The organism is Parafrankia sp. BMG5.11, from assembly GCF_004337455.1.
The window spans coordinates 1-115,343 of sequence record NZ_SJXI01000093.1 but is presented as its reverse complement, the minus strand read 5'-3'; the positions used below and the strand labels follow the sequence as shown (position 1 = coordinate 115,343).

Below are 115,343 nucleotides of genomic sequence, written 5' to 3'. Positions count from 1 at the left end.
GCTCCGGATCGGGCTGTCGGGCAGGGAGCCGATCGACGCCGACTGCGTGATCCTGGCGCTCGGCGTTCTTCCCAGGGAGCCTCCCGGCTGGGCGACGAAGCCCGGCTGCGCCGCGCGCTACGTGGCGGACCCGTTGCGCGGGGACGCTCTCGGACGCATCGAGGACGGGGACGACGTTCTCCTGCTGGGCACCGGGCTCACGATGGTGGATGTGGCTCTGCGGCTCACGGAGCGGCGGCCGAGGTTGACGATCCGGGCCGTCTCCCGGCATGGCCTGCTTCCCCACCGGCACCGGCCGGCGGATCCCGCAGCGGGTTCGGTGCCCGCGGTGAATTTCAGCCCGTCGTCCGGTGCGGGCCCTCGTGACCTGGTCCGCGCGATCCGCCGCGCCGCGGCGGTGGACCCCTGCCGGTGGCGCGAGGTCGTCGACAGCCTGCGAGCCCGGTCAGAGCAGGTGTGGAGCGGACTCGACCACGACTCCCGACGTGTTCTCCTCGCCCGGTTCGGGCGCTACTGGGACATCCACCGCCACCGCATGGCGCCCGAGGTCGCGGTCTGGATCGACGACCTGGTGCGGCGGCGGCAGCTGCGGCTCGGCCGGGGCAGCGTCGTCGAGGCGGCGGACGACGGCGACGCGCTGCTGGTCAGGCTCCTGCAGGACGGCCAGCTTCGTGAGCAGCGGTTCCACTGGATCGTCGACTGCTCGGGCCCGCCGGCCGACGTCTCGCGTTCCCCGGACAGGCTGACAGCCCAGCTCCTCACCTCGGGCTTCGCGAGAGTCGAACCGCTACGCCTCGGGCTGGAGACGGATCCGGGCGGGCGGCTGATCGCCCGTGACGGGAGACCCCACAGCAACGCCTTCACGCTGGGCCCCCCGCGCCGGGGCGGCCTGTTCGAGACGACGGCGATCCCGGAACTCAGAGAACAGGCCCAGTCACTGGCGGAGAAGATATCGGCGCTGCTTTACAGCGGAAGTCGGCGCCGTGGCGCAGGTGCGGAAACCGCGCAGTAGAAGACCCGAAAACGTTCCTGATATCAATCGCGAGGGAAAAGTTCATGATGTTCAGTAGGTCTCGATTAATCGTTACGGCCGTTGTGTGCGGTGCGGTTCTGGCTCTGGGGGCCTGTGGTGGTGCTGATCCCGCGTCGTCGACGGGCGGTGCCACCGGAGAGCCGGTCGCGGGTGGTCATGGCCGCATCCTGATGCTCAGCGACCCCCGTAGCCTGGACCCGGCGACGCTCGGCAACGCCTACGCGACCACCGGCGCCCTCGGCAACGCCCTGTACGGCACCTTGATGACGACCGACGACGCCGGTGAGATCCAGTACACGATGGCCGAGTCGTTCACCACCACCGACGGCGGCGCGACCTTCACCCTGAAACTGCGCCCCGGCCTGACGTTCTCCGACGGCACCCCGCTGGACGCCGAAGCGGTGAAGTTCGACTGGGACCGCCTCAAGGATCCCGCCACCCGCGCGACCAACCTGTCCGAAGCATCGATGATCTCCTCGACCGAGGTCGTCGACAGCACCACACTGAAGATCGCCATGGCGGCGCCCGCACCGAAGTACGCCCACTCGGTCATCACCTCCACCCTGAACTGGATCGCCTCACCCGCGGCTCTGCAAAAGGGCGCGCAGGCCTTCGACGCGGCCCCGGTCGGTGCCGGGCCGTTCACCCTGACGAGCTGGACCCGCCAGGCAGCCATCGAACTGGCCAGGAACCCCCGCTACTGGGACGCACCCAGGCCCTACCTCGACCGTCTCACCCTGCGCACCACCTCCGACACCAGCCAGCGCTTCAACACGGTGCTCACCGGTGGCGCGGACGTGGCCATCGAGTCGAACCCGGTCAACATCGAAAAGGCCACCGACGCCGGCCTGCCCACCACCGTCATGGCCCTCAGCGGTGGCACCTTCATCGCGCTGAACACCCGCCGGGCACCCTTCGACGACGTCCGCGCCCGCCAGGCCGTCGCCGCCGCCCTCGACATGGACGCGCTGAACCTCGCCGTCTACAACGGCAAGGGCGAACCCGTCGACACCCTGTTCAGCGACACCTCGCCGTTCCACTCGGACACACCACTGCGCACGACGGACAAGGCGACCGCCCAACGGCTCTTCGACGAACTCGCTGCCGAAGGAAAGCCGGTGACCTTCACCTACTCCAGCGCTCCCACCACCGAGAACAGGAACACAGCCGAGAACATTCAGGCCCAGCTCGGCGCTTTCAAAAACGTCAAAGTCAACGTAAAGGTCATCGAAGTGACCGAACTCGCCGCGCTACGCACGACCCACGACTTCGACGCCGCCACCTCGTCGGCGTTCTTCCAGGACCCCGAGCCACGGCTGTGGACGGCCTTCGCCGCCGGTTCGGCCGCGAACCTGTCCGGGATCAACGACCAGGAACTCAACGACGCCCTCCTCGCCGGCCGGACCGGTACGTCGGAACAGGAACGCGCAGCCGCCTACAAGACGGTGCAGCAGCGACTAACCGAGCTGTCCCCGGTGGTCTTCCTCACTCGAGCCGAACCCAGCGCCATCGCGGGAAAGAACGTGGGCGGCCTCATCCAGTACGGACTCGGATCTCTGCTGCCCGACCAGATCTGGATCCAGAAGTAGCGGTCGTTCCTGATCCGGGCGCCGACCCGACGACAGATGGGCTCCGACCCGTCGGAGATCACCCAGGGGGTACTTGTGGACACTCCGCCGATTTCCCCCGTTCCGCCGGGCGTCGGGGGAACGAGAGTCGGTTTCATCGGGCTGGGCAGCCAGGGCGGGCCGATGGCCCGGCGCATCGCGGACGAGGGCTACCCTCTGACGGTCTGGGCTCGCCGCGCGGCGTCCGTGGAGCCGTTCGCGGGGGTCGCCGCCGTAGCTTCCACGCCTGCGGAGGTCGGCGAGTCGAGTGACGTGGTCGGCATCTGTGTGGTCGCGGATGCCGACGTGGAGGACGTGCTGCTACGGGACGACGGTGTCCTGGCCGGTATGGCAGCCGGGGGAGTCGTCGTCATCCACTCCACGATCCGTCCGGAGACCTGCCAGCGCCTTGCCGCCGAGGCGGCGAAGCAGGAGATCTCGATCATCGACGCGCCGGTCAGCGGCGGAGGCGATGCGGCCGCGCAGCGCAGGCTGCTGGTCATGGTCGGTGGTGAGGACGACGCCGTCGCGCGGTGCCGCCCCGTCCTCGAGGCCTTCGCCCGGCCGGTGATTCATCTCGGTCCGCTCGGAAGCGGGCAGGTGGCGAAGCTGGTGAACAACTTCGTCTTCACCGCACAGGTGGGCCTTGCCCTCGAGACGTTCTCGTTCGCGCAGCGACTGGGCATGGATCGCGTCGCGGCGGCCCAGGTGTTGGCACACGGCAGCGGCGGTACCCGCGCCAGCGCGATCCTGGCCGCTTCCGGCTTCGACACCACGGGGCTGCGTCAGGCTGAGCCGCTGCTGCGCAAGGACGTCGGCATCGTTCTTGACGTCGCCCGGGCCGCCGGTGTTCCGGAACCGGCCGCTCTGGTCGAACTCGCCCGAAACACCTTGAGCGCTCTGGGAAACGGCCCGAAGGCCCAGGTATCCCCGAAGGCCTAGGTAACGACGCCCGTCGGCGAGGCTGGACCCTCTCCCCTCGCCGTCAGCGGCGTCCTGGGGGTCTGCCTTCCTGGCTCTGGGCGGGTGGGCGACCGCGTGCCTGACGGGTGGCGATGGTCGCGGCACTGGTGAGTCGTCGGCCGAGGTCCAGGACGGTGGTGACGGGGACTGGTTGGCCGGGGCCGGTGATGCTGAGTGAGAGCAGGACGCGTCCGATGGGGTCGAAGATCGGCGCTGCGATGGTCTTGAAGGTGATTTCGTCGGAGTCGGTCAGCGTGTCGAGGGAGAGCAGCATTTCGTCGGTCTGACTCATCGCCTTGGCGAGGTGCTGTTCGGCGTCGTCGTCGGTTGGTTCGTTGCGCACTCGGCTCATCGCCTTCATCACCGCGGGTGCGGAGATCGCGGGCAGGGGGACGCTGAAGCCTCGGGCGCGGGTCTCGGTGAGGACGTTGCGGTAGAAGTCGGCGAGCGCCGGGGGGAGGGCGGCGCGTTCGAGCCAGGTGCTGATGGCCGTGTCGTCGGCCCAGGCCATGAACACGGCGCCGATCGGTGCGAGTAGGGGCGAGCGGTCGCCGGGGTAGCCCAGGCTCGGGGTGGGTGGTTGCGGTCCGCGCCGTGCCAGGAAGATGACGTCTCTCCCCGCGATCGCGCTCACTCCCGTCTCGGTGCCGAGTTCGTCCGCGAGTATGTCGGCCTGCTCGATGGCGGCCCCGATCGCCGGGTGCTGTTCGAGGGCGGCGAAGCCGGTCACCGCGAGTGCCGGTCCCAGGACATAGGTGCGGTGGGCGGGGTCGCGTACCACGAACCCGCAGTCGGTCAGCACCGCGAGGGTGGCGTGCGCGGAGGCGATGTTCATCCCCAGGTGCCCGACCAGCTCGCTGATCGTGAAGCCGCGGGACGGGTGCGCGGTGAGGAACGAGACGATGTCCGCGGCGCGGGCGGAGGCGGGTGCGGCACGGGCCATGGAGCGACCGTAGCGGATCAGGCCCCTTGACAGCAATCTGCGTTTTGCTATAGCAATGTCTCTATGCGGCGACGGTGTCGCCTGTTCGTGAATCCCACCCCGTCGGCCGGATCGCAATGTTGTGTGATCTGACCGTATGTCACCAGCTCCAGACGGCTTCGAGCAGCCTGAGGAACCAGACCGGCGCCGTCCTGCTGTCGTTCATCGACCTGCTCTGCGAAAAGCATGAACTCCGGGGCTGTCAGTGGCGTGTGGAATGCGTGGGAGCGTATGCGATCTGTCGTGGCCCCGCAGATCCGATCAGATTTCTCGGCCTTCAACTGGACGACTGTGCGTGATCGGAGGGCTCATCCCGTGGGCAACACAGCCGCAGAGCAATGCTTCCGTGAGGTCATGACCGTCGAACCACCTGATGTGGCGACGCCCTTCGAGGTGGCGACCCGCGACTTCGTGTTCGGGGAGGTGTGGCGCCGGCCCGGTCTGAGCCGGCGCGACCGGCGGTGGGTCACCCTGACCTGTGTGGCCGCTGCCGACGCGCCCGAGCCGATCGACGCCCACGTCTACGCGGCGCTCAACAGCAGTGACATCGAGCTCGAGGCCATGCTGGAGTTCGTCCTCCATTTCGCCGTGTACTGCGGGTGGCCCAAGGCCTCTCATCTCGAGGGCGTGATAGTCCGGCAGTGGGCTCGCATCCAGCAGGAACAGGGCAGGTCAGCGGCCCCGTGGCCGTCGCTCGACAACGGCGGGCTCGGGCCCAACGACTGGGAACAGCGGCTGGAGCGAGGGGTCGAGGAGTTCATCGACGTGAATCTGACGCCGGCGCCGCGGCCCGAGACACCCTACCGTCACGCCGGAATCCTCAACTTCGTGTTCGGCCATGTCTGGCAGCGGCCGGGCCTCACCCGTCGCGAGCGCCGCATCATCACCGTCGCCTGCGTCGCCATCGACGACTCGCCCATGCCGTTGAAGACGCACGTCACCTCCGCCCTGCACTCCGGCGACATCACGAAGGTGGAGATGGACGAGATCGTTCTACAGTTCTCCGCCTACTACGGCTTCGCCAAGGGCGCGGCGCTGGGCGACACCGTGGAGGCGGCCGTGCTACCGGCGTAGACGAGGCGGCAGGGGTGCAGGCAAGGCTGTGGCGTCAGGCGGAGAACAACCTGGCGGGCCTCCCGACTACGGCGATGCCCTGACCTGGGTCGGGCATCGCCGAAGGCGTGGAGCCCGGCGTGACACCTAGACGATGATCGGCAGCTCCTCGTAGCCGCGCACGGTGCTGGTGTGCAGGCGCACCGTGTTGTCGTGGTCGACGTCCCAGGTCGGGAAGCGGCGCAGGGTCTCCTCCAGCGCGATGCGTCCCTCCATGCGGGCGAGGGAGGCACCGAGGCAGAAGTGGACGCCGCGGCCGAGGGAGAGGTGCCTGTCGAACGTGCGCCGGATGTCGTAGCGGTCCGGGTCGTCGTACTTGCGATCGTCGCGCCCGGCGGAACCGGTGAGCAGCAGGACCTTGGACCTGGCGGGGATCTCGGTGCCGTGTACCTCGACGTCGCGGGTGGTGACGCGGCCCTGGACGGGGGACGGCGCCTCGTAGCGCAGCGTCTCCTCGACGGCGCCGCCCAGCAGCGACGGGTCGGCGGCCAGGTCGGCCCGCTGGTCGGGGTGGGCGGCCAGCAGGACGCAGGCCCAGCCGAGCAGCCGGGCGACGGTCTCCGTGCCCGCCGAGACGAGCAGCGCGGTGAAGTCCGTGGCCTCGCTGAGGCTGAGCCGGCGGGTGCCGTCGTCGGTGGTGATCTCCGCCTGGGTGAGCGCGGTCATCATGTCGTCCCGAGGGTTCTTGACCCGCTCCTGGATCTGCCCGTTGAGGTAGCCGTGGAACTTGGCCGTGGCGGCCATGGCCGTCTCGTTGAACATGCCCTTCTCCGGGTCCAGGTAGAACGTCCCGTCGATCATCTTGCGGACGTCCTCCCGGTCGGCGGGGTCGACGCCGATGAGCTGGGAGATGACCAGCGAGGGGAGCTGGGCGGCGAAGTCCTGCACGAAGTCGAACCCGCCGCTGCCGACCTGGGGGTCGAGCAGCTCGGCGCACAGGTCGCGGATGACGCCCTCGAGACCGCCGACGCGGCGCGGGGTGAAGGCCCGGGAGACCAGGACGCGCAGGAGGGTGTGCGTGGGCGGGTCCATGAAGATGATCTGGCCGGTGTCCCATGGTTCCGGCTTCATGAGCTCGAGGACCGTGCCGTACTTGGAGCTGTAGGCCGCGGGATCGAGGTGGGCCGTGTCGACGTCGGTGAAGCGGGAGAGCGCGTAGAAGTCGAACTTCTCGTTGTGGTAGACCGGCGCCTCGTCGCGCATCCGCTTCCACAGCGGGTGCGGGTTGACGTCGATCTCCTTGTCGAACGGGTCCCAGTACAGATCGTCCGTCACAGGGTGGGTCCTTTCGTCGTCGGTCCCGGGACGCACTGGTCGCGCGCGGGAAAGATCCTCATCCGGACTCCCTGCTGATCAGGTGTGGTCGCAGGGCGACCGCCATGTCCGGGTCCAGGTCCTGTCCGTCGAGTAGCCGTCGGATCGAGGACGCGACCACCCGCGCTATCGCCGGCACGTCGAAGGTGGTGGTGGTGATCGCGGGCCGCAGCGCGGCGCCCAGCGGGTGGTCGCCGGAACCGACCACCGCGATGTCCCGGGGAACCTCCAGGCCGGCGGCACGCAGCTTGTCGATGAGCAGGATGGCGAACTGGTCGCTGTTGGCGTACACCGCGTCCGGCCGGTGCTCCGGGTCGCGCCATCGGTCCACCACGGTCGCGATGCTGTCCGGGGACAACTCGCAGTCCACCCGTTCGACCGGCACGTTCCCGGCTGTCGCGACCTGCAGGACCGCGTCGTAACGCCGCTCGGGCACCTCCGCCAGCGCCCCCCGGGGCACCAGGCAGGCCAGGCGCCGGCAGCCCCGGGTGAGCAGGTGACGTGTCGCGAGGCTGGCCACCGCGGCGGGATCGAGGGGCACGGTGGGCGCGTAGGTCACGCTCGGGACGCCGGTGAGCAGAATCGCCCGCACGCCCGCACGCCGCAGCAGCTCCACGGCGGTCCGGGTACCGCGGGACACGTTGACGTACACCGCGGCGGGCCGAAGCTCGGCCCATGCGTAGGCTCCGCTCATCCCGGTGGTGGTGCGGTCGCCGTGCATCAGCAGGACCAGGTCACGCTTCGCGAGCTCCCGGTCGAGGTTCTCGAGGAACCTGTCCTGGCCGGGGACGGTCGTTGACCGCGACATGGGCACCAGGACGATGTTGCTGCGCCCGGCGCGCAGCGCCCGCGCCGACGCGTTCGGGGCGTACTGAAGCTCCCGCGCCGCCGCCAGGACCCGCTGCCGGGTCTGCTCGCTGACCGGGTGGTCGGTGCCGTTGAGGACGTGGGAGACCGTCGCCCGCGACACACCGGCGCGCCGGGCCACATCCGCGCTGGTGGGCCGGGCCGGCTCCGGCGCCGCGGTCGGGCCCGGCAGCCCTTCGCCCCGCCGATCCTCGAGCGGCACAGCTCGACCACCCTTCCTCGTCCCGCGGTCCTGGCGGTCCGCGGGCGTGATCGATTTACACGTGTAACTGTGGCCGTACGTTACACGTGTCACCTCTCCGCCGCGGGCTATCGGCCGGGTGTTCCGGGGAGGGCGGCACGAACGCCTCCGTCGACGGGAACGTCGATCCCGTTGACGAAGCTCGCCGCGTCCGAGAGCAGGAACGCCGCCGCGGCGGCGACTTCCTCCGCGCGGCCCTCACGGCCCAGCGGGGTCAGCCGCACGAGCCTGTCGTTGGTCCCGCGCGCGGCCTCCTTGTGGCGTCTTCTCCGGGCTCTTCGTTGAGGTGGGGGACCGTGCGGCGGGAACCCTTCGGGGCCAGCCAGCGATACTTCGGCGGCGCGAATCGGAGGGCCCGCGTCGGGAGAAGGCATGACGCTTGTCTGGTCGGTCGTGCGGATGGCGGGCGCGTCATTCTCGGTGCGATTGCGCGGCGCCGAGGTGGGTGGGGCATCGGCCGAGCTGCCCGACATCCCGGGTGGGCCGATCGGCGACGGAGCGGGCCGGCTCATGCGGCTGGGGGTGCAGCGGCAGCGCCGGTCGCGGGATTGTGCCAGCCTCCTGGGCCGGCGGTCAGGACCGTGCCAGCGGGCACCGGACGGTCGAGGCGGTAATCGTGGCCGCACACCCCCTCCTTATGCGACTAGTGGTCGCTCATCAGTCGGTGAGTATGCGGGCGATGCTCGCATACTGTCAAGATGGAACGGGGTGGTCCTGTGACTTCTCTGTCGCCGTTCGTGGCGATGGGGCAGCCGAGCTGGCTCCGCGACGCCCGCCTGTGCCTGCGGTCAGCCGGCTGACCGCAGGCACAGGCGGTTGACGTCGCCCAGTCCCGGGTGCTTTGATCCCGTCCTCAACGGGTGAGGGGCGTCGGCCAAGCCGATCTCACTTCCTGACAGCGCTCGTCAGCCAGGGGATGTGGCTGGCGAACCAACCGTGCTCGTCCTCGAGGGGACGCCGCGCCGCGTGGCGCTCGCTGTTGCGCGGCTGCAATCGGGGTCCGGGGTCTGTCGGTCAGTAATGCTGTCGGATTTTCCTGTGTCGTGGTTCCGCTTCGCGGATCACGCTCTGAAAAGCTCGCCGCGACCGCGAGAAGGAATCACCCGCCGGCAGTCCTCTATTTTCTCATTCCACTTCCATGCCACCTTTGAACGCCGACGGAAGGTCCGACCATGCGTCGCAGGACACGATTACTGGCCACGGCTGTTACATGTTGCGCCGCCCTTCTGTTAGGGGCCTGTGGTGGAGGCGGCGATTCCACCAGCCCGTCCGCGGGTGCCTCCGGCAAGCCGGTGGCGGGCGGCCACGGGCGAATCCTGACACTGAGCGATCTGCGCAGCCTGGACCCGGGGACGATCGGCAACGCCTACGCGAGCACAGGTGTCGTGGGCAACGCCCTGTACGGAACGTTGATGACCAACGACGAGGCGGGCGAGATCCGCTACCAGATGGCCGAGTCCTTCACCACGACGGACAACGGCCGCACCTTCACCCTGAAGCTGCGGCCCGGGCTGGTCTTCTCCGACGGCACTCCGCTCAATGCCGAAGCGGTGAAGTTCAACTGGGATCGGGTCAAGGACCCGGCCACCGGCTCACCCCACCGCTCGGAGGCGTCGATGATCGCCTCGACCGAGGTGGTGGACGATGTCACGCTGACGGCCACGATGGTCACCCAGGTGCCCAAGTATGCCCAGTCCGTCGTCACCTCGTCACTGAACTGGATCGCCTCGCCCGCGGCCCTGCGGAAGGGCGCCGCGGCCTTCGACGCCACCCCGATCGGCGCCGGCCCGTTCACGCTGAAGAGCTGGACCCGCCAGGCCGCCATGGAGCTGGTCAAGAACCCCCGCTACTGGGACGCCCCCAAGCCGTACCTGGACACCCTCACCTTCCAGGCCGCGCTCGACTCCAACCAGCGTTACAACACCCTGCAGACCGGGGGCGCGGACGTCGCCGTCGAGTCGAACCCCGTCAACTTCGACAAGGCCGACAAGGCCGGCCTGCCGAACACCGTGCTGGAGCTCAGTGGCGGGCTCTTCATGGCCATGAACACCCGCAGGGCGCCGTTCGACGACGTCCGCGCACGGCAGGCCGTCGCCGCAGCACTTGACCTGGACGCGCTGAACCTCGCCGCCTACAACGGAACCGGCACACCCGTCGACACGCTGTTCAGCAAGGCCTCGCCCTTCTACTCGGACACGCCGCTGCGCAAGGCGGACAAGGCCACCGCCCAGCGACTGTTCGACGAGCTCGCCGCGGAAGGCAAGCCGGTGTCCTTCGCCGTCTCCACCGCCCCCACCTCGGAGAGCAGGACGACGGCGGAGAACATCCAGGCCCAGCTCGGCACGTTCAAGAACGTCAGCGTCCAGGTCAAGATCATCGAGGTTGCCGACATCGTCTCGCTGCGCACGACGCACGACTTCGACGCGACCACGTCGTCAGCGTTCTTCCAGGACCCCGAACCACGGCTGTGGACGGCCTTCAGCGGCGACTCGCCGGCGAACCTTTCCGGGATCGCCGACAAGGCGCTCAACGACGCCCTGCTGGCGGGGCGGACAGGCGCATCGGAACAGGACCGCGAGAAGGCCTACGACACGGTCCAGCAGCGCCTCACCGAGCTGGCCCCGGTGGTCTTCTTCACGAGAGCGGAGCCCGGCGCCATCGCAGGCAAGGACGTCGGCGGCCTCGTGCAGTACGGCCTCGGCTCGCTCCTGCCCGAGGAACTCTGGATCCAGAAGTAGCCGCCCGCCCCGGACGTCGACCTGACGACTCGTTCCGGGTGCTGAGATCTCGAGATCCTGGGGAAAGACCGAACGGAGAGATGTCCGACGCGAAACAGGTGCCAGGCACATTCCTGTGCCTGGCACCTGATCGTCACGTGGGACGCATGCGCGGACGATCCGCTGGCGGTTCTGGCGCGTCGAGATGACGCCGGGTCAGAGAAACACCGCGTTTTCCTGGACGCCGCAACCGGGGTCCTGGGCTACTTCGCGATCCACAGATCCTCGGGTAGCAGGGAACCCGTACCGTACTGCACGATGCCGCCCACGTTCTTGCCCGTGATGACGGCAGGCGCCGACCGGGTGAGGAAGATAGCCGGCATCGCCTCGGTCAACCGTGCCTGCGCCGCGTCGTAGGCCGCCTTACGCTGCTCCAACGACGTCCCGGTCCGGCCGGCCAACAGATTCCTGTCGAGCTCCGGGTCCACGAGGCCGGGCATGTTCGCCGGCGAGTTCCCGGTGAAGTTCGCCAACAGCCGCGGCTCGGGGTCCTGGAAGGCCGCGGCGGATACGATCGCGTCGAAGTCGTGGGTCGTGCGCATCGCGCCGACCTGCGAGTAGTCGACGGTCGCGACCTCGACCTTGACGTTCTTGAAGCTGCCGAGCTGGGCCTGGACGTTCTCCGCGATCGCCCTGTTCTCGCTGGACGGATAGGTGGAGAACGTGAAGGACACGGGCTTGCCCTCGGCGGCCAGCTCGTCGAACAGTCGCTGGGCGGTGGCCTTGTCCGCCTTGCGCAGCGGCGTGTCCGAGTAGAAGGGCGAGGCCTTGCTGAACAGCGTGTCGACGGGTGTGCCGGTTCCGTTGTAGGCGGCGAGGTTCAGCGCATCGATGTCGAGCGCCGCGGCCACGGCCTGTCGGGCGCGAATATCGTTGAACGGCTCTCTGCGCGTGTTCAGGGCGATGAAGTAGCCACCGCTGAGCGGCAGGAGGTCGGTCGGCAGACCCGCCTTCTCGGCCTTGGCCAGGTTGATCCAGTTCGTCTCGACGGCAACATCGGCGCCGTCACTGATCAGGGTGTTGTAACGCTGGTCGGAGTCGAGCACCGCGCGCATCGTGATGCCGTCGAGGTAGGGCTTGGGTGCGTCCCAGTAGCGGGGGTTCTTGACGAGCCTGATCTCGGCCTGCCTGGTCCAGCTCTGCAGAGTGAAGGGGCCGGCGCCGACAGGGCTCTCGTCGAAGGTCTGCTGACCCTTCCGCAGGGCCGCCGGTGAGGCGATCCAGTTCATCGCCGAGCCGACGATCGCCTGCGCGTACGCGGTCACGGGAGTGGTCATCGTGACTTTCAGGGTGACGTCGTCGACTACCTCGGTCGAGGCGACCATCGCCGCTTCCGCCGCGCTGGGTGAGGCGCTGGCCGGGTCCTTGAGTCGGTCCCAGTTGAATTTCACCGCTTCGGCATTGAGCGGAGTGCCGTCGGAGAAGACCAGCCCGGGCCGCAGCTTCAGCGCGAAGGTCGCGCCACCGTCGGTCGTGGCGAAGGACTCGGCCATCGAGTACGCGATCTTGCCCGTCTCGTCCGTGGTCATCAGGGTGCCGTACAGGGCGTTACCCAGCACGGCGGTGATCGCGGCCTGGTTGCCGAGGGATGCCGGGTCCAGGCTGCGCGGATCGCTCAGTATGAGGATCCGGGCGGTACCCCGGCCACCGGCTCACCAGAGGGACCCGCGGTTCCCGTGGACGGACTGGAATCCCCGCCTCCACAGGCCCCCAGGACGAGTGCGGCGCAGCAGGCAACAGTCGCGCCGAGTAATCGGCTCTTACGCATCATCAGTGACCTCCCGTTTTTCTCATGACAGAAAGAAGACGGGGCCGCGGCCGACCAGCTGACGATGACCGCGCCGTCGACCTGTTCGGGTTCAGGTGGTGATCGCGGGTCGGTCGTCCAGTTCGATCCCGAGTTCCTTGAGCTCGCGCTCGGCCCAGAACAGGCGGCCGGTGTATTCCATGGGCTCGGCACAGGAGGCGAAGTAGGCGAGCATGCGGGCGGGGACCTCCATCGGCACGGCCACGCTGTCGTCGAGGCCGGACTCCTTGACGCGGATGGCCGTGAGCTCGGTGGCGACCAGGCCCGGGTGCATGCCGATCACGGCGATTCCCTTCCGGGCGAGCTCGGGAGCCAGCACATTGCCGAGCCGGTCGAGCGCCCGCTTGCTGCAGTAGTAGCCGGGCACCGCGAGGCTGAACCCACCGATGTTCTCGAGCTTGGGAAGCTCCTCCGGCTGGCGGAAGACCTCACCGCTGCCGGTGCTGAGGTTGATGATGCGCCCGCCACCGCGACTCTCCATAATCGGAGTCACCAGCTGTATGAGCGTGAAGGGCGCGTGGAGGTTGACCGCGAACTGGTACAGCCATTCCTCACGCGTCAGCTCCAGAAATCTTTTCGACCAGATCTCGCCGGCGGTGGCCGCCGCGTTGTTGATGAGCACGTCGACGCCACCGAACCGCTCGACGGCGGCGTCGACCAGGCGCTCGAGATCCGCGGTCTCGGCCAGATCGGTCTGCACGGCGATCGCGCTGGCTCCCGTGTTCTCGATTTCGGTCAGCGTCTCGTTCAGGGTGCCGGGCAGCGTTCTGTCCGGCTCGACCGTTCGTGCGGCCAGGACCAGGTTCGCGCCGCGGCGGGCGAACGTCTGGGCCGCCTGCCTGCCGATGCCACGGCTGGCCCCTGTGATGATCACGACCTTGCCGGCCAGGTCGAGTTCCTCGTGTCGCTGCATCGTCATACGATCTCCGTCCTCCATTTGACCGATGTTCAAATGGAGGGTAGCGCGGCCCCATCGCGCGTCCCCGGTCCTCGCGGTCGAGGTGGCCGGGTTTCCAGAGCGTCGAGGGGTGTCGGTTGGACCCGGCCGAGGAGGATCACGAGGTCTTGCGTGTGCGCGAGGACGTCGGCCAGGACGTCGGGGGTAGTTCGGCGAGGCGGGCAGGTGTCGGGCGTCTGCCTACCGCGGTAGATCCGTGACGATCCGCTGGTCGTTCCGCGCGATGGCGTGACGCGGCGTGAGGTCGTGGCTGAGGCGGCGGAGGAAGCTGTCGCGGGCGTGTACCCCTTCGGGGGTCCTAGGCGGGCGGAGGGGACTCTGTGGCGTCAGGGCGGAGTGGGTGGCGACATCGCGTACCCGCCACCGCCACTCGGCGCACGCCACTCGGCGCACGGCGCGCTGCGCGCTGCGCGCAGCGCGCAGCGTCCCGGCCGAGGAAGGCCGGGCCGTCGAGCGGGTCGGCCAGGTCGAGGGCGTTCCTTCAGCGGAGCCGACGCGTACCCGGCCGGGGAGTCAGGGGTCCCAGCGACGCCCGGCACGATCGGGTGCCGCAGGATAGCTGTCTCCTTGATCCCGGAAAATCTACTCCCGCCGCAGTAGACATCAAGTTCTGTCCTGGGTAGAGTTCCTGTCGTAGCGAAGGAAGTCACATGGTCGCGGCAGACATGAACTGGCGCGAGCAGGGCGGTGGCCAGGGCGGGCCGCCGAGTACCACCGCGAAAGGTTCGGCAGTACCCAGCAGTTGACCTATGTGGAGAGGGGAGTAGACGCCATCAGGATCGCCCGAGCGATGGTCTAGCTCGCTCGGTTACCGCAGGCCCCGGATTGGAAGGTGGTCCCCGGTCACGCATACGCGATCCCCGCACCCCCGCCCTCTCGGGTGGGCATGCGGGTTCCAGAACCCGGCGCGTCTTGGCCGGTAGATGGTGTTGAACCCCCCGGGGCCCTGGTGCTGTATGGCACCAGGGCCCCTCGATGTGTCCCGAGAGGCGCGATGACCCCTGAACGCACACGCAAACCGGCCCACAGTCTCGACGACGACGACTACCCCGCCTACACCATGGGCCGCGCAGCCGAGATGCTCGGCACCACGCCTGCCTTCCTGCGGGCCCTCGGTGAAGCCCGTCTGATCACGCCGCTGCGCTCCGAGGGCGGCCACCGCCGCTACTCCCGCTATCAGCTGCGGATCGCCGCCCGCGTCCGTGAACTCGTCGATCAGGGCACCGCGATCGACGCCGCCTGCCGCATCGTCATCCTCGAAGACCAACTCGCCGAAGCCCAGCGGCTCAACCAGCAATCACGCCAACTGACAACCAGCTAGCCACCGCCCGCCGAGACCCCCTGACAGGCAGATCGACAGGCCCTGCTGGTGCCGGCGCACCTGCGCTTCGGGCTCACCCACACCCAGCTCGCGGCCGGGCTCGGGATCACCTCGATGGCGGGCTCCCGAGGATCAGGGCTGGGCGGCACCCTCGCGCTCGGCCTGCCCTGGCCGGGTGGGCATTGCTACCGGGTCGCGGCGTGGCACTCGTCGCCGTCGGCTCCGTCAGGTGGTTCGCTGACCGACGTGTCGGCGGGAGCGGCGTGGCCGGTGGGGCCAGGTGTGGGTGTCGCGGGGTTCGGCGTACGGCTCCTCGTCCGCGGGCAGGCCGCCGGCGACGGCGCGTTCCCGGGCGATCTCGGCGTCGAACTCCAGGCCGAGCAGGATCGCCAGGTTGGACAGCCATAGCCAGACCAGGAAGATGATGACTCCGGCGAGGGTTCCGTAGGTCTTGTTGTAGGAGCCGAAGTTCGCGACGTACAACGCGAAGCCCCCGGACGCCGCGAGCCAGATGACGACGGCCAGGGCACTGCCCGGCGTCAGCCAGCGGAAGCCGCGCACCCGCACGTTGGGCGCGGACCAGTACAGCAGGGCGATCATGAGGATCACGAGCAGGACGAGTACCGGCCACTTCGCGTAGGACCAGGCCGTCAGTGCCGCGCTGCCCAGGGCGAGCGCCTTCCCCGCCTGGTCGGCGAGGCCGCCGGAGAACACGACGATGACCGCGCTCGCCGCGAGCAGCACCATGAGCATCACCGTCACGGCCAGTCTCAACGGCAGGACCTTCCACGCCGGACGCCCTTCGGGAATGTCGTAGACGACGTTCGCGGCGCGGATGAACGCGGCGATGTAACCGGAGGCGGACCACAGGGCACCGGCCAGGCCGACGACGGCCAGGATCCCACCGGCGCCGGCCGTGTCGCGGATGCCGTTCACCGCGTTCCGCAGGATGTCCCTGGCGGACCCGGGAGTGAGCTGTTCCATGTTGGTCAGGATGCTGTCGGTCGCGGACCTCCCGACCACGCCGAGCAGCGACACCAGGACCAGCAGCGCCGGGAAGATCGCCAGAACACCGTAGTAGGTGAGCGCGGCCGCCCGGTCCGGCAGCTCGTCGTCCTTGAACTCCTTGACCGTGCGCCGCAGCACCGCGAACCAGGAACGCGGACGCAGCTCGTGAAGCCGGTCCGGCTCCTCATCCCGCCGGTGCCGTCTCCAGATCGCAGCCATGACCGATGCTTAGCCGCTGCGGCGCCCGCAAATCCTCTCCTCCGTGCCGGTATCCAGCCCTCCCGGCGCGTGGTCGGCTTGTCAGGCGTGCCTGCCCACGCCGGTACGGATCTCCCGCAGACGGCCCGCGGGGGTGTCTGGTGCGAGGGCGGCGGTGTCCCCTCCGGCGCCTTCCCGCAGCCCCGTGAGGAGGCTGCGGAGGGCGGCGTGGGAGTCGTGCCGGGGCGTCCAGCCCAGTTCCGTCCTGGCGCGGGTGGTGTCCATGAGGGGCAGGTGCAGGACGGCGTCGAGAAGCCCTGGGGTGGCAGGCACCAGATGCAGGCGCCAGGCCGCCGCGAGCGCGGCGCGGGCCGCCCCCGCCGGTACCCGTACGGCGCGGGCGCTGAGGGCCTCGGCGAGGGTCCGGCTGTCGACCACGGGCTCGGCCGCGATGTTGAAGGCCCCGCGAACGGTCCGCTCGGCGGCGAGCCGGTAGGCCTCGCCCACGTCCTCGGAATGGACGACCTGGAATCTCAGCCCGGCGAGATCGGGAACCACGGGTACCGTGGCGGCCCGAACCAGCCCGCCGGGCAGGAGCGGCCCCGCGAACAGGCGGCGTTGCCGGCTGGCCGCCCGCCGTTTGAAGACGAACCCCGGCCGGAGCCGGACCACCCGCATCGCCGGATGATCGAGCTCGAAGGCGTCGAGGACACGCTCGACGTAGGCCTTCTCCCGGGTGTAGGCCGCGCCTGGCCAGCCGTGGGTCGGCCAGGTCTCGTCGACGGTGCGATCCTTCGGTCCGGGGGAGTACGCGCCGACCGACGAGGCACACACGAGAGCCGGCACACCCGCCCGCGCCGCCGCGTCGAACACCCGGATGCCGCCGAGGACGTTGGCCTGCCAGGTCGCCGTCGGATCGTGTGTGGGTTGGAACAGCCACGCGAGATGGATGACCACGTCGGCGCCGGCGAACACGGGGAGCAGGTCGTCGCGGGCAACGTCGGCCGGCACCCAGGTGGTCTTCTCCGCAGTCCAGCGAGGTGGTCTGCGGGCGACACCGGTGATACGGGCGATCGCGGGCGAGCGGGCCAGGGCCGTCAGGACGCTCGTCCCGACGTTGCCCGACGCGCCCACCACGACGACGACGACGGCGCCGCGCCCGGTGGCGGACGTTCCGGTGGTGGATGTGGATGGGGATGTGCTCACAGGCGAACTCCTCGGCGCAGGACGACGTGTCCCACCGCCCTGGGGCATGCGGCGGAACCTCGCTCGGATTGGCCGCACCGCCAGGATCGCCGCTCACGAGCGTGCGAAACGTGGTGGGACCGGCCGCCGCGCGGCAGGTAGGCGGCCCGTCGCCAACACACCGCAATTGACTGATCGTGATGGGTGGCGGGTCGGGTGGGCAGCGTCGGGCTGGTGCCCCCGCGCAGTCCTCCCTGCTGGGGGCGGGGCCAGTGAGTTGCGTCAGCCGGTCCATGCGCTGACGTGACAACTCGCATCCCGGCCGGCTGCCCGTCCTCGACGCTCCGGCCCGCGGGGGCGTACCGTTGAGTACAGCGGACTGCCTGCACGATCACGTCCGGTGTCAGTACATCCCGGGTAAGCCGGGGCTAATGGACGGATGGTGCGGCAATGTACCCCCAGGTCAGGCCCGGGCATGGCCCCGGCGGAGCGTCAACCGCCCGCGTGGCGGACCCTGCGAGCTGCCTGCCTCGCCCTGCCGTTGCATACTTGCGGTGATGAGCCAGTCAGCGGTGCCCAGACGCCATCTGCCCACCAGTCCGTTCAAGGCTCCCGTGATCCCGCCGTGTCCTCAGTTCGCTGAGGGCGACCGGGTCGTACACGACGCGTACGGGCTCGGCCGGGTAACCCGGGTCGAGGGTACGGCCGCCGTCCTCGTCGACTTCGGGTCCCGGCAGGAACGCATACCGAGCCCGTTCGAGGGGATGTCCCACCTCTGAGGCCGTGCGGGCGCGAACAGGCGCCTGCACGCCGCGGGACGGTTCCCGCGCGCGGGAACACAGGCGGCCCCGAAGAGGCGCGTCGCCACCGGAGGGCGTGTCCGCCCGACGGTGACACTTCATGATCTTTTTCTGCCCGTCTCGCCGTTCGTCACGGCGACCCCATCCGAAAGCGTGACCTCTCATCGACACGATCTCGCTCCCTCTCTTCTCGGCAGCGGAGCCGGTACGGCCGCTGCGTCGGCAGGCGCCTCCGCCGCCGACGAACCACCCCTTCCACGCGCCGGACTTCGGGCGCCTCGCGCCGGCGGCGCCGGAGGACATGGATCTGGAGCCCGCGGCTCCCGCTCCCGTCCCCGCAGCCGCCGTGCGGACGCGGCCCCACGACGGCCCGCGCACCCGGCCGGCCCGCCGCCGGCCCACGCAGCCCCGCCAGCACGGAACCTCGGGCCAGCACCGCTGAGCCCCGTCTGACCTGGCGCCCCGCGGCGGATCGCCGACCTCGCGATCGGCGATCCGCCGGGCCGGGTGATCAGTTCGGACGGATCAACAGGGCCGGGCGAGCCGCCGGGACGTCAGCCCGGCTGACCCGGCCGGCCGTGCCCGTGGGCCCCGGGGTGCTCGACCGTCGGAAACTCGTTCCCAGGGGCTGCGGGGGAGTGGGCCCGCACGGCCTCCGCCCGGGCCAGGTCCAGGACCACCTTCGGGGGTAGCCCGGCCGTCGCCGCCACCGCGACCACGTCGTCGTACTCCACCGAGGCGTTGACGACGGCACCGCGAGACGAGGCGATCTTCACCCGCACCTCCCCGCCCGCCACCGCCACCCGCAGCTCGCGGCGGGCCAGCGCGGACTTCGTCACCGTGTGCTCGCGGACCCCGATCGACGTCGTGTGGCTGAAGATCACCTGCCGCAGCCGGTCGGCCGCGGCGGGCTCGCACAGCACCGACAGGACGTGCGCGGGCCGGCCCTTCTTCATCAGGATCGGGGTCAGCCAGGCGTCCGCCGCGCCGCCGGCGAGCAGCGCCCGCAGCGTCGACGGCCACAGCCGCGGGTCCAGGTCGTCGACGTTCGTCTCCAGCACGACGCTGTCGCCGTGGCGGGCCCCGTGCGCCGCCGCCGGCCCCGCCAGATCGGCCCGGCCGACGACCAGCCGGGTCACGTTCGGATGCCCGTCGAGATCCCGCCCGCCGGCGCCCAGCCCGATCGACGTGGTGCGCATGAGCGGCATCGGACCGAACTCCTCGGCGAGCGTGACGGCGAGCGCCACCCCGGTCGGCGTCGCCAGCTCGGTCTCCACCGGGCCGCCCGACGCCGGCGCCCCGGCCGCCCGCAGCAGCTCCAGGACGGCCGGCCCGGGCAACGGGATGGCCCCGTGCGCCGCGCTGATCCGACCGCCGCCCAGCGAGATCGGGCTGCACACGAGCCGGTCGATCCCGAGCGCGTGCAGGCCGGCGACGGCGCCGACGACGTCCGCCAGGCTGTCGAGCGCGCCGACCTCGTGGAAGTGCACCTGCTCGATGGGACGACCGTGCACCCGCGCCTCGGCGGCCCCCAGCGCGTGGAACACGTCCGCGGCCCGGGCCCGTACGACCGGGTCGAGGTCGGCGGCATCCAGCAGCCCGAGGATGTCGGCGAGCCCGCGCGCGTGCGGGCTCGGCGCGCACCGCACCAGAACCTGGGACGCCCGCAGCCCTCCGCGCTGCACAGTCCGCGCGTCCAGCCGCACCTCGTCGGGCAGGCGCAGCGCCGCGACGGCGGCCCGCAGCACGGCCAGGTCGACCCCGGCGTCCAGGCAGGCACCGAGGAGCATGTCGCCGCTGATCCCGCCGGTCGCGTCGAGCCAGCCGACGACCCCGGTGGACGTGTTGCCTGTCATGCCCCCATCATCGCCCGGCGGCCGACGGTCAGATCTCGTCCCAGGGCACCGAGGCGTAGGCGCGGCGCAGCGCGGCCAGCACCGTCTCGTTCACCGGGACCGGTGTGGTGTCGATCCGGTCGACGGGCACGATCCCCCGTGCGTTGGCGACGAAGGCGGCCCGGAAGTGGCCGACGTCCGCCAGCCGTACCGGCTCCCGTCGGGACTCGAGGAGCGGGCCGCGCTCCTCTCCGGCCGCGGCGGCGGGCACGATGGTGGCGGTGTCGGGCGCCGTCACCGCGGCCGCGGCGGCGGGGACTTGATGTGCGACAGGCTCGGCGGTGGCCCCGGGGCGCAGCCGCTCGTCGAGCAGCGCCATGGTGACGCCGACCAGCGACGGGCCGTCCGGCCAGATCACCCTGGCCGGCGCCGCGGTGACGAAACCGATGTTGGCGACGGTGGTCTCGCAGACCAGGCCCTCCCCGGTGACGAGCAGCGCGTCGTCGAAGCCGCGCCCGCGGGCCAGCCGGCCGAAGTGGATCTGCCCGAAGCTGCCGACGTGCTTGATGTGCGGGAACGGCCGCTGGTAGCGCAGCGAGCACAGCCGCAGCGGGCCGGCGGCGGGCTCGGCCGGCGGGCCGATCGAGACCAGGATCGAGACCGACCCCGTTCCGGTGGGAAAGACCACCGTCCGCACGGTCGCGTCGCCGCTCTCCGCCGGGCCGTGCGGGGCCGGGGTGGTCGCCAGCGCGTGCCGGATCCGGTCGCGGACCAGGCCGCCGTCCAGGTAGGTGCCGTAGAGCTCCTGGTTGGCGCGGTCCAGCCGACGCAGGTGCAGTGCCAGCCCCCGGACCCGGCCGGCCCGGACCTGCATCGTCGTGAGGTGGCCGTCGTTGGCCAGGGCGAGGTGGCGCAGGTCGTCCACGCCCGCGGGGTGGCCGTCGACCTCGACGTGCGTCAGCGGTGTCATGTCCACGGAACCCACGGTAGCGATCTCTCCGCGCCGGATCGGGCTTTCGGCGGGCGCCGCAGGGATCCGCCGGCGGTCCCCCGCCCGGGCGCGAGGATTGCGCCGGCAGCTGCCGAAGTCGTTGCGGATACAAGGCTGCGGCTGGGGGAACGGTCCCCCGGATGAGGGCCGGCGAAGCGCTCCGGGGAGGATGTTGTTCCAGCAGCGGCGGTCACCCGCACCGCGTACGGTGTCAGTCCTAGGAAGATCGCCCGTGCCCCCGGCCGGGGCGCGGGTGATGATCGCAGCCGTGATGGATGGGGGCCCGGTGACGTCCGAGACAAGCCATGCCGACCCGACGACCCGGCCCTGGTCACGCAGCGGTCCGGGCCGGGCGGCGGCCGCGGAGACGTCCGCGGCGAACCTCCTCGACAGCCTGAGCGAGGTGGTGTTCCGCACCGACGCGGAGGGCCGCTGGACCTACCTGAACCGGGCCTGGACCACCCTCACCGGCTACGACGTCGGCCCGAGCCTGGGCGCCCGCTTCCTCGACTACGTCCACCCCGACGAGGTCGAGTACACGACCGCGCTGTTCATGGGCGTGGTGCGCGGCGGCGCCGACCACTGCCACCACGAGACCCGCTACCGCACCCGCCACGGCGGCTACCGGCAGGTACAGATCCGCGCGAACGTGCTGCGCGGCCCGTCCGGTGAGGTGCTCGGCAACACCGGCACGATCCTCGACGTCACCGACTCCCGGCTCGGCGCCGAGGCGGTCGGGGAGCACGCCACGCTGCTGGAACTGATCACCGCAGGCACCGATCCCGAAGAGCTGCCGACGGGCGTCGCCGTCTACGACCGCGACCTGCGGCTGCGCCGCGGCTCGCCGGTCGTCGACCGCCTGGTCGGCGCGCAGCTGCTTCCCGGGGACCCGCTCGACCGGCTGGTCGAGCTGCTGCACCCCGCTGACTGGCAGACACGCTCCCTCGGTGGCGACTGGGGCCTGGTCGCGCTCGCCCTGCGCACCCGTCGGGCACAGCTCGGCGACCTCGAGCTGGCGGGCGAGCGGGGCACCGGCCGGGCGCTGCGCGCCTCGGTGATCCCGTTCGACCAGGGCGGTGAGGAGATGGCCGCGCTCGTCCTGTCCGACATCACCGACCTGCGCCGGGCCGAGCGCCAGCAGGCCGGGCTCGCCCGGCTCGGGCAGCGCGCGCTGGCAGATCTCGACATCCCGACCCTGCTCGTCGAGGCGGTCGGTCTGGTCACCACCACCCTGGACGTCGCCGTCTGCGACGTGATCCGCCGCGAACCCGCCGGCGACCGGGCGAGCCTGGCCGACGGTCCCGAGCGCGCCGGTCTGCCCGACGGATCCGCCAACGGTTCATCCACCAGCGCCGCCGGTGGTGCTGGCGGGCCGGGTGCCGGTGCGTCCGATCCCGGGCACCTCGCGCGCCTGACCGACCCGTCGGTGCCGACCGCGTCCACGCAGCTCGGCACCGGCCCGATCTACCTGACCGGCACGCTGGCGGCCGAAGCGAGCTCACTCGTCCACCTCGCGCTCGGCGTCGACGAGCCCGTCGTGGCGAACGACCTCGGAACCCGTCCACACCTGCGCAGCGGGTGGTCCGACGCCGGAGGCGCGCAGGCGGCGCTCGCGGCCCGGATCGGCTCGGCCCGGTCACCGTTCGGCGTGCTGGCCGCGGCCAGCACGCGTTCGCGCCGCTTCACCGGGGAGGAGGCACGCTTCCTCCAGTCCGTGGCGAACATCCTCGGCGCGGCGATCGACCGGGACCGCGCCGAGCGCCGGTCGCGGCAGCTCTACGAGGAGGCCCAGCGCGGCCGCGCGTGGCTGGCGGCCAGCGCGGAGATCACCGCCGGCGCGCTGGTGGCCGGCCAGTCCCAGCAGGCCCTCATGCTGCTCGCCTCGCTCGCCCGCGGCGTCACCTCGGCGGACGTCGGCGCCGTGGCACTACCCGACGAGGCGGGCAACCTGGTCGCCACCGAGGTCGACTCGGCCCCCCACCGCCACTCCGACCCGGAAACCCTGCACAGCCTCGCGCTCGCACTCGACGCGGCCGAGAACCGTCCCGAGTTCCTGGCCGGACGTCCCGTGCACGTGGGTGATCTCGACGCGACCGACGCCTGGAGCGGCCCGGTCGCCCTGACCGGACCCACCGAAGCCCGGCCGGAACCACGCGGAAACATCCCCGCGGCAGCATCGCCGACCGCCCCCGCCCCCGCCCCCGCGTCGGGGTCGGGGTCGGGGTCGGGGCGGGCGGCGGCCGCGGGCCCGCCGGACGGGTCCGCGGCGAAGGGACCGGACGGCCCGATGGCGGTGGCGCCGCCGATCCCGCCGGATCCGCGGCTTCGCGAGGCGCTGGTCATCCCGCTGGTCGTCGCGGACAAGCCCCTCGGCGCGCTGGTCCTGGGCAACAGCACCGAGGGCGTCCCGTTCGCCGGGAACGACCCCGAGCTGGCCGGAGCATTCGCGAACGACGCCGCCCTGGCCCTCCAACTGGCCGAGGCACACCGCGAGCGCGCCCGGTTCGCGGTCTTCGAGGACCGCGAGCGCATCGCCCGGGACCTGCACGATCTCGTCATCCAACGGCTCTTCGCGATCGGCCTGCACCTGCAGTCGCTCACGCGGGCCGTCGGCGACGTGACCGCGGCCCGCCTGAACGCGGCCATCACCGGACTCGACTCCACCATCGACGACATCCGTCGCACGATCTTCAAACTCCAGCCGACACCGGTAGGCGCCTGATCCCGTCCCGGCCTGTCGGCCCGGCTGCCTAGCCCTGTTTGCGTCCAGCGCTCTGGTGGGCCTTGAGCGCGACGGCGCCGACGGGATCCGTGGTGGGCTGCGCTGACCCGCCGGCGGGTTCGACGGTGAGCGCGACCTTCTCCGCGTCGCCCACGTTGCCGACGACCCAGTCGGCGGACCTGGAGTTACCGGCCGTCAGCCCGGCGGAGCGCGCTCCCGCCGGCCCGAGCAGCCACAGCTGGTAGACCTTCCCGGCATCGAGCGGCGGCAGGTCGCGCGCGGAGACGACCGCCAGGTTGCCGGCGTTCGCCATGGTCAGCTGGCCGCCCCCGGCGACCGGTGCAGAGTCGGCCACGGTGAGCGCGGAGGCCGCGAGGGCCTGGGCGTCGGTGACCTGGGCGCGTGTGTCGGCGAGCTCGGCCCGCTGGTTGATGGTGACGGTCCCCAGGGCGGCTCCCGCCGCGAGGACGGCGGCGGCGGCGACCCCGACCAGCGCGTGACGTGCGCCCGGACGTCGGCGCCGCCCGGCGGGGCCGCCCTGCCGACCCCGGCCGGGCAGACCGGGGGTGGGCCGAGCACGGCCGAGCCCGGCCTGGCCGAGCCGGGCGGATCCGTCGTGCTGACCGGTCTGATCAGGTCGGCCGGTGGGTGGCGCGGCCCGGTCCGTGGGAACGCGCGGGCGGAACTGCGGCGTCATCCCGATCACGGCGAGGATGTCCGCCCGCAGGCCCGGCGGTGGCTGCTCGGCGGCGATCGCCGCGAGATGCTCCGTAGCCGCCGAGAGGCGGACGAGCTCGTCGGCGCAGAACTCGCACTGCTCCAGGTGGGCGTCGACGAGCGCGGCGTCGGCCTGGTCGACGGCGTCGAGCGCCCGGGCAGCGACGAGTGAGTGTGCGTTGGCGGTCAAGACCGGCCCCCCATGCAGTCCGACAGCCGGCTCAGCCCGTCACGCATCCGGGTCTTGACCGTGCCGACGGGTAGTTCGAGCAGTTCGGCGACTTCGCGGTAGGTGTAACCGGAGTAGTAGGCGAGTGTGATCGACTCGCGCTGGGTGGCCGTCAGGTCGCCCAGGCAGCCGCGGATCCGCTCGTGCTCCAGCCTGGTCTCGACCTGCTCGGCGACCTGGTCGTGCGGCCGCGCGGTGGACCGGGCCGCGACCCGGACGTCCCGCGCCCGCTGGGCCTCGACGGAGCGGACCCGGTCGACCGCGCGGCGGTGCGCCATCGTCGAGACCCACCCGGTGACACTGCCGCGGGCGGGGTCGAACCGCGGCGCCTCCTGCCACACCCCGACGAAGACCTCCTGGGTGACCTCCTCGGCCTGCGCCGGGTCGCGCACGACCCGGCGCACGAGTCCGTACACGCGTGCGGCGAGCTGGTCGTAGAGGGCACCGAACGCGTCGGTGTCCCCGCGGCCCGTGCGGGCCAGTAGCGTCTCCGGGGTCGGCCCGCAAACGCCGTCCCCGGTACCGGGCAGGGCGCGCAGCGCCGCCGCCTGGATCTGGTCGGCTTCCATGACTCCCCATCGCGTCGTCACCAATGACTCGACCGGGGTTCGTCGCCGCGGACCTCGCGGATCGGTCCGGCGCGAACATTCTCGTCCCTTACGGCTCGTTCCACTCCCCGCCCCAACTGCCCGGGGCCGATCGTCCAACCCCACGAGGGATCCTGCGGCAGCCGCGGATCACGCGGAAACGAGCTGTTATGCACGGCAGGCTCCGCCGCCGGGCGATGCGTGGCCGTCCAGTGAGTCCAGGCTCTCACTGAACCGCCGCGGTTCCCCCCGCCGTGCATAACGGCTGGGCCGACATGAATACTTCTCGCGTCGGCCACCACCGGAGTCCCCGCTCCCGCGCCCACCACACGCCCGCGGCCACCACGAACCACAGCCGGTCGCGGCGCTTCGCAGGGCACCCGACGCCCGGCCCGGACGGACCCACCGTCGTCGATCTCGTTGCGAAACGGGCTTGTCAGGCGCTTCCCGGGTGACCGCCCGTCCCCGGTCCGTCGGCACCGGCGAGACGTCCCAGGAACGTGGTGTTGTCGTAGAAGTTCTCCACCGCGAGTAGGCGCAGGTCCGGCGCGCAGCGGGCGACCGTGACGCCGAACAGCTCCATCCGCTCCCCGGTCGGCTGGTGCCCCTGGTAGGGGCCGTCGAAGGTACCCCAGTGCCGCCACTTGAAGGCGATCACGGGCGGCGGTGAGTACACCTCGAGGACCTCCCAGAAGAACCCGCCCGGGAACGCCCGGTGGAAGGTCTCATGGGAGGACTCGAAGGTCTCCGCGGCGGCCGAGTAGTAGGGGTTCTCGCCGATCAGGACGTTGTAGCTGCCCCGCTCGGCGAGCTCGGCGCTGTCCGCCGCCGGTCCTCCGTTCATGCTGACCCGGATCCGGTCGCTGACCATGCTGACCCACTGGGCGGGGTCGCTCTTGTAGGAGAGCTCCATCTCGAACACCTGCACGAGCTGCTCGACGACGTCGGCGAGGGAGCCGGGCGTGTGGTGGACGGTGCGCTCCCCGGGCATCACCTCGCGGGAGAAGCGGTAGTCCGGCGGGGCCCCGTCGCGCCACCGTGCGTCGGTGGAGGCGGCGATGACCGCGTCGCGGCCGCGCAGGTGCAGCGGAGTCGTACCAGCCGTGCTGTCTTCGCTCACCGTGTCGTCCTCCATGGTCCGATGCATTCGCCTGTTCGGGCGGCCGCGCAGTCGCCGGACGGCACAACCCCCCGTGGCGGCCAAGGGCGGCTGGGGGTCGTGGGCGCACACTGTCGGTGACAGTTGGACGGTCGATGGTGCCGTCAGGCCTGCGCATCTCGAGTCTGGTCGGTACGGAACCCGCCAGGCCCGAATCATTTGTCGCCGGAGCAACGACGAAGGTCCCGGCCGGACGGACGTTCGGTCCCGCCCCGCGGCTCGCCCGAGCCAACCCGAGCCTTCCGCCCACCCCGGTCCCGCGACAGCCGGGGCCGGCCTGGGGCAGCCACGGGATTGGGTTCGTCCAGGAAGGTCAGGATCTGGCCGGTACGACAGGGCGAAGTGGCGGGACACCGACCTGGTCGCGTTCGCCGCTGACCGCGTCGCCTCCGGCCGAACCTGGAAGCCCGACGATCAGAGGCAATGCCCACCCCGGACGAGGCCGCGACACTGCGCCTACCTCCCGGAGAACCCGTCGTCGTCGGTAGTGGCTGGCGCGGGCGGTGGCCTGATGGCGGCGCCGCCACTGTGACCAGTGCAGGACGTGGGCAACAGTCTCGGTCGTCTGGACGACGAGAGCGGTGAACAGCCGGGCGAGGAAAGCATGGGCGAGCATCGCGAGACAGGTCTGGATCGTTTCTTCGCCGACTCAGCGGCGGCCAGCGACCCTGACCAGCGCGGACAGCGGGACCGGGCCTGGCGCGTGGGAGCGGTAGAAGGCGTACTCGCCGGTGCGGCGGTGGCGGCGGACCAGGCGCTGCCACGGCGCGCCGCGCCGCGCTGGTGTCTCGAGGGGGTGCCGCCGCCGGCGCGCCCCTGCGGTCAGCGGCCGGGGACGGAAGCGGAGCGTGGCCAGGGGCGCTGGCCGTCCTTGGCTTCGATGCTTGCGTTGAAGCGCTCGAGCATGCTGGCGAACAGGCGTAACTCGTCCTCCGACCAGGTGGAGACCAGGCCGCTCAGCTCGCCGATGACGAAGGCGCGGTCGTCGGCGACGCGGCGGGCTCCCTCGGGGGTGATGCTCAGCTTGCGGGCGAGGCCGCCGTCGGGGTCGGGGATGCGCTCGGCCAGGCCGGCCTGGAGGACCGCGGCGGTCTGGCGGTTGACCGTGGAGACGTCGAGGGAGAAGGCCTCGGCGAGCTGGCCGATGGTCATCGGGCCCTGGGCCTCGAGGCGGCTGAGGAGGAGATAGGCGGAGCGGTCGAGGTGACGCGTTCGCCCGCGCCTCGCGGCGTTGGGCGCGATGTGGTGCCTGGCGAGCAGCATCAGCTCCCGCTCCAGGTCGCGCAGACTGTCGTGCACCCGGGCCTCCGCTGGACGTCCGCGCGCACCAGCGGCGGCGGACCGTGACCTTTCTCCCAGTCTAACGGTGTGACGACAGGATGTGTATAAACCATATTGCGTGTAGCATGCATATAGGAAACGCCTGAGCTGGCGTTCGGCCTGGCAGTCTGTCCCGGCGTCGCCGCCGCGCACCACCTTCGTCGAGCCCGCACCACCTTCGTCGAATCGGAGTACCGCCATGGCGCGAGCTCGCACGGACCCGGCCGAACCGGGGGCGGGCCCGGCGTCGACGGCGCCGATGGGACCGACCGCGCCGCGCCCGAGCCTGTTGACCGCGGCGCTGGCCGTGGCGGGCATCGTGGCGTCGTTCATGCACACCCTGGTCGTGCCGATCATTCCGCAGCTCCCGCACCTGTTGGACTCCTCGGCGTCCAACACGACCTGGGTCGTCACGATCACCTTGCTGGCCGGTGCCGTCGCGACGCCCGTCGCCGGGCGGCTCGGTGACATGTACGGCAAGCGCCGGATCATGCTCGGCAGCGTGGGGCTGCTCGGCGCCGGCTCGCTGGTCTGCGCGCTGAGCACGTCGTTGCCACAGATGGTTGTCGGCCGCGGGCTGCAGGGGCTGGCCACCGGGCTGATCCCGCTCGGGATCAGCCTCATGCGCGACGAGCTGCCGCCCGAGCGGCTCGGCTCCGCGCTCGGGCTGATGAGCTCCTCGCTCGGCATCGGCGGCGCGCTGGGTGTCCCGACCTCGGCGCTGATCGCTCAGAACTTCAGCTGGCACGTGCTCTTCTGGACGGCCACCGTCCTGAGCGTGCTGGTGCTCGCCATGCTGTGGCGGGTCGTCCCCGAGTCGCCGGTGCGCGACGTCCGCGGCCGCTTCGACGTCGTCGGGGCGCTCGGGCTCGGCGCCGGGATCACCTGCCTGCTGCTGGCGATCTCCAAGGGCAGCACCTGGGGCTGGACGTCCACCACCACCCTGGGGACGGTGCTCGCCGCGCTCGCGGTGCTGGCCATGTGGGGCCCGTGGGAGCTGCGCCACGCCTCCCCGGTGGTCGACCTGCGGGTCAGTGCCCGCCGCCAGGTGCTGATGACCAACCTGACCTCGGTCGTCGTCGGCTTCGCGATGTACGGGATGGGGCTGGTCATCCCGCAGTTCCTGCAGCTGTCCGCGGGCACCGGCTACGGGCTGGGCAAGTCGATGGTCGTCGCCGGGCTGTGCTTCGCCCCGTTCGGGGTGGTCATGATGCTCGCCTCGCCGCTCACCGCCCGGGTGTCGGCGATGTGGGGGCCGAAGACGACGCTGGTGCTCGGTTCCGCGATCATCGGGGTCAGCTACCTGATCGGCCTGTTCGTGATGCACTCGGTCTGGCAGGTCGTGCTCCTCGCGGTGATCGGCGGGGTCGGGGTGGCGCTGGCCTACGCGTCGATGCCGTCGCTGATCATGGCCGCGGTGCCGGCGACCGAGACCGCGGCGGCCAACGGTCTGAACACCCTGATGCGCTCGCTGGGCACCTCCTCGTCGGCTGCCATCGTCGGGGTGATGCTGGCCAACATGACCATCACGTTCGACGGCCGGGAGGTTCCGTCGCTGGCGGGCTTCCACGCGGTGTTCGCGCTCGGCGCGGGCGCGGCGGCGGCCGCCGTACTGATCGGCCTGTTCATCCCCGGCCGGGGGGCGCGGGATGTGCCCATCCCGGCTGCCGCGGCCCCGCGTGAGACGGGCCGACCGCGCGCGCAGCTCCAGCAGAGCTGACAACCTCCGCTACAGCTGACAGCCGCCGGCCGGTCGCACGATCCGGACCCGGATCGTGCGGCCGTGTGTGGACGTCCAAGCTGATCTTGGGATGGCGGCGGTGGCGCCACCGGGACGAAGCGCGGGATACGGTCGGATCCGGACCCGCCTCGGATCCCGGTCCGGGCCGATCGGGGCGGTGCGAACAGCTGCCGTGACCCGACGCATCGGGGCGGGGAAGGACGCGATCGCCATGCTGCCGCTCGTCACCGTGCTGGTCCTGGCCGTGCTGACGGCAGTGGCGGTCGGCGGGGCGCTGCTGGCCACGGCCGGCTGGTGGGCCGCCGCCGCGGTGGCCGGCGCGCTGCTGGCCGTGGCCGTGCACGACGTCGTCCAGCGCCAGCACGCCATCCTGCGGTACCACCCGGTGCTCGGGCATGCCCGGTTCCTGCTCGAGACCATCCGCCCGGAGGTCCAGCAGTACTTCGTCGAGCGCAACTACGACGGCCGCCCGTTCGACCGTGCCACCCGGACGATGATCTACCAGCGGGCCAAGGGCACCCATGGGGACCAGGCCTTCGGTACCGAGCGCGACGTCAACGAGGTCGGCTACGAGTACCTCCCGCACTCCACGGCGCCCGTGCCGGTCGCCCCCGGCTCCGCGCCGCCGCGGGTGCGCGTCGGCGGGCCGGACTGCACCCAGCCCTACGACATGGCGCTGCTCAACGTCTCGGCGATGAGCTTCGGGTCGCTGTCGGCCAACGCGGTGCTGGCGATGAACCGTGGCGCCGCGGCCGGCGGCTTCGCGCACGACACCGGCGAGGGCGGGCTCACCGAGTACCACCTGCGCCACGGCGCCGACCTGGTCTGGGAGATCGGCAGCGGCTACTTCGGTACCCGCACCCCCGACGGTGACTTCGACCCGGCCCGCTTCAAGGACGTCGCCGCGCTGCCCACGGTGCGGATGGTCGAGCTCAAGCTGAGTCAGGGCGCCAAGCCCGGCCTCGGCGGCGTGCTGCCGGCGGCGAAGGTCACCGCGTCGATCGCCCGGGCCCGCGGGGTCCCCGAGGGGGTCGCGTGCATCAGCCCGTCGTTCCACCGGGTCTTCGCCACCCCGCGCGAGCTCGTCCTGTTCGTCGGGCGGATGCGCGAGCTCGCCGGCGGCAAACCGGCCGGGTTCAAACTGTGCGTCGGGTCGCGCCGCGAGCTGCTCGCGATCTGCCGGGCGATGGTGGAGGAGGGGATCACCCCGGACTTCATCGTGGTGGACGGTTCGGAGGGCGGCACCGGCGCCGCACCGCTGGAGTACGAGGATCATGTGGGCACCCCGCTGACGGAGGGCCTGATCACCGTGCACAACGCGCTGGTCGGGGTGGGCCTGCGGGACCGGGTCCGGATCGGGGCCGCCGGCAAGGTCGCCAGCGGGGTGGACGTCGTCAAGCGGCTCGCGCAGGGCGCGGACTACACGAACGCGGCCCGGGCGATGATGATGGCGGTCGGCTGCATCCAGGCCCAGCGCTGCCACACCAACACCTGCCCGGTGGGGGTCGCCACCCAGGACCCGCGCCGCGCCCGCGCCCTCGACGTCGCCGACAAGAGCGAACGGGTCCGCCGCTACCAGGCGGCGACCGTTGCCCAGGCGGTGCAGGTGATGGCCTCGCTCGGCTGCACCGGGCCCGAGCAGCTCCACCCGGGGATGCTCATGCGGCGCATCACCCACACCGACACCCGCAGTTACGCCGAGCTGTACGAGTGGCTCGAACCCGGTGAGCTGCTCGCCGAGGCGCCGCGTTCGTGGGCGGCCGACTGGGCCGCCGCCGACCCCGACAGCTTCCGTCCCTGAGACCCTGTCAGCAGCGACCCCGTCAGTAGCGGCCAAGATCAGCGCGGGGCGCGGTCCAGGAACCGGATGATGCCCGCCAGGCGCTCGGCGAGCGGGAAGGCCCCGCCGTGGCCCACCCCCCGCAGCAGGGTGAGCTCGACCGACCCGCCGGCGGCGTACAGGCCGTCCGCGAGCTGCTGCGACTGCTGGTAGGGGACGGTGCAGTCGGTGTCGCCGTGCTCGATCAGGAACGGCGGCGGCGGGCGGTCACGGCGCAGGTGGGACAGCGGGCTGGCCAGACGCACCAGCTCCGGCGCGGCGGTGATCTGCGCGCCGAGGAAACGCGACTCGGGGGAGTCCGCGCGGTCGTGCGAGGCGGCCCGGGCCGGGCAGCGCGGATTCGCGCGCAGCTGGGCGTCCATGGTCGAGAAGTCCACCGGGCCGTACAGGTCGACCACCGCCCGCACCGCGCTGGACGGCCGCGCTCCGGCGGGGCTGAGGTCCACGACAGGGGCCAGGCCCACGGGAGGACCCAGGTCGACGTCCTCGGACAGCGGGTCGTCGCCGGCGGCGCCGAGCATGGCGGCGAGGTAGCCGCCGGCCGACTCGCCGATCACCCCGATCCGGGCCGGATCCAGCCCGAGGCGGTGCGCGTTCGCCTGCAGCCAGCGCACCGCGGCCCGGACGTCGGCGACCGCCGCCGGGAACGCCGCCTCACCGGAGAGCCGGTAGTTGACGCTGGCCACCGCGTAGCCCGCGTCGGCGAGCGCGTGCGCGGTGCGGGCCATGTCCTGCTTGTCGCCGACGGCGAACCCGCCGCCGTGGATCGCGACGACGACCGGAAGCGGGTCGCCGCCGCCCGTGGGCAGGTACAGATCGAGACGCTGCGCGTCGGACAGCGTCGCGTAGGCCAGGTCCTGCTCGGTGCGCACACCGCCGCCATCAAGGTCGAGTCGGGTCGGGAGACGGGGGAGACGGGCATGGCACGGCCCACCCCCGGCTGCATCATGCCCCACAGCCCGGTGGGGCTTCAGCCCCAGGTCGACAGGTTGCGGCTGAGGTCGCCGGTGAAGGCCGCCGCGTACTCGTGCACGGCGCGGCGACCCTCGAGGGTTCCGGTGCCGGCCGTCAGCGGCTCGTCGGTCCACAGGTCGTCGAGGGCTCCGGCGTTCGGGCGGCTGCCGGCCGGCCCGACCGGCAGCAGCGGCAGGGCCGTGCCCGCCGGCATGGCGGCGGGGCCGCGTACGACGACGAGGCCGCGCAGGATCTCGTCGGCCCCGTCGGCGTCGACCGGGGTCACGACCGCCCGCAGGAACCAGCGTGGGCCGTCGACTCCGACGACCCGGCAGCCCGGGAGCAGCAGCTCCGGGCCGTGGGGGCCGTCGCGGACCTCCGACTCCGGGTGGCCGGCGGCCAGCTCGGCGCGTACTCCGGCCCACAGTCGCCCGCTGGTCGGCGCGGCGAACACGGTCACCCGCACGGTGAGCCCGGCGGCCGTCAGGACGAGGTCGGTGCCCGGCCCGGTCCGCGTGCCGCGGGCGATCCGCGCGGTCACTCCCGGCGGCACCGCGACGCGCAGCGCGCCGAGGTCGAGAATCTCGGGCGCGTGCCGCCCCACCCCACCGGGTACAGCTCCGACACCCGGGACGACGTCGCCGGAGCCGGAGCGGGAACGGGCCTCGTCGTCGGGCGGGTCGGCCGGCGCCTCGTGCGCCGCCTCGCCTGCCCCGCCGGGCCAGGCGAGCTCGGAGACGTCGTACGGGCCGGGGCCGTCCAGGGCGGCAGGTGCCGGCCCGCGCGCCGCGTGGTCGGATGGATGCTCGTCCACGGTGGTCCTGCGGCGACCGAACATGCTCCCCCTCCCCAATCACCACGCGTGTCGCCGGGTGGGAGCGGGCGGCGCGGGGTGTGGGCGTGGCCACTGGGTCGCAGTGTGACCCGGCCGCGGCGGCCAGGCAAGCCGGCGCGGCGAAAACCTGGGTCACGGCGACGCGAGCTGCCTAAGATGACTGGCGACTGCCACGGTTCCGTCTGGGGTGACTGGCGGGTGCGGTCGGCAGTGGGCCAGATCATGGGGTTTCTCAGGGGCTGTGGGTGAGTTGTGAGTACGGGAAAAGTACTTCGTTTTGATCATGTGCGCGGCTACGGGTTCCTTGCGCCCAGCGACGGCGGCGAGGATGTCTTCCTGCACGCGAACGATCTCCTCGTCGAGAAGAGTCTGGTAGTGCCGGGCGTGGTCATGGAGTTCGAGGTCGAGGAGAGCGACCGCGGCCGGAAGGCGTCGGCGGCCCGGATCCTGCGGGGCCCGGCGGCGGGCTCGGTCGTCGGGCCGGCGGCCGTCACGACCGCCCCGGCGCCGGTGGTCTCCCGCCACGACGACGGCGGCGACGGGCTGTGCGACGTCCTGCCGGCCGAGGAGTTCACGCAGGAGGTCACCGAGGTCCTGCTGCAGACCGAGCCGTCGCTGACCGGCGCGCAGATCCTGCACATCCGCCGCCAGCTCGCCGACGTCGCCCGCAAGTACGGGTGGGTGGAGAACTGACGCTCCGGGCGGCACCCGCCGCCCGGCCCGCCGGCTGAGCCTGCCGTTCAGCCCGCCATCCCGGCCTGCCCCGCCATCCCGGCCTGCCGGGAGTCGTCGATCTCCGGGGAGTAGACGACGAGGCTGCCCTTCCCCAGCCGTTTCGCCGCGTACATGGCGTGGTCGGCGTGCTGGAGCACTTCGTCGGGGCAGACCGGTCCCGCCTCCGTGCCCACGATCACCAGGCCGAGGCTGGCGCGCACCAGGTGCCGGCGGTCCTCGATGGCCACGGCGATCCGCAGCGCCGCGCGGATCCGGTCGCCGGCCGCGCGCAGCTCCTCGGTGCGCCCGCCCGCCCGGTCCGCGGCCCCGGTGTCGAGCAGGACGGCGAACTCGTCGCCGCCGAGGCGGGCCACCGTGTCGGTCGGGCCCGCCGCCTGGGCCAGCCGGTGGGCCGCCGTGCGCAGGACCCGGTCGCCGGCGGCGTGGCCGAGGTTGTCGTTGACGACCTTGAAGTCGTCCAGGTCGCAGAACAGCAGCGCCACCGGGTGGCCGGTGCGCTCGTGCCGGTTGATGGCCGCGCGCAGCCGGCGGAAGAAAAGCGTGCGGTTCGCCAGGCCGGTCAGCGGGTCGTGGAAGGCCTGGTGGTGCAGCCGGGCCCGGCTGTCCTCGTAGCGGGCCAGCAGCAGCGTGTTGTCGATCGTGGTCACGAGCTGGCGGGCGAGCGCGAGCAGCATCAGCGCGAGCATGCCGATGATCTGCGCGACCGGAATGTCGGCGTGCGTGATGATCTGGGTCGCGAGCAGGGCGCCGACGCAGCCGAGGGGCAGGTAGGGCACGGCGACGCGGGCCCAGACCCCGCGCGGGCTGCGCCTCGTCCGGATGATCATGCCGTCGTGGGGGGCGGCGGCGGCCAGCGCGGTCAGCACGCTGCCGCCGGCGAAGCCGACCAGCACGACCGCGTCCGGGCCGTCGGTGGCCTTCGCGTAGGCGTTCAGCGCGGCGCCGTCGGTCACGGCGAACAGGAGCAGGCTCGCGCTGAGCAGGCTGAGCGATCCCGAGCCCGTCGGCCGTCGGAAGATCAGGATGAAGATGACGGCGGAGAGCAGGATGAGCTTGCCCGCCCCGCCGGCCACCCCGAACGCCAGCGACGCCTGGTTGATCTGAGCCGACCGCACGAGTGGGACGACCAGGATCGCGTAGACGAGCAGCAGCAGCGATCCGACGACGAGCAGCCCGTCGAGGACGGCCTCGAGGTACCAGGCCATCCCGCCACGTTTGTTCGTGCTGATCGGGATGGCGCGGGCCCGTTCGGTGGGGAAGGTCAGCAGCCCGGCCAGGCCCAGGACATAGCCGAGCAGCGGCGCGGCCCCGGTCGCGGCGAGATCGGGGACGGTCTCCCCGCTGGCCACCATCGAGACGGCCACTCCCGCCACGAAGCTCGACGTGATCGCCGCCGCCTCGAACCGCCGCCACCGGCGCTCGTGCCGGGGCACCCGTCGCGCGGTGACGAGGCAGCAGATCGCGGAGGCGAGCGCGGCAGCCGTCACCGCGGCCTGCGCCGCCTGTTTACCGATGTGTTCGGGCAGCGCCATCGCGACGGCCGCGGCCAGCCCGACGAAGGCCAGCCCGATGGCGGCCATCGCGCGGAACGCGCCGCGCGACGCCGGACGCGCGGGCAGCCCGTCCGGCTCGGCGCGGCCGCGGGCCCCGCCCGGTGTCGCTTCCCGTCCGTCCGGCATTCAGCTCCCGTCGGCGGTCGTCCGGTGACGTCCCGCCGGGCGTGCGCGGCCGGTCAGCGGGACCGGGCCGTGCGGCACGCCGGGCGAGAAGTCCGTGTTTCGAGTGGACGCCCAGCGCCGGGCTTCTTCAACTCAGGACGCGCGATCTGTCCGTTACGTCGTCATGGCGCCCGTCCGGCCCGCAGCGCGGTGCCGCTACGGTGAGCGTGCCGCCACACCCGCGCACCGCCACGGGGCACGCCGGGCCCGCGGGGGGAGGCTCGAGGGGGAGGTTGGGATGATCCTTCTGGCCGGCGCCCGGGTGGTGACGCCGCACGGTGTCCTCGACCCCGGCCGGGTGCGCGTCGAGAACGGCCTGATCACCGAGGTCGGCCCCGAGGTCGGCCCCACGGCCGGGCCTGTCGGTGGGGAGGCGGGCGGCGCGGACATCGTCGACCTGGCCGGGTCCTGGCTGGTGCCCGGGTTCGTCGACCTGCACGTCCACGGCGGGGGCGGGCACGACGTCACGGCGTCACCGGCCGATCTGGCCGCGGCGGTGGCCTTCCACCGGGCGCACGGCACGACCCGCACGCTGGTCTCGCTGGTGGCGGCGCCGGTGGAGCGCCTGGCCGAGCAGTTGTCCTGGGTGGCGGCGCTCACCGCGGCCGGGCCGGGGCCGGATGGCCATGTGGTCGGCGCGCATCTGGAGGGGCCGTTCCTCGCGCCCGCGCGCCGTGGCGCCCAGCCGGGCGAGCATCTGCGCGCGCCTGACCGCGGGGTGTTCGCCGAGCTCGTCGCGGCGGGCGCGGGCACGCTGCGGGTGATCACCCTCGCCCCGGAGCTGCCCGGGGCCGGCGCGGTGACCGAGGCCGCGCTCGCGGCGGGGGTGATCGCCGCCGCCGGCCACACGGACGCCACCTACGACGAGGCCGCCTCCGGTTTCGCGGCTGGCATGACGCTCGCCACCCACCTGTTCAACGGCATGCGCCCGCTGCATCACCGCGAGCCCGGCCCGGCCGGGGCGGCGCTCGACGCCGGTGTGGCCTGCGAACTGATCAACGATGGTGTGCACGTGCACCCGGCGCTGCTGCGCCTGGTCGCCGCCGAGCCGGCGCGCCTGGTGCTGGTCACCGACGCGGTCGACGCGGCGGGTGTCGGCGACGGCGACTACCTGCTCGGCGGCCACCCGGTCCGGGTCCGGGACGGGCAGGCCCGCCTGGCCGCCACCGGCGCGCTCGCCGGCAGCACCCTGACGATGGACCTGGCGGTGCGCCGCGCCGTCGCGGCCGGGCTTGCGCTCGAGGTGGCGGTCGCCGCCGCGGCGACGAACCCCGCCCGGGTGCTGGGCCTCGCCCACCGCTGCGGGTCGATCGCCCCCGGGCTGGACGCCGACCTCGTCGTGCTCGACGCCGATCTGCGGGTCACGCGGGTCATGGCGGCCGGCAGCTGGGTCCCCGGTCCGGCTACCCGGCCGATCGCGGCCGGGTAGCCGGCGCACCGGTCAGCGCACCGGTGCGTCAGGACGCCGCGTTCGACGTCCCGGGGTCGTTCGCGCTCGCGTTCTCGCGGTCGCGAGGCGGACGGCTCAGCCGCGCCACCACGGGCCGGTGATCGCCACCGTGAGGCCGTCGCTCTGGATGTTGGCGTAGAGCCAGCGGCCGTCCGCGGAGAACGTGGCGCCGGCCCACTCGCTCTCGCCGGCGGCGTTGCGGGCCAGCGGGTAGGGGACACCCTCGGCCGACGGCGCGATCAGGTACTGCTCGCCGTCGCCGTCCTCGCACAGCACGATGCCGCCGTTGGGCGACACGGTGATGTTGTCGGGGCCGTCGAACCGGCCGCCCGGCTCGATCAGCAGCACCAGCTCGAGGGTGCCCTTCTTCGGGTCGAGCTTCCAGACCTGGCCGGCGTGGTCACGGGCGGCGCCGTCCGCGGTCCTGGCGTAGCTGGAGACCACGTAGGCGGAACGCCCGGACCAGAAGATGCCCTCGCCCTTCGGGACCTGGGTGACCTGGCCGGCGGCGAACTGCTTGCGGGTCGACACCGTGGCGGCGTCCGGGTCGGGGACGTCGACCCAGGACAGCTGCACCGTGGTGTGCAGCTCGCTGATGGCGGACAGGTCCGGGACACCGGGGACCTGCAGAGCCTGCAGCTTGCCGCCGGCCCGCAGGCTGCCGGGCCCGCCGAGCGGCCGGCGGGGCAGGAAGCGGTAGATCAGGCCGTACGGCTTGGACGCGTCCTCGGTCAGGTAGAGGCAGCCCGACTGGGGGTCGACCGCGACGGCCTCGTGCGCGAACCGGCCGAGCGCGGTCAGCGGCACCGCCTCGCGGTCACGCAGCCGACCGAACGGGTCGACCTCGAAGACGTACCCGTGCCGCTTGGTGAGCGCGGGGTTGGTCGCCGGGGTGTCCTCGGTCTCCTCGCAGGACAGCCAGGTGCGCCACGGGGTGTTGCCACCGGCGCAGTTGCGGATGGTGCCGGCCAGGCTGGGTACGGCCGACAGCAGCCGGTCACCGGCGACGGTGACGGTCGTCGTCCCGCCCGGGGCGGCCGGGTCGTAGGTGATGCCCGGCCGCTGCGGGACGAGGTCCGTGCCTCCGGGGGAGAGCTCGTGGTTGCGGACGAGAACGCTGCGGCCCGGGCCGAGCGGGAACGCGTACGTCCCGTCGGGCGCGCCGGGTACCGCACCCCCGCCGGTCAGGGAGTCGACCCCGGCTCGGGACAGCACGGTGTACCGGAAGCCGGGGGGAAGATCGACCAGGCCCTTCGGATCCGGGACCAGCTCGCCGTACCCGGTGAACTTCTTCGGTGTTGCGGCGGACGCGGTACCGGCGAACACCGAGCTCACCGCACCCGACAGGGTGAAGCCCAGGCCGGCCGCGCCGGTTCCCACGACCACCTGACGGCGGTTGACTGCCATGAAGACCCTCCTTCACAAGGACGGTCCGCACGCTCGCAGCCGCACATGACCGGTAAGCGACTCGGATGCGAACGTCCGTGCACGGCAGGTGGTCGAGATCCCCAACGACCGCGGAATTCAGTGCGGCAGACGTGGTGGGGAGGCCGGAGCCGGCAGCGGGGGCCGCCGAGAAGCGGGCCGTATACCGGTCGGAACCGCCATGAAGGCGAAGCCCGCGGCCGGGCCGGGCCGGAATCCCCGGGGATGCACCTTCACGCTCTGCCGGTCGCCTACGACGGAGGAGACCCTTCCTGGCGGTCCGCCGGACCGGGGACCGCATCGCCACGCAGGGATTGCGTGAACCATCGGATGCAGGACAGCGCGCCGAGAAGATACCCACGGCATTCGTCCGACTCCGCCGGTGGGGGTGGGCGGTGTTCCCGGCTGACCTCCATGACTTCGAAGAGCAGGCGGTAATACGGCAGGCGGTCGGCTTCGCTGGCCGCCGCCACCTGACTGGCAGCCGTTTCCCGTCTGCCGCGGATGAGAAAGTGATAGCGAAAGGCATCGAGCATGTAACGGCCGGCGAGCCAGGCGTCGCGCAGCGGATCCCGGTCCGTGCCCACAGAGCTGACCTGGGTCCACAGCACCGCCTGCGCGTCCTGCGCCCAGAAGGTGGCTTCCGCCCGGAGGGCGGCGGCCTCAGGCTGCCGTAGCCCGTGCTCGGAGAGATCTCCGACGACCGGCTGCCGCTCCGCGAGCAGCCGGCTCAGGACCAGTGGTGAAGCCGCGAGGGTCGCACCGTCCGTGACATTCACGCGCAGGCCGGGAAGCTCCGCGTGCAGTTCCCGGGTCAGGTCGAGCCAGAGCTCCGGGCGGGCGTCGTCGACGAGCAGGTGCATGTCTATGTCGCTGAACCTGCTACGGGCGACCGGGTCGAGAATCGAGCCGGTGAGAACGGCGGCGAGCAGGCCGGGCACCTGCGCGAGCCGCGGGCGGGCCCAGCCGACCACCTCGTCGGCCTCCGTCTGCCGCGGAGGGGTCGCTCCGCCGGCCATCCGGCCGGCCCCGGTCGGCACCGGGGCGGCTCCGCTGACGGCGGATTCGGTGACCCGTGCGACGGAGACGGTGATTCCCGGGCCGACCAGCTGCCGCACCGACATCTCGGCCATCTCCCGGACGTCCGAGGGAAGCGGCCGATCAGCCTCATATGCGACGACCACATCCGTCGGTGTCGTCTGCACGATTCGGGCGCCCTGGACATCGAGCTGGGTGAACAACTTGCAGAGATCGAGCTCGGTGATGCGACGGCCGTTCGCCCCGTCGGCCACGACATGCAACGACCGGGCGGTCGTAATACTGAATCGACGGCCGGGCACGGGGCACCCGCAGGAGCCCGCCGACCATACTCCACGGTCTCCGGTCCGGTACCGCAGCAGCGGCATGGCGCGATTGACCAGACCGGTGACGAGGATTTCCCCGCCGCGGCCAGCCGCCGGTTCGACGGTCAGCCGCGGCTCGAGAATCTCCACGACCACATCACGCTCGTTCACGTGATAGTCGTCCGTGGTGAGGCAACCGTTGCCGACGACCCCGAACTCGGCGAGCGTGTAAAGTGACGTCACCGGACAGTCGAATATTTCGCCCAGGCGCCTGCGGGTGGCCATCTGTACCGTTTCGCCAGAAAGAACCAGGGCGTGTGGGCGGATCGCTCCCACATCCCTCGCGCGTTCGGCCACAAGCGTGAGCACGGACGGCATGCCGGTCACGACACGCCGATCGAGATGGTGCAGGGAGCGTCCCAGGAGATCTGGCGGAAGATGCCAGACCCTGTTGAAGCTCCACTTCGTCATTGTTCCGTGGATCGACCACGGTGAACGCTGGGAGCGGGTCGTGGAGGCGAGATGCAGAGTGAGGTGAACAAGCCCGTCGTCCAGCCACTCGGCTGGATCAAGAACCGCCGTGATCTGCCGGGTCAGTGCATCCATCTCAGCCTGCTGTGCCTCCTGGTCGATCGTAATCTCGACCGGTATGCCGGAGGTCCCGGTAGTTCGCACGGTGCGCCAGCCGGACGACTCGCCGGCCTCGGACCGTAGCCGGACCCGGTGCCTGCGCACCTCCTCCCGGTCGAGGATCGGGAGATCGAACAGCACCTGTTCGGCGACCTCCGGGAACACACCCCGCGCTGTCAGACGGTCGTGGTAATACGGGACGGTGGTGGCTGCGAAGGCCAGAATATCCGCAAGTGCCGAACTGCCCGCACCATTCACTTCGGGAGGGCTCCGAAAGCTTCTCGGTGAACGTGTTGCTTAAACGTTCCCAGCTCGTTCAGGTCATGCCCGGACGAAATCCAGAAGGTGGTGAGTTCGGTGCGGGCCTCGACCAGCGCCCCGCCGGACTCTCTCGACCGTTCCAGCGGCAGCGCCCGTCTACGGTACTCGACCACGGCCAGGAGGCGGGCGAGGGCGGCACCGCTGCCGCCTTCCGCTGTCCACAGTTCGAACAGCGAAGACAGCGCGTCCCCATCTTCCGGTTGATCGCCGGTCCGGGTTCGGTCTGTGTGACCACCCGCGAGAAAACGTTCGGCGGCCGTTCGGGAGGACGGGGGACCGGTACCGGAACCTCCTACGTCCGTTCCCGTCCTTGACCGCAGGATGCTCAGAAGCAGATCGACGGTCGTTACCGTGATCGCTGACGGGAGGATCTCGAGAGCCATCCGCATAAGGTAGGCGGGTAGTCCGGCCTGCCGCAGCTCCTGCTGAAGCAGCAGGCCATGCCCGTAGCCCGGGGTTGTCACAGTCGGCCGATCCACCGCAGAACAGTACCCACGTGGCAAGGGTAGCCCAGAAAGTCTCGTCGCAACCCGTCATAAGCGGGGATAAGGGTGCCCGGCGCCGTGCATGTGCAGGTGCGCCTTGCGGCGAGGGGTGGCATCCACCGCCGAACATGCCCGCGGACCAGCGAGGGTGACACGCCTTGCCATCGGAGGATTGCCTGGGCCGCCGGGCCGGATGCCAGCACGCAAGCATGTCGCCGGCAAACCTGTCCGGTCGCGGAGCATTCTGGCCGGGTACCCCTTCGGTTCAGCTCTGCAGATGGTAGCCTGCTGTCTACAAGATCATCGAAGGCCTTTTTGCTCTTCGTTGACGATCGGGCGGGGGAATCGCAATGGCTCGTCGGCGCCGTGGCGCCCCATTCGTTGATCTCGTCGAGGAGCTTAACCAGCTCGCGGCTTTTGGTGGCCTGGTGATCAGCCTTGCCGGTCTACTGTCCGGCCGCGTGTTCCTCGCCGTCGGAGCGCTCGTGGTCGCGGTCGTGCTGCTCCTGGGGCGACGGGTTCTGAGCCCCCGTGATCGGCTGGGTCCATGGGAGCGGCGGCGCCTGCGGCGCTACTTCCGCGCTCAGCTTGTCGTGCTGAAGGAGCAGCTTCCCGCCGGGCTTCCACCCATGAGTGATGGAGGGATCACTCTTGGTGATTTCGTGGGGTCCGGAGGTCTTTTTGCTGAGCCTGAGATCGAGCAGACCGGAGCGACTGAAACGAACTCGGCAGGTGTCGTCGACTGGCTCGCCAGGGAGGTCGCCGCGTCCGGCAGTGTGCTCCTGCTCGGCGATCCGGGGGTGGGGAAGACTCTGGTCTGCGAGCTTACCCATCGCGAGCTCGTCCGCCGGTTCGTAGCAGACCCGAAACGGGAGCGAATACCGTGGCTGCTGAGGCTGGTCGAGGTCGGTGAGTTGATCCGGAGCGGAAGCGAGACGTCGCCGCATCTGCTGATCGAGACCGCGCTCGCCGGGCGCCCGGCGGACGGAGACGGCGACGGGGTTCCGTTGTCCGCCGACCGGATCCATCAGCTGCTTCGCGCCGACAGAATCATCCTCCTGCTGGATGGCCTCGACGAGCTTGCCATCCATGGCGGCGCAGCACGCGACGTGATTCCACGGGAACTTGCGGAAGTCCTGCGCGGGCGGGTCGTCCTCACCTGCCGTCAGACGTTCTTCGATCTCTATATGGCCGCGAGCGAGCCGAGCCGCTGGTTCGTCACCAGGGCGAACCTGCGGGGGGTCGACTTCCAGGTTGCCGGCCGGTCGTTCGTCCGGGCGTACTGTGCCAAGTTCGGTCTGGACTCCGCTGAGACGGTCATCGCGACCATCGAAAGTTCGACGGCACTGACCGACCTGGTCTCCCGTCCGTTGTTGCTGTTCATGGCAACCGACGTGCTGGCGAACCGGCTTGGCGGGGTTCCGGCCGAGAACGCCGGGCGAGCACCGGAGCCGGATGAATGGAACGCGGCGGAAGTCTATGACCTGTATGTCTCCAAGTGGCTCCACCTGGAGCGGCGTCGAGGCATGTCAGTGCACTGGCAGGATATGCAGGAGCTGGCCGAGCGAGTGGCCTGGCGAATATATCAACTCGCGTTCGACGGACGTAAGGCCTTCGGTCAGTTCGACGTCCATGACCTTCTCATCGGCGGGCGCACGCTTAACGACGTCGTTCGCCAGTGGCGGCCGGACGAGTCGCCGGACGAGGCGTTCCGGGAGCTGACTCTGCGGTCCTTTCTCGTTCGTTCGGAGGGTGACGACTACTACCGCTTCGTCCACAAGTCATTTTTTGAGTTCTTTGCGGCGCGTTACATACAGTCGGTGCTCATCAACGACCAGGTCGCCGATGACGTCCTGCTCGCGGTCCTGCTCTCGCCGCTGCCGGACGAGATGATCGACTTCACCCGGCAGCTTCTCGATCGTTGCGCGGGGATCGCTATCGAGGCCAGATCGGTGTGCCGGAACCTTTTCCACGTGTTGGAGGTCACGGCCACGACAGCCGCCGGTAGTCACTCTGCGATCATGGCAAGGCAGCAGGCGGCAAATCTGCTTCCGCTTGTTCTCGGGGGCGACCAGCGCAGCCAGGACCGGCTTCGCGAGATCCACGCCAACGAGCCGCATCCGTTCGTCCGACGTGGTATCGCGGTCGGTTTCGCCCTCCATCTGGACGATGGATCGTTGATCGACCGCCTGGTCTCGGACTTTGACGATGACCCCGACTCACTGATCTTCCACCTGGGATACAACAGGATCTACTACGGTGACCAGGAGGCGAGTAACAGCGGCTGGCGGGATGATGGCACGGACCCCTGCGATCGGCTTTTTCTGGCTTCGCTCCGTCAGCTTCGGAGTAGTGCATACGAGCAGCTCTGGCCGATGTCCCTGTACACTATCCGGGTGTTACTCGCGGATCCGGGGCGACGTGCCTACCTTGACCGGGCCGTGGATATCCGGGCCTCCGTCGACGAGCTTCTCCGATTCGCTTTCACGCACAAGGACGATGCTCGTGAAAGCCTCACGCGGGAATGTCGGCGTCTTGTCGCCTTGCTGATGGGACCTGCCTGATCACGGCATCCGTCACATGGTTATGGACCGCGTCGAAAGCCTCGGGCCAGGCGGTCACGACGATATCCGGCGATGTCACCCCGGATCTTCCCAGTGCACGCACGGTGCATCCGGCCTGCCGGGCCAGAAACTGCGCGGCGACGTGTTCCGGGCCGACGCAGTCGACCGCGACCGTTGCACAGAGATGGCCGGCGAGCAGCAACATCGTGTCGATTGCCGGTGACCAGGTGTAGAAAACCCGCCCATAACGGGCCTCGAGCGTCGAACGAACCCGGTCCAGTGCCGGGTCGTCCCGGTCGACGCCGTAGCCCTGCTGCAAAGCAACGGCCGGAGCGACAGGCTCGCCCCGCTTGGCCAGCACCGCGCCGTCGCCGGCGAGGAGCCCGGTTGCCTCGCTGCCCGCGAGATACCTCCCGGTGTGCGAGTCGCGGACCACGGCGGCCACAACGTTATCCCGGTGCGTGATGGCGATGGCGACTCCGTAGACGGGTAGACCGATGGTGAAGTTGGTCGTGCCGTCCAGGGGATCGACCAGCCAGGTCCAGTCCTCGTGGCCGGGGTGGAGCCCGGACTCCTCGCCGATGATCACATGGCCTGGAAAAGTTCTCTGTACCTCGCCGACTATGAGCCGCTCGGCGGCACGATCGATCTCTGTCACCACATCGAGTGACAGACTTTTGCTGGCATACGCGAAGCGGGCGGAAAAAGAACTCCGTGCGAGGTCGCCGGCCTCGCGTGAGAGCCGAACGGCAAGGTCGAGGGCCACCGCTAGATCCATCATGCCACTCTAGCTCCGATGCGGTCACAAATCGCGCACTGCGGGATCACGGCCGGGCCGTGTGACACCCTGGCATGACTGGAGTCGTGTTTCCGGTTGCCGGTCGGAGTCCAATGGTCCCTCGAGTGACGGTCATGCGGCTGATGGTGCGGCGTTATATGTGTGGGACTGGTGCGGGGCCTGGCGCGCCTGTTGGTGCGACCCGTCTTTCGGTCGCCGCTGGTCGGCATTGACGCTGATCCCCGGCCTGCCGGGAAAAGATGGCAACCGGACAGGTGGCGGGAATTGTGGGTATGTTGCGGACGGGGCCGAGGGTGGAGACCGGGTCGGCGTTCTGCCTGGGCGCGGTGAGATCGGCCGGCCGGCGTCCAGTGCGGGAGTGACCGGCTCGGCCGAGCTGGGCCCGCCCCCGCACGGGGGCCGGCGCTACCGGCGGGGCCGTTCCCGGGGTGCGCGGAAGAGGGCCTCCTGGGTCAGGCTCGCGCCGAGCCGGCCGTCACGGGTGTGGATGGTGCCGGTGTACCAGCCGCGGCCGCCGGCGATCGTACGCGGGACGTGGTCCATCAGCACCCACTCGTCGAGCCGGATCGGCCGGTGGAACCAGACCGCGTGGTCCAGGCTTGACCCGGAGCGGGCCGTGGGCGTGTGGAACGGGGCGAGGCCGGCCATGCTGTCGGAGAGGTAGGTCAGGATGACCGCGTGGGTCAGCGGGTCGTCCGGCAGCGCCGCGGTGCACCGCGCCCAGCAGCGGGTCGGGAAGTCCTCGCCGGGCTCGACCGGCTTCTCGGTGCGGCCCTCGAAGGAGAACAGCCGCGGGAACACGTAGTCGATCATCGTCTCCGGGGGGCCCGCCGCCGGCATCGGCTCGGCGTCGATGTCCGTGCCCTTCTCCGGCACGTGGAACGACGCCGACATGTTGAAGATGACCTCGCCGCCCTGCACGGCGACCACCCGGCGGGCCGAGAACGAGCGGCCGTCGCGGTCGCGGTCGACCCGGAAGATGGTCGGCCGGGACGCGTCCCCCAGACGCAGGTAGTAGCCGTGCAGCGAATGCGGCACCCGCCCCTCGGGCACGGTGCGGCCCGCGGCGAGCAGGGCCTGGGCGGCGACCTGGCCGCCGTAGAGCGCGTACACGTCGTCGAACACCATGCGGACCCGGAACAGGTCGCGGTCGATCTCCTCGAGGTCCAGCAGGTCCAGGACCGTGCCCTCGGTCGGGGCGAGGATCGCCGGCTCGTTCACGGTCACTGGTCGCATGATCCACCTTCTGGGTCGGTCGGCGCGGCACGTCCCGGCCCCGGCGCCGCGGCGTCCCGGCCCGCGGCGCCTTCGCGCGGTGGCCGGAACGTCGCGCTGACGGGCCGCTCCGGGAGAGCGTGCCGTCAGTCCGGGATACTGCATCGGGTACCCCCACCACCAGGAGGTGTGCCGCAGCCCACCGTCAGGGGTGCTGGTCGGGAGGCTGGCGGTCAGCTCTCGTGTGGCGGTTCGCCCGGCGCGTCGCCGTGCGGAGAGAACCAGGCGTCCGCCGACCAGCAGCCCTCCGTGGTCTCCCGCTCGCCGAGGGTGGGCACGTGGGTGTCCCGTGCCGGTTCGTCCGGGTCGGCCTCCGCCGGGGCACGCTCGGCATCGCCGTCCGGCCGTGCGCTGTCCGCCAGCGTGCCGTCCGCCCGGGTGTCGGCGCCGCCGTGGCCGACCGCAGGGCCGCCGCGGCTCCCGCCGGGGGACTGGTGGTCGGCCTGGTCGTCGGGGTCGTACAGGCCGTCCTCGGCCCGGCCGTAGGTGCTCGCGGAGAAGAGGACCTTCGGCGGGGCCGGGTGGGCCGGCTCGGAGATGCCGAGCCCGGGACGCCGGCGCGGCGCCCCCGCGCCACCGGCGGTGCCCTGCGGGCCGGGTTCCGACTCGTGACCGCCTACCGGGCGGGCCGCCGCCGCGGGCGCCCACGAGCGGGCGACGGCGGTCGGCCGGGTGCTCGCCGTGCCCGGCCCGGCGCCGGCCGGCGGGCTGCCGGCTGGCCGGGACGTGGCCCGAGTGGTGGTCGCCGACGGACCGGTGGCCGGCGCGGTGGCGGCCGGCGGGGCCGCGGGAGTGAGCGCCGCGGCGGTGAGCGCCTCGCCGAACGCGTCGCCGCCCTCACGCAGGCCGAACCGCTCGTGCAGCAGCCGCAGCGGCCTGGGCGCCCACCAGTTGTACCGGCCGGCGAGGGCCATGAAGGCCGGCACCAGCACGGCGCGCACGACCGTCACGTCCAGGAGCACGGCCAGCGCCAGGCCGACCCCGATCATCTTGATGATGCTGATCTGGGACGTCGCGACGCCGATCATCACGACGATCAGGGCGAGTGCGGCGCAGGTCAGCAGCGGGCCGGTCGCGGCCAGGCCACGGGTGACCGCGCGCCGGTTGCCCGCCCCGCGCTGGTGCTCCTCGCGGATGCGGGCGAGCAGGAAGATCTCGTAGTCCATGCTGAGCCCGAAGGCGACGCAGAACATCAGCACCGGGCTGGTCAGCTCGACGGTGCCCGAGACCTGGAAGTGCCCGACCAGGGGCTGGAGGTGCCCCTCCTGGAAGACGAGCACCATCGTGCCCATGACCGCGGCCAGGTTGAGCGCGTTGAGCAGCAGCGCCTTCACCGGCAGCAGGATGCTGCCGGTGAACAGGAACAGCAGCACGAACGTCGCTATGATCACCACGGTGATGGCGCCGGGCAGGCCGCGCATCACCGTGTCCCGGGTCTCGACCAGGTGCGGGGCCAGGCCACCGATCTCGACCGGGTAGGGCGCCGGGATGGCGCGGACGAGGTCGACGGTGCGCTGGGTGCCCGCCGAGAGCGGGTCGGGCTCGGTCGGCCACAGGGAGAGCCAGGCGCCGCCGTGCACGCCGACGAACGCCCCGCCGTCCGGTGGCGGTGGGGCGATGAGACGGCCGTCGGTGAAGCTGCCGGCCACAGTGTCCACCCGCGCGACGCCGGGCACCCGGGACAGCCGCGCCGCGTAGCCGCCCAGGCGCGCGGCGACCTGCGGCTCGCGGGCGTCCACCCCGGCCGCGACGACCGGGATCTGGCAGGGCAGGCAGACGGTGAAGTCCTCACGCATGGCGTCGTTGACGATGTGCGAGTCCGCGCTGGTCGGCAGGACGGTGTCGTCGGCGAGGGCGACCCGCAGGTTGCCCAGCGGCAGCGCCATCACCACCATCAGGGCGACCGCCGCGCCGCCGAACAGCAGCGGATGGGCCATCACCCGGCGGGCGATCGCCCCCCACACCGCACCGGGCTCGCGGTCGCCACCAACCCCGGTGCCGGCGGGCGCAGGCGCCCCGGCCCGGCGGCGACGTCCACGTTCCACCCGCTCGCCCAGCAGCATGATCGCCGCCGGCAGCACCAGCAGGGCCGCGAGTTCGGAGGTCACCACCACCGCGATGCCCGCGTAGGCGTACGACTGCAGGTAGGGCAGCGGGAACAGCAGCGCGCCCGTCAGGGAGAGCGCCACCGTCAGACCGGAGAAAAGCACCGTGCGGCCGGCGGTGCGCAGGCTGGTGTGCAGGGCGGCGGGCCGGTCCAGGCCATTCTCCCGCTCCTCGCGGAAACGTCGCAGGATGAACAGGCAGTAGTCCACGGCGAGGGCGAAACCGAGCGCGGTGGTCAGATTCAGCGAGAACACCGAAATGTGGGTGACCTCGGAGAGCAGCCGCAGCGAGGCGAGGCTGGCGATGACCGCGCTGCCGCCGACGACGATGGGCAGCAGCGCCGCGGCCGTTCCGCCGAACGCATACAGCAGGACACCGAGCACCAGCGGCGCGGTGATCAGCTCGGCGCGCTTGAGGTCCGCGCGGCTCTGTTCGGTGACGTCCAGCATGACCGCGGGCGCGCCGCCGAGGCGCACGGTGACGCCGGGCCCGTCGTGGGCGTATCTGTCATGCAGGGCGGCCACGTGGCGCGCGATCGCGTCCTCGGTGCCGGTGAGCCGCAGCAGGACGAGCGCGCTGCGCCCGTCCTGGGAGCGCAGCAGCCCGCGCTGGGACTCCGTCGACCAGTAGGACGTGACGCCGCTGACGCCCGGCTCGCGGTGAAGTTCCTTGGTGAGGTTCTCGCCCAGCCGGCGGGCGGTCGGGCCGTCGATGTCCCCGGGTGCGGTGATCATGATCGCGACGTTGGGCGGGGCGCCGGGGAACTCGGCGTCGAGCATCGCCTCGGCGCGGGTGGCGGAGTCGCCGGGGGCGTAGAAGCCGCCGGTGGCGAGCCGGTCGAACACCCCGGCGGCCCAGGGCAGCAGGAGCAGCACGAGCAGCCCGGTGACGGCCAGTACGCGCCCCGGCCGGGTGATCGCGATCCGGGCGAGGAGGGCGAACAACCCGCCGCGCCCGCCGGTCGGTGCGCCCGCCGAACCCCCAGGCCCACCCGGCTGCCCGGGACGGCCCGGCCCGCCCGGCCGCTGCGGTGCCGCGGCTCGCGGCTCGGCAGCTCCCGGTGCGGCGGCTCGCGGCTGTGCGGCCCGCGGCTCGGGCGAGCGCCCGGCGCGACCGCGCCAGCGGCGCCGGCGTGGCCCCTGCTCCGGTGGCGGTGGCGCGGCTGGGTGGACGGTGCCGGGCCGCGGTGGCGTCGTGCGGGCCGGCGGGTGCGGCTCGAGCGGTTCTGCCGGCCCGGCCACGGCGCCCGGGTGGGCGGGTGACCGGTGGTTGGCGGGGCGCCCCGTCGAGCCCCTGAACCGCCGCGTGACTTCGACGGGAAATGACATGAGTTCAACGTAGAAGTAGCAAAGATTGGGCGATACCCCCGTAGAGGGGTACCAAAGGCGCGAATCCCTCTTTAATGTTCACGCCGTTGGCGTGAGTACCGCGATGACGTCGTGACTCGCGCCAGTCGGTATCCGGAGGAGGGGGAGTTCGTCGTGGAGGAGAAGTTCGAAGGGCACAACAACGGCAGAACACCGCCGCATCTGGCGAGGTGCCCCCGGCCGCGGTACGGGGTTCAACCGCACGGGGGTATTCCGGCTGACAACGCGGGCCGGCCGGAGGGTTCCGGTTGGGACGAGCGTCCCGCCGCGCCCGGTGGGACAGGGCAGCGGCCCGGGGCGCGGCCGCGGTCGGGCGGCCCGGGCGCGGCGCCGCCACCTGGGGCGGAACAGCCGCCCGCGGGGGATCAGAGCGGCGCGTCGGGCCCGGCGTCCACCGGTCCGCTCCCGCTGCCGGCGCCCGGCGCCGCGGCCACCCGACCGGCGCCGGCGCCCGGCGCGCGGCGATTCTGCCCCGGGCCGACGCGGCGCCGGTGAGATTCGTCCCGCGGCCGGTTCCGCTCGTGGCCCGTGGGTTACGGGCACCAGGACTGGAATGCATTTCCCGATGGGCGTGAACGGAATGTTTCCCACCGGCCGGCCGCGGGCGAAACGCCGGTCGGGCGCCCTGCTCGCCGGGTGCGTGGTCGGTGGGAAGCACTTTCGGTGGGGTGCACCGCCGGCCGGGTGAACGACTCGGACGAAGCAGACGGGCGGTGACCGCCCCGAGAATCTCGGGGGGTCACCGCCCGTCGGCGGTTCTGGTGGCGCGCCGTCGCGCCGGCCTCACGGCAAAAGGCTGGAACGGCGCGCGACGTTCACGGCCGCGGTGCGGTTGTGCACCCCCAGTTTGTTCATGATGCTGCGCAGGTACGCCTTCACCGTCTCGGGGCTGACGGCGAGCCGGCGCGCGGTCTCCGCGTTGGACATGCCCTCCGCGACGAGCCGCAGGACGTCGAGCTCGCGGGGGGACAGCCCGAAGGGCTGGGCCCGCGTCGGCGGCGCGGTGTCGGGAAAGAGGTCCTCGAGCAGGTCGCGCACCGCGACGATCCGTTCCCGCAGGGCCGGGTCGCCGGCCTGGTAGCTGAGCTCCTCCAGCTCGGCGTCGACCCGGCACAGCACCCGCAGCCGGGACGCGCCCGCCGGGCCGCCCGGGGTCGGGCCGGCGTCGGCGCGCGCCGTCATCGTGCGTTCGGCCAGGAACGCCTCGAATCGGCGGGCGACGCTGAGCGCGGTCTCCACGGCGGCCGGCGGGACGGGGTTGTCGGCCCGCACGCCGCAGTACAGCACCGCGTGGACGGTTCCGCCGGTGCGTACCGGCACGGCCACCACCGAGGAGATGTCCTCGCCGAGGACGGCCCAGTCACGCTGGTCCTCGGTGTAGCGCGGGCGGGTGCCGGCGTCGATCACGACGGGCCGTCCCAGCGCGACGACCCGCCCGCCCACGCCGTGGCCCGGCGGCAGCGACATGCCGCGCAGCGCGTTGGTGCGGTTCCCGTCGAGCGCGCTGATGGTCAGGTAGCGCGAGCGGGGGTCGACCGATCCGCCATAGGCCAGATCGGCGCCGGTACGGGCGCGCAGCCGGGTGACGGCTCGAGGCAGCAAAGCCTCGACCGAGCAGTCATCGGAAGTGCCCGATGTCATCGTCTTCCTCTCGTCCGGGGGTCTCGCGGACTAAGAACGAAACAAAACAGAAAAATTCGGCAAAGGTGCCACCGGCCCGCCACTTATTTCCCGGGCCTAAGCCGGCGTGAGACGAGGTCAGTCGCGGAAACGGAGGTCGTGCGGCGCCGGATGCGGTGCCGGGTCGGCGGGGAGTGTCGCCGGGTCGCCCGGTCCTTTACGGCAGACAAAACGCCTTGCTGGGAAATGAGACTAGCAAGGGGATCTTCGTCCCGGCAATCAGCGCATTGTGCACTGTGGTGCCGAACGCGCGCAGTGAGGGTTGGGATCCGGCGAAGGTGTATGGGGGTGGCCCGGTCGCGTGGGCCCGCCACCACCGCCGGATCCCCGTGTGCGGCGCGTGGATCCCGCCGCCGCGCACCGCCGCGCGGCGGTGCGCGGCGGTGCGCCGGCGTGCCACGGCGGCGCGTGGGGTGCGGTGATCGACCGTTCGTTCTCCGTTGACATGGATCGACGGGATCCGTCGTCCGGTGTTCTTCACCGATTCCCAGCATGGTGTCAGTTGTGTATCCGGTGGTTGGTTTATGAGAATGTCTGCCGCTGGGGTTGGGTAAATACCAGGCCGGTGGCGTCTTTCGGGCCCGTGTCCACAGTCGCCGCCGTCACCCCTGGTCGTGGGTGGACGCCGGTGCGCGATGCCCGGCCCGGCCGGGCGCGGGCCGCTACGGGAAAGGCCGCGGGCCGGCCGCGGCGGCCGTCATGTCCGTCCGTTACCGCATCGCGCCGCACCGCACCTGCGGCATTTCCAGGACCTACGCGGGAGGGCTGGACCGATGGTGCCGGTTGCACACCGCCCGGAGCGCGTATGAACACCTCGGTGCCATTGGCGGTTCGCCGCCGCGCCCGCCGCCCGATACGCCGCCCGACCGACCGCCGGAAAGCGGACCGCGGGAAAGCCGCTCAGAGCTGGTCGACGGCCGTCACCCGCAGGATGGCGATGCCGGCCTCGTCGGAGGCGGCGAGGTCCACCTCGGCGCTGATTCCCCAGTCGTGGTCCCCGGCCGGGTCGTCGAAGATCTGGCGCAGCGTCCAGCGGTCCGCGGCGGTCTCCACGATGAGCAGCCCGGGGCCGCGGGCGTTCGGCCCCGTGCCGATCTCGGCGTGCGTGTCGAAGTACGGCTCCAGGGCGTCGCGCCAGGCCTGCGCGTCGAAGCCCACGGCCGCGTCGAGCTCGCCGAGCAGGTCGTAGCGGCGCAGCGCGGCCAGCTCGACCCGGCGGAACAACGCGTTGCGCACCAGCACCCGGAACGCGCGGGTGTTCGCGGTGACCGCCGAGGTCCGCTCGACCAGCCCGCTCGGCGGGGCGTGGCTCTCGGGAGCGGGGTCGCGCAGCGCCTCCCACTCGTCGAGCAGGCTGGAGTCGACCTGGCGGACCAGCTCGCCCAGCCACTCGGTGAGGTCGGTGAGCTCCTCGGTGCGCGCGTCCTCGGGCACCGTCTGGCGCAGCGCCTTGAACGCGTCGGCCAGGTAGCGCAGCAGCAGCCCCTCCGAGCGGGCCAGGCCGTAGAAGTCGACGTACTCGGCGAAGGTCATCGCCCGCTCGTACATGTCCCGGGCGACCGACTTGGGCGACAGCTCGTAGTCGTCGACCCAGGGGTGGCCGCGCCGGTAGGTGGCGAGCGCGGCGTGCAGCAGCTCGTCGAGTGGCTTGGGCCAGGTGACCTCGTCGAGCAGCTCCATCCGCCGGTCGTAGTCGACGCCCTCGGCCTTCATCGCCGCCACCGCCTCCCCGCGGGCGCGGAACTGCTGCGCGGACAGCACCTGCCGCGGGTTGTCCAGCGTCGACTCGAGCAGGCTCAGGACGTCCAGCGGATAGTCGGGGGACTCGCGGTCGAGCAGGTCGATCGCGGCCAGCGCGAACGGGGACAGCGGCTGGTTGAGTGCGAAGTCGAGCTGCAGGTCGACGGTGAGCCGCACGGTGCGCCCGGTCTCGTCCGGCGTGTCGAGCTTCTCCACCACCCCGGCGGCGAGCAGCGCCCGGTAGATCGCGATCGCGCGGCGGATGAGCCGGCGCTGCGCGGCCGGCGACTCGTGGTTGTCGGTGAGCAGGTGGCGCATCGCGCTGAACGCGTCCCCCGGCCGGTTGACCACGTTGAGCAGCATCGAGTGGCTGACGGCGAGGTGCGACGTCAGCGGCTCGGGTTCGGCGGCGACGAGGCGCTCGAAGGTCGGCACGCCCCAGGAGACGAAGCCCTCGGGGGGCTTGCGGCGCACGACCTTGCGCCGTTTCTTCGGGTCGTCCCCGGCCTTCGCCAGCGCCTTCTCGTTCTCCACGACGTGCTCGGGGGCCTGCACGACGACGTTGCCGACGGTGTCGTAGCCGGCCCGCCCGGCCCGCCCGGCGATCTGGTGGAACTCCCGCGCGGTCAGGATCCGGGTGCGGGTGCCGTCGTACTTCGACAGCGCGGTGAACACCACGGTGCGGATCGGGACGTTGATGCCCACCCCGAGCGTGTCGGTGCCGCAGATGACCTTGAGCAGGCCGGCCTGCGCGAGCAGCTCGACCAGCCGGCGGTACTTCGGCAGCATCCCCGCGTGGTGGACGCCGATCCCGTGCCGGACCAGACGGGACAGCGTCTTCCCGAACCCGGCGGTGAACCGGAAGCCGCCGATCATCTCCGCGATGGCGTCCTTCTCCGCCCGGGTGGAGACGTTCACGCTCATCAGCGCCTGGGCCCGTTCCAGCGCGGAGGCCTGGGTGAAGTGCACGACGTAGACCGGCGCCTGACGGGTCTCGAGCAGCTCCTCGATCGTCTCGTGCAGCGGGGTGGTCACATACCGGTGGAACAGCGGGACGGGCCGCTGCGCCGAGCGCACCACCGCCGTGGGCCGCCCGGTGCGCCGGGTCAGGTCCTCCTCGAACCGGGTGACGTCGCCCAGCGTCGCCGACATGAGCAGGAACTGCGTGTCGGGCAGCTCGATGAGCGGCACCTGCCAGGCCCAGCCCCGGTCCGGGTCGGCGTAGTAGTGGAACTCGTCCATGACGACCTGGCCGACGTCGGCCGTGGCACCGTCACGCAGCGCGATGTTCGCCAGGATCTCGGCGGTGCAGCAGATGATCGGCGCGCTCTCGTTGACCGAGGCGTCACCGGTCATCATGCCGACCCGCGCCGGGCCGAACACCGCGCACAGCGCGAAGAACTTCTCCGACACCAGGGCCTTGATGGGCGCGGAGTAGAAGGTGCGCCGGCCCCAGCCGAGCGCGGCGAAGTGGGCGCCGGTGGCCACCAGGCTCTTCCCGCTGCCGGTCGGTGTCGCCAGGATGACGTGCGCTCCGCTCACCACCTCGATCAGCGCCTCGGTCTGCGCCGGATACAGTTCCAGGCCCTGGTCGGTCACCCAGGCGCCGAACGCGTCGAACAGGGCGTCCGCGTCGGGTTCGGGACCGGCCGGCAGGCGGTCGACCAGCGACGGCGAGCCGGCGGCCGGGCCCGGCGCGCTGCCGGGTGTGACGCCGGGCGCGCTGCCGCCGGGGGCGAGGTCGGGTGAGGTGTTCTCGGGCGTGGAGGTGTGCGGCGTCATGGTGCTCTCGATCGTGCCCCACGGACGGCGGGCGCGGGCGACGGGCCGCCCCGTGGCGGCGCGCGCCGTCCGGTCCGTGGCGCGCAGGCTCGTCGGCCGCGCCGGGTGAACCCGGGTGAACCGCGCCGGGTGAACCGCCACCGGCCGGGGCGCGGCGGCGCATCGACCCGCGGCGGCGTGGGTATCCCCGCCCTTGCCGGGCGGGGCCGAGTACCTGTCCGCCGGCGCCCGCCGGGCACCCTCGCCGAGGGCCGGCCGGCGCCGGCGCGGCTCACCCCCCGCGGGTACGGGTGGGGTCAGACCCCCCTAGGCCGGGGCGCCACCTCCACTGACCAGGACGATGATTCGCAGCAGAGTCGGCGGTGTCGTCGCCGGCCACCTGGAGAGGGTCCATATGTCCCATGACCGTACGGGCGTGAGTCCGCCCGTGCTACTGACTGTCGGTCCGGCCACAGCCACGTCCCGGGCATCACTGCCGGCCGTGCCGGTGGAGCCGGCCCCGCCAGCCGTCGCCGCCGTGCCGGTGGAGTCGGCCCGGCCGGTCGCGACGGCCGTCGCGGTGCGGCCGCCCACGCCGGCGGGCCCGGCGGCGGCGTGCCCACCGCCGGTGAGCACCGCGGGCAGGCGGACCTCGGCCAAGGCCGCCGTGGGCGCGGCCGCCGCGGAGGAGAGCGCCGCGGGCGCCGCCGTTGCCATGGGCACGGTCGCCGTGGGTGCCGTCGCCGCGTCGCCGCGGGCGGCGGGCGCCGCGCCCGAGTTGGATCCGCGGCCGAAGTCCCGCGCCGAGCAGATCCTGCTCGCGCTCTTCCTGGGTGGGCCGCTGTTGGCGGTCGCCCTCGCCGTCCCGTTCGCCTGGGGCTGGGGTCTGAGCTGGCACGACGTCGTCATCGGCGCGGTGATGTACGTCATCGGCGGTCTCGGGATCACCGTCGGCTACCACCGGCACTTCACCCACGGCGCGTTCAAGGCGCGCCGGGGCCTGCGGATCGCGCTCGCTCTCGCCGGCAGCATGGCGATCGAGATGAGCGTGATCGACTGGGTGGCCGCGCACCGGCGCCACCACCGCTTCTCCGACCGTGACGGCGACCCGCACTCCCCGTGGCGTTTCGGGCCCGGCACCCGGTCGTTGGCGCGCGGTCTGCTGCACGCGCACGTCGGGTGGCTGTTCGCGCCGCGGCGGACCAATGCCCAGCGGTACTGCCCGGACCTGCTCGCCGACCGGGACATCCGGCGGATCTCGGACCGCTTCGGCTGGCTCGTCGCCGTGTCGATGCTTCTCCCGCCGCTGGTCGGCGGCCTGTGGGCGGGGTCGTGGACGGGCGCGCTCACCGCGTTCTTCTGGGCGTCGCTGGTCCGGGTCTTCCTGTTGCACCACGTGACCTTCTCGATCAACTCGATCTGCCACGTCCTGGGCGCCACGCCGTTCGCCACCCGGGACCACTCGGGCAACGTGTGGTGGCTGGCCGTCCCGTCGTTCGGGGAGGCGTGGCACAACCTGCACCACGCGGACCCCACCAGCGCGCGGCACGGTGTGCTGCGCGGCCAGATCGACCTCAGCGCCGGGCTGATCGCGGTGTTCGAGCGCCTCGGCTGGGCCCACGACGTGCGCTGGCCCGACAGCGAGCGGATCGCGGCGAAGCGCGCCGCCTGATCGGCCGCCTGACCGTTCTCCCCGCCGCGCGGTGCGCCGTGACGGAGTCGTCAGCGCACCGCTCCGTAGGCCGGGTGGCACCGTACGCAGGGGTCGAGTGCTCCCGTATGTCATCCGTTGGTCCTGTGATGGGGTGCGCTGCCCCACCTACCGGGGCGGCGGGGCATCCCGTCCGTCCTTTTTGCGGTTAGCGTCGGCGGGGTGGATGAGCTCCCTCTGCTCGTCGGGTCTGGTGACATCGCCCGGGCGCTGGGCGTCACCCGGCAGGCTGTCGATCACCGGCTGCGCAGTGATCCGGCGGCCCCCGCGGCCGCGGGGGTCGTGAACCGGACGTCCGCCTGGAACGGGACCCGGATCTGGTGGCGCGAGGATGTCGACCGGTGGCTGAACCTCGAGCCTGACCGGTGGCATCGGCTGCTCGCGTCTACCGCGCGGGGCGGGTGACCGGCGGTGGGCTGATCGTTCGACTACCGGCTGGTGCACCCCCGACACAAGATAGTCAACGCTGTTGACGACCGTTCGTTACTAAATTCGATCTTGAAACCTCCATTCCGTCCCCGGGACGAGGCTGTGTGCCCCGTCCCGGGGACGGACCGACCTCCGCCCGGGCCGCAGCCCGCCGCGCCTCGCGCCGCGGCGCGAGGCGCCTCAGCGACCGGATGCCGCCGGACCGGCCGCCGGAACGCCGCCGGTCGCCTCGCCGGCTGTCCCACCGGTCGCCTCGCGCGGTCGCAGCCGGCTCAGCACCGCCGGCAGCTCGCCGACGTGCACGACCCCGAGCTGGTTCGTCGGCCGGGTCAGCGCGACGTACAGGTCACCGGCGCCCCGCGGCGACTCGGCCAGAATGCGCTCGGGCTCGACCACGATGACCGCGTCGAACTCCAGCCCCTTGGACTCACGGACCGTCAGCACGACGACCGGCCGCTCCGGATCCCCGTCCGCGCCACCCTCCCCGTCCGCGCTGTCCGCCGTGCCCGCCTGGCCGTGCGGTGCCGCCTGCGCGGGCGCCCCCACCTCCACGTCCTGGTCCGGTCGCGGGCCGGTGGACCCGGTTTCGACGAGGGACGCCAGCTCGTCGCGGCGGGAGCGCGGCACGATCACAGCCAGCCGCCCGCCGCCGGCCGCCGCGCGCTCGGCACGTACCAGCTGCTCCAGATGCTCGGCCAGCTCGTGGGCGCCGACCATGAGCCGCCACGGCGCGCGGCCCGACCGGCGCACCGACCGCGGCGCGCGCAGCCCACGCCCCTGAGCGGCGAGCACGTCGCCGGCGATGTCCATGATCTCCGCGCCGGTGCGGTAGTTCACCGTGAGCCGCTCGAGGGTGAAGCGCGGGCCGACGAACGGGTCGAGCGCCTGCGCCCACGAGGAGCTCCCCGCCGCGTCGCCGGTCTGCGCGACGTCGCCGACCAGCGTCATCGACCGGGTCGGGCAGCGGCGCATCACCATCCGCCAGGCCATCGGGGACAGCTCCTGCGCCTCGTCGACGATCACGTGGCCGAACGCCCAGGTGCGGTCGGCGGCCGCGCGCTCGGCGGTGCTGCGGGTGTCGACCTCCTCCTGGCGTTCGCCGAACCGGTCGGCGTCGATGAGGTCGGAGGCCATCAGCAGCTCGCCGTCGGGGTCCTCGGTGTCGCCGCGGGAGAGGATGTCCAGCACGCCGCCGGCGTAGTCGATCCGCTGCTGGCGCTCCAGGTGCGCGGCGACGGCCGCGTCGATCGCCGCCCGGGGGTCGTCGCCGAGCAGTTCGGCGGCCTCGTCGAGCAGCGGGGTGTCGGCGGGTGTCCAGTCGCCGGGGGCCCAGCCCCCGCCGGGGTCGCGGCGTAGCGCCGCCCGCTCGGCGTCGGTCAGCCCGGGGGCGGCGCGCGACAGTGCGTCGGCGGAGGCGAACAGGTCCTTTAGCAGCGCCTGCGGGGTCAGCAGCGGCCACAGGCCGTCGATCGCCTCGGCGAGCCTGGGGTCGGACCTCAGATCGCGGCGCAGATCGGCCAGGTCGGAGGAGTCGAGCACCGGCCGGTCCGCCGCCGCGGCCGCGGCGGCCAGGGCCGCGCTGGGCCAGTCGCCGCCGTCCGTCGCCGCGCTGCCCCCACCCGGCTCGCCGCCTTCGGTGCTGTCGCCGAGGGCGTCGCGCGCGGCGTCGGTGTCGGGCCAGAGCATGAAGTCGTCGACGAAGTCCGGGATGTCGACCTCGTCGATCGACGACTCGTACCGGTCGGCGATCTGGCGGGTCAGGGCGGTGATCACCTCGCGGACGAACACCGACCGGGCGTGGTTGTGTGCGCGTCCGGTGAGCCGGGCGGCGGCCCGGGCCGGCACGACGATCGTCTCGTCGAGGCGGGCGACCCCGTCCGCGACGGTGATCTCCAGGGGCGTGTCGGGGAGCCGCTGGCGGTCGCGGACGGCGGCGGCCAAAATGTCGACCATCTCGGGCCGGCCCTTGACCTCCGCGGCGGTCGTGCTCTCGGCGCGACGGGCCCGCACGCCGGGGAAGAGGTCGCCGACGGTCGACAGCAGCACCCCGGTCTCGCCGAGGGAGGGCAGTACCTGCTCGATGTAGCGCAGGAAGGCCGGGTTCGGCCCGACGATCAGCACCCCGCGCTTGGACAGCTGCTCGCGCCGGGAGTACAGCAGGTAGGCGGCACGGTGCAGCGCGACGGTGGTCTTGCCGGTACCCGGCCCGCCCTCGACGACGAGGATGCCGTCCTGCTCGGAGCGGATGATCCGATCCTGTTCGGCCTGGATGGTCGCGACGATGTCGCGCATCCGGCCGGTGCGGTGCGCGCCGAGGGTGGCCAGCAGCGCCGCCTCGCCGACGAGGCTGTCGTGCGCCGGTGTGCCGTCCGGTTCACCAGCCGCGGTGGGCGGGCCGGCGGTGAGGTCGGGGTCGCCCTCGTCGGCGCCGAGCCCGTCGAGGGTCCGCAGGCCGAGGACCCCGCCGCCGAGGGTCGTCGGGCCGAACACCTCGTCGTCGAGGTGGGTCACCCGCCGCCCGACGGTGCGGATGTGGCGGCGGCGGGCGACGTGCAGCGGGGTGGCCCCGGTGGCCAGGTAGAACGGGCGGGAGGCCGGGGCCCGCCAGTCGATGAGCAGCGGCTGGTAGTCGGCTTCGGGGTCGAGGACACCCATCCGGCCGATGTAGCGCTGCTCGCCGTCGGCCATGTCGAGCCGGCCGAACAGCAGCCGGTCGCGCATCGCGTCGAAGCGGGCGACCTGGTCGGCGTGGCGGGCGGCGAGCGCGTCGCGGTCGGCGCGCGCGCCGGGTTCGGGATCGTCGCGCAGCAGGGCTTCGGCGAGTCCGGCGGCGGCGGCGGCGCGCAGCCCGTCCAGCCGCTCGTGCAGCATGGTCAGGTACTGCTGCTCCCGAGCGTGCTCGTCGCCCCCGGAGGTGTCTCCGGCCGGGGCCGGGGCGCTCTCAGGGGGCACCGGGGGCGCGGGGGGCGCCGCTTCGTTTGACAATCCCCAACCCTTTCCGCTAGCCTGTGGCTGCGTATAGCGCGCTTTTGCGCGCCCTTGTGGCGGCTCCAGCTTAGCTCAGAGCGGCATCGTCCTGGTGTGTCGAGACCACCGGTCAGCCCGCCCGCCCGGTGAACGCACGCCGTCCGAACAGGAACTTCGCCGCCAGGTATGACCCGGCCAGCACCGGGCCGAACCAGGCCAGCGCCAGCCACCCGCCTGTCCCGATCGGCGTTCCCATCAGCAGGCCGCGCAGCGTCTCGATCACCGGGGTGACCGGCTGGTGGTCGGCGACCGCCCGCAGCGGGGCCGGCATCGTCCCCGTCGGCACGAACGCGCTGCTCAGGTACGGCAGGAACAGCACGAAGAAGGTGAACCCGCTGGCGGCCTGCGGGCTGCCGGCCAGCAGGCCGAGCGCCACCGACAGCCAGGTCATGGCGAGGACGAACAGCAGCAGCACCGCGGCGGTCGCGCACCATTCCGCGGCGGTGGCGTTCGGGCGGAACCCGGTGGCCAGCGCCACCGTGACGACCAGCGCGGTCGAGACGGCGTTACGCGCGACGCTGGCGACGACATGCCCGGTCAGCACCGCCCCGGCCGAGATCGGCAGTGAGCGGAACCGGTCGATGACACCGGCCGTGGTGTCCTGGGCGACACCGACCGCGGTCGCGGCCGCCCCGTAACCCGCGCAGAGCAGGATGATGCCCGGCACGACATAGTCGACGTAGTCGCCCTCGGTGTCGATCGCGCCGCCGAACACGTAGACGAACAGCAGCATCAGGTTGATCGGCAGGATCACGCTCAGCAGCAGCGTCTCCGGGTCGCGGGTCAGGTGCCGGATGCCGCGGCCGACCATCACGGCGGCGTCCGCCGCCGCCCAGCGCAGCGTGGACACCCATCCCTCGGCCGGGGCGATGCCGGCGGGGGCGAGGGGTTCGGTGGTCATCGCGCGGGCTCCTCACGGCGGGACGGGGCGGGCTGGCCGGCGCCGCGCGCGGCGACCCCGGCGGTGGACGCGCCGGCCGGCGTGACCGTCGCCGGCGTGGGGCGAGTGGACGGCGCGGTGGTGCGGCTCGCGGTGGTGAGGCTGAGGAACACGTCGTCGAGGTTCGGCCGGCGCAGCGCGACCGGGCCGACCTCCAGCCCGGCGTGCCGCATCCGGTCGAGGACGGCGCGCACGTCGGTGGCGGTGCCGTCGGTGGGGACGTCCACCGCCCGGCGCCGGGCGTCGCGCTCGCCCGCGGTGGGGCCGAGCAGCCGCAGCGCGGCGGCGAAGTGGGCGTCGTCGGTGAACGTGAGCTCGAGGCGCTGCCCGGCGAACCGGGACTTCAGCTCCTCGGGGGTCCCCTCGGCCACGACCCGCCCGCGGTCGAGCACGGTGACCCGGTCGGCGAGCCGGTCGGCCTCCTCCAGGTACTGGGTGGTGAGCAGGACGCTCACGCCGTCCACGGCGAGCTCGCGGATGACCGTCCACAGCTCGGCGCGGCTGCGCGGGTCGAGCCCGGTGGTCGGCTCGTCGAGGAACACCACCTGCGGTCGGGACACGAGGCCGAGGGCCAGGTCCAGACGGCGGCGCATCCCCCCGGAGTAGGTGCGCACCGCCCGGGTGCGGGCGTCGGTCAGGTCGAAGCGCGCCAGCAGTTCGGCGGCGCGCGCGCGGGCGCCGGCCCGCCCCAGCCGGGCGAGGCGGCCCATCATGACCAGGTTCTCCTCGCCGGTGAGGACCTCGTCGACGGCCGCGTACTGGCCGGTCAGGCTGATCGCGCCGCGCACCTGCCGCGCGGCCCGCAGGGCGTCGTACCCGGCGATGTGGACCGTCCCGGCATCCGGCCGCAGCAGTGTGGCCAGGATGCGGATCATGGTTGTCTTGCCGGCGCCGTCCAGGACGGTCGTGTGCCGGTAGCTCCTGGTGAGCCCGCGGACCCGGACAGTGGGCGTGGCCTGCTGCTCGGCTGGCGTGGTCATGTGGTCGTCCTTGGCGTGGCGGGCGGTCCTCCGGTGTCGGCGGGGATGTCGGCACGTCTGCGCGCCGCCAACTGTGTACGGCGCACACAGAAGTGTGTGCGGTTACTGTGTACCACTGAAACTGATTACGGTCTAGACGGCTGTGTAGCGCGTACACGACTACGATGGCGGCGGGGATGCGCCGACCGAGCGGGAGCTGAATGGACATCGAGGCCGGCACAGGGGCCGAGGCCGGCGCGCCGTCGCCGCAGCCGCAGGTGCCGCCAGGGCCGGGGGATGGCCTGCCGCCGGGTGTCGACCTGCTGTGGGGCCGGCGCGAGCGGGGCCGGCGCGGGCCGCGCCCCGGGCTGAGCCTGGCCCGCATCGTCACCGCCGCGGTGGAGATCGCCGACGAGGAGGGGCTGGGCCCGCTGTCGATGAGCCGGCTCGCCCAGCGGCTCGGCTTCACCGCGATGTCGCTCTACCGGTACATGACCGGCAAGGACGAGCTGCTCATGCTCATGCTCGACGCCGTCATGGCCAGCCCGCCGCCGGGCCCCGCGCCGGGGGAGGGCTGGCGTGCGGTGCTCGAGCGCTGGGCGGGGGAGTGCCGCTCGCTCTACCAGCGCCACCCGTGGGCGCTCGACGCCCCGATCAGCGGCCCGCCGCTGGGCCCCAACCAGTTGCGCTGGCTCGACGCCGGGCTGGCGGCCCTCGCCGGGACACGGGCCACCCCCGAGGAGAAGCTGAGCGTGATGCTTCTCCTCGACGGGTACGTGCGCGCCGAGACGCGGCTGTGGGTGCAGTTGCGCCGCGCCTACCGCCCCGGCGCGGCTCCCGCCTCGGCAACCTCCGCGGAGGCCGCCGCCTCGGCGGCCGGGCCGGCAGGCAATGCCGTGCCCGCCGAGGCCGTGCCCGCGGACGCCGAGCCGCCGCCGTCCTGGGGGTCGCTACTGCGCCAGCTGATCGACCGCGAGCGCTACCCGGCGCTCATGGAGATCGTCGCGACCGGGTCCCTCGACAGCCCGCCGGGCTACGGCGACACCGACTACGAGTTCGGGCTGGCGCGCATCCTCGACGGCATCGAGGTCTTCCTGCATCGGCCCGCCCGCTGACCGTGCCCGGAGACCCGTCGGAGAAGTGCGGGACGCCTCGTGCCGGGTCAGCGGACGATGCGGCGTAACACGACCCGGGCCAGTGGGGCGTAGGCGTGGGGCAGCGGGCCCGGTCCGGTGATCCGCAGCCAGGTGGACGTGCCGCCGTCGAGGCAGGCGTCCACGCCGTGGTCGAGGTCCAGCCGCAGCGGGCCGATCCCGACCCGCCAGCTCCAGGTGCGCTCGAACTCGTCCACGGCGGTGACGAGGAACCGCGCCGCCGGTCCGGCGAGTGGACGCACCTGCCCGCGCAGCCCGGGAACGATCCGCTGCCACCTGCCCGCGTCCGCCCCAGGGGGCTCCTCGCCGCAGGGCCGCCAGCCGTAATGATCCTGATCGCGGCTGTGCCCTTGGAAGGTGCCGTGGCCCTGCCCGGCATACGCTCCGGCCGCGGCACCCGCCGGGCCCGCCAAGCCCGCGGTGCCCGCGGGGGCGCGCCCCGCGCTCTCGATCTCGACCGCCCGGATCTGCGGCGCCCAGCCCGGCCAGGCCGCCGGGACGGCGTACCGCTCCCAGCACAGGTCGGGCGGTGCAGGCCCGGAGGCCTCCAGGAACACCACGCTCACACCCACCCACGGTAGGCCGACCCCGGCGAATCTTCACCCGCACCGCGCTTCCCGACCTGGCCGCCCGACCGGGCGGATCGCTGCGGGTGCGGCAGGTTTCAGGTCGGGGGAGTGAAGGCGATCGCGGTGACGATCAGGCCCCGGCCCACCGCCCAGCGCCCGCTGAAACCGGTCAGCTCCCCGCCGGGCAGGGCAGGCCCCGCCACCAGCAGACGCGCCTGGAACACCCCCCGCGCATCCATCCCAGGTGCCCCCGCGATGGGCGCTCCCTCGACAGACGGCCCGTCCCCACCACTCGCACCGGGCCGGCTCCAGCTGGGACTGACCCCACTGAGGCTGCTCCCACCGGGACCGCTGCCGGCCCCGCCCCCGCCCCCGCCGTCGGCCCCGGCGTCGACGGTGATAGTCAGCTCGGCGTCGTCGAAGCCCAGCCAGCGTTGGGCCAGTGGGAACCAGGCCTTGTACACCGACTCCTTGGCGCTGAACAGCAGTCGGTCCCAGCAGACAGCCGGGTGCTCCCGGCCCAGCGCGGTGAGCATGTCCCGCTCCGCGGGCAGCGAGATCTCGCGGAGCACGCCGCCGGGCGTCGGCTCGTTCGGCTCGGCGTCGATGCCGACGCTCACCGCCGAACCTGCCGCGCCGCGGGCGACGACGGCCGCCCGGTAACCGGCGGTGTGGGTGATGCTGCCGACCACCCCGGCCGGCCACAGCGGCTCACGGCGCTCCCCGGGGAGGATGGGCACCGCGGGCACGCCGAGGGCCTCCAACGCCCGGTGGGCGCAGATCCGTCCGGTGGTGAACTCGCGGCGGCGCTTGTCGACCGCGCGGGTGAGGGTCGCGGCCTCCTCGGGGAACAGCTGGGCGTCCGTGGCGCCGCCGAAGTCGTCGTCGAACTTCTCCACCGCGGCGAGCGCCGGCCCGGTCCCGGGGCCCGCGGCGGGGGACCAGGCTGTGCCGGGCGCCGGCAGCACCGCGGCCAGCAGGACCGCGCCGCCGGCGAGCCGGGGCGGACCCGGCACCGTCACCGGCGCGGTGACTCCAACCGGCTCGGTCGACTCGACAGGTCCTGTGGCCGCTGCCGGCGTCCCGGCCGCCGCGCCCCAGCTGTCGGTCATCGAACTGCCTCTCTTTCGCGCAGACCGAGCTCGCCGCCCGGACCGGAGTCGTCGGCCGGACCGAGTCCGCCGGCCTCGCCCAGGCCGAGCTCGGCGTCGCCCAGCGGGGCGAAGAACCGGTCGACGTCCTCGGCCGTGACGTCGTCGAGCCGGTCCGGGGACCAGCGGGGGGAGCGGTCCTTGTCGACGACGGCCGCGCGGATGCCCTCCACGAGGTCGTGGGTGCTCAGCAGCACGCAGGCGATCCGGTACTCCTGGTCCAGGCAGGCTCCCAGCCCGGGCAGCGCCCGCGCCGAACGCAGCGCGCGCAGGGTCACCTTCAGCGAGGTCGGTGACTTCGCGGCGATCTCCTCCGCGGCGGCGCGGGCCGCCGGGGCGGGGCTGGCCGTCAGCGCGGCAAGAATCTCCTCGACGCTGCCGTGCCGGTAGCACGGGTCGATCCAGGCCCGGTCAGTCGCCAGCGAGGACGGGCCGGTCGCCGCGGCGACCGTCGCGTACCGGCGGGCCAGTGGGCCCGCGCCGCCCGCGCCGCCCGCGCCGAGGCCGGCCCCGGCGGCCTCGCGCAGCGCGGCGACGAACGCCGGCAGCGCGTCGCTGGGCAGGTGGTGGTCGGCCAGCCCGCAGGCGATGGCGTCGGCGGCGCCGATCCGGGCGCCGGTGAGGGCCAGATGCGTCCCGATCTCCCCGGGTATCCGCGCGAGCAGGTGGGTGCCGCCGACGTCGGGGACGAAGCCGATCCCGACCTCGGGCATCGACAGCACCGAGCGCTCGGTGACGATCCGGGTGGCGCCGTGCGCCGAGATCCCGATCCCGCCGCCCATGACGAGCCCGTCCATCAGCGCCACATACGGCTTCGGGTAGGTGCTGATCAGCGCGTTGAGCCGGTACTCGGCGGCCCAGAACGCCTTCGGTGCCGGGTCGCCGCGCCGCGCGCAGTCATGGAAGAAGCGGATGTCGCCGCCCGCGCACAGGCCGCGCCCGCCCGCCCCGTCGACGAGCACCGCGGCGATCCCGTCGTCGGCCGCCCAGGTCCGCAGCGCCGCGTCGATGGCCTGCACCATGCCCGTGGTCAGCGCGTTGATCGCCTTCGGCCGGTTCAGCGTGATCCGGCCGAGGGCACCCTCGCGGCGCACGAGCACCGCCGGCTCGGCCGGCACCGCCGGCTCGGCGAGCGCTGCGGCCGCGGTACGCGCGGCCGGCACGGTGGGCCCGTCGAGCACGGCGGGGTCGGTGGGTTCGGGCGGCATGCGAGGTGACTCCTCCCTGGACCTGTGGCCGACCACACGGCGGCGGGCAGCCGGCACCGGCGGGCGGCCGGCGAGCGGTGGGCAGTGTGAGCGGGTGGACAGTGCCCGTCCCATCTTCGACGCCGCCGCCCGCACCCGGGACCGGTGGGTGCCCCGTGTGGCCCTTCCGACACACCCCGCCTCGCCCGACCCCCGGCTTCGGCCGTGGCACGCCCCACCGGCCGAAGCCGGGTGAGCAGAGGCACAGCCCCGCGCCCGCCGCCGCCGGCCCGCTCCGGCGGCCGGTGGGAGAAGCTGGGGCCATGGACGCCTCCGACCTGGTCACCCGGGACCGCGCGGTCGTCTGGCATCCGTACGCCTCCGTGCGCGACCAGGCGCCGCTGTTCGCCGTCGCCTCCGCCGCCGGGGTGCGCCTGACCCTCACCGACGGCCGCGAGCTGCTCGACGGGATGTCGTCGTGGTGGGCGGCGATCCACGGATACCGCCATCCCGTCCTGGACCAGGCCGCCCGCGACCAGCTGGACCGGATGTCGCACGTCATGTTCGGCGGGCTCACCCACGAGCCCGCCGTCGCGCTGGCCGAGCTGCTTGTCCGGGTCACCCCACCCGGCCTGGAGCGGGTGTTCTTCTGCGACTCCGGCTCCGTCGCCGTCGAGGTCGCGATCAAGATGGCGCTGCAGTACCAGGCCGGACGCGGCCGGCCCGGGCGGACGAGGCTGCTCACGATCCGCCGCGGCTACCACGGTGACACCTCCGGCGCGATGTCGGTCTGCGATCCCGACACCGGCATGCACCACCTGTTCACCGGCCTGCTGGCCCGGCATCTGTTCGCCCCCGCCCCGGCTCCCGGCTTCGACGAGCCGGTCACCGATGACGACCTCGCCGACGTCGAACGCCTGCTCGCCGCCCACGAGGGGGAGATCGCCGCGGTCGTTCTCGAGCCGGTCGTGCAGGGCGCCGGCGCGATGCGCTTCTACGCCCCCGGCTGGCTGGCCCGGGTCCGCGAGCTGTGCGACCGGCACCGGGTGCTGCTCGTCGCCGACGAGATCGCGACCGGCTTCGGGCGCACCGGGGAGCTGTTCGGCTGCGATCACGCCGGGATCACCCCGGACATCATGTGCGTCGGCAAGGCGATGACCGGCGGCTACCTGACGATGGGCGCCACCCTGTGCACCGCCGAGGTGGCCGACGGCGTCTGCGCGTCGGAGGCGGGCGCGTTCATGCACGGCCCCACGTTCATGGCCAACCCGCTGGCCGCGGCGGTCTCGCGGGCGAGCGTCGAGCTGCTGCTCGCCTCCCCGTGGCGGGAGCGGGTCCGCGCCGTGCACGACGCGCTGGCGGCCGGGCTCGCGCCCGCCGCCGACCTGCCGGGCGTCGCGGACGTCCGCACTCTCGGCGCCATCGGCGTGATCGAGACCCACCGTCCGGTCGACATGGCCGCCATCCAGCCGCTGCTCGTCGAGCTGGGGGTGTGGGTGCGCCCGTTCGGACGGCTCGTCTACGCGATGCCGCCGTTCGTGATGGAGCCGGCGGACGTCGCCACCCTGACCGCCGCCATGGTCGACGCCGTCGCCGCCACCACCGGCTGACCGGCTGACCGGCCGGCCGGTGGCCGCGGGGCCGTCGGGCCGGCGCGGCGGCCGTCCGGCGCCCTGGCGACCCACCCCATCAGGTGGGTCGCCTGTGGTCTTCCCGTGCCGTGCGGACGGCCGTTCCGGCGCCTGCGACCCGGCCGTCCGAACCGGTGCGCCGCCTGATGATGCAGGTCAGAAGCGCGAAGGTAGGGGGAGCACACCCCCGGGGGGTGCGTCGACCGCTGGTGCGGATGCCGGTACTGCATGTCCGACATCCACGAACTAGTTGCGGATGCCCGAAGAGCCTTCATACCCTTCGTTCACGGGGCTTCACTGTGTGTAGCAGCTGGCGGCTGTGGTCGCCGGCGGCGCCGGTCCCACCGAGGGCGGTCCCGCCCCCGGCCGGCGCCGGGCACGGGTCGCCCCGGTTCGTGAACGGATGCCCCGACAGACCTGGATACCGCGAGGTGGGCGCCGCGTGCGTCACCAGCACCGGCGGTGAACGAGAAGGGCCACGTGCGGATGCCGTTACGACAGGCGCCATGGCGACCCGGGCGCGGGCACGTCCCCCCCGGGCTCGGGGCGGTGGTGCGCGCGGTCCGCCGGGCGGCGGCCCGCCGCCCGGCCGGGCTCGTCGCGGTGATCGGGACGTCTCCGGACGGGACCCGACGCCCCGCCGAGCTTCCCGCCACCCACCCGGCTCCAGCCCCGATCCCGACGCGTCCCGCTCCGGCCCGGGTCGCGCCCGCGCGGGCCGAGCCGCTGCCGATGCCCGCTTTCGGGCGGGTGGCCCCGACCACGACCGGGCCGCGCGGATGGGCGGCCCGCCAGGGCCTGGTCCACCCCTTCCCCGCCCTACCCAGCCTCCCCGCGGGCCCGCCCACAGCCATCGCCTCCGCCGCGCTGCCCCGCGACACCCCGCTGCCCCGCGACACCCCGTTCCCGGAGATGACGGGCGTCCCCCGCGCCGATCCGGGTCACGGCACCTCCGCGGGCCATGGTGCCTCGCTGTTCCTACGGGACGCCACCTGCCCGGCCTCCGCCCTGCCCGGACCTGACAACACCCCCGGCCGCACCCCCGGCCGTGGCGGCGCCGGGCGCCGCTCCCGCAACGAGCCACGCCCGCGCGCCCGCCCCCGGTTCCTGCCCCGCCTGCCCATGCCACCGCCACCGCGCGGGAGCCTGCGCCCGCCGCGGTGGCGGCGGCCCGGCGGCGCCGCGGGCCTGCCGCGGCCGCCCGCCGAGCTGATCGGCATCCTCGCGGTCGAGGCGCTGTTCCTGTTCGCCGCCGTCGTCCTCGTCGCGAACGCCGCCGCCGACCGCTCCCCGCCACGGCCCGCCGAGCTCGCGACCTTCGCCGCCTTCACCGCGCTGGCCGTCGTCACCGGGGTGCTGCTCACCAGCCCCGTCGCGGCCGGCGCCGGGCAACGTGCCGAAGGCGCCACCGCCGCCCCCCAGGACAGCGGCCCTCCCATGACCTCCACCTGGACGCTGCCGGTCGCGCTGCTGCTGCCCCCGCTGTACGCGCTGCTCGCGCACGTCCCGCTCTGGCTGGCGACCGGGGGAGCGGGGCGGCTCGGCCGGCCGGCGGGCCGGGGCGGCTCCCCGCCGCCGGCGCGCATCCGGCTGCACGACACCGCCGCGCTCGGTCTCGCCGGCGCCGCCGCGGCCGCCGTCCACCACCTGATCGCACCCACGACGGACCCGCGGTCCGCGGAGCGGCTCGCCGGCTCGTCGCACACCTTCGCCGCGCTGATCGCGGCGGTCGGCGTCTACGTGCTCGTCGACCGGCTGCTGCGTCCCGGTCACTGGTCCGGCGGGCGGGAGCAGGCGGTCGCGGTCGCGGTGGAGACCGGCGCCGCGCTGATCCTCGCCGTCCTGTGGGCGGCCAGCCCGCTGCTGCTCGTCGTCGCCGCCCCGCTCGTCCTGCTGCTGCGCCGCGGGCTGGCCCACGCCGAGCTGCTCACCGCGGCCCGCACCGACCCCAAGACCCGGCTGGCGACCATGGCCTACTGGCGGCAGGTCGCCCAGCGCGAGACCGCCCGGACCCGCCGGCTGGGACGTCCACTGTCGGTGCTGCTCGTGGACGTCGACCACTTCAAACAGGTCAACGACCGGCACGGGCATCTCAACGGTGACGCGGTGCTGCTCGCCGTCGCCGACGCGCTGCGCCTGGCCACCCGGCCGCAGGACCTCGTCGGCCGGTTCGGTGGGGAGGAGTTCGTCGTGCTGCTCGCCGAGGTCGACCTCGACGCGGCGGCGGCCGTCGCCGAACGCGTCCGCCACCAGGTCGCGGGGGCCAGCACCCGCCTCGGTCGCGCCGAGGTGACCGTCACGGTGTCGGTCGGCGTCGCCTGCACCAGCCCCGCCCGCCCCGACCCGCTCACCCACCAGGCAAGCCCGGCCGGCCCGGCGGACGGGACCGACGCGGCCCGTCGCGGCGCGCCCGGCACCGCCGCGGAACCGGCGTTCCCCGGCTCACGCGCCGCGGCGCCGGCCACCGACGACCTCGCCATCCTGACCGACCTGCTCGAGCGCGCCGACGCGGCGCTCTACCAGGCGAAACGCGAAGGCCGCAACCGCGTGCGCACCGCCGGAACGGCCACAGCGGGCGGCGCGCCACCGCGCCCCGCCCGCTGAACTCCCCACACTTCCGAACAGCTTCCGAACTCCCGCGGCTACCTGCTCACCCGTCTACGTGCTCAGCCGCCGGCCGCGCGCACCGTGTTGCGCAGCAGCAGCATCGTCGTCACCGGCCCCACCCCGCCGGGAACCGGGGTCAGCGCGCCCGCGACCGGGGCCACCGCGTCGGCGTCGACGTCACCGACCAGGCCGGCGTCCGTCCAGTTCGTGCCGACGTCGATGACGACCGCCCCGGGCCGGACATGCCCGGCACCGACCATCTTCGGCCGGCCGACCGCGGCCACGACGATGTCGGCGTCGTGCGCCACCGTCGCCAGGTCCTTCGTCCGCGAATGGCACACCGTCACCGTCGCGTCCTCGGCGAGCAGCAGCAGCGCCGCCGGCTTGCCCACCACCGAGCTGCGGCCGATCACACACGCCCGGGCGCCGGCCAGCGGCACCGCGGCCCGGTTGAGGATCTCCAGCACGGCCGCCGCGGTCGCCGGCGCGAACGCGGGCAGGCCGAGGGCGAGCCGGCCCAGGCTCAGCGGGTTCATGCCGTCGACGTCCTTGCCCACGGGGATGCGGGCACCCACGTCGGCGGCGGTCAGCCCGTCCGGCAGCGGCGTCTGCACGATCATCCCGTGCACCGCCGGGTCGGCGGCGAGCCGGTCCACGGTGGCGGTCAGCTCGTCCGGGTCCCCGGTCAGCTCGTGGACGGCGCAGCCCACCCCGACCTTGGCGGCGCCGCGCTCGATCACCCGCACGTACGACCGGGCAGCCTCGTCCGCCGTCGGCAGCACGACCGCCAGGGTCGGAGTGACCCCGGTGGCGGCGAGCCGTTCGACGTCGTCGACGACCGAGCGTCCTATGTCAGCGGCCATCGACCGCCCATCCAGCAATCTCATGACCCGATCCGATCTCCCACGGCGCGCACGACGACGTCCGCGCCGGTCACTGACGACAGGTACTTGTCCAGCTCGGCGGCGGTCGCGTCGCGGGTGGCGGCGTCGCTCATCGACGCCAGGTTCACCCGCACGTTGATCGCCGCCGAGTCGAGGGCCGCCCGCGCGCTGGCGGCGGCGACGGCCACGTCCGACAGGACGTTGACGTTCGCGCCGTCGAGGATGCGCTGGCACAGCCCGACCACCTCGGCGGCCGCCGCCGCGGTGCGCAGCGGCACGTCGGCCGCCCCGACCAGCGCCCGCTGGATCGCGGCGCTGCGTGCCGCCTTCTCCTCGGCGGTCTCCTTGGGCAGCCGGTAGGCGTCGGTGACGGCGGTGAACGCCACCGCGTCCGCGTCGGCCAGCGCCAGCGCCTCGCCGCGCAGCCGGTCCGCCTCGGCGCGGGCGGCGAGCATCACCGGTTCGTGCTCGGCGTACCGCGGCTTGCCGATGGTCAGGTTGGTGACCATGCTCACCAGGGCCGCGCCCAGCGCCACCTGCACCGCCGCCGCGGCGCCACCGCCGGGCGCGGGAGCCGCCGAGGCGAGCGCCTCGAGGAACCCGTCGAGTGTCTCGTCCGCCATCGCTTTCGACTCCCGCCTCGATCCGTTGTCCGGATCCGTGCCCGTCCGGACCTGTGCCGGCCAGCTCGCCACGCCGGAACCCCTGTGTGCCGTCACGCTCCCGCGTGGACGGCCGGCCGTGGCCGGGGACCACGGCCACGCCGCGGCGTCACCCGTCCCCACCCGACCCGGGACCGTCCGCATCCGTGCCGCGGATGCGGCGGAGCGGGGACGGCTGGGCGCGGGGCTGGTCGGAGTGCACCGTAGCAAGTGGATCGGCGCCCTGGACGGGGCAGGCCCGGCGCGCGCCCGTCCCGGACGGGATTGTGAGGTTTACCCCTCCGTCGACGGCGACCGGTCCACCGACGCTCACCCTGGCAGCGACCCCATGATCAGGTCGAGGCCGTCGTCGAACTGCGTGGCCGTGTCGGCCCGCAGGAACGGCACCGCCGCCGCCAGGTCGGGCAGCTGGTGCGCCGGCGGGTTGAACGTCGCCGTCGGCGCGCTGGGACGCCGGTCCTGCGCGACCGCGGCGGCCAGCGTGCGCGCCTCGGACAACACATGGCCCAGGCTGTAGAACAGCAGCGTCTGGTAAGCGGACGTCGCCTGCTCGGGGCTCAGGCCCATCCCGCGCAGCAGGCCGAGCGCGTGGTTGGCCCGCTCCCAGTACGCCCGCCCGCCCGGCGGGCGGCGCAGGATCACCCCCGCCATCGTCGGGTGGCGCAGCAGCGACCGCCGTAGCTGGTGCAGGCTCGCCCGCAGGTCGGCCCGCGCGTCCCCGGTCGACGGCAGCGGCTCGTCGCCGGCGATCAGGATGTCGGCGAGGACGTCCAGCAGCTCGTTCTTGGTGTGGAAGTGGCGGTAGACGGCGGTCGGGTCGACCTCGAGGCGGGCACCGAGGGCACGCATGCTGAAGGCGTCGGCCCCGCCGATGCGCACGATCTCCATCGCCGCGTCGAGCAGCACCTCCCTCGACAGGGTGCCCCGAGGCGTGCGCTGCGGGGGAGCCGATGCGCCCGACCGGGGCGCGTCCTCATCCTCGTCCGGTGCCGTCACGACACCTGATCGTAGTGGAACCCACAGTGTGGTCAACGCTGTTGACGCGCCCGCCCGTCAAGGATGATCTTGATGGCCGCGTCATCCCCGCTCACTGCCGCGCCGGGTGCCCGCCCGCGTGACGGGCGGCGTACACCACCACCGCGGCGAGTACCGCGGACCCGCCGAGCACGGACGTCCCGGGCAGGCTGAAGGCCAGCAGCAGGCAGCCGAGCAGTCCGACGACCGGAACGGCGCGCACCGGACGGCCTTCGGTGGGGGAGAGGGTCCACGCCGCGGCGTTGGCGACCGCGTAGTGCAGCAGCACCCCGAACGAGGAGAACCCGATCGCGCCGCGCAGGTCCGTGGTGAGCACGAGCGCGGTGACGGCGGCCCCGACCCGCACCACCGGAGCCAGACCCGGCACGCCGGCGGCACGCACGGCGTCGGTGAGCGGCGCGGCCGACGCCCCGAGCGCGGCCACCGGTAGCACCAGCAGCAGCGCGACGGCGACCGCGGCGTAGACGACCAGCGTGATGCCCAGCGCGGTCGGGATCGCCCGGCGGATGGTGCGCCGCGGGTTACGGACCTCCTCGCCGAGCGTCGCGATGCGCGCATAGCCGGCGAAGGCGAAGAACAGCAGGCCGGCGGCCTGCGGGAGACCGGGCCACAGGCTGGCGGCCCGGCTCCGCGGCGCCACTGGTGACGCAGGCGACCACGACCACGACGATCAGACGGGTCAGCCAGGCCGCGCGCCGCATCCCGGAGTAGTTGACCGCGGTGAGGGTGGCCGTGGCGGTGGCCGCCACCGGTTCGCCCCACGTCCCACCAGACCCTCAAGATAGTCAACAGTGTTGACGTGCGAGCCCTGCACAAACGATCAAGAAAACAACCAAATGCACAATTGATCAAAAGCCTTTCTCCTCAACAGAAAACCTTCGGTTGAGAGGAGTTTTCGATCATGAAACGGGCTTCGGGTGTCGCCATGATCATCTTTGCCGTGTCCCTCTGGGGTCGCCTCGCGCCTCGCGCTGGACGAAGGCCGCCGCGGACCTTCGCCCATGGCCATGGGCGGGCCTCCCGGTCGGACGCGGGCCTACTTAACATAATGTGCATTATCGGCGCGGTTTCGGGAGGGGTGTTCGGCCCCGTTCGACCTCTATGTGCCGCCGGGGCCCCGCCTGCTGGGCGGTGTTTGGTCAGGTGCCGATGTAGGTGGCGAGGTGTTCGCCGGTGAGGGTGGAGCGGGCGGCGACGAGGTCGGTGGGTGTGCCTTCGAAGACGATCCGGCCGCCGTCGTGGCCGGCGCCGGGGCCGAGGTCGATGATCCAGTCGGCGTGGGCCATGACGGCCTGGTGGTGTTCGATGACGATGACGGACTTGCCGGAGTCGACGAGCCGGTCGAGCAGGCCGAGGAGTTGTTCGACGTCGGCGAGGTGCAGGCCGGTGGTGGGTTCGTCGAGGATGTAGGTGCCGCCCCTGTCGGCCATGTGGGTGGCGAGTTTGAGTCGTTGCTGTTCGCCGCCGGAGAGGGTGGTGAGCGGCTGGCCGATGGTGAGGTAGCCGAGTCCGACGTCGGCGAGCCGGTTGAGGATGGCGTGTGCGGCGGGTGTGCGTGCCTCGCCGGTGCCGAAGAACTCCTGGGCGTCGGTGACGGACATGGCGAGGACTTCGCTGATGTCGCGGCCGTCGAGGTGGTGGTTGAGCACGGAGGCTTCGAACCGTTTGCCGTCGCATTCTTCGCAGGTGCTGGCGACGCCGGCCATCATCGCCAGGTCGGTGTAGATGACGCCGGCGCCGTTGCAGGCGGGGCAGGCGCCTTCGGAGTTGGCGCTGAACAGTGCGGGCTTGACACCGTTGGCTTTCGCGAATGCCTTGCGGATCGGGTCGAGCAGTCCGGTGTAGGTGGCGGGGTTGCTGCGTCGTGAGCCGCGGATGGCGGTCTGGTCGATCGAGACGACGTCCGCGCCGGCGGGGATCGATCCGTGGATGAGGGAGCTTTTGCCGGAGCCGGCGACGCCGGTGACGACGACGAGTACGCCGAGGGGGATGTCGACGTTGACGTCGTGCAGGTTGTGGGTGGTCGCGCCGCGGATCGGGAGCTGGCCGGTGGGGGTGCGCACGGTCGGTTTGAGGGTGGCGCGGTCGTCGAGGTGGCGGCCGGTGAGGGTGCCGCTGGTTCGTAGCCCGGAGAGGGTGCCTTCGTAGCAGACGGTGCCGCCGGCGGTGCCGGCGCCGGGTCCGAGGTCGACGACGTGGTCGGCGATGGCGATTGTTTCCGGCTTGTGTTCGACGACGAGCACGGTGTTGCCCTTGTCCCGCAGTCGCAGCAGCAGGTTGTTCATGCGCTGGATGTCGTGGGGGTGCAGGCCGACGGTGGGTTCGTCGAAGACGTAGGTGGTGTCGGTGAGTGAGGAGCCGAGGTGGCGGATCATTTTGACGCGCTGCGCCTCGCCGCCGGAGAGGGTGCCGGAGGGCCGGTCGAGGGAGAGGTAGCCCAGGCCGATCTCGACGAAGGAGTCGAGGGTGTGGTGCAGCGCGGTGAGCAGGGGTGCGACGGATGGTTCGTCGAGGTCGCGGACCCAGTGGGCGAGGTCGCTGATCTGCATGGCGCAGGCGTCGGCGATGTTGGTGCCGGCGATGCGGGAGGAGCGGGCGGCTTCGCTGAGCCGGGTGCCGTCGCAGTCGGGGCAGGTGGTGAAGGTGACGGCCCGGTCGACGAAGGCGCGGATGTGTGGCTGCATCGCTTCGCGGTCTTTGGACAGGATCGATTTCTGGATTTTCGGGATGAGGCCTTCGTAGGTGAGGTTGACGTTGTCGACCTTGATTTTTGTGGGTTCTTTGTAGAGCAGGTCGTGGAGTTCGGTCTTGGTGTATCGGCGGATGGGTTTGTCGGGGTCGAGGAAGCCGGAGCCGCCGAAGATGCGGCCGTACCAGCCGTCGGCGCTGTAGCCGGGGATGGTGAGGGCGCCTTCGTTGAGGGATTTGCTGTCGTCGTAGAGGGCGGTGAGGTCGAAGCCGGAGACGGCGCCGCGGCCTTCGCAACGGGGGCACATGCCGCCGGTGCGGGTGAAGGTCTTTCGTTCGGTTTTGCTGGTTCCGCGTTCGGTGGTGATCGCGCCGTTTGCCCGGACGGTGGGGACGTTGAAGGAGAAGGCGTTGGGTGAGCCGATGTGTGGACGTCCCAGCCGGCTGAACAGGATGCGCAGCATGGCGTTGGCGTCGGTGGCGGTGCCGACGGTGGAGCGGGGGTCGGCGCCGAGCCGCTGCTGGTCGACGATGATCGCGGTGGTGAGTCCGTCGAGGACGTCGACTTCGGGTCGTGCAAGGGTGGGCATGAAGCCTTGGACGAAGGCGCTGTAGGTTTCGTTGATCAGTCGCTGGGATTCCGCGGCGATGGTGCCGAAGACCAGGGAGCTTTTGCCTGAGCCGGAGACGCCGGTGAACACGGTGAGTCGGCGTTTGGGGAGTTCGACGCTGAGGTCTTTGAGGTTGTTCACGCGGGCGCCGTGGACGCGGATGAGGTCGTGGCTGTCGGCGAGGTGGGGCGCGGGCGGCTGCGGGTCCGTCCTCGTGGCGTTGCTCATGGTGTCTCCATCGTGCTGGCCAGCCGGTGGCGACCACCAGGTCGCCACCGGTGTCGGGCGCGGGGGTTGCCGCGTGGCGGCTGTCCGGGTGTCGGGTCCTGGCCGGGTTCGCCGGCTGGTTCAGCGGTGTTCGTTGATTCGGACGAGGTTGCCGGCGGGGTCGCGGAAGGCGCAGTCGCGGACGCCGTAGGGCTGTTCGGTGGGTTCCTGGACGACTTCGGCGCCGCTGGCCTGGACCTTGGTGAAGGTGTCGTCGAGGTCGGCGGTGGCGAGGATGACGTGGGCGTAGTTGCCCTTGGCCATCATCTCGGTGATGGTGCGGTGCTCGTCGTCGGTGATGCCGGGGTAGGCGGCGGGTGGTTCGAGGACGATGCAGGTGTCGGGCTGGTTGGGGGGTCCGACGGTGATCCAGCGCATGCCGTTGTAGCCGACGTCGTTGCGGACTTCGAAGCCGAGGGTGTCGCGGTAGAAGGCCAGGGAGGCGTCGGGGTCGTCGTGCGGGAGGAAGCTGGTGTGGATGGTGATGTCCATGGCGGTCACGCTAGGTGCGGCTGGGTGAGCGCGCTTCTCGATTCCTGACCGGTCTGGTGATCTGTTTGGCGATGCAGGAGGGCATGCCGGCGGTGGTCGCGGCGGCGTGGCGGCGGTAGGCGCTGGGGGGCATGCCGACGAGTTCGGTGAAGCGGCTGCTGAAGGTGCCCAGGGAGGAGCAGCCGACGGCGAAGCAGACTTCGGTGACGGTGAGGTCGCCGCGGCGTAGTAGGGCCATCGCGCGTTCGATGCGCCGGGTCATCAGGTAGGCGTAGGGCGATTCGCCGTAGGCGAGGCGGAACTCGCGGCTGAGGTGTCCGGCGGACATGTGTGCGCCGCGGGCGAGCGCCTCGACGTCGAGGGGTTGGGCGTACTCGCGGTCGATGCGGTCGCGGACGCGGCGGAGGCGGGCGAGGTCTCGGAGGCGCTGTGTCGCGGCGGGACTGCTGCTCACCTGCGGGATGGTGCCATGTCGGGGTGGGGGTGCCAGTGCCAGGCCCGGCGTGGTTCGTGTGGGGTTGCGGGCTGCCGGGGTGGTGTCCGGCAGCCGGTGCGGGATGGGGTGTGGCCGGCCTGGTCGGGTTGGTCAGCTGGCGTGGTGTTTCAGCTGGCGTCGGTGTTGTCGAGGTCGAGGGCGAGGCTGTTCATGCAGTACCGCTGGCCGGTGGGGGCGGGGCCGTCGTCGAAGACGTGGCCGAGGTGGGAGTCGCAGCGGGCGCAGCGGACCTCGGTGCGGGTCATGCCGTGGCTGCGGTCGGTGATGAGGGTGACGGCGTCGGCGGTGACGGGCTGGTAGAAGCTGGGCCATCCGGAGCCGGAGTCGTATTTGGTGTCGGAGGTGAACAGGGGGGCGCCGCAGGCGCCGCAGCGGTAGGTGCCGCTGGTCTTGTCGTAGGTGTAGGCGCCACTGAAGGGGGCTTCGGTGGCGGCCTGGCGCAGGATGGCGTAGCGCTGGGGGTCGAGGAGCTGGCGCCATTCGGTGTCGCTGCGGACGACCTTCTCGTCGGTGTCGGTGTCGGTGTTCGGCTGGTCGGTCATGGGATGTCCTTCCTGGTGCGGGGTGGCCGGCGGGTGGGTGGGTGTGCCGGTTTTGGCTGGCTGGCGGGTGTGGTGTTGTGCGCGGGTCGGGTGTTCCTGTCTGTGTGCTGTGTGGTGGTCCCGTGGTGGTCAACGCGGCGGGCGGCCGGTTTGTTCTGTCATGCGACTGGTGCCGCGGTGCCAGTTCGGGTGTTTGTGGGGTGGTGGCGGGTGAGGGTGGTGGCGGCGAGGGCGACTCCCCCCGTGGCGGCGGCGGCCATGGCGGTGCCGGCGGCGGGTGGGAGCTGGCGGCGGGTGGTGGCGTGGGTGAAGACCGCGGCGTCGGCGGCGTCGGCGAGCAGGCCGGCGAACAGCCATCCGCGGGTGGGTGCGCCGGTGAGCTGGGCGTGGAGGAGTCCGGCGCCCAGGGCGAGGTCGCGGATGCCGGCGAGGCGGGCGAGCCAGGCGATCTTCTCGGCGGTGACGCGGTCGACGCCGGTGGCGCGGATGATTCGGACGGGTCTGGTCAGGGCGGTGAGCCCGACGGTGGTGCGGGTGAGGCCGTTCAGCAGGATCGGAGCCCGGTTCGTCACGCGCCGTGTATCCTTTGCAGTCGGTGGAGCACACAGTGTGATTGCGATCTCGTTACCTGGCCTTCCGGGGTGGGAACGACTTCGCTTGTCCGTACGTTGGACTCGGTTGAGGTCCACACGCCACGACGCTCTGAGGAGTCATATGGGCGAGCGCATTCTGCGGGGCAGCCGTCTCGGTGCAGTGTCCTACGAGACTGACCGCAGCACGGAGCTTGCCCCGCGGCAGACAGCGTCGTACGACTGCCCGAACGGTCACCAGTTCACCATGCCCTTCGCGGCCGAGGCCGAGGTGCCTTCGGCGTGGGAGTGTCGCGTGTGTGGGGCGGCGTCGGTGATCGTGGACGGTGAGCGGCCGGAGCCGAAGAAGAGCAAGCCGCCGCGTACGCACTGGGACATGTTGATGGAGCGTCGGACGACCGACGATCTGGAGGAGGTGCTGGCCGAGAGGCTGGCGGTGCTGCGGGGCACGGGTGCGGACAGGCGGTCCGCCTGAGGGTGTGAACGGTCCCGGGTCTGCCGGTTCGCGGTGCCGGTGAGGCGCGGGTAGGTCGGAGACGTCGATGTGGGGTGGCAGCGTGCGCTGCCACCCCACATCGACGTTTCAGGGCCGGCCGGCGTCGACGGTGTCGGGTCCGGTGGCGGTCGGGGTGGTGAGGCTGTCCGTGGTGGGGTCTGTGGGCCGGGCGGGGGTGGGGATCGCCGCGCCCGCGCCCGCGCCGGTGCGCTGGCTGGTGCTGGCGGGGCCGCGGCGCAGGGAGGTCAGGGCCCACCAGCCGACGCGCCAGAATCCTTCGGCGACGATCGCGCGGCTCATCTTCGACGCGCCGCGTTCGCGTTCGACGAAGTCGATGGGGACTTCGACGACGCGGAACCCGGCCTGCCAGGCGCGCCAGGCGAGGTCGACCTGGAAGCAGTAGCCCTGGGAGGCGACCTGGTCGAGGTCGCGGGCGCGCAGGACGTCGGCGCGGTAGGCGCGGAACCCGGCGGTGGCGTCGTGGAGGGGCACCCCGAGGGCGGCGCGGACGTAGGCGTTGGCGCCGCGGGAGAGGACGAGCCGGCTGCGGGGCCAGTTGTGGACGGTGCCGCCGGGGACCCAGCGGGAGCCGATGGCCAGGTCGGCGTCGGTGAGGGCGTCGAGTAGGCGGGGTAGCTGTTCGGGCTGGTGGGAGCCGTCGGCGTCCATTTCGACGATGATGTCGTAGCCGTGTTGCAGGGCCCAGGTGAAGCCGGCGATGTAGGCGGAGCCGAGGCCGGATTTGCCGGGCCGGTGCAGGACGTGGATGTGGTCGTCGTCGTCGGCGAGCTCGTCGGCGATTTTCCCGGTGCCGTCGGGGCTTGCGTCGTCGATGACGAGCAGGTGGACCGCGGGGTTCGCCTGGCGTAGCCGGCGCGTGGTGTCCGGCAGGTTCTCCCGTTCGTTGTAGGTCGGGACGCAGACGACGACGCGGGTGGCTTCCACGCCTCTCCTCTTCTGGTCGGTGCCGGCGGCGGGTTGGTGCGTTTCCCCCGGGTGCTGGTGGTCGTCGCCGGTCCGGTCGGTGGATGTCGGGGTGGGTTGGTGGGTGGTGCTGGTCGGGTCGTTGTCGGCGGGTGTGTCGCCGGGGTGGTGGCGGGTGCGCCGGGGGTGGGTCAGTCCAGCAATCATGGCGAGTGCGCCGAGGGCGGTGAGCACCGCCTCCGGGACGATACCGAGGCGGGTGGCGAGGGTGTGGGTGGTGCGTAGTGGGAGTTGTGCGGACAGTACGCCGGCTTCGTAGAGCCCGGTCTGGGTGAGGATGGTGCCGTCGGGGGTGATGAGGGCGCTCTGACCGCTGGTGGAGACCTGGATGGTGGCGCGGCCGTGTTCGACGGCGCGCAGGCGGCTCATGGCGAGTTGTTGTTGGCTTTCGCCTTTGCGGCCGAAGGAGGCGTTGTTGGTTTGGATGACGAGGAGTTCGGCGCCGTGGTTGACGTTGTCGCGGACGAGGCCGTCGTAGGCGACTTCGAAGCAGATGACGTCGCCGATGACGGTGCCGGCGACGGGTAGGGCGCCGGTGCTGGTGCCGGCGAGGAAGTCGTTGGGCATCTCGTCGGCGAAGCGGCTGATGAGTTTTTCGAGCAGGGCGCGGCCGGGGAGGTATTCGGCGAAGGGGACGGGGTGGCGTTTGACGTACATGGCGCCGGTGGGGCCGTCGGTGGTCCAGATGAGGCCGGCGTTGCGGACGTGGCGGGGGCCGGGGCCGTCGAGGACGGCGCCGACGAGTAGTGGTGCGCCGGCGACGGTGGCGGCGTGGGTGAGGGCGGCGTGGGCGGTGGGGTTGGTGAGGGGGTCGATGTCGGAGGAGTTCTCCGGCCACAGGACGAGGTCGGGTTGGGGGGTGCGGCCGGCGCGGACGGCGGCGGCGAGGTTCTCGGTGCCGGTGACGTGGTTGTCGGTGACCTGGAAGGCCTCGCCGAGGGCGCCCAGGCCGCCGGCTTCGGGGACGTTGCCCTGGACGGCGGCGACGTTGAGGGTGCCGTGCTGGGCGGTGGTGGGCAGGGGAACGGCGAGGCCGGCGAGGGTGAGCGTGAGAGCACCGGTGAGAGTGGCCAGTAGTGGCCGGATGCGGGTCGCCGTGCCGCCGGTGGCCCGTGCGGTGGCTCCTGTACCCGTGGCGCGGGCGGTGGTGGCGTGGGTGAGGGCTGTGGCGAGCAGCGCGGCGGTGGTGGCGACGGCGAAGGTGACCAGAGGCGCGCCGCCGAGCGCCGCGAGGGCGGTGTAGGGGCTGTTCGGCTGGCTGAACGCGATCCGCCCCCAGGGGAAGCCCCCGAAGGGCGCACGGCCCCGTAGCGCCTCCTGGGCGACCCAGATGGCGCCCGTCCACAGCCACGGTGCGGGTAGCCGCTGAACGAGGGTGGTGGCGGGTGCTACGAGGGCGAGGAGGGCGGCCTCGGCGGTGGACAGCACGATCCAGCCGTCGGCGCCGACGAAGGAGACGAAGCGCAGCAGGGGTAGCAGGAACGCGAGGGAGAACAGCATTCCCAGCCCGTAGGAGGCTCGTAGACGCCGCCCGCGGACGGTCAGGGTGAGAACGGCCAGGGCGACCGGTGCCAGCGGCCACAGGCCGACCGGGGGGAAGGCGAGGTAGAGCAGGGCGCCGGCGAGGACGGCCAGGGCGGGCCGGGTGAGGCGGCGCGGTAGGGCGCGGCCGGTGGGGTGTGGGGGTGTGGGGGGTGCGCCCGCCGGGGCGGGGTCGAGCGGGCCGGGCTCGAGGGCGGGTGTGGCGGGCGCGTCAGTCACCGGTCCAGTGTCGGTTACGGGGGCGGTGTCGACCACGCCGGGCTGGGTGGGTGTGGATGGCCGGGTGGGGTGTGGGTGGTGGTGGCGGGGGTGTGAGCTGGGCGGGTGGGGTGTCGGGTGCGGCGGGTCACTCCACACCCCCGGAGTGGGACCACATCCCGGAGTGGGACCACATTGGGACTACCGGGGGTTTTCGGGTGCGGTCCGGTGCGCTTCCCAGTCTGTGCGGGGTGTGGTCGAATCGCGCGGTGCTCGGCCCTGGGTACCCGACCGATCCGGCGGGGTCGGGTGCGGTAGCGGGGCCGGTGGGGTTCCGGACCGTCCGTTAGACAACGGTGTCGTGGCGGGTAGCGCGGCGGCTCCGGTTCGAAGGACGGTCCGGATCCCGACCGGCCCACACCAGCCCCCACCGCGCTGCGGTGACCTGACCCGCGGCTGGTCCAGCAGGCGGGCTCAGAGCAGGTCGTGCAGGGTCTGTCCGCGCAGCACGGTGCGCAGGCAGCGTGGCGCGCTGCCGGTGCGGTCAAGCTGGTCAAGGAGAACATCCAGTGGCCCGGCGGGCTGGGTGGCCGGCGGCCCGGCGGGCCGCGGCGGGTGGGGGCTCTCCCAGATCGCGAAGGTCGCGGGCGCGCCGACGGTGATCCGTCCAGCACCGTCGGCGCCGGCGCGGGCGGCCAGCCAGCCGCCGCGGGTGGCGGCGGTGAACGCCGCGGCCCCGCTGATCCGCGCGGACGGGGTGTGATGGGTGGCCGCGGCGTGTACCGCTCCCCACGGGTCGAGGGGGGTGACGGGACTGTCGGAGGACAGGGCGAGTACGACCCCGGCGCGGTGCAGCGCGGCGAACGGGTTCATCGCGCTGGCACGGTCGGTGCCGAGCCGGCGGGTGTACAGGCCGTCGGGGCCGCCGTAGCGGGCGTCGAACGCGGGCTGCACGGAGGCGACGAGCCCGAGGCGCGCCATGGCGGTGATCTGTTCGGGGTGCAGCAGCTCGGCGTGTTCGACCCGGTGGGTGCCGGCGTTGATCGTGGCGGTGCCGACACGGGCGGCGGCGGCGCGCACCCCGTCGAGGACGGTGTCGAGGGCGGCGTCGCCGATGGCGTGGAAGCCGGTCTGCAGGCCGGCGGCGACCGCGTCGAGGACGGTGTCGCGGACGTCGTCGGCGTCGCGGTGCAGCTGCCCGCGGTGGGTGGGCTGGTCGGTGTAGGGGCTGCGTAGCGCGGCGGTGTGCGAGCCCAGGGAGCCGTCGACGAACAGGTCGCCGCCGTAGCCGACGGGGCCCAGGCCGGGTTCGGTGTTCAGGGCGGTGGCGACGGTGAGTTCACCGGCCCAGTAGCCGGTGATGGTGGGGCCGGGTTCGTCGCGGGCGAGGGTGAGCAGGGCGGCGAGGTCGTCGGCGGAGGAGACCTGCGGGCCGGCCATCTCGTGCAGGGCGGCGATGCCGAGGGTGGCGGCGTGGGCGCGGACGCGGCGGGCGGCGGCGCGGCGGGTGGTGGGGGGCAGGTCGTGGTAGGCGGCGGTGCGGGCGAGGTGGTGGGCGTCGTCGCGGCACAGGCCGTCGCCGAGCCAGCCGGTGGCGTGGTGGGCGCCGCTGCGGGTGGCCAGGTGCGGGGAGATGACGGCGGTGTGGCCGTCGGCGCGGGCGAGGTAGACGTCGACGGGCCCGGCGGCGCGGGCGAGTTCGCCGCTGGTGGGGGGTCGCTGTTCGGGCCAGCGGGTTTCGTCCCAGCCGGTGCCGAGCAGTGGCTGGCCGGGCCGGTGGTGGGCGGCGCGGGTGAGCTGGTCGAGGGTGTGGCGCAGGGACGGGCTGTCGGTGAGGTCGACGCCGTCGAGGGCGAGCCCGGTGGCGGTGGTGTGCAGGTGGGCGTCGACGAAGGCGGCGGTGAGGGTGGCGCCGCGCAGGTCGACGGTGTGGTCGACCGGGCCGGCCGGTGGCGGGCCGCTGGCGTCGGGCTGGTCGTCGGTGCCGATCCAGGTGATGGTGGGGCCGTCGGTGAGCAGGGCGGTGGCGTGCCGGTGGGTGGGGCTGTGGACGTGTCCGTGGTGGTAGAGGACGCGTCGGGCTGCCGGCAGGTGGTGGGGGCTCACGGGTCCCTACTGTGCCGGGTGGGTGGCGCTCACCTGGGGTCCGCGGTGGGCGGTGTGCGCGGCACCGGGCCGATGGCCGGTGGGGGTGCGGGTGGGCTCACAGGTTGGGTGGGCGGTTTTCGTAGGGGGTGGAGAGCACGACCATGGTGCGGGTCGACACGTTCGCGGCGGCGCGGATCTCCTGCAGGAGGCTTTCGAGGGCGGCGGGGTCGGCGACGCGGACCTTGAGCAGGTAGCTCTCCTCCCCCGCGACGCTGTAGCAGGCCTCGATGGCGGGCAGGTGGGTGAGCCGGTCGGGGGCGTCGTCGGGCTGGCTGGGGTCTATCTCCTTGATGGAGACGAAGGCGGTGAGGGCCAGCCCGACCTGGGAGGGGTCGACGAGCGCGACGTAGGAGGTGATGACGCCGCGCTGCTCCAGGCGCCGGACCCGCTGGTGTACGGCGGACACCGACAGGCCGGTGGAGCGACCGAGGTCGGTGAAGCTCATCCGGCCGTCGCGGCACAGCAGCTGCACGATCTGACGGTCTAGGTCCTCCAGCACGATCCGGAGGTTACGCAGATCGCGGCGGTGGAGGGGGCGCGGACGGCGATGTCTGGTCCCGGCGGGACTTTTCGGTGCGGGTGCGGGTGCGGGTTCGGGACCGGTCGACACGGACGGTGGACGGCTGCTGCCGCTACGCAGCCTGGCTGCGTGCCCGGTGTCGGGTGGGGGTGGGTGTCCGGTGCCATCCGGTGGGGTGGCGGTGGCTGTTGTCAGGGCTGGGTTGGCCGGGGTCGAGATGATCTGTCGGCAGCACATGCCAGTCTGACAACGTGACCAACTTTCACGGTGATTCCTCTGGCGTCGCGCCGCGGGTGGGGGGTGGTGGGGGTGTGGATCGGCTGCTGCTCGCGGACACCCCGTCGTTGTATTTCCGGGCTTTTCACGGGGTGCCCCGGTCGGTGCGGGCCCCTGACGGGATGGCGGTGAACGCGGTGCGGGGTCTGCTGGACGTGCTGGCCCGGCAGATCGTCGAGGTGCGGCCGCGGCGGCTGGTGTGCTGTTTCGACGCCGACTGGCGGCCGGCGTTCCGGGTGGCGCTGATCGGCTCGTACAAGGCGCATCGGGTCGCCGACGCCACCCCCGGCCCCGCGGCCGGGGCGGGTGGGGTGGAGGAGGAGGTGCCGGACGAGTTGGCGGCGCAGCTACCGGTGATCGACGCGGTGCTCGACGCGTTCGGGATCGCCCGGGTGGAGGCGGCCGGCTTCGAGGCCGACGACGTGATCGGCACGCTGGCGACCCGGCACAGCGGCCGGCCCGGTGGCGGGCCGGTGGACATCCTGACCGGGGACCGGGATCTGTTCCAGCTGGTGTGTGACGACACCGGCGTGGTGGTGCGGTACGCGGTGGAACGGTTCGCGGTGGTCGACGAGGCGTCGATCAGTGCCCGCTACGGGATTCCGGGCCGGGCCTATGCCGATTTCGCGGTGCTGCGTGGTGATCCCAGTGACGGTCTGCCGGGGGTGGCGGGGATCGGCGCGAAGACGGCGGCGGCGCTGCTGGGCCGTTTCGGGTCGCTGCGGGCGATTCTCACCGCGTTGGACGCCGGGGGTGAGGACGGGTTCCCGGCCGGGGCGCGCCGCCGGCTGACCGCGGCCCGTGACTATGTGGACGCCGCGGTCACCGTGGTCGGGGTGGTCCGCGATGTGCCGCTGGGCCCGGTCGCCGACGTGCTGCCCGTCCGGCCGGTGGATGAGGCGGCGCTGGCGGCGCTGGCGGGCCGGTACGGGCTGGGCGGGTCGGTGGACCGGCTGACCATGGCGTTGGCCACCCTCGCCGAGGGTCCCTGACCTTGGGGACGGGCATTTCCGGGGGGCGCGGGGGGCGCCGCGTACGGTCACGGGGGCGGGTTCGGGGCGGGTCGGCGCGGGCCGGCGGCGTGGTCGGACCGGCGGTGACGGTAGGTTGCCCCTGATCTGGCAGCGTGCGTGTACACGCAGGTGACCGACGGGTTCGTTCGTGGACGGTCCGGTGTCGCCTACTGTTGCGCACCGGGCGTCCGTCGGGGACGCCGGTGGGGCTGCGGCGAGTGCGGAGGTGACCGGTGGGGCTGCGCGAGCGGCTCGCGGGCAGGCGTGTGTTCGTGACCGGGGTGACCGGGTTCGTCGGTGAGGCGCTGTTGGAGAGGCTGCTCTCGGAGTTCCCGGATACCCAGGTCGTGGCGCTCGTGCGGCCCCGGGGCAGCCATTCGGGGATGGCCCGGTTGGAGCGGATGACCCGTAAGCCGGCGTTCGCCGGGCTGCGGGAACGGTTGGGCCGTGAGGGGCTGGCGGCGCGGCTGGCGGCGCAGGTGCGGGTCATCGAGGGTGACCTGGCCAGTATGGGTGAGCTGCCCGCCGACCTGGACGTGGTGATCCACTGCGCCGGGGAGGTGTCGTTCGACCCGGCGATCGACGAGGGGTTCGCGACGAACCTGGGCGGGGTGCAGGAGCTGCTGCGCGCGGTGCGCGCCGCCGGGGCCCGTCCGCATCTGGTGCACGTGTCGACCGCCTATGTCGCCGGGTTGCGTTCGGGGCACATCGCCGAGGGCCGGCTGGCCCATGAGGTGGACTGGGCGGCGGAGCAGGCGTCGGCCGCGCGGGCCCGCCAGGCCGCGGAGGACGCGTCGCGTTCGCCGGAGAACTCGGCGCGGTTCCGCGAGCAGGCGGAGGCCGAGCATGTGCGGGCCGGCGCGCAGACGGTGTCGGCGCAGGCGGAGGCGGCGCGGCGGGCGTGGGTGGCGGCGCGGTTGGTCGCCGCGGGCTCCGAACGTGCGCAGGTGCTGGGCTGGACGGACGCGTACACGTTCACCAAGGCGTTGGGTGAGCGGTATCTGGAGGACTCCCACGGCGATCTGCCGTTGACGATCGTCCGCCCGTCGATCATCGAGAGCGCGCTGGCGAAGCCGTTCCCGGGGTGGATCGAGGGGTTCAAGATGGCCGAGCCGCTGATCCTGGCGTTCGGCCGCGGGGAGCTGCCGGACTTCCCGGCGTCCCCGGATGCCGTCGTTGACATCATCCCGGTGGATCTGGTCGTCAACGCGCTGCTGGCGGCGGCGGCGAGCCCCCCGCCGCCGGAGCGCCCGGCCTACTACACGGTGTGTTCGGGGTTCCGGAACCCGCTGCTGTTCCGTGACCTCTACGACTATGTGCGGGGCTATTTCCTGGCCGATCCGTTGCCGCGGCGGGGCCGCGGGCATATCGGGGTTCCCGAGTGGCCGTTCGCCGGGGCGGTGGCGGTGGAGGCGAAGCTGCGCCGCGGGGAGAAGGCGGTGGAGTGGGCGAACCGGGCGTTGGCGCACGCGCCGCGTTCGGAGCGGGTCCGCCGGCTGGCCGTCGACCTGGAACGTACCGAGGGGCGGGTGGCGTTCCTACGCCGCTACTCCGATGTGTACCGGGCGTACACGAAGGCCGAGCTGGTCTACGTCGATGACGCCACCGCGGCGCTGCACGCGGCGATGGACCCGGCCGACCAGGTCGATTTCGGGTTCGATCCGGCGTGTTTCGACTGGCGGCACTACCTGCAGGACGTGCACTGCCCGGCGGTGACGCAGGTGCTGCGCCGGCCGCGGGATGCCGCCCCGGCGCGGCGGATGGCCCGCAACCTCACCGCCGGTGAGGGGGTGCTGGCCGTGTTCGACCTGGACGGGACGTTGGTGTCCTCGACGGTGGTCGAGTCGTATCTGTGGCTGCGGCTGGCTGACGGCGACGTCGGGGAACGGGCCCGGGAGCTGGTGTCGCTGGCGCGGGCACTGCCGGGGTATCTGCGTGCCGAGCGCCGCGACCGGGGGCATCTGATTCGTTCGGTGTACGGCCGGTACGCCGGCGCCGACCCGGTGGAGCTGGCCCGGGTCGTCGACGAGGTCGCCGCCGATGTGGTGTTGCGGCGGGTGAAACCGGCGGCGGTGCGCCGCGTGCGGGAGCATCGCGCGGCCGGGCATCGCACCGTGCTGCTGACCGGGGCGGTCGATGTGCTGACCCGTCCGCTGGCGCCGTTGTTCGACGAGATCGTCGCGACCGGCCTGGAAGTCGGCGCGGATGGCCGGTACACGGGACGGTTGTTGTCGTCGCCGCTGGTCGGGGATGCTCGGGCGGCGTTCGTGGATCATTACGCGCGGCGCCGGGGGGCGGACCTGTCCGCGTCGTGGGCGTACGCGGACAGCCTGTCGGATCTGCCGATGTTGCGCACGGTGGGTAATCCGGTGGCGGTGAACCCGGATGTGGCGTTGCACAAGGTGGCGCGGGGGGCGGGCTGGCCGATCGAGGAGTGGCCGTCGACGCCGGGTGAGCCGCGGTTGATGGCCGCCAGCCGCGCCGAGCGGGGCCTGTTCGCCGCGGCGGCCCGCGCCCGGGTTGCCGCGGGCGGCCTGTCAGGGTCGGGGTCGGGTGGGAGTGGTGTTGTGCGGGTGGAAGGGGGTGAGGGCCGGTGACACGCGGTCTGGAGTTGTACCGGTCGCTGCCGCGGTACGCGGCGGCGCGGGTGGTGTCGGGCCGGTTCCCGCGGCTGTCGGGGGCGGCGGCGACGACCGCGGCGCCGCTGCGGCTGGTCGACCGGGGGGATCCGGGTCTGCCGGGGCCGGGGTGGGTGACGGTGCGGCCACGGCTGGCGGGGATCTGCGGGTCGGATCTGGCGACGGTGACGGGGCAGAGCTCGTTCTACTTCTCCCCGCTGGTGTCGATGCCGTTCACTCCCGGTCATGAGATCGTCGGTGACCTGCAGGAGGCGGTGACGCTCGCCGACGGGCGCCGGTTGGACGCAGGTGCCCGGGTGGTGATCGACCCGGTGCTGGGCTGCGCGGCCCGCGGGTTGGAGCTGTGCGTGGGCTGCGCGGCGGGCCGGACGTCACGGTGTGACCGGATCACGGTGGGGCATCTGGCGCCGGGGTTGCAGACCGGGTTCTGCGCGGACACCGGCGGCGGGTGGAGCCGGGCGCTGGTCGCCCATCACAGCCAGTTGCATCCGGTGCCCGACACGCTGCCCGACTCCCGGGCGGTGCTGGTCGAGCCGTTGGCGACCGCTGTGCACACCGCGGGTCGCTGCGGGGTGCGTTCCGGGGACCGGGTGCTGATCATCGGGTCGGGGGCGGTGGGCCTGCTGACGTTGCTGGCCATCCGCGCCTATACGAAGGCCGAGCATGTGACGATGGTCGCCAAGCATCGCAGGCAGGTGGAGCTGGCGCGTCGTTTCGGCGCGGACGAGGTGCTCGCCCCCGACGACGCGGTCGGTGGGGTGCGTCGCGCGAACCGGGCGTTGCGGCTGACCCCGCAGCTGGGTGGGGAGTATCTGCTCGGCGGGGTGGATGTGGCGATCGACTGTGCGGGCAGCGCGTCGTCGCTGTCGACGGCGCTGCGGGTGACTCGGGCCGGTGGCCGGGTGGTGCTGTCGGGGGTGCCGGCGGGGTCGGTGGATCTGACCCCGCTGTGGTTCCGGGAGTTGGAGCTGGTGGGGACGTACGCGTCGTCCGGCGGCGCCCGGCCCGGCCGGGCCGGTACCGAACCGGCAGGAGCGGCGGAGCCGGTGGAGTCGGATTTCGGGCGGGCGTTGGCGCTGGCCGCCACGGCCCCGCTCGACGGGGTGGTGTCGGCGGTGTATCCGCTCGCCCGGTGGCGGGAGGCGTTGGACCATGCGTTGTCCGCGGGGCGTCTCGGCGCCGTGAAGATCGTTTTTGATCCGGCGGCGTCGGCGTGAGCGCGACGCGCGCCGCGCCGGTGCGGTCCGGTGGGCGTGGGGGCGCCGGTGGGAGTGGCACGGTCGGGGTATACGGGATTGTCTCCCCGCGCGGCGGTCCTCGCCGCGGGGCGGGCGGGCGCGGGGGCGCCGGGGCCGGCCGGGGCGGCACACGGACGAGGGGAACGTGCAGGTGAGACCGGGGTTCGTGCTCGAGGTCGACGAGCGCACACCTCCGCTGCTGGTGCACCAGGGTGAGGGGCTGACGCTTGAGCGGTTCCCGCTGGGTACCCGGGTGGTGTATCCGCCGGAGTCGCTTCCGGGGGTGGCGGACGTGGACGCGGCGATCGCCGCGGCGTTGGAGCATCCGTTCAACTGTGAGCCGTTGCGGGTGCTGCTGCGGCCGGGGATGCGGTTGACGATCGCGTTCGACGATCTGTCGATCCCGTTGCCGCGGATGCGCCGTCCGGATGTGCGGCAGCGGATCATTGAACAGGTGCTGACGCTGGCGGCGGCGGCGGGTGTGGACGACGTGCAGCTGATCGCGGCGAACGCGTTGCACCGGCGGATGACGGCGGCGGAGATCGAGCACATCGTCGGGGAGCGGGTGTTCCGGTCGTTCTGGCCGGACAACCTGTACAACCACGACGCCGAGGACCGCGACAATCTGCTGCACATCGGGGTGACCGACCACGGTGAGGACGTGGAGATCAACCGGCGGGCGGCGGAAAGTGACCTGCTGGTCTATGTGAACGTGAACCTGGTCGCGATGGACGGCGGGCACAAGTCGGTGCCGATCGGGTTGGCGTCGTACAACAGCCTGCGCCACCATCACAACAGTCACACGATGCTGCGGTCGCGGTCGTTCATGGACCACACCCGGTCGGAGATGCATTCGTCGGCGTGGCGGATGGGCCGGTTCCTCGCCGACCATCTGAAGATCTTCCACGTGGAGACGACGTTGAACAACGCCTGTTTCCCCGACCGGTACAGCTTCCTGACCCGCCGCGAGTGGGAGTGGTCGGTCAAGGACCAGGCGATGGCCTACGGGATGAGTCGGGGGCTGGCGGCGATGCCGACCCGGCCACGGCGGAAGATCTTCCATGATCTGCTCGCCGACTACCAGGTGACCGGGGTGTTCGCCGGGGAGACCGAAGCCACCCACGATCAGACGATCGCCAGTGTGCACCGCCAGCAGCTCGTCGAGGTCGACGGGCAGTCCGACGTGCTGGTGGTGGGCCTGCCGTATGTGGGCCCGTACAACGTGAACTCGGTGATGAACCCGATCCTGGCGACGTGCATGGGTCTGGGGTATTTCTTCAACATGTACCGGGGGCGGCCGCTGGTCCGTCACCAGGGCGCGATGATTCTTTACCATCCGGTGACCCCGGAGTTCTCCCAGCTGCACCATCCGTCCTATGTGGACTTCTTCTCCGAGGTGCTCGCCGAGTCGACGGACCCGGCGACGATCGAGGCGAAGTTCGAGAAGCAGTACGCGACCGACCCGTGGTATGTGCACCTGTACCGGACGTCGCACGCCTACCACGGCGTCCACCCGTTCTACATGTGGTACTGGGCGGCGCACGGCATGGACCATCTGGGGGATGTGGTGTGGGTCGGGGGGGATCGGGCGGCGTGCGCGCGGATGGGGTTCCGGGCGGCGTCGACGTTCGCCGACGCGTTGGAGATGGTGTCGGGCACGGTGGGCCGTGACCCGTCGATCACCTACCTGCATTCCCCGCCGCACGCGATCGCGGACGTGCGATGAGCCGCACCGGGGCGTTCGGTGGCCCGCCGCGGCCGGGGGTGAGTGTCCGGGAGCTGGCGAACGGGTTTCGCTGGGGTGGCCGGTCGCTGGTCCCGGGTTCGGCGCAGGGGCACCGGCGGCCGGTGAGCGCCCGGGAGTTCCCGACGGCGTGGGCGCGCGGCGGGCCGGCACGGGCGGCGCGCACGGTGTTCCTGGAAGCGGCGATGAACCCGCTGCTGCACGCGGCGTTGACCCCGACGGTCGCCGGCGCGGAGGTGTTCGGTTCCCTCGGCGACGACCCGGTGATCATCGTGTCGAACCATTCCAGTCATCTGGATGCGCCGATGCTGCTGTGCGCGTTGCCGCGGGCGGTGCGGGAACGCACCGCGGTGACGGCGGCGGCGGACTACTTCTTCGACAGCACCTGGCGGGGCCTGTCCTCGGCGTTGGCGTTCGGGACGGTGCCGATCGAGCGTCGCGGTGGGGCGCCGTCGTCGACACCGTTGGAGCTGCTGCGCGGCGGGTGGAACCTGGTGGTGTTCCCCGAGGGCACCCGTTCGGCGGACGGGTCGCGGGGCCGGTTCCGGCTGGGGGCGGGCTATCTGGCGATGACGGCCGGGGTGGCGGTGGTACCGGCGGCGTTGCGCGGTGCGTACGCGGCGATGCCCCGGGGCCGGGCGTGGCCGGTACCGGGCCGGCCGCGGGTGTCGGTGCGGTTCGGTCGTCCGCTGCGTCCCGGTGACGGCGAGGATGTGCGGGCGTTCACCGGACGGCTGGCGGCGGAGGTGACCCGGCTCGGGGTGGAGGACACGACGAGCTGGTGGGCGTCCCTACGCTCCCCCGACGCCGCGTCGCCGGCCGCGGGGGCCGGTGCGGGCGGTGACACCGGTCCTTCCGTTTCGTCGGGTGCGTCGGCGCGGCCGGCGGCGGGAGCCGGGCCGGCCCGGCGGGCACCGGCGGGCGCGCCCGGGATGGCCCGGTGGCGGCGGATCTGGGAGGCCACCGAACCACCGGCGGCGGCCCGGCCACGCTCACCCTGGGACCACTGACCCACCCCCTCCGCTATGTGAGCTCCCTCACATGAGGGTCGTTATGTGGATAACCCTGTTCATGGCCCGGTGGGTAGCGGGGGTGGACCTGTGGATGACCTGTGGGGTGAGGGCCGTCCCGGCCGGGGCGGTGAAGTCAAGGCGTTGCATCACCGAACGTCACAGGTATCACTGAGTACATGGCTCTGTTGCGCCGTTCCCGCCGCTCCGGCTCACTACCCACCCCCGTGCCCGCCCGCCGGGCCACGGACCCGGGCACGCCGGCCCGTCGGGCCGACCCGGCCGGCACCGTACGCCCGGTGCCCCCGGCCCGCGCCGCGTCCCGCCCCACCGCCCGGGCCGGGCACGGCTCGCCGGCGCCGGCCGGGATGGTGGTGCGTGGGGTCGGCGGGTCGGAGCCGCCGGCCGGTGGGCGGGGTGCGGGGACGTTACCGCCGAGCGTGGCCCGGGTCGCCGCCCGCACCCGGCTGTCCGCCGAGCTGCTCGCCGCGCTCCTCGAGGTCGAGGAGCGCACCCGGGCCACGTTGGACGACATCGAACGCGCCGACGCGTTGGCTGACCGGCTGCTGGCGCGGCGCCGGGACCGCCTCGCCGCCGGCCGCGCCACGGACCTGCCCGCCACCCCGACCCGCCTGTCCGCCTGTCCGCCTGACCCGGCGCAACCGGCACGGGGAGCACGGGTGGCCGGTGCGGGCCGTGCCCGTGCACCCGGCGCCGCGGCTGCCGGGTCAGGCGGAGGTGCCGGCCTGGCCAGGGTGGGGGGCCAGCGGCCGTGGGTAGCCGGCGGCGCGCACCAGGTCGTTGACCCGGCTCGACAGCAACCGCGACGGGTGCACGTCCAGGATCTCGACGATCTCACCGAGCAGCCGGCTGGCCTCCGGCGGGTCGTCGGGTGCCAGCGCACCGGCGAGCGCGGCCAGTGCCCACCCCCGTTCGGGGGTGCCCGAACTGGTCAGGTCGACCGCGGCCCGGCTCAGGCCGGCCGCGCCCTCACCGCCCATGCGGCTGACGACGTCCGCGACGACGCAGGCCTCCCGGACCTCGTCGAACGCCGGCCACCCCGGATGACGCAGCCCCTGCACACACGGCGTCTGTGACAGCCGGGCGAGCGCGGCCAGGGCGCCGTCGATGTCACCGAGCGTCGCGGCCGCACCCGCCTCCAACGCGGCCGCCCACCCGTGCAGATACGGATGGCCGGCGGCCGCGGCACGGCGGGCGGCACCCCGGGCCGCGTCATAGCGGCCACCGACGAACGCGACGAGGGAGTCCAGGGTGGCGGCGGTACCGGTCAGCAGCGGGTCGTCGAGCTGGGTGGCGAACTGGTCGGTGAGGGTGGCGAACCGCCGCGCCGACGGATCATCCCCGGCCTCGACGGCGAGCACACCCAGGTAGAACGACAGGAACCCGGCGACCCCGGTGAGCTCACGGTGCGTCGCGGGGGACAGCCGGCGTCCCAGTGCGGCCTGCACGCGGCGCCAGTCGGCGATCACCGGGCGCAGCAGCGCGGTGTGCGGGGTGGTGAGCAGGGTGGTGGCGAACCGGTGCAGCCGGTCGTCGAGCTCGGCCATCGTCAGCGGGTCGGGGTCGGCGTAGGCGATCTCCCGGGAGAGCATGGCGGCGGCGCGGGCGGCGGCGGGCAGGCCGAGCCGGTCGGGACGGGTGGAGTCGGGTAGCTCGACTCGGCTCATCCACGTCCTTCCCGTCCGGCCCCTGGGAGGGCGGGCGACTGTCCCCCCGGCCGCGCCGGAGTGCCGGTGGTGCACCGTCACGGCCCGCCCCCGACCCCGTGGGATGCGTCGGTGACGCGGGGTGTCGGGACGGTCCGTGGCGCGGCTCCGACCGCCGTGCTGGCCGCCCGCGGGGGCGGCCGCCTGGCCGGCGCTGTGCGTCACTGTTCCGGTCGGATCGGTGACGAGCGCACGCTACCGTGTTCAGGCTCACGGTGGGGGGCGGATGTGTGATGTCGCGTTGGCCTGTCACCATCGCGCCGCTGGTGCCAGGATCGGCCTGTCTGTGCGTCGATTGTTGTCCACATCCAGGTGTGGAGTACAGGTTTCGGCGGGATTGTGGCGTGTTACGGCCCTGCTCGCCGGGCCCCTTCCCCGCACAACAGCCCGCACACCCCCGCGCAACCCCCAGGTGGGGGTATGTCGGAGCAGAGTGAGGATCCGCGGCCCGCCGTCGGTGATCGCCACACTGTGCTCGGCGTGGGCGGGTGGTGCGCAGCGCCCAGCCCGGTCCGCTGCGGTCAGTCGTCGGCGCGCAGCGTCACCGCGAGCCCCGCCCGTCCCACCGACCCACCCGCAGCGTGCGGATCACCGTGGCCGTGCGGGTCAGGGGAATGCGAGTGGTGATGGCCGTGCGGCCCGTGGGAGTGCGACGGGTCGTCGGGATGGTCGTGCGGGGTCTGCGCCTGCCCGACCCGGTGCGCATGCCCCGGCAGCGCGATCCGGTACAGGCAGGTGTCGCAGTTCATCCGGATGTCCCCGCCGAGCGCCTCCTGGTAGCGCTCCAACACCAGCTCGACCAGCCCGTCACCCTCCCCGCCGGCGCCGGCGGCGCTGTCGCCGAGCAGGCCCGCGCAGGCCAGTTCCACCTCCGGGTGCCCCCCCGCCCAGCCGGCCGCCTGCTCGACGGTGCGCCGCGGCAGCACCCCGGTGAACAGGAAGTAGGGGACGACGACGATCCGCCGGCCGCCGAGCCGGTGGATCCGCTCCAGCCCGGCCGGCACCGACGGCTCGGCCAGGCTGATGAACGCCACCTCCACCCCGCCGTAGCCGCGGCCCTCCCACAGCAGCCGGGCCACCTTGAACACCTCGGCGTTGGCATCCGGGTCGGTCGAACCCCGCCCGACCAGCAGCACCGTGGTCTGCTCCCGCCGGTCCGGTGGGCAGAGGACGTCGACACGTTCGGCGAGCAGCCGCAGGATCGTCGGATGCGGGCCGAGGGGACGCCCGTAGGCGTAGCGCAGCCCCGGGTGGCGTTCGCGTTCCCGGGCCATCGACCCGGGAATGTCACCTTTGGCATGCCCGGCGGCGACCAGGGTGAGCGGAACGACCCCGAGCCGCCGGTGGCCGGCGTCGACGAGACGGCTGACCGCGTCGGCGACCGGCGGGGCGGACAGCTCGATGAACCCACCGTCCACCGCCAGCCCACCGGCCCGCTGGCGCACCCGGGAGACGAACCGACGGAACTGCTCGGCGCCGGCCTCGTCCCGGGTGCCATGCCCGACGATCAGCAGCGCCGGCCCGGCGGCGGAACCCGCCGGATCCGAAACGGTGGCGGTGGGGACGGTGCCGGGGTGCGGCGGGGTGGCGTTCACCTGGACGTGCCTCCTGCGGCGGGTCGGCCGGTGCGGGCCCGGCGGCTGCGGGTCAGCGCCACGTGTAGTCCCGTGGGGTGACGACCAGGCCGGCGCGCAGCCGGGTCTGGCTCGAGCCGACGACGACCGTGGTCGTCATCCCGACGAGGTCCAGCAGCCGCTCCCGCTCACCGGCCCCACCCGCACCGTCCTGGGTGGCTGTGCGGTCGGTGAGGGCACCGAGGGTCGTGACGGTGATCCGCTGCCCGGGCCGGAACGCGTCGGTGACGATCCCCACCGGGGTGCCGGCGCTACGGTGCGCGGCGAGCACGTCGAGGGCGTCGGGTAGCTGGTGGCGTCGGGTGCGGCTGCGCGGGTTGTAGAACGCGACGACCAGGTCGGCTTCGGCGACCGCGCGGACCCGGCCCACGATCCGCTCCCACGGGGTGTGCAGGTCCGACAGGCTGATCAGCGCATGGTCGTGCCCGAGCGGGGCGCCGAGCAGTGCGGCGGCGGCGAGCGCCGCGGTCACCCCCGGCACGGCGACCACGTCGAACGACCCGTCGGCCAGGTCGAGCGCGGGGCTGCCCATCGCGTACACCCCGGCGTCGCCGCTGCCGATGAGCGCGACGGCATGCCCGGCGCGGGCGTGTGCGACGGCGGTCTCGGCGCGGGCCTGCTCGTCACCGAGCCCGCTGTCGAGCACGGTGACCCCGGCGGGCAGCAGATCGGCGACGGACCGCACGTACTGGTCCAACCCGACCACGATCCGGGCGCGGGCCAGCTCGGCGCGGGCGGCGGGGGTGAGTAGCCGACGGTCCCCGGGACCGAGCCCGACGACGGCGAGCCGGCCGCGGGGCCGGTGCCGGGCCACAGCGACGGTCGCGTGCGCGCTGACCTGCTTGGCGACCACCAGCTGCGCCGTCACCGCCGGTACGCCGGTTGGCGCGCCGGCCGTCGCGCCGTCCGGGATGCCGGCCGTCGCGGCGGTTGGCGGGCCGGCGGGTGGGGCGGGCAGGAGACTGGCGGCTTCGGCGACACTCGGCGTGCCGACCGCGGCGCGCACCACCTCCGACGGGTGCGGCACGGTGACCACGGCCAGGGCCTGCGGGGGGTGCACCACCAGCGGCCAGCCGCGGCGGCGGGCCACCTCCAGCAGCCCCACCTCGTCGGCTTTCGCGGTCACCGACGCCAGATGGGTCACCGCCAGCGGGGACAGCCCGGCGCCGGCCAGCGCGGTGTCGACGAGCGCGTCGATCTCGTCGGCGGGCGCGCCGCGGCTCGCCCCGACCCCGACGACCAGGCTCGGGGGCCGGTAGACCACCCGCGGGCCGGCTCCGTCCGGCGGCGCGCCCAGCAGCCGGTCGGTGACATGAATCGACGCCACCGCCGTCCCCTCCACGCCCACCGCCCCACCATCAACAGCGCCGGTGATGGTGGTGGTGACGGACGGGGGTAGCGGCGGCAGTGGCCACACCGCGTCGGCGTGCAGGGCGACGGGATGACCCGACAGGACGGCCGTGCCGACGGCGGCCAGCTCCGAACCCGGTTCGACAGTGAACCCGAGCTCGGCGCCGAACCCGTCCAGGGCGCTCACCCCGGTGGCGTCACTGGCCGTGGTGATCACCGGTGTGGCGCCGAGGGCGTCGGCGACCTGCTCGGCGAGCCGGTTCGCGCCACCGGCGTGCCCACCGCACAACGCGACCGCGAACCGGCGCGCCTCGTCCACACACACCACACCCGGGTCGTGGTCCTTGCCGCGCAGCAGCCCGTCGAGGAGGCGGACCGTCGCCCCGGTCGCCAGGAAACAGACGATGCCCGTGACGCCGTCCGCGAGCGCGGCGGTGATCGCGTCGCGGGGCCGGCCCGGGTAGAGCCGGGCGGTGGGCCAGCGGCGGGTGAGCTCACCCGCCGCGGCCCGCCCGGCGGCGGTCACCGCCACCAGCGCCACCAGGCCCGCGCCGTCCACCGCCGCGCCCTGCGGTGCCACCGGCTCGGCCGACGCCCCCCGCTCCGGCTCCCGTTCCAGCACGGCCGGGGCCGGGGCGGCGGGGTGTGGGCTGGCGGGGAGCTGGGTGGCGCCGGCGGCGGCCAGCGCCCGGTCGGCGTCGCGCAGCACCGTGCGCGCACCGGACTGCGCCCGCCGGTAGGTGTGAAAATGCCCCGGGTGGTACAGGTGGGAGCGTCGCCCCCCGGCCACCAGCGCCGGGCCGACGAGCACCAGGGTGTGCTTCCACAGCCGGTGCGCCTTGACCGTGTCGGCGAGCGTGTCGAGGGTGCAGCGCACGATCAGCTCGTCCGGCCAGCTCACCTGGTAGGCGACGACACAGGGCGTGTCCGGCGGGTAGCCGCCGGCGAGCAGCTCGTCGCGCAGCTGCCCGGAACGGGCCGCGGACAGGAACAGCGCCATCGTCGTGCCGTGCCGGGCGAGGTCGCGGACCTCCTCCCCGGGTGGCATCGGGGTCTTCCCACCCCCGAGCCGGGTCAGGATCACCGACTGGGCGACCTCGGGGACGGTCAGCTCCCGGCGCAACGCCGCGGCGAGCGCGGTGAAGCTGCTCACCCCGGGCACGATGTCGCTGTCCAGGCCGAGCCGGTCGCAGATCTCCAGCTGCTCCTGCACCGCCCCCCACAGCGCCGGATCCCCCGAGTGGACCCGGGCGACGTGCAGACCCTGCTCGGCGGCACGGCGGTAGACCGCCTCGACGCCCTCCAACGGCAACGCCGCGGAGTCGATCAGTTCGGCGCCGTCACGGGCATGGTCGAGGATGGCGGGGTGCACCAGCGAGGACGCCCAGATCACCACGTCGGCGGCGGCGAGAACCGCCGCGCCGCGCACGGTGATCAGATCGGCGGCACCCGGGCCGGCGCCGACGAAACTGACCCGCCCGCGTCCCGGCCCGGCGCCGTCCACTGGCTGACCGGTGCCGCGGCCGGGGTGGCTCATCGTGGCCACCGTGCCCGCCGCGTCGCCAGGACCGTGGACAGGTAGGGCCCGGTCTCGCCCGGTTCCAGGTCGGCGGCGGGACGGATGTCCTGCTCGGGCAGGCCGAGCGCGGCCCCGTAGACGGCGTGCCCGGCCGGCCCGTCGAGCCGGGCGGCGTCGGCGAGCACCCCGCGGACGGCGGGCAGGGCACGCCCACCCTTGTAGGCGACGACGGTGTCGAAGCCGGCGACCGCGCTGCGGTAGGCGTCGACGCCGGCGGTCAGCGGGAGCAGCGCGAGGGTTTCCGCGCCGTGGGCGAGCACGGTGCCCGACCGGGCGGCCAGGTCCTGCATCGCGGTGATACCCGGCACCGTGTCCAGTTCGACGTCGGGGAGCAGGGTGCGCACTGCGGCGGCGAGGGCGGTGAACGTCGAGTACAGGTTCGGGTCTCCGATCGTCGCGAACGCCACCGTGATCCCAGACCCAGGTCCTGTGTCTGGCGCTGTCGCCGGGCCGGCCAAGGTGCCGGGCGGCCCGCCGTCGGGCGCGCCGTCCGCGGTGCCGGTGGTTTCGCCACGTAGGGCGGCGGCGACGGCACGGGCGGGACCGAGGTAGTCGGCGTCGCCGGCCATCCGGAACGGCAGCGTCACGATCCGGTCGTGGTCGACGTGGGCGCGCACCGTCACCTCCGCCCGCCCCGGCGGCCCCGCACCCGCACCCGTGGCCGTCCCGGGCCGGTCGGTGGGGCTGGGGCTGCCCGGCGCGGGACCGTACGGGCCGTGGCCGTCGCTGACCGGGACGAACACGACGGTCGCCTCCCGCAGAACGCGGACCGCCCGGTAGGTCACCAGGTCCGGGTCGCCCGGGCCGACACCGACACCGACGAGTCGGGGGTTCACCGTGCCGCTCACCGCGATGACACCTCCGTTGTTCCAGGGGACGCCGGGGGATTGCCACCGGCGTCCCGTCCATGGCCGTGCCCGCCGCCGCCGGCGGGTGGGGTGCCGCCGGATGGGCGGGTGCGGGCGGTACCGGCGGCGGCGGCGACGAGCCGCGCCGGCACGGCGGGTAGGCCCGCCCAGTGCAGGTGCAGGTAGGAGGCGTGCACCCCGCCGCGGACGAACCCCTCAGGTCGCCCACCCACCGCCGTACCGTCCGCTCCGCCGTCTCCGTCGTCCACCCGCCCGCCGGCACCGGCGGCGGGGTCGCTGTCACCGAACCGCGGCGGTGGGATGTCCACCTGCCAGGCCGGTGTCCCGGGCAGCTCCGCCCGGTCGACGCTCAGCCGGGTGCGGTGGAACTCGTGGGCGGTGACGACCGTCCCCGCCGCCACCAGCGGGCTGTCAGCCGCGGCGACCGCATGCCGGTAGCCCAGGGTGAGCCGCGGGCCCATCACCGCGTCGGTGTCGAGAACCCCGCACATCGCCGTCCCGTCCAACGAACGGCCCAGGTAGAGCAGCCCGGCGCATTCGGCGACCAGCGGCGCGCCGCGGGCCGCCAGCGCCGCGACCTGCCCACGCAGCCGGCTGTTCGCCGCCAGCGCGCCGGCATGCTCCTCGGGGAACCCGCCACCGACGACCAGCGCGTCCGTGCCGTCCGGGAGGGTCTCGTCGCGCAGCGGGTCGACGGTGAGCACCTGCGCGCCAGCGGCGGTGAGGAGCTCGACGTGCTCGGTGTAGCCGAAGGTGAACGCCGCCCCGCCGGCCACCGCGATCCGCACCGGCCGCCCCCCGGGTACCACACCCCCCGCGCCCGCGTTGATGGTGTGCTGCCCGACCCGACCCGCAGCACCGGCGGCGGTGGCGGCCTGCGCGATCTGCCGGGCGGGATCCCACGGGTCGACCGGCAGGGGTGGCGCCGAGGAGGCGAGGCGGATCAGCGCGTCCAGGTCGACCGCCGATCCGACCAGCGCACCGAGACGCCGCACCGCCTGCGCGGCCGCCGCGCTGCGTTCCGCCGCCGGCACCAGCCCCAGATGCCGCGACGGGGTGTGCACCGCGCCGTCGCGGGGCACCGCGCCCAGCACCGCCACCCCGATCCCGGCCAGCGCACCGGTGAGGATCTGCCGGTGCCGGTCCGACCCGACCCGGTTGAGGATCACCCCGGCGAGGCGTACCCGCCGGTCGAACGCGGCGAACCCGCAGACCAGCGCGGCCACCGACCGCCCGGCCCCGGCGGCGTCGACGACCAGCACCACCGGCGCGTCGAGGAGCCGGGCGACATGCGCGGTCGACCCGTGATCAGCCTCCTGCCCGGCAGCAGGGGCGGCGACCCCGTCGAACAGGCCCATCACCCCTTCGACGACCGCCAGCTGCGCGCCGGCCGCCCCGTGGGCGAACAGCGGGCCGATCAGATCCGGCCCGCACAGCACCGCGTCCAGGTTGCGGCCGGGCCGGCCGGTCGCCAGCGCGTGATAACCCGGGTCGATGTAGTCCGGGCCCACCTTGTGACCCGACACCCGCAGGCCGCGGGCGGTCAGCGCGGCCATCAGCCCGGTCGCCACCGTCGTCTTCCCCGCGCCGGACGTCGGGGCGGCGAGCACCAGCCGGGGGATCAGCCCGGCGCTCACCATTCGATGCCCCGCTGCCCCTTCTGCCCGGCGTCCATCGGATGCTTCACCTTCGTCATGTCGGTGACCAGATCCGCGGCGTCGACCAGCGCGGCCGGCGCCTCCCGGCCGGTGATCACCACATGCTGCCCGTCGGGTCGGGCGGCGAGCACCGCGAGGACCTCGTCCAGGTCGATCCACCCCCAGCGCAGCGGATAGGTCAGCTCGTCGAGGACGTAGAGCCGGTAGGTGCCGGCGGTCAGATCGCGGGCGATCTGCGCCCACCCCTCGGCGGCCGCGCCCGCCGGGTCGGCGGCCGGGTCGAGGCGGGCCTGCACCCAGCTCCACCCCTGGCCCATCTTGTGCCAGGTCACCGTCCCACCCTCACCGCTGGCCGAGAGCACCCGCAGCGCCTTCTCCTCCCCGATGCGCCACTTCGCCGACTTCACGAACTGGAACACCCCGACCGGCCAGCCCTGCGCCCAGCCCCGCAACGCCAACCCGAACGCCGCCGTCGACTTTCCCTTCCCCTGCCCGGTGTGCACGATCAGCAGCGGACGGTCCCGGCGCTGCCGCGTCGTCAGCCCGTCGTCGGGGACCTGCGCGGGCTGCCCCTGCGGCGCCATCAGGCGACCCGCCCGGGGACGCCGCCGGCCTGCGGGAGGGCGTCGAGGTCGACCAGGTCAGCGCCGAGCACGGCGGCGAGCCGCCCGGCCAGCCCGAGGCGCACCGGGCCGGTCTCACAGTCCACGACCACACTCGCCAACCCACCCCGGCGCACCCGGCCGGCCGCCCCGGCCCCACCGCGTGCGCCGCCGCCCTGCCCGGCGACCCCACCGGCCGCGCGCAGCAACCCCCGCGCCGCCGCACCCGGATCACCCCCGGCGGTGGCCCGCCCGTCGGTGACCAGCACCAGCAGCGGACGGCGGTCGGGGTCGCGGCGCGCCTCGGCGCGCAGCACCACCCCGGCGCATTCCAACCCGGCCGCGATCGGGGTCCGCCCCCCGGTCCGCAACCCGACGAGGCGCGCCGCCCCCACCTCCACACTGGACGTCGGCGCAAGCACCACCTGCGCACCCACCCCCCGGAACGTGATCATGCCGATGCGGTCGCGGCGCTGGTAGGCGTCGACAAGCAGAGACAGCACCGCGGTGCTGACCCGGCGCAGCCGGGTGCGGGCGGCCATCGACCCGCTGGCGTCGACGACGAACAGCACCAGGTTCCCCTCCCGGCCGCGGCGGTGCGCGCCGCGCCGGTCGGCGGGGTCGAGCACCAGCGCCGGGCCGGTGCGGCCCCGGTCGTGCTGGTGGGGGGCGGCGGCCAGCAGCGTCGCCGGCAGGTGCAACCCGGGTGCGTCCGCGCCGGTCCGGGCGACCGCCCCGCGGGAGGTGCGTGCCGCCGAACGACGCCCGGCCGCCCCCGCGCCCAGCCCGGCGACGGACAGCAGCCGCGGCCGGAACGGCATACCGGGAACCCCAGCCGCCGGCGCCGGCCCACCGCCGCGCGCCGCGCCGCCGTCCACATGCGTCTGCGCTGTCTGGGCTGCTCGGGCCATGCCCGCCGGGCCACCCGCCTCCGCTGCCGGCCCACCGCCGCCCGCCGGCGCCGCGGACGACAGGGCGGCACCGGGCGGGGGAGAACCCGCCGGCCCGACACCCTCAGGCCCACCCGCCGCCGGCCCGCTCAGATCAGCGGACTCGCCACCGGCCCTCGCAGAGGCGCCGGTGAGGTCACCGGTACCACCCGCCGGGACATCCACCCCCGACCCGTCCCACCCGCCGGCGCCGCCGGTGTCGTCACGCCACCGCTGGCCACCACCCGGCGACCCGCCACCAGGAGAATCATCCGGCCCGTCCCCGTCCGGGGGGCCGTCGCCGGGGTGTACCCGGTCGCGCAGCACCTCCTCGACCGTGTCGTCGAGCGCGCCGCCGTCCCCACCCGGGGCGTCGAACGGGCCACGGCGGCGCCGATGCGGCAGCACGAACCGGGCCGAGACCCGAATGTCATCCGGGCTGACCTCCGCCCGACCCTCCCACGCCGCGCGCGCCATCGCCGTCTTCGCCAGCACCACGTCGGCGCGCATCCCGTCGACGTCACACGCCGCGCACACCGCGGCGACCGCGTCCAACGCGGCGTCGGAGAGCTCCACCCGGCCCAACCGGGCCTGCGCGGCCGCGATCCGCCCCGCCAGCTCCGCCTCCGCGCCGGCCCAGACGGCGGCGAACCCGACCGGGTCGGCTTCGAACGTCAACCGGCGGCGTACCACCTGCGCGCGTACCCGCGGGTCACGGCTGGCCGTCACCTGCACCGTCAACCCGAACCGGTCCAGTAGCTGCGGGCGCAGCTCACCCTCCTCCGGGTTCATCGTCCCCACCAGCCAGAACCGCGCCGGATGGCTGACCGACACCCCGTCGCGTTCCACCTGCGCCACCCCGAGCGCGGCCGCGTCCAACAGCAGATCCACCAGATGGTCGGCGAGCAGGTTCACCTCGTCGACGTAGAGCACCCCGCGGTGCGCGGCCGCGAGCAGCCCCGGGCGCAGCGCGGTCACCCCTTCGGCCAGTGCCCGGTCCAGGTCCAACGCGCCGGTCACCCGGTCCTCCGACGCGCCGACCGGCAGCTCCACCAGCCGCGCCGGCCGCGACACCCCCACCCCGCCGGCACCGTGACCGTCGGCGAGGCTGGTCGGGTGCGGGCCATCCGGGCAGTGCACCACCGGCGCCGCCGGATCGCAGGAGAACCGGCAGCCCGGCACCACCGCCACCGGCGGCAGCAACCCCGCCAGCGCGCGGACCGCCGTCGACTTCGCCGTGCCCTTCTCCCCGCGGACCAGTACCCCGCCCACCGTCGGGGACACCGCGTTGAGCAGCAACGCCAACCGCAGATCATCCTGGCCGACCAGCGCGGAGAACGGGAACGTCACCACCGGCCCGCCACCCCCGCACGGGCCGTCGAACGCCACCCGGCCGTCGCCGCGCGGCCGCACACAGTCGTGGGCATGCCGATGTCCTCCCCGGGGTGTCCTCGCCCTCGAAGCCAGCACGGACGGCGGAAGTATCCTGGCTGCCGGATCACCATCCACCCTCGGCCTTCCAACGGCCCGCAGGGCCGCCGTGACCTTCCGCTGAGGGGGACTCCCCGGTAACAGTGGCGGGACCGCGCCGGATTCACACCGGCTTCCTCCCCGACCGTCCGGCGCCCAGCATGGCACATCGGACAACCGGCAGGGGGCGCCCTGAGACCCACGCCCCGTTCCGCCGGCCGCCGCCCACCACCCGCGACCCACCCCGACCACCCACCGCAACGCCCGCCGGCCGGCCGGCGCCGGTCAGCTCACAGGCGGATCACAGACCGACCCGACCCGACGGGTTGTCCGCGTCGAACAGCCGCCCGGCCCGCACATACGACTCCAACGACGCCGCCGACCGCCACCGGCCCTGCCGCATGATCGACCGGTCCGTCACCCCGGCCCGCGCCGCCGCCGTCGCGAACCCCGACCGCAGCGAATGCCCCGCGAAATCCGCCGGATCCAACCCGGCCGCGGCCACCCGACGCTGCACGATCCGCGCCACCGACCCCGGGTAGAGCCGGCCCGCGCCGACCTGCCCGTGCCGGTTCACCCCCCGAAACGCCGCCCCGCCAGCCAGCGGCGTCCCCGCCGCCGCCGCGGCCGCCACCCATCCCCGCCACGCCCGCACCGGGCACGTCGGCCGGTACGACCCGTACGCCAACCCGACCTGCGCACCGGCGGACTCCTGGTCGGTCTTGGAACGGCGCACCGTCACGACCAGCCCGTCGTCGGTCTCCACCAGGTCGGCGGTGTCCAACCCGACCAGCTCACTGCGACGCAGGCAGCCGGCGAACCCGACCAGCAGCAGCGCCCTGTCCCGCACATCCGCCAACTGCGAGTCGTCGAGGCCGGAGACGACCCGCGACAGCAACGTCGTGTCCAACGCGGCCTTGCGCGCCGGGCGCACCCCCCGCGACCGGCGGATCCCGTTCCACACCGCCGACACCTCCGCCGACCCCGTCGGATTCTCGGCATGGGCGAGCTGATGCGCCACCGAGATCGCGGCGAGGCGACGGCGGATCGTCGACGGCGCATACCCGGCGTCCGCCAGCTCGGTGATGTACCCGGCGACGGTCACCGCGGAGGCGGGCACGGCGACCAGCGGCACGGGACGTCCCTCGCACCAGGACCGGAAATGACGCAGGTCGGCGTCGTAGGCACGCCAGGTCGCCGCCGACCGGGACGCCCGCGCGTAGTCCCCGACCCGGCCGGCGAGCGGCCCGTCGAGCCCCACCGCGCCCGGCACGGCCACCGGCCCGGCCGCGACGATCTCCACCGCGTCCACGACGTCCACGACGTCGGTCGCGTCGATGACGTCCGCCACGTCCGCGGCCCGCCCGGCGCCCGCCGCCGCGGTCGTGGTCGCTGGCGGGGTCGGATCGCCGCCCGGCGCCGGCCCGGCACCGACCTGTCGCCGGACGGTCTCACCGCCGTCATGCTGCCCGCCTGCCACCCGCTCGCCTCCCACCCGCACCACACCCACCGGTCCCCCACCTGCAGATGATCATAGGGGGTGGTGAAGGAACCCGTCCCCGCCCGGGCGGGTGTGCGCCGCCGCCCGATCGGCCCGCACCCACCCCGCGACAACCACCAGCAGCAGCACCGCGACCACGATGAGCAGCACCACCGGCCCTTCCCGCCGCGACCCCACCGCAGAGCCGGCGACCACCCCCGACAGCCCCACTCTTCGGCGCCGCGGCCCGGCGAGCCACCGGCCGAGGCCGCGCCCGGCCATCCCCTCCCGCCCACCGCGCCCGTGCACCCGCCGGCCCACCCGAACCGGTGCGCCACCACCCACCCTCACAACCAGCCGCCGTCCCCCAACGCCGTGGCTAGGCTTTCCGGTATGGCCTCGACGTCACCCGACGCCGCGCCCGCCCGGTTGCGACATGCCACCCACTGGCTGATCGCGCAGCTCGCCAAACACGCGCAGCGGCGCAGCTCCCACGCCTTCACCGCGCTCGGAGCCCACCCCGCCCACTACGCGCTGCTCGCCGCCCTCGACGAGTTCGGCCCGGCCAGCCAGGCCACCCTCGCCCGCCGCGCCGCCCTCGACCGCGCCGACACCGCCGGACTCCTCACCGACCTGCGCACCCGCGGCCTGGTCGAACGCACCCCCGATGCCACCGACCGGCGCCGCACCGTCATCACCCTCACCGACGAGGGCACCACCCACCTGCACCACCTCGACGCCGTCACCGCCGCGATCGGCGACGATCTGCTCGCCGGCCTGCCCCCCGCCGACCGCCACCAGTTCACCGCCCTGCTGACCCGCCTACTCACCGACCGCCCCCACTGACCACACACCCCCGGCCGAGGCGGGCACCCCGCCCGCAGCGCTCACTGCTTCCACCCGGATCCTCACCGCTCCTCCTGCGGGCCGGTGAGGATCCGGGTGAACGTGACACGAGGCAGTCCCGGCCCGTCGTAGTCCTGTTGGACGGGGACCCCGTCGGCCGTCGCGGCGTCGCCGGGGTCCACCTGGAACCCGAGACCGGTGTGGAACGCCACCGACGCCGCGTTACCCGGGCTGGTCACACACCGCACCCGGGTGCGGCCCCGCGCGGCCGCCAGCGTGAAGAACCGCCGGTAGAGGAACGCCCCGACACCGCGGCGGCGCAACGCCGGATCAACCCCGACGAAATGAATGTAGGCGACCTCAGGCTGCGACTGGGACAGGAAACCGATCAGGAACGCCACCAGCGCACCGTCCGGCCGTTCCACCACGAAACTGCTGTCGGTGAAATGCTGGAAGAACAACCGGGGGAGCAGCAGGCTGCGTTCCCGCGACCCGGCGGCACCCCCGAAACCCGCCCACCAGACGTCCAACACGGCCAGCACCCGCCGCTGATCCTCGGGGATGGGAGAGCGCAGCAGCAGACCGCCGGGAAGGCCGGCACCGTCGGGAAAGTCGTCGATCACCGCGCAATCCTGACCGCGGCCCGCCCGCCCACGCCAACCCATTTCCGCTGGCCGGTTCCGCTTCCGCCAGGTCAGGCCGGGTCAGGCTGCTCCTGGTGGGTGGTGCGTGCCAGGCGGCCCGGCCGCGGGCCGGCGTGGGCGCGCAGGGTGCCGTCGGGGGCCCAGATCGCCGAGCGGCCCGCCGTGCGAGCGAAACCACCGCCGGTGGGACCGGCGAAGCTGGTCATCGCGACCCACACCCGGTGCTCGGCGAGGACCCGCCGTGCCCGCCGCGCTGTCGTCGGTGACGCTGTTGCGCCGGCTCGGCCATGACTCCCGCAAGAACCGGCTGTACCGGGCGTTTCGCGAACTCGGCCGTGCGGTGCGCACCCTGGTCCTGCTGCGTTACCTGTCCGAACCTGAGCTGCGGGAGAGCATCACGGCGATGATGAATAAGGTCGAGGCGTTCCACGGCTTCGCCGCCTGGTTGATGTTCGGTGGCGACATCCTCGGCCACAGCGACCCCGACCACCACGAGAAGATCGTCAAGTTCAAACGAGCTGATCGCCAACTGTGTGATCTACCAGACCGCGCTGGACATCACCGGCGTGGTCAACCAGCTCGTCGCCGAAGGCCAGGTGGTCGACCCCGACGACCTGGCCACCATCTCCCCCTACATCCGGGAGAACATCCGCCGGTTCGGCGAATGCGTCCTCGACACGACCACGCCCGAACCGGCAGTCACCACCCGGCTCGATATCGTCCTGGATAGCTGAGCGACCCGGATAGGGCATCGACACCGCACCGGGAACCTCCTCTAAACTCTCCCCGCACCATTCCTACGGCTCGTCCGGCTCGTCATAAGGCAAGACCAGCTGATCCGGACCCACGCCGACGGCGCGGGGTGCGATACCCCTTCGCCCTGATCCTGACAATCGCGGTGTGCGATGCTCAGCGGCGCCCGGTCGTTCGCGGCGATCGGGGAATGGGCCGCGGACCTGCCCGCGGACGCCCGGGCCGGCCTGGGGCCGGCCGGGCGGGTGCTGGTACGTGTGGACCGTACGGCGTTGGAAGCCGCGATCGGGGCCTGGATCCAGGCCCGGCTGGACGCCGTCGACACCGCCGCGCACCGGCCGACACGGCGCCACCGGGTACGGCGGGTACTCGCGGTGGACGGGAAGGCGATGCGTGCCACCCGGCACGGCACCCACCCCGTGCACCTGCTCGGCGTTCTCGACCACGCCCGCGGCGTGGTCCTGGCACAGGTCGACGTCGACGAGAAAACCAACGAAATCCCTTTGTTCTCCACGGTTCTCGACCAGATCCCCGACCTGACCGACGTCCTGGTCACCGTCGATGCGATGCACGCGCAGACCGCGTACGCCGACTACCTCCACGGCCGCGGAGCACACCTGTTGGTCACCGTGAACCGTCTACGCGATCTGCACCCTGCCCGCCGAGGACGCCCTACCGGCCGAACTCGCCACTTGGATCCGCGGCCACTGGTCCATCGAGGTCCGCCTGCACTGGGTCCGTGACGTCACCCTGGGTGAAGACCTCCACCGGGCCCGTACCGGCAGCGGCCCCCAGGTCATGGCCACTCTCCGCAACCTAGTGATCAGTCTGCTCCGGTTCGCCGGCTTCACCAACATCGCCCGAGCCCTACGCCACCACGCCCGCCACCCCGACCGGGCGATCACCCTCGTGACCAGCACAAACACGACTTTGCAATGACCCTGGGCAGCGCCCGGGGGCCGTAGTAGGGCGTCGGGACGCCCGGCCGTGTCCCGCCGGCGTACATCTCCCACACTCTCGGGTCCGGCCCGGAGTAGCGTCCACTCCGGGCCGGGTGCGGGAGACCTCCTGTGCCAGCTATAGCGGGCACGTCGGACCTGCGGCGAGCGGATCACCTCGAACACGCTGCTTCGGGTCACCGTCGCCCCGCACCTGTCTCACGCAGGGCGAAGGCACGGTGCCCGTCTCGTAGCAGCGGTGGCGGTCTTCCTCTCAGCTGCCCGTGCCGTCGGCGCAGAGGCGTTCGCGGACGACCTGGAACGCGTCGCCGGCCGGGTTGATCTGGACAAATGCGTAGCAGCTGAGCGGCTGGCCGGCGTTGGTACTCAGGTCGACTGGTTCGATCAGGCCCCCCGCGTCGTAGTCGGTCACACCCCGTAGTGCGCTGATGAAACCCTCACGGGTGGGGCAGTCGCCAGCCAGTTCGAGTCCGCGCAGGAACAGGTCGGTGTAGATGAAGGCGCGCATTGCGAACTGCTGCTCAGGCTGGATGGTCTCCGGCGCGAAGCGCGTCATCGCGTTGCGGTAGCGGTCGATGGGGGCACCGCCGGCCTCGAAGGGGCGGAAGTACACGGGGAACGAGACTCCCGCCAGGGCTGGGCCCAGCGTGGGCAACAGGCCGCGGTCGTACCCGGTGAGCGAGACGCTGGTGGCGAGGTTCAGGTTCGCGGCGCGGGTGGCGTGCACGATGGCGGCGAAGTCCTGGGGAGCCGTGAAGCCGATCAAGGAGTCGGCGCCGAAGTCGGCCAGCTTTTGGGCCACCCGGGCTGGGCTGTCACTGCTGCTCGCGTAGGAAATGGTCTCGGTCGTGGCGAGCCCAATCGACCCGAAAGCGGCCTTGTACCGCGAGATGATATCCAACGTGAACGCCGACGCCCCCGTGGTTACGAAGGCGACCTTCGTGCCGCGGCTGGCCTGGATGTAGCGGCCGACGGTTTCGGGTGAGGGCTCGTACTGGTAGGAGAACAAGTTCTGGTACTTGGCCCAGGCCGACTGGGCGAGACCTACGACGGGGACCCCCTGCGTCGTGAGGCTGTCCAATGAGTCACCGATCGCGGAGGTGGCCGTCACAAGTCCGAAGGCGGACTCACGCCGGAGGAGTTCCTCGGTGACGCGGGCGTTCTGCGATGGGGAGTTCGCGTCGTCGCGCCACTGGTAGACGATGCGGCGGCCGTGTATGCCGCCTTGCTCGTTGGCCAGGCCGATCCTGGCGTCGACCCCGGAGCGGGCCGAGGACAGCGCGGCGCTCGAGTCGGAGACGACGAACCCGAGCTTCACCTGCTCGGATGTGACACCGGGGCTGTTGCAGGCAGCCGCCGCCTCGCCCCCGTCTCCCAGCGTCGAGCAACTGGTCGCGGCGGCCACGAGAATCGTGGCCGCCAACCCTAATGGTCTCGTCAAACTACCTAAGCGCATAAATTTCCCCACAGAAGATAAACGAGGATGGCGGTAGGGCTCGGGGGCGCGGCAAGCCGACCTGGTCGTGCCCGGAACCGCCGCCCCCACCGAGACCTTCATTTCTTACAGATCATCAAGTGATGTGCAGGTCAGGATGGTAGCGACCCTGGCGGGCCGACCCTGGCCCGGCTGTTGCGTTCCGGCAAGGCTGGGCATGCTGGGCGTCTCTGACGGTGCGGGCGAACGTGACGGGATTCGATGCGCAGGCTCGTTCGGCTGCCGGTGAAGCGCCGGGTCTTCGGTCCAGGATCCGTCGCCAATCCAGTCGTATCGGTGAATTTTGCCCTCCGCGAGAGTCGGGGCGGGCACCTTGTCGCGACGCCGCTGCGGACGGTCGGGCGGGGCGGGTGGGAACCCACGGCCTGATTCGGTGGGATGTGCCTCTGGCTCATCCCACCGCTCGGCATCACCGACTCCACCCATGTGCGCGCCTACGACCAGAACCTGTTCACCGAGTGGCACTCGCGCTATGGTGGCCGTGGGGTGCCCATCTACTGGCATGTGGAGAAGAAGTCGCTGGCCATCCACTCCCAGCTGATCAACTGCACCGCCTCCGAGGTCGCCGCGATGATCGAGGGCGCGATGCGGCGCGGCACCACGATGGATGTCGAGGCCAACTACACGGACTCGCACGGCCAGTCGAAAATCGGGTTCGGCGTCACGAGGCTGCTGAACTTCGACCTGCTGCCGAGGATCAAGCGGATCAACAAGGCGAAGCTGTACCGCCCCGTGGCAGGCGAGCCGGACGCCTACCCGCAGCTGACTCCGGCGCTGACCCGCCCGATCCGCTGGGAACTCATCGCCCAGCAGTACGACCAGATGATCAAGTGCGCGACCGCGATCCGGACCCGTACCGCGTCCACCGAGGCGATCCTGCGGCGATTCACCCGCAACGCCTCCCACCCCACCTACGCGGCGATGCTGAAGGTCGGCCGAGCCCAGAAGACCATCTTCGTGGCCCACTACCTGCGGCTTCGGGACCTTCAGCGGGAGGTCGAGGAGGGTCTGAACGTGATGGAGTCCTCCAACGGCGCGAACTCCGTGATCGCCTACGGCAAGGGCGGGGAGATCGCCTCGAACCGGCGCGACGAGCAGGAGATGTTCGTGCTGTGCCTGCGCATCCTGCAATCGGCCCTGGTCTACGTGAACACCCTGATGCTCCAGGACATCCTCGGCGAACCGGAGTGGGCCGACCTCCTCACGCCCACCGACCGGCGCGGCCTGACCCCGCTGTTCTGGTCCCACGTACGGCCATACGGTGAGGTGAACCTCGACATGGGCGCCCGCCTCAACCTCGCCACGGCCTCCATACCGGGCCCCCGGGCCCCGGCCGACCAGGCTGCGCAATCCACCGTGGAGAACGAATGAAGCTGCGCCCGTACAGCACCGTGCGCGAGCCGCGCCGGCGTCTCGCAGGGCGCGACCCCGACGTGTGGCTGCCCCAGGCCCGCGCTAATCGGCAAGCGGGATCTGGAACACATTCCGTGAGGACGATCACTAGACCTCTTCACTGGTTACTGACTGTGGCGATGGGCGGGCGGCGGTCAAGAGGACGCGCTTGCGGAGCAACGGGAGTTTGGCACGGCCGAACATCTGACGCTTGACCATTTTGATGTGATTTACCCGGCCCTCGACGGGACCGGAATTCCAGTGGGTTGTCAGGCCCTGGATGACGGCGTCCCAGTCCTTCTCCAGGCCGGTGGCGAAGGAGTGGAGGCCGGGAGGTCCTCGGCGCTCGCGGTGACGATCCAGTCCTTGAGGTGCTGGCCGGTGCGGGTGGTTAGCACCTCGGCGAAGGCACGGACGAGGTGGTCGGCGGCGGTGAGTTCCGGGCAGCGGGCGAGGACCTGGGCGGGGTGGCGTGGGGCCGTTGTTGGCCGATGGGGCATCAGCCTGGGCCAACGACGCGTACCGCCGTACGCGGCGCGCCGCCGCTTCGCGAGAAGCTTGTCAGCTCCAGCGGACAGCAAAAAAGAGTGGCAAGGAGATCTCTCTCCTCGCCACTCTTAACTTATAGCGCACTGACGGGCTTGCGGCAAGACCCAGGTCGTGCCGCAGAATCGTCGGCCGAGGCCACAACCTGCGGAAATGAGGGCACGACGTGCGGGTGTTGTTGTCGACGTATGGGGGACGCGGTGACGTCGAACCAGTGGTGGGACTGGCAGTGCGGTTGCGGGCGCCCGGGGCGGAGGTGCGGGTGTGCGCGCCGCCCGACTGGGCGGAGCGGCCGCCCGACTCGTCGGAGGGAAGGCAACCAGAGATGAGGACGTGCCCAACAAGAGGTTCGACAGAGCTGGCGGCGCCGGTGATTCGATCGACCAGTGCAGTGCGACGGAGCACGGCTGCCTCGGAGGTATCGCAATGATCGAGCAGTACGTGTTGGATCTTCAAGAGGTTGACGAGATGCAGGTCGCGGTCGTTGGCGGCAAGGGCGCGCACCTGGGCGGGCTGTCGCGGATTGAAGGCATCCGCGTGCCGGCCGGCTTTTGCGTGACGACGGACGCCTTCCGGCGGATCATGGCGGAGGCGCCGTCGATCGACGATCGGCTCGATCAGCTGTCGCGCTTGAACCCGGACGACCGGGAGGCGATCCGCACGCTCAGCGCGCAGATTCGTCGGACCATCGAAGGGATTGCCATCCCGGGCGATCTCGCGGCGGCGATCACCCGCGCGCTCGCCCAGTTCGGCGAGCAAGCCGCCTACGCCGTCCGATCCAGCGCGACGGCAGAGGACCTGCCGACGGCCTCCTTCGCCGGCCAGCAGGACACGTACCTGAACGTGGTGGGGCCGACGGCGATCCTCCAGCACGTCAGCCGGTGCTGGGCCTCGTTGTTCACCGAGCGGGCCGTGACCTACCGCCAGCGGAACGGCATCGACCACCGTACGGTCCACATGGCCGTGGTCGTGCAGCAGATGGTCTTCCCGCATGCGGCCGGCATCCTGTTCACGGCCGACCCCGTCACGGGCAACCGGAAGGTCGCCACCGTGGACGCCGGCTTCGGCCTCGGCGAGGCCCTGGTCTCCGGCCTGGTGAACCCGGACGTCTTCAAGGTGCGACACGGCGAAGTCGTCGCCAAGGCGATCGCCGCCAAACAGCGTGCCGTTCACGCCCTGCCGGCTGGCGGTACGCAGGAAGTGGCGATCGACTCGCAGCGGCAGGAGCAGCCGGCGCTGACGGATGCGCAGGTCGTGCGGCTCGTGCAGCTCGGGCGGCGGATCGAAGCGCATTTCGGCCGCCCGCAGGACATCGAATGGTGCCTGGTCGATGATGGCTTCCAGATCGTTCAGAGCCGGCCGATCACGACGCTGTTCCCCATCCCCGAGACCGGCGACCAGGAGAATCACGTCTACGTCTCCGTTGGTCATGGGCAGATGATGACCGACCCCATGAAGCCCCTGGGGCTTACGATGTGGCAGCTGACGGCCATGGTGCCGATGCACGAGGCCGGCGGGAGGCTGTTCGTCGACGTCACCCGGCGCCTGGCCTCGCCCGCGAGCCGCGCCGGCCTCCTGGACGTCATGGGGAGAGGCGATCCGCTGATCAGGGACGCTCTGGAGACCGTCCTCGACCGCGACGGTTTCGTCCCGTCGCTCCCGGACGCGGGTCCCGGCGGGCCGCCGGCCAGCGGTGCGTCCGTCCCGATCGAGACCGATCCGGCCATCGTCACCGAGCTGATCGAGCGCAGCCAGGTGTCCATCGCCGCCCTGGGGAGCGACATCCGGACGACGACCGGACCGGCGCTGTTCGACTTCCTGCTGGAGGCCTTCGAGGAGCACAAGCGAGTCCTCAGTGATCCGCTGAACCTTCAGGCGATCATGGCGGGGATGGAGGCCACGTGGTGGCTCAACGACAAGCTGCAGGAGTGGCTGGGCGAGAAGAACGCGGCTGACACGCTAACGCTGTCCGTCCCCGACAACGTCACATCGGAGATGGGACTGGCGCTGCTCGATGTCGCGGACGTGATCCGCCCGCAGTCGGAGGTGGTGGCGTTCCTGCAGGGCGTCGAGGACGAGGGTTTCCTGGACGAGCTGGCGAAGCTCGCGGGCGGGACCGAAGCGCGCGACGCCATAGAGGCCTACCTCGACCGGTACGGCATGCGCTGCGTCGGCGAGATCGACATCACGAGGCCACGTTGGCGCGAGCGCCCCACCACGCTCGTGCCCGTGATCCTCAACAACGTCAGGAACTTCGAGCCAGGCGCCGCCGAGCGGCGCTTCGAGCAAGGGCGGCAGAAGGCGCAGAAGAAGGAACAGGACGTGCTGTCACGCTTGCGGGCCCTACCGGACGGGGACCAGAAAGCCGACGAGGCCAAGCGGATGATCGACCGGGTCAGAACCTTCATCGGGTACCGGGAGTACCCGAAGTACGGCATCGTCAGTCGCTACTTCGTCTACAAGCAGGCCCTGCTGGAGGAGGCCGAGCGCCTCGTGCAGGCCAACGTGCTTCCTGAGAAGGAGGACATCTTCTACCTCACGTTCCAGGAACTCCACGACGTCGTGCGCTCGAACCAGGTGGATGACCAGCTCATCCAGCAGCGCAAGGACGCGTTCCGGTCGTACCACGCGCTCACACCGCCCCGGGTGCTCACATCGGATGGTGAGGCCGTCACCGGGGCGTACCAGCGCGACGACGTGCCGGCCGGCGCCCTGATCGGCCTCCCGGTTTCCGCCGGGACCATCGAGGGAAGGGCCCGCGTCATCCTTGACATGGCGGAGGCCGATCTCGAAGCGGGCGACATCCTGGTCACGACCTTCACGGACCCCAGCTGGTCGCCGCTGTTCGTCGGAATCGTAGGCATGGTGACGGAGGTGGGCGGCCTGATGACCCATGGCGCAGTGATCGCCCGGGAGTACGGCTTGCCGGCCGTCGTGGGCGTGGAGCAGGCCACCCGGCTGATCCGGGACGGGCAGCGGATCCGCGTGCACGGAACCGACGGGTACGTCGAGATCCTGCCTTGACCGACCACACCGAGAAGGCCCATCTGGCTGTGTCAGTGACAACTGGGATCTGGAACACATTCCGTCAGGACGATCACCGAGGTTCTGGCATCGTGACTGAACGTCGTCTGGGACCGTGGTGCGGTGTGATGACCTCGTCGCGGTGTTGTTTCCGCACCTCAGGGCGGTACTGGTGGAGCGGGTGTTCACGGAGAGCGGTGTGGTGCACATCATCGCCAGAACTCGTGACGGCAGCGTCTCGTGTCCAGACTGCGAGTTCTCGTCGGGTCGTGTACACAGCAGTTGCGACCGGTGCCTGGCCGACACTCCGGTCGGCGACCAGTCGGTGCAGGTCGAACTGACGGTGCGGCGGTTGTGTGCCGTTAACGAATGGCGAACCAAATGACAAGTAGCTCTCTGTAGTCGGCCTTCGGATAGCTACGGAGCCTGTCACGATTTTCGTG

Annotated in this window: 84 protein-coding genes, 3 pseudogenes and 1 riboswitch (1 of these 88 running past the window's edge); of the genes and pseudogenes, 31 read left to right on the top strand and 56 right to left on the bottom strand. The window is 72.6% G+C overall.

What is annotated here, in order from left to right; all coding sequences use genetic code 11:
• The 3 genes from E0504_RS43445 to E0504_RS43435 form a co-directional block, all read left to right on the top strand.
• A protein-coding gene (locus tag E0504_RS43445) for an FAD/NAD(P)-binding protein (protein ID WP_165938800.1) crosses the window boundary here: on the top strand, nt 1–1,012 show its 3' portion. Its footprint begins 392 nt before the window's first position; 1,012 of the gene's 1,404 nt are visible here — the last part of the coding sequence; its start codon lies beyond the left edge, outside the window; it ends in the stop codon at nt 1,010–1,012.
• Nucleotides 1,013–1,056: 44 nt separating this feature from the next.
• Nucleotides 1,057–2,622, top strand: a complete 1,566-nt coding sequence (locus E0504_RS43440; protein ID WP_112108046.1) for an ABC transporter substrate-binding protein — start codon at nt 1,057–1,059, stop codon at nt 2,620–2,622.
• Between the two features lie 75 nt (nt 2,623–2,697).
• Nucleotides 2,698–3,582, top strand: a complete 885-nt coding sequence (locus E0504_RS43435) for an NAD(P)-dependent oxidoreductase (RefSeq protein ID WP_112108059.1) — start codon at nt 2,698–2,700, stop codon at nt 3,580–3,582.
• 43 nt (nt 3,583–3,625) lie between these two features.
• On the opposite strand, the gene E0504_RS43430 is transcribed toward E0504_RS43435, so the two are convergent.
• Entirely contained in the window at nt 3,626–4,546 is a 921-nt protein-coding gene (locus tag E0504_RS43430; RefSeq protein WP_112108045.1) for an IclR family transcriptional regulator, read from the bottom strand.
• 393 nt (nt 4,547–4,939) lie between these two features.
• Here E0504_RS43430 and E0504_RS43425 point away from each other — a divergent pair, with 393 nt between their 5' ends.
• On the top strand, nt 4,940–5,659 hold the full coding sequence (locus tag E0504_RS43425; RefSeq protein ID WP_368672106.1) for a carboxymuconolactone decarboxylase family protein: 720 nt from the start codon (nt 4,940–4,942) through the stop codon (nt 5,657–5,659).
• A gap of 126 nt (nt 5,660–5,785) precedes the next feature.
• Here E0504_RS43425 and E0504_RS43420 read toward each other — a convergent pair whose 3' ends face one another.
• From E0504_RS43420 to E0504_RS53790, 3 genes are all read right to left on the bottom strand, one after another.
• Nucleotides 5,786–6,973 carry a cytochrome P450 gene (locus E0504_RS43420; RefSeq protein WP_112108043.1) on the bottom strand — a complete coding sequence of 396 codons (1,188 nt, stop codon included), beginning with the start codon at nt 6,971–6,973 and terminating at the stop codon, nt 5,786–5,788.
• A 58-nt stretch (nt 6,974–7,031) separates the two neighbouring features.
• Nucleotides 7,032–8,081, bottom strand: coding sequence for a LacI family DNA-binding transcriptional regulator (locus E0504_RS53795; protein WP_112108042.1), 1,050 nt, complete (start codon nt 8,079–8,081; stop codon nt 7,032–7,034).
• Nucleotides 8,082–8,188: 107 nt separating this feature from the next.
• A complete protein-coding gene (locus E0504_RS53790; protein ID WP_306769356.1) occupies nt 8,189–8,494 on the bottom strand; it encodes an SDR family oxidoreductase in 306 nt (101 codons plus the stop codon).
• A gap of 918 nt (nt 8,495–9,412) precedes the next feature.
• Here E0504_RS53790 and E0504_RS43405 point away from each other — a divergent pair.
• Nucleotides 9,413–10,858 (top strand): ABC transporter substrate-binding protein, encoded by a 1,446-nt coding sequence (locus E0504_RS43405; RefSeq protein ID WP_131627310.1) that lies wholly within the window; start codon nt 9,413–9,415, stop codon nt 10,856–10,858.
• Nucleotides 10,859–11,100: 242 nt separating this feature from the next.
• Here E0504_RS43405 and E0504_RS43400 read toward each other — a convergent pair.
• Nucleotides 11,101–12,668 (bottom strand): annotated as a pseudogene (locus E0504_RS43400) (ABC transporter substrate-binding protein).
• 88 nt (nt 12,669–12,756) lie between these two features.
• A complete protein-coding gene (locus E0504_RS43395; protein ID WP_131627328.1) occupies nt 12,757–13,617 on the bottom strand; it encodes an SDR family NAD(P)-dependent oxidoreductase in 861 nt (286 codons plus the stop codon).
• Nucleotides 13,618–14,656: 1,039 nt separating this feature from the next.
• Between E0504_RS43395 and E0504_RS43390 the strand changes: the two genes are divergently transcribed.
• A complete protein-coding gene (locus tag E0504_RS43390) occupies nt 14,657–14,983 on the top strand; it encodes a helix-turn-helix domain-containing protein (protein ID WP_131627306.1) in 327 nt (108 codons plus the stop codon).
• Nucleotides 14,984–15,208: 225 nt separating this feature from the next.
• Here the strand turns inward: E0504_RS43390 and E0504_RS43380 are convergent, their stop codons facing one another.
• On the bottom strand, nt 15,209–16,210 hold the full coding sequence (locus E0504_RS43380; RefSeq protein ID WP_112108032.1) for a YihY/virulence factor BrkB family protein: 1,002 nt from the start codon (nt 16,208–16,210) through the stop codon (nt 15,209–15,211).
• Nucleotides 16,211–16,291: 81 nt separating this feature from the next.
• Nucleotides 16,292–17,395, bottom strand: coding sequence for an NAD-dependent epimerase/dehydratase family protein (locus E0504_RS43375; RefSeq protein ID WP_243657885.1), 1,104 nt, complete (start codon nt 17,393–17,395; stop codon nt 16,292–16,294).
• Between the two features lie 551 nt (nt 17,396–17,946).
• Here E0504_RS43375 and E0504_RS43370 point away from each other — a divergent pair.
• The gene (locus E0504_RS43370; RefSeq protein WP_020572307.1) at nt 17,947–18,153 is read left to right on the top strand and encodes a hypothetical protein; all 207 of its coding nucleotides are present in this window, start codon (nt 17,947–17,949) and stop codon (nt 18,151–18,153) included.
• Between the two features lie 575 nt (nt 18,154–18,728).
• Here E0504_RS43370 and larC read toward each other — a convergent pair.
• Together larC and E0504_RS43360 are read right to left on the bottom strand one after the other, a co-directional pair.
• Complete coding sequence (larC, locus tag E0504_RS43365; protein ID WP_131627302.1) at nt 18,729–20,030, bottom strand: nickel pincer cofactor biosynthesis protein LarC; 1,302 nt, start codon at nt 20,028–20,030, stop codon at nt 18,729–18,731.
• 28 nt (nt 20,031–20,058) lie between these two features.
• Nucleotides 20,059–20,979 (bottom strand): aminotransferase class IV family protein, encoded by a 921-nt coding sequence (locus tag E0504_RS43360; RefSeq protein ID WP_243657884.1) that lies wholly within the window; start codon nt 20,977–20,979, stop codon nt 20,059–20,061.
• Nucleotides 20,980–21,256: 277 nt separating this feature from the next.
• On the opposite strand from E0504_RS43360, the gene E0504_RS43355 reads away from it, so the two are divergent.
• Nucleotides 21,257–23,722, top strand: coding sequence for a PAS domain-containing protein (locus E0504_RS43355; protein ID WP_131627326.1), 2,466 nt, complete (start codon nt 21,257–21,259; stop codon nt 23,720–23,722).
• A 28-nt stretch (nt 23,723–23,750) separates the two neighbouring features.
• Here the strand turns inward: E0504_RS43355 and E0504_RS43350 are convergent, their stop codons facing one another.
• From E0504_RS43350 to E0504_RS43330, 4 genes are all read right to left on the bottom strand, one after another.
• Nucleotides 23,751–24,629: an anti-sigma factor gene (locus E0504_RS43350; protein WP_112108028.1), complete on the bottom strand. Its 879-nt coding sequence runs from the start codon at nt 24,627–24,629 to the stop codon at nt 23,751–23,753.
• A complete protein-coding gene (locus E0504_RS43345; protein WP_020461724.1) occupies nt 24,626–25,237 on the bottom strand; it encodes a sigma-70 family RNA polymerase sigma factor in 612 nt (203 codons plus the stop codon). Before E0504_RS43345 ends, E0504_RS43350 begins: the two co-directional genes overlap by 4 nt.
• Nucleotides 25,238–25,691: 454 nt before the next feature.
• Nucleotides 25,692–26,375, bottom strand: a complete 684-nt coding sequence (locus E0504_RS43340; RefSeq protein ID WP_071064404.1) for a SnoaL-like polyketide cyclase — start codon at nt 26,373–26,375, stop codon at nt 25,692–25,694.
• 861 nt (nt 26,376–27,236) lie between these two features.
• The gene (locus tag E0504_RS43330) at nt 27,237–27,713 is read right to left on the bottom strand and encodes a MarR family winged helix-turn-helix transcriptional regulator (RefSeq protein ID WP_071064374.1); all 477 of its coding nucleotides are present in this window, start codon (nt 27,711–27,713) and stop codon (nt 27,237–27,239) included.
• A gap of 220 nt (nt 27,714–27,933) precedes the next feature.
• Between E0504_RS43330 and E0504_RS43325 the strand changes: the two genes are divergently transcribed.
• Together E0504_RS43325 and E0504_RS43320 are read left to right on the top strand one after the other, a co-directional pair.
• Nucleotides 27,934–29,454: an MFS transporter gene (locus E0504_RS43325; protein WP_235014434.1), complete on the top strand. Its 1,521-nt coding sequence runs from the start codon at nt 27,934–27,936 to the stop codon at nt 29,452–29,454.
• 232 nt (nt 29,455–29,686) lie between these two features.
• Nucleotides 29,687–31,276 carry an FMN-binding glutamate synthase family protein gene (locus E0504_RS43320; protein ID WP_112108034.1) on the top strand — a complete coding sequence of 530 codons (1,590 nt, stop codon included), beginning with the start codon at nt 29,687–29,689 and terminating at the stop codon, nt 31,274–31,276.
• Nucleotides 31,277–31,314: 38 nt separating this feature from the next.
• Here the strand turns inward: E0504_RS43320 and E0504_RS43315 are convergent, their stop codons facing one another.
• Entirely contained in the window at nt 31,315–32,187 is an 873-nt protein-coding gene (locus tag E0504_RS43315; RefSeq protein ID WP_243657883.1) for an alpha/beta hydrolase, read from the bottom strand.
• Nucleotides 32,188–32,285: 98 nt separating this feature from the next.
• Nucleotides 32,286–33,107, bottom strand: coding sequence for a DUF3710 domain-containing protein (locus E0504_RS43310; RefSeq protein ID WP_200835409.1), 822 nt, complete (start codon nt 33,105–33,107; stop codon nt 32,286–32,288).
• A 249-nt stretch (nt 33,108–33,356) separates the two neighbouring features.
• On the opposite strand from E0504_RS43310, the gene E0504_RS43305 reads away from it, so the two are divergent.
• A complete protein-coding gene (locus E0504_RS43305; RefSeq protein WP_071064367.1) occupies nt 33,357–33,797 on the top strand; it encodes a cold-shock protein in 441 nt (146 codons plus the stop codon).
• A gap of 47 nt (nt 33,798–33,844) precedes the next feature.
• Here E0504_RS43305 and E0504_RS43300 read toward each other — a convergent pair whose 3' ends face one another.
• Nucleotides 33,845–35,518 (bottom strand): GGDEF domain-containing protein, encoded by a 1,674-nt coding sequence (locus E0504_RS43300; RefSeq protein WP_112108026.1) that lies wholly within the window; start codon nt 35,516–35,518, stop codon nt 33,845–33,847.
• A gap of 277 nt (nt 35,519–35,795) precedes the next feature.
• Here E0504_RS43300 and nagA point away from each other — a divergent pair, with 277 nt between their 5' ends.
• Nucleotides 35,796–36,986, top strand: coding sequence for an N-acetylglucosamine-6-phosphate deacetylase (nagA, locus tag E0504_RS43295; RefSeq protein ID WP_112108025.1), 1,191 nt, complete (start codon nt 35,796–35,798; stop codon nt 36,984–36,986).
• Between the two features lie 96 nt (nt 36,987–37,082).
• On the opposite strand, the gene E0504_RS43290 is transcribed toward nagA, so the two are convergent.
• From E0504_RS43290 to E0504_RS43280, 3 genes are all read right to left on the bottom strand, one after another.
• Nucleotides 37,083–38,414 (bottom strand): alkaline phosphatase PhoX, encoded by a 1,332-nt coding sequence (locus E0504_RS43290; protein WP_112108024.1) that lies wholly within the window; start codon nt 38,412–38,414, stop codon nt 37,083–37,085.
• A gap of 269 nt (nt 38,415–38,683) precedes the next feature.
• Entirely contained in the window at nt 38,684–40,663 is a 1,980-nt protein-coding gene (locus E0504_RS43285) for a hypothetical protein (RefSeq protein WP_131627298.1), read from the bottom strand.
• Nucleotides 40,660–41,190, bottom strand: a complete 531-nt coding sequence (locus E0504_RS43280) for a hypothetical protein (protein WP_112108022.1) — start codon at nt 41,188–41,190, stop codon at nt 40,660–40,662. Before E0504_RS43280 ends, E0504_RS43285 begins: the two co-directional genes overlap by 4 nt.
• A gap of 371 nt (nt 41,191–41,561) precedes the next feature.
• Between E0504_RS43280 and E0504_RS43275 the strand changes: the two genes are divergently transcribed.
• Complete coding sequence (locus E0504_RS43275; protein ID WP_112108021.1) at nt 41,562–43,775, top strand: NACHT domain-containing NTPase; 2,214 nt, start codon at nt 41,562–41,564, stop codon at nt 43,773–43,775.
• Here the strand turns inward: E0504_RS43275 and E0504_RS43270 are convergent.
• The 5 genes from E0504_RS43270 to E0504_RS43250 form a co-directional block, all read right to left on the bottom strand.
• Nucleotides 43,726–44,541 carry an inositol monophosphatase family protein gene (locus tag E0504_RS43270; RefSeq protein WP_160144320.1) on the bottom strand — a complete coding sequence of 272 codons (816 nt, stop codon included), beginning with the start codon at nt 44,539–44,541 and terminating at the stop codon, nt 43,726–43,728. The two genes, E0504_RS43275 and E0504_RS43270, sit on opposite strands and share 50 nt — an antisense overlap.
• Nucleotides 44,542–44,979: 438 nt before the next feature.
• Nucleotides 44,980–45,810 (bottom strand): acyl-CoA thioesterase II, encoded by an 831-nt coding sequence (locus E0504_RS43265; protein ID WP_112108019.1) that lies wholly within the window; start codon nt 45,808–45,810, stop codon nt 44,980–44,982.
• Nucleotides 45,811–46,022: 212 nt separating this feature from the next.
• Nucleotides 46,023–48,899, bottom strand: coding sequence for an MMPL family transporter (locus tag E0504_RS43260; RefSeq protein WP_131627296.1), 2,877 nt, complete (start codon nt 48,897–48,899; stop codon nt 46,023–46,025).
• Between the two features lie 1,206 nt (nt 48,900–50,105).
• Complete coding sequence (locus E0504_RS43255; RefSeq protein WP_020461711.1) at nt 50,106–50,963, bottom strand: LuxR C-terminal-related transcriptional regulator; 858 nt, start codon at nt 50,961–50,963, stop codon at nt 50,106–50,108.
• Between the two features lie 939 nt (nt 50,964–51,902).
• Nucleotides 51,903–54,524 carry an RNA helicase gene (locus tag E0504_RS43250; protein WP_241831652.1) on the bottom strand — a complete coding sequence of 874 codons (2,622 nt, stop codon included), beginning with the start codon at nt 54,522–54,524 and terminating at the stop codon, nt 51,903–51,905.
• Nucleotides 54,525–55,218: 694 nt separating this feature from the next.
• Between E0504_RS43250 and E0504_RS43240 the strand changes: the two genes are divergently transcribed.
• Nucleotides 55,219–56,175 (top strand): acyl-CoA desaturase, encoded by a 957-nt coding sequence (locus E0504_RS43240; protein WP_373693999.1) that lies wholly within the window; start codon nt 55,219–55,221, stop codon nt 56,173–56,175.
• A gap of 201 nt (nt 56,176–56,376) precedes the next feature.
• Nucleotides 56,377–56,619: a hypothetical protein gene (locus E0504_RS43235; RefSeq protein WP_006539918.1), complete on the top strand. Its 243-nt coding sequence runs from the start codon at nt 56,377–56,379 to the stop codon at nt 56,617–56,619.
• 204 nt (nt 56,620–56,823) lie between these two features.
• Here the strand turns inward: E0504_RS43235 and E0504_RS43230 are convergent, their stop codons facing one another.
• From E0504_RS43230 to E0504_RS43220, 3 genes are all read right to left on the bottom strand, one after another.
• The gene (locus tag E0504_RS43230; protein ID WP_235015132.1) at nt 56,824–59,514 is read right to left on the bottom strand and encodes a UvrD-helicase domain-containing protein; all 2,691 of its coding nucleotides are present in this window, start codon (nt 59,512–59,514) and stop codon (nt 56,824–56,826) included.
• Nucleotides 59,515–59,740: 226 nt separating this feature from the next.
• Nucleotides 59,741–60,571 carry an ABC transporter permease gene (locus E0504_RS43225; protein ID WP_112109142.1) on the bottom strand — a complete coding sequence of 277 codons (831 nt, stop codon included), beginning with the start codon at nt 60,569–60,571 and terminating at the stop codon, nt 59,741–59,743.
• Nucleotides 60,568–61,590, bottom strand: coding sequence for an ATP-binding cassette domain-containing protein (locus E0504_RS43220; protein ID WP_112109143.1), 1,023 nt, complete (start codon nt 61,588–61,590; stop codon nt 60,568–60,570). Before E0504_RS43220 ends, E0504_RS43225 begins: the two co-directional genes overlap by 4 nt.
• Before the next feature lie 200 nt (nt 61,591–61,790).
• On the opposite strand from E0504_RS43220, the gene E0504_RS43215 reads away from it, so the two are divergent.
• Nucleotides 61,791–62,684 carry a TetR/AcrR family transcriptional regulator gene (locus E0504_RS43215; protein WP_200835507.1) on the top strand — a complete coding sequence of 298 codons (894 nt, stop codon included), beginning with the start codon at nt 61,791–61,793 and terminating at the stop codon, nt 62,682–62,684.
• 47 nt (nt 62,685–62,731) lie between these two features.
• On the opposite strand, the gene E0504_RS43210 is transcribed toward E0504_RS43215, so the two are convergent.
• The 3 genes from E0504_RS43210 to E0504_RS43200 all read right to left on the bottom strand — a co-directional run bounded on the left by E0504_RS43210 (nt 62,732) and on the right by E0504_RS43200 (nt 65,651).
• Nucleotides 62,732–63,289: an SRPBCC family protein gene (locus E0504_RS43210; RefSeq protein ID WP_243657881.1), complete on the bottom strand. Its 558-nt coding sequence runs from the start codon at nt 63,287–63,289 to the stop codon at nt 62,732–62,734.
• Nucleotides 63,290–63,387: 98 nt separating this feature from the next.
• Nucleotides 63,388–64,314, bottom strand: coding sequence for a 4'-phosphopantetheinyl transferase (locus E0504_RS43205; protein WP_131627322.1), 927 nt, complete (start codon nt 64,312–64,314; stop codon nt 63,388–63,390).
• Between the two features lie 86 nt (nt 64,315–64,400).
• Complete coding sequence (locus E0504_RS43200) at nt 64,401–65,651, bottom strand: enoyl-CoA hydratase/isomerase family protein (protein WP_200835502.1); 1,251 nt, start codon at nt 65,649–65,651, stop codon at nt 64,401–64,403.
• A 302-nt stretch (nt 65,652–65,953) separates the two neighbouring features.
• Between E0504_RS43200 and bioA the strand changes: the two genes are divergently transcribed.
• Entirely contained in the window at nt 65,954–67,240 is a 1,287-nt protein-coding gene (gene bioA, locus E0504_RS43195; protein ID WP_112109120.1) for an adenosylmethionine--8-amino-7-oxononanoate transaminase, read from the top strand.
• Nucleotides 67,241–67,723: 483 nt separating this feature from the next.
• Entirely contained in the window at nt 67,724–69,865 is a 2,142-nt protein-coding gene (locus E0504_RS43190; protein WP_243657880.1) for a GGDEF domain-containing protein, read from the top strand.
• 62 nt (nt 69,866–69,927) lie between these two features.
• Here the strand turns inward: E0504_RS43190 and E0504_RS43185 are convergent, their stop codons facing one another.
• From E0504_RS43185 to E0504_RS43145, 9 genes and pseudogenes are all read right to left on the bottom strand, one after another.
• Complete coding sequence (locus E0504_RS43185) at nt 69,928–70,755, bottom strand: bifunctional 5,10-methylenetetrahydrofolate dehydrogenase/5,10-methenyltetrahydrofolate cyclohydrolase (RefSeq protein WP_112104877.1); 828 nt, start codon at nt 70,753–70,755, stop codon at nt 69,928–69,930.
• Nucleotides 70,752–71,375 carry a cyclodeaminase/cyclohydrolase family protein gene (locus tag E0504_RS43180; protein WP_041254462.1) on the bottom strand — a complete coding sequence of 208 codons (624 nt, stop codon included), beginning with the start codon at nt 71,373–71,375 and terminating at the stop codon, nt 70,752–70,754. Before E0504_RS43180 ends, E0504_RS43185 begins: the two co-directional genes overlap by 4 nt.
• A 348-nt stretch (nt 71,376–71,723) precedes the next feature.
• Nucleotides 71,724–72,410: a TetR/AcrR family transcriptional regulator C-terminal domain-containing protein gene (locus E0504_RS43175; RefSeq protein WP_112104878.1), complete on the bottom strand. Its 687-nt coding sequence runs from the start codon at nt 72,408–72,410 to the stop codon at nt 71,724–71,726.
• Between the two features lie 91 nt (nt 72,411–72,501).
• Nucleotides 72,502–73,198, bottom strand: a pseudogene (locus tag E0504_RS43170) (amino acid permease); the annotation flags it as partial.
• A 390-nt stretch (nt 73,199–73,588) separates the two neighbouring features.
• The gene (locus tag E0504_RS43165; RefSeq protein WP_112104879.1) at nt 73,589–75,976 is read right to left on the bottom strand and encodes an excinuclease ABC subunit UvrA; all 2,388 of its coding nucleotides are present in this window, start codon (nt 75,974–75,976) and stop codon (nt 73,589–73,591) included.
• 120 nt (nt 75,977–76,096) lie between these two features.
• The gene (locus E0504_RS43160; protein WP_112104883.1) at nt 76,097–76,507 is read right to left on the bottom strand and encodes a VOC family protein; all 411 of its coding nucleotides are present in this window, start codon (nt 76,505–76,507) and stop codon (nt 76,097–76,099) included.
• A gap of 10 nt (nt 76,508–76,517) precedes the next feature.
• Nucleotides 76,518–76,961 (bottom strand): helix-turn-helix transcriptional regulator, encoded by a 444-nt coding sequence (locus tag E0504_RS43155; RefSeq protein ID WP_112104880.1) that lies wholly within the window; start codon nt 76,959–76,961, stop codon nt 76,518–76,520.
• A gap of 149 nt (nt 76,962–77,110) precedes the next feature.
• Entirely contained in the window at nt 77,111–77,545 is a 435-nt protein-coding gene (gene msrB, locus E0504_RS43150) for a peptide-methionine (R)-S-oxide reductase MsrB (RefSeq protein WP_112104881.1), read from the bottom strand.
• Between the two features lie 158 nt (nt 77,546–77,703).
• A complete protein-coding gene (locus E0504_RS43145) occupies nt 77,704–78,117 on the bottom strand; it encodes a hypothetical protein (RefSeq protein ID WP_071064329.1) in 414 nt (137 codons plus the stop codon).
• 142 nt (nt 78,118–78,259) lie between these two features.
• Here E0504_RS43145 and E0504_RS43140 point away from each other — a divergent pair, with 142 nt between their 5' ends.
• A complete protein-coding gene (locus tag E0504_RS43140; protein ID WP_112104882.1) occupies nt 78,260–78,610 on the top strand; it encodes an RNA polymerase-binding protein RbpA in 351 nt (116 codons plus the stop codon).
• Nucleotides 78,611–78,718: 108 nt separating this feature from the next.
• Here E0504_RS43140 and lnt read toward each other — a convergent pair whose 3' ends face one another.
• From lnt to E0504_RS43125, 3 genes are all read right to left on the bottom strand, one after another.
• Nucleotides 78,719–81,376 carry an apolipoprotein N-acyltransferase gene (lnt, locus tag E0504_RS43135; protein WP_373693997.1) on the bottom strand — a complete coding sequence of 886 codons (2,658 nt, stop codon included), beginning with the start codon at nt 81,374–81,376 and terminating at the stop codon, nt 78,719–78,721.
• Between the two features lie 453 nt (nt 81,377–81,829).
• Nucleotides 81,830–83,461, bottom strand: a complete 1,632-nt coding sequence (locus E0504_RS43130; RefSeq protein WP_131627290.1) for an amidohydrolase — start codon at nt 83,459–83,461, stop codon at nt 81,830–81,832.
• Nucleotides 83,462–83,558: 97 nt separating this feature from the next.
• Nucleotides 83,559–84,002: an Lrp/AsnC family transcriptional regulator gene (locus E0504_RS43125; RefSeq protein ID WP_071064322.1), complete on the bottom strand. Its 444-nt coding sequence runs from the start codon at nt 84,000–84,002 to the stop codon at nt 83,559–83,561.
• Between the two features lie 332 nt (nt 84,003–84,334).
• Between E0504_RS43125 and E0504_RS43120 the strand changes: the two genes are divergently transcribed.
• The 5 genes from E0504_RS43120 (at nt 84,335) to E0504_RS43100 (ending at nt 91,943) form a co-directional block, all read left to right on the top strand.
• A complete protein-coding gene (locus E0504_RS43120) occupies nt 84,335–85,291 on the top strand; it encodes a 5'-3' exonuclease (protein ID WP_071064320.1) in 957 nt (318 codons plus the stop codon).
• 254 nt (nt 85,292–85,545) lie between these two features.
• Nucleotides 85,546–87,909: an HAD-IB family hydrolase gene (locus tag E0504_RS43115; RefSeq protein WP_131627288.1), complete on the top strand. Its 2,364-nt coding sequence runs from the start codon at nt 85,546–85,548 to the stop codon at nt 87,907–87,909.
• The gene (locus E0504_RS43110; protein WP_071064316.1) at nt 87,906–89,168 is read left to right on the top strand and encodes a zinc-binding dehydrogenase; all 1,263 of its coding nucleotides are present in this window, start codon (nt 87,906–87,908) and stop codon (nt 89,166–89,168) included. Before E0504_RS43115 ends, E0504_RS43110 begins: the two co-directional genes overlap by 4 nt.
• 166 nt (nt 89,169–89,334) lie before the next feature.
• Nucleotides 89,335–90,915, top strand: a complete 1,581-nt coding sequence (locus E0504_RS43105; protein WP_071064314.1) for a lactate racemase domain-containing protein — start codon at nt 89,335–89,337, stop codon at nt 90,913–90,915.
• A complete protein-coding gene (locus E0504_RS43100; protein WP_112107735.1) occupies nt 90,912–91,943 on the top strand; it encodes a lysophospholipid acyltransferase family protein in 1,032 nt (343 codons plus the stop codon). Before E0504_RS43105 ends, E0504_RS43100 begins: the two co-directional genes overlap by 4 nt.
• Before the next feature lie 136 nt (nt 91,944–92,079).
• Here the strand turns inward: E0504_RS43100 and E0504_RS54630 are convergent, their stop codons facing one another.
• The 10 genes from E0504_RS54630 to E0504_RS43050 form a co-directional block, all read right to left on the bottom strand.
• Nucleotides 92,080–92,478, bottom strand: a complete 399-nt coding sequence (locus tag E0504_RS54630; RefSeq protein WP_165938798.1) for a hypothetical protein — start codon at nt 92,476–92,478, stop codon at nt 92,080–92,082.
• 193 nt (nt 92,479–92,671) lie between these two features.
• Nucleotides 92,672–93,631, bottom strand: coding sequence for a hypothetical protein (locus E0504_RS43090; RefSeq protein ID WP_112108956.1), 960 nt, complete (start codon nt 93,629–93,631; stop codon nt 92,672–92,674).
• A 560-nt stretch (nt 93,632–94,191) separates the two neighbouring features.
• Nucleotides 94,192–95,265: a sirohydrochlorin chelatase gene (locus E0504_RS43085; protein ID WP_112108955.1), complete on the bottom strand. Its 1,074-nt coding sequence runs from the start codon at nt 95,263–95,265 to the stop codon at nt 94,192–94,194.
• A 52-nt stretch (nt 95,266–95,317) separates the two neighbouring features.
• Nucleotides 95,318–98,191 (bottom strand): precorrin-4 C(11)-methyltransferase, encoded by a 2,874-nt coding sequence (gene cobM, locus E0504_RS43080; RefSeq protein ID WP_131627286.1) that lies wholly within the window; start codon nt 98,189–98,191, stop codon nt 95,318–95,320.
• Nucleotides 98,188–99,081, bottom strand: a complete 894-nt coding sequence (locus E0504_RS43075) for an SAM-dependent methyltransferase (RefSeq protein WP_112105840.1) — start codon at nt 99,079–99,081, stop codon at nt 98,188–98,190. Before E0504_RS43075 ends, cobM begins: the two co-directional genes overlap by 4 nt.
• Nucleotides 99,078–100,742: a cobyrinate a,c-diamide synthase gene (locus E0504_RS43070; RefSeq protein ID WP_131627284.1), complete on the bottom strand. Its 1,665-nt coding sequence runs from the start codon at nt 100,740–100,742 to the stop codon at nt 99,078–99,080. Before E0504_RS43070 ends, E0504_RS43075 begins: the two co-directional genes overlap by 4 nt.
• The gene (gene cobO / locus E0504_RS43065; protein ID WP_112105571.1) at nt 100,736–101,344 is read right to left on the bottom strand and encodes a cob(I)yrinic acid a,c-diamide adenosyltransferase; all 609 of its coding nucleotides are present in this window, start codon (nt 101,342–101,344) and stop codon (nt 100,736–100,738) included. Before cobO ends, E0504_RS43070 begins: the two co-directional genes overlap by 7 nt.
• Complete coding sequence (locus E0504_RS43060) at nt 101,344–103,644, bottom strand: VWA domain-containing protein (RefSeq protein ID WP_131627318.1); 2,301 nt, start codon at nt 103,642–103,644, stop codon at nt 101,344–101,346. The genes cobO and E0504_RS43060 overlap by 1 nt, the downstream gene beginning before the upstream one ends.
• 127 nt (nt 103,645–103,771) lie before the next feature.
• A riboswitch (cobalamin riboswitch) is annotated at nt 103,772–103,900 on the bottom strand.
• A 162-nt stretch (nt 103,901–104,062) separates the two neighbouring features.
• Nucleotides 104,063–105,064 (bottom strand): site-specific integrase, encoded by a 1,002-nt coding sequence (locus tag E0504_RS43055; RefSeq protein WP_373693998.1) that lies wholly within the window; start codon nt 105,062–105,064, stop codon nt 104,063–104,065.
• Nucleotides 105,065–105,292: 228 nt separating this feature from the next.
• Entirely contained in the window at nt 105,293–105,586 is a 294-nt protein-coding gene (locus tag E0504_RS43050) for a hypothetical protein (RefSeq protein ID WP_207974677.1), read from the bottom strand.
• A 48-nt stretch (nt 105,587–105,634) separates the two neighbouring features.
• Between E0504_RS43050 and E0504_RS43045 the strand changes: the two genes are divergently transcribed.
• The gene (locus E0504_RS43045; protein ID WP_112109042.1) at nt 105,635–106,087 is read left to right on the top strand and encodes a MarR family winged helix-turn-helix transcriptional regulator; all 453 of its coding nucleotides are present in this window, start codon (nt 105,635–105,637) and stop codon (nt 106,085–106,087) included.
• 62 nt (nt 106,088–106,149) lie between these two features.
• On the opposite strand, the gene E0504_RS43040 is transcribed toward E0504_RS43045, so the two are convergent.
• Nucleotides 106,150–106,710, bottom strand: coding sequence for a GNAT family N-acetyltransferase (locus E0504_RS43040; RefSeq protein ID WP_112109043.1), 561 nt, complete (start codon nt 106,708–106,710; stop codon nt 106,150–106,152).
• A 71-nt stretch (nt 106,711–106,781) separates the two neighbouring features.
• Nucleotides 106,782–106,937, bottom strand: coding sequence for a hypothetical protein (locus tag E0504_RS51620; protein WP_200835499.1), 156 nt, complete (start codon nt 106,935–106,937; stop codon nt 106,782–106,784).
• Between the two features lie 35 nt (nt 106,938–106,972).
• Between E0504_RS51620 and E0504_RS54625 the strand changes: the two are divergent.
• The 4 genes and pseudogenes from E0504_RS54625 to E0504_RS52865 all read left to right on the top strand — a co-directional run.
• Nucleotides 106,973–107,170, top strand: a pseudogene (locus tag E0504_RS54625) (Tn3 family transposase); the annotation flags it as partial.
• A gap of 94 nt (nt 107,171–107,264) precedes the next feature.
• Nucleotides 107,265–107,465, top strand: a complete 201-nt coding sequence (locus E0504_RS51610; RefSeq protein WP_243657878.1) for a transposase — start codon at nt 107,265–107,267, stop codon at nt 107,463–107,465.
• Nucleotides 107,466–107,636: 171 nt separating this feature from the next.
• Nucleotides 107,637–108,227 (top strand): transposase, encoded by a 591-nt coding sequence (locus tag E0504_RS43025; RefSeq protein ID WP_200835501.1) that lies wholly within the window; start codon nt 107,637–107,639, stop codon nt 108,225–108,227.
• A 55-nt stretch (nt 108,228–108,282) separates the two neighbouring features.
• Nucleotides 108,283–108,423: a hypothetical protein gene (locus E0504_RS52865; RefSeq protein WP_243657877.1), complete on the top strand. Its 141-nt coding sequence runs from the start codon at nt 108,283–108,285 to the stop codon at nt 108,421–108,423.
• Nucleotides 108,424–108,696: 273 nt separating this feature from the next.
• On the opposite strand, the gene E0504_RS43020 is transcribed toward E0504_RS52865, so the two are convergent.
• Nucleotides 108,697–109,899, bottom strand: coding sequence for an ABC transporter substrate-binding protein (locus E0504_RS43020; protein ID WP_131627280.1), 1,203 nt, complete (start codon nt 109,897–109,899; stop codon nt 108,697–108,699).
• 417 nt (nt 109,900–110,316) lie between these two features.
• On the opposite strand from E0504_RS43020, the gene E0504_RS43015 reads away from it, so the two are divergent.
• Nucleotides 110,317–111,309 (top strand): Tn3 family transposase, encoded by a 993-nt coding sequence (locus E0504_RS43015; protein ID WP_207974675.1) that lies wholly within the window; start codon nt 110,317–110,319, stop codon nt 111,307–111,309.
• 993 nt (nt 111,310–112,302) lie between these two features.
• Entirely contained in the window at nt 112,303–114,900 is a 2,598-nt protein-coding gene (gene rph / locus E0504_RS43005; RefSeq protein WP_112109416.1) for a rifamycin-inactivating phosphotransferase, read from the top strand.
• Nucleotides 114,901–115,343: the final 443 nt, after the last annotated feature.

Bases quoted from the DNA above. Each gene is read 5' to 3' on its own strand.
- E0504_RS43320 (WP_112108034.1), top strand. From the start codon at position 29,687: ATGCTGCCGCTCGTCACCGTGCTGGTCCTGGCCGTGCTGACGGCAGTG.
- E0504_RS43185 (WP_112104877.1), bottom strand. From the start codon at position 70,755: ATGAGATTGCTGGATGGGCGGTCGATGGCCGCTGACATAGGACGCTCG.
- E0504_RS51620 (WP_200835499.1), bottom strand. From the start codon at position 106,937: ATGACCAGCTTCGCCGGTCCCACCGGCGGTGGTTTCGCTCGCACGGCG.
- E0504_RS43395 (WP_131627328.1), bottom strand. From the start codon at position 13,617: ATGCAGCGACACGAGGAACTCGACCTGGCCGGCAAGGTCGTGATCATC.
- E0504_RS43215 (WP_200835507.1), top strand. From the start codon at position 61,791: ATGGACATCGAGGCCGGCACAGGGGCCGAGGCCGGCGCGCCGTCGCCG.
- E0504_RS43240 (WP_373693999.1), top strand. From the start codon at position 55,219: ATGGGCACGGTCGCCGTGGGTGCCGTCGCCGCGTCGCCGCGGGCGGCG.
- larC (WP_131627302.1), bottom strand. From the start codon at position 20,030: ATGACAGGCAACACGTCCACCGGGGTCGTCGGCTGGCTCGACGCGACC.
- E0504_RS43380 (WP_112108032.1), bottom strand. From the start codon at position 16,210: ATGGCTGCGATCTGGAGACGGCACCGGCGGGATGAGGAGCCGGACCGG.
- nagA (WP_112108025.1), top strand. From the start codon at position 35,796: ATGATCCTTCTGGCCGGCGCCCGGGTGGTGACGCCGCACGGTGTCCTC.
- E0504_RS43300 (WP_112108026.1), bottom strand. From the start codon at position 35,518: ATGCCGGACGGACGGGAAGCGACACCGGGCGGGGCCCGCGGCCGCGCC.
- E0504_RS43100 (WP_112107735.1), top strand. From the start codon at position 90,912: ATGAGCCGCACCGGGGCGTTCGGTGGCCCGCCGCGGCCGGGGGTGAGT.
- E0504_RS43265 (WP_112108019.1), bottom strand. From the start codon at position 45,810: ATGCGACCAGTGACCGTGAACGAGCCGGCGATCCTCGCCCCGACCGAG.
- E0504_RS43020 (WP_131627280.1), bottom strand. From the start codon at position 109,899: ATGCGCTTAGGTAGTTTGACGAGACCATTAGGGTTGGCGGCCACGATT.
- E0504_RS43275 (WP_112108021.1), top strand. From the start codon at position 41,562: ATGGCTCGTCGGCGCCGTGGCGCCCCATTCGTTGATCTCGTCGAGGAG.
- E0504_RS43090 (WP_112108956.1), bottom strand. From the start codon at position 93,631: ATGAGCCGAGTCGAGCTACCCGACTCCACCCGTCCCGACCGGCTCGGC.
- E0504_RS43355 (WP_131627326.1), top strand. From the start codon at position 21,257: ATGATCGCAGCCGTGATGGATGGGGGCCCGGTGACGTCCGAGACAAGC.
- E0504_RS43255 (WP_020461711.1), bottom strand. From the start codon at position 50,963: ATGACATCGGGCACTTCCGATGACTGCTCGGTCGAGGCTTTGCTGCCT.
- cobM (WP_131627286.1), bottom strand. From the start codon at position 98,191: ATGAGCCACCCCGGCCGCGGCACCGGTCAGCCAGTGGACGGCGCCGGG.
- E0504_RS43140 (WP_112104882.1), top strand. From the start codon at position 78,260: ATGGGCGAGCGCATTCTGCGGGGCAGCCGTCTCGGTGCAGTGTCCTAC.
- E0504_RS43360 (WP_243657884.1), bottom strand. From the start codon at position 20,979: ATGACACCGCTGACGCACGTCGAGGTCGACGGCCACCCCGCGGGCGTG.
- E0504_RS43045 (WP_112109042.1), top strand. From the start codon at position 105,635: ATGGCCTCGACGTCACCCGACGCCGCGCCCGCCCGGTTGCGACATGCC.
- E0504_RS43025 (WP_200835501.1), top strand. From the start codon at position 107,637: ATGCTCAGCGGCGCCCGGTCGTTCGCGGCGATCGGGGAATGGGCCGCG.
- E0504_RS53790 (WP_306769356.1), bottom strand. From the start codon at position 8,494: ATGCCTTCTCCCGACGCGGGCCCTCCGATTCGCGCCGCCGAAGTATCG.
- E0504_RS43225 (WP_112109142.1), bottom strand. From the start codon at position 60,571: ATGACCACCGAACCCCTCGCCCCCGCCGGCATCGCCCCGGCCGAGGGA.
- E0504_RS43220 (WP_112109143.1), bottom strand. From the start codon at position 61,590: ATGACCACGCCAGCCGAGCAGCAGGCCACGCCCACTGTCCGGGTCCGC.
- E0504_RS54630 (WP_165938798.1), bottom strand. From the start codon at position 92,478: ATGTCGTCCAACGTGGCCCGGGTGCGCTCCTCGACCTCGAGGAGCGCG.
- E0504_RS43425 (WP_368672106.1), top strand. From the start codon at position 4,940: ATGACCGTCGAACCACCTGATGTGGCGACGCCCTTCGAGGTGGCGACC.
- E0504_RS43015 (WP_207974675.1), top strand. From the start codon at position 110,317: ATGTGCCTCTGGCTCATCCCACCGCTCGGCATCACCGACTCCACCCAT.
- E0504_RS43070 (WP_131627284.1), bottom strand. From the start codon at position 100,742: ATGGTGAGCGCCGGGCTGATCCCCCGGCTGGTGCTCGCCGCCCCGACG.
- E0504_RS43390 (WP_131627306.1), top strand. From the start codon at position 14,657: ATGACCCCTGAACGCACACGCAAACCGGCCCACAGTCTCGACGACGAC.
- rph (WP_112109416.1), top strand. From the start codon at position 112,303: ATGATCGAGCAGTACGTGTTGGATCTTCAAGAGGTTGACGAGATGCAG.
- E0504_RS43440 (WP_112108046.1), top strand. From the start codon at position 1,057: ATGATGTTCAGTAGGTCTCGATTAATCGTTACGGCCGTTGTGTGCGGT.
- E0504_RS43180 (WP_041254462.1), bottom strand. From the start codon at position 71,375: ATGGCGGACGAGACACTCGACGGGTTCCTCGAGGCGCTCGCCTCGGCG.
- E0504_RS43250 (WP_241831652.1), bottom strand. From the start codon at position 54,524: ATGACGCCGCACACCTCCACGCCCGAGAACACCTCACCCGACCTCGCC.
- E0504_RS43325 (WP_235014434.1), top strand. From the start codon at position 27,934: ATGGCGCGAGCTCGCACGGACCCGGCCGAACCGGGGGCGGGCCCGGCG.
- E0504_RS52865 (WP_243657877.1), top strand. From the start codon at position 108,283: ATGGCCACTCTCCGCAACCTAGTGATCAGTCTGCTCCGGTTCGCCGGC.
- msrB (WP_112104881.1), bottom strand. From the start codon at position 77,545: ATGACCGACCAGCCGAACACCGACACCGACACCGACGAGAAGGTCGTC.
- cobO (WP_112105571.1), bottom strand. From the start codon at position 101,344: ATGGCGCCGCAGGGGCAGCCCGCGCAGGTCCCCGACGACGGGCTGACG.
- E0504_RS43430 (WP_112108045.1), bottom strand. From the start codon at position 4,546: ATGGCCCGTGCCGCACCCGCCTCCGCCCGCGCCGCGGACATCGTCTCG.
- E0504_RS43160 (WP_112104883.1), bottom strand. From the start codon at position 76,507: ATGGACATCACCATCCACACCAGCTTCCTCCCGCACGACGACCCCGAC.
- E0504_RS43230 (WP_235015132.1), bottom strand. From the start codon at position 59,514: ATGCTGCACGAGCGGCTGGACGGGCTGCGCGCCGCCGCCGCCGCCGGA.
- E0504_RS43165 (WP_112104879.1), bottom strand. From the start codon at position 75,976: ATGAGCAACGCCACGAGGACGGACCCGCAGCCGCCCGCGCCCCACCTC.
- E0504_RS43345 (WP_020461724.1), bottom strand. From the start codon at position 25,237: ATGGAAGCCGACCAGATCCAGGCGGCGGCGCTGCGCGCCCTGCCCGGT.
- E0504_RS43310 (WP_200835409.1), bottom strand. From the start codon at position 33,107: ATGTTCGGTCGCCGCAGGACCACCGTGGACGAGCATCCATCCGACCAC.
- bioA (WP_112109120.1), top strand. From the start codon at position 65,954: ATGGACGCCTCCGACCTGGTCACCCGGGACCGCGCGGTCGTCTGGCAT.
- E0504_RS43200 (WP_200835502.1), bottom strand. From the start codon at position 65,651: ATGCCGCCCGAACCCACCGACCCCGCCGTGCTCGACGGGCCCACCGTG.
- E0504_RS43290 (WP_112108024.1), bottom strand. From the start codon at position 38,414: ATGGCAGTCAACCGCCGTCAGGTGGTCGTGGGAACCGGCGCGGCCGGC.